The following is a 113,647-nucleotide window of genomic DNA, read 5'->3' as shown; positions in this document are numbered from 1 at the left end:
TGCCTGGATGCGGTGGTCCCGGCGATCACCCGCGGCATCCGAGGCGGGCTGCTCGCGCAGACGCGCGTCCCGCGGGACGACGCCGACGACGTCGCATCCGCCGTCGTGATCGTCGACGAGGAGGACCGGATGGTGCGGATGACGCCCGGCGCCCGGTCGCGCATCGAGGCGCTGGCGCGGGGCGCGGCGACCGCAGACCCGCTCACGATCCTGCATTCGCTCGTGCAGCGCGCGCGGCGCGCGGATCCGGATGTCCCGCCGGCGCGCATCCGGCTGCGCACCCCCGACGGATGCTGGCTGGTGCTGTCGGCCGAGAGGCTGGAGGGCGGACGAGGGCGCGACATCGTCGTGACGATCGATGACGCGCGCCCGCACGAGATCGTCGACCTGGTCGCTGCAGCGTTCGGTCTGACGGCCCGTGAGCGCGACGTCGTCGCGCTCGTGCTGCGCGGCAGGGACACCCGCGAGATCGCCTCGACTCTGTTCCTCTCGCCGTACACGGTGCAGGACCATCTCAAGGCGGTCTTCGACAAGGCGGGCGTGACGAGCCGGCGTCAGCTCGTGGCGCGGGTGTACTTCGACCATTACGCACCCCGGGGAGACAAGGGCTGATGACATCATCTTTTGCCGACCGTCCAGGGCGTGCTTGAATCCATGACATGGGGCTGGGGCCAGGGGAGCTCGAATCAGTGCGCGTGACTCGCGTGCTGCGAGAGGACATCGTATTGGGAAGGCGCTTGCCGGGATCGCGCCTGGTGGAGCGGGATCTCGCGCGGGAGCTGAACGTCTCGAGACTGCCGGTGCGCGAGGCGATCCGGCGGCTGAGTCAGGAGGGGGTCGTCATCTCGCGCCCGCGCACCTGGGCGGTCGTGCGGGACTTCACCGCGCAGGACGTGGTCGACCTGAGTGTGCTGCGCATCGCGATCGAGAATGCCGCGCTGGCGATCGCCGCCGAACGGCACGACGAGGCTGGGGTTGCCGAGGTCGCCGCTGCCCTCGCCGACGAGCTGGACGCCGCGGCATCCGGCGACATCGTGCGGACGAATCTTGCGGCAGGACGGTTCCACCGCACGCTGATCGCGCTGGCGGGCAACCAGACGATCGACGAGACCATGGGAGTCTTCGAGACCCGGTTCCGGCGCGCGTTCGGCCGCAACTCCGATCTGTACGCGCATGTCGACGCGCATCGGGAGATCGTCGACGCCTTCATCGCGCGGGACGCCGAACTCGTGTGCGAACTGAACCGTGCGCACCTCGAGGCGGCGTGCGATGAGGCCGTCGCGATGTGGGGCGGGGTGGCCGATCCGGCGGACTGACTCCCGGGCTGTCCCGACGTCGGACCCGACGGGTACGCTCGTGACAGGAGGTGTCGTGGGACGTACAGCGGATGCCATCGCGGAAGGCGTCGCGATCGCCACAGCGGCGGCGCGCCTTGCCGTGAAGAACCACATCCTCGTCGGCACGATCGCCCAGGGGGGTGCCTTCGACCTCGAGAAGTACGCAGGCGACGCGCGGGATGTGCTGCGGGCCATGGCGGCCGAATCCGATCAGGCGGCAGAGCACCTCGCCGCCCTGCGCAAGCGCGCCAAGGGACGGCACTCCGACCCGGCCGGCACGCACGACTACCGCGATCGGGATGTGCGCAATCTCAAGCGGCGCGCGCGGCAGTCGACCGCTGTCGCTCAGCAGCTGCGTGAGATGGCCGACAACCCTGACGAGGTGCGCGAGCTGGTCGAGTCCGCGCGCGCGGCCGCCTGGGCGGACGTGCGCGGCAACCTCGATCGACGGCTCAGGGTCGAGGGCATGCGGCCCGACCAGGATCCCGATTACTCCTCGATGCGCGAAGCGCGGATGCAGGCGCTGAAGCTCGTCGACCTGCAGGCGCTGTCGTCGCAGCAGCGCAGCAGGCGCAAGCACGCGGAGAGGCTCGCGAAGGAGACGGCGAAGGCCGAGGCCAAGAGCGAGAAGCCCTCCCGATGGGGCCGGAAGGCCTCCGCGAAGAGCTGAAATCGCCTCGATTCGTGTTCCCCGAGAACCTGTTGTAGGCTTGTCCACGGCCCGCTGAGGGCCGTGCGCCTGTAGCTCAATGGATAGAGCATCTGACTACGGATCAGAAGGTTGGGGGTTCGAGTCCCTCCAGGCGCGCACTGTGTTGAGACAGTATAGGAAGCCCCGGACGGTGTCCGGGGCTTTCGTCTTTCCTGGAGAGCCTCCCATGACCGAGCAGCGCACCGCCGCCGAACGCCTTGTGCGCAGGTTCGCCCGCGACACCAATCTGCTGGTCGCGGGCCGCGCGTTCTCGGTGCGCGGTGATGGCGCGGTCGCAGAGGAGCTGCGGCGGCTGATCCCGGCGCTGGGCGGGCACCTCACCGATGGCGGCGTGACGTTCGCCCCCGGTCGGACACCCGACATCCTGATCGACGACGCCCCGCTGCCGCTCCGCGCCACGGCGGAGGACCGCGTGGACAACGCCGGCGTGCACATGCCCGTCTCCACGCTGATCGCGCACCGCCTGCGCGACGAGGGGCTGGTGCGCGGCATCCGGATCGGCATCGCGATGGTGCTGGAGCCGAAGACCGCGCAGCTCGCGCTGCTGCTGCGTGACGCCGGCGCCGAGGTCGCCGTCTACGCACACCCCGACGAGATCGACGTCGACGTGGCCGAGGTGCTGCGCGGCCGCGGCATCCCCGTCGACGGCGACCCGGCACTCTCCGGTGACGCGGAGCGGGCCGCGGCGATCTCGTTCCTTCGGCGCGGCTTCGACCTGCTGCTCGACGACGGGTCGCACCTGATCCGTCTCGCGCACGAGGAGGGCCTGGCGACCGGCCTGCGCGGTGCGGCGGAGGAGACGACCAGCGGCCTGACTCCGCTGCGCGTCATGGAGCGGGAGGGCCTGCTGCGCGTCCCGGTCATCGCCGTGAACGACGCCGCCATGAAGACGTCCTTCGACAACCGCTACGGCACCGGGCAGTCCTGCGTGTTCGCGGTCGCCGACGTGCTGGACGCCGCCGGCATCGGCGTGCGCGACCAGCCCGCTGTCGTCATCGGCTACGGGCCGGTCGGCGAGGGCGTCGCCGCGCATCTGCGCGCGCTCGGCGCCGAGATCGCCGTCGCCGAGACCGACCCGGTGCGCGCGCTGAAAGCGGTGCACGACGGCTTCCGCATCGGCCCGCTGAGCGAGCTCGCCCCCGGCGCTCTGGTGATCTCCGCGACCGGCGCGCCGCACACCGTGGATGCCGGGGCGCTGAGTGCCGCGAAGGTCGTCGCGGTCGCCGGGGGAGTCCCCGGCGAGGTGGACCTCGATGCGACGGCGCTGGCCCCGGTCGGGGAGCACCTCGACCGCGCGGGCGACGGCGCCCTGCTGATCGCCCGCGGCGGCTGCGTGAACCTGGCTGCGGCCGAGGGGAACCCGATCGAGATCATGGATCTCTCCTTCGCCGTGCAGCTCGGTGCGGTCGAGCAGCTCCTGACCGCCGGCCTCGCACCCGGCCTGCACGCGTTCCCCGCCGAGGCGGATCTCGCGATCGCCCGCTCCGCGCTCGACGCCCGTGACGACCGCATCGACCGGCGCAGCACCGCCCAGGTCCAGGCACAGGCCGACTGGCGCTCGCCGCGCTATACCCCCGCCGTCGCCGACACCTCCACTCAGGGGGAAGGCGCCTCGGAGCGCCCTCTCGACGGGGAGACCGACGCATGATCACCGTCTACTCCGCAGGGCTCGTCGTGCCCGTCACCGCGCCGCCGATCCCTGACGGCGCCGTCGCCGTCCGCGACGGGCGCATCGTGCACGTCGGGGAGCGCGCCTGGGTGCTTCGCTCACTCGCCGAGCGCGGCGCCGCCTATGACGAGGTGCACTGGCCCGGCATCCTGACCCCGGGCCTGGTCAACGCGCACACGCACCTGCAGTACACCGGCATGGCCGTCGTCGGTCAGGGCCGGTACACCGGATTCGACGACTGGGTCGCCGCGTTCGACCCGGTCTACGAGGGCGGCAGGGACTGGGCGGCGGATGCTGCGGCCGGTGCCGAGATGGCGCTCCGCAGCGGCACCACAGCGGTTGCCGACGTCGTCACAGACCCGTCTGCGGCATCCGCTCTGCACGACGCGCGACTGCACGGCATCACCTACTGGGAGGTGATGAGCTGGACCAACGCCGACTGGGCGCGCACGGGTCGCGCGCAGGTCGAGCAGTCGCTGGACGCGCTGCCCACCCCGCCCGGCACCGGGCTGTCGCCGCATGCGCCGTACTCGCTCGACATCGAGCCGCTGCTGGAGATCCCCGACATCGTGCGCGAGCGCGGCGGGCGCATCCACATCCACCTCGGCGAGGCCGCCTTCGAGAACGAGTTCGCACACGAGCATCCGCAGGCCTGGCACACCGCCGGCCTCGCCAGCTTCCAGGAGTTGCGCGCGGCGGGCTTCGGCACCAGTGCGACCGAGTTCGTCGACCAGCTCGGCGTGCTCGGGCCAGACTGCCACATCGCCCACGGCGTGTACATGAGCGCTCGCGACCGCGCCATCCTGCGCGAGCGGCGCACCGCCGTGGCGCTGTGCCCGAGGTCCAATGCCGTGATCGGGCTCGAGGAACCGCCGATCGCCGCCTACCTGCGCGAGGGCAGCCCGATCGCCGTCGGCACCGACTCGCTCTCGTCCAGCCCGTCGCTCGACCTCATGGCGGATGTCGCGGAGCTCGCGCGCATCGCGCGCTCGCAGGGCTACACCGACCGCGACCTGCACGCCAGGCTGCTGGGCGCGGCCACCATCGGCGGCGCGCACGCGATGGGCATCGACGTCGGTCCCGACCGCACCGGATACCTCGCGGTCGGCGCCCTCGCCGACCTGACCTTCTTCGACGTGCCCGCAGGGCCTGACGCGATCGCCGAGCTCGTGGAGTCCGGCGCGGGCCGCGCAGCGGCCACCATCGTGTCCGGAGAGGTGCGGTGGGCGGCATCCGAGTTCCCGACTGCCCCAGACCCTGAGCGAGCGGAGCGAGACGAAGGGCGCCCTTCGTCTCGTCGCTTCGCTCGCTCAGGGTCCGGAGGAGAGGAATGACCATGAGACCCGCGACAGCTGAGCGCCTCGACCTCGCCCCGCATCCCGAGGGCGGCTGGTTCCGGCGCACCTGGACCAGCCCGCTCGCCGTCGACACGCCGAACGGCGCCCGGCCCGCCGGCACCTGCATCCACTACCTGCTGCAGCCCGACGAGCGCAGCGCATGGCACGTGGTCACCAGCGACGAACTGTGGCTCTGGCACGGCCCCGGCCGGCTCGAGTTGAGTCTCGGCGGCGACGGCGCGGAGCCGGGTGAGGCGACCCCGATCGTGCTCGGCCCTGGCGAGGCGGCGCAGGTGCTCGTGCCCGCCGGAGTCTGGCAAGCGGCCCGCCCTCTGGACGACGCCGAGGTGCTCGTCTCGTGCTTCGTGTCGCCAGGTTTCGACTTCGCAGACTGGCGACTCGCCACCGAAGTACCCTTGAACCCGAACCCGACCTCTCTTCAGGAGTGAACCGTGCCCGTCTCCCGCACCCTCCGTCGTGCCGCCCTCGCCGCCATCGCGGTCGCGGCCGCCGTGTCCCTCGCCGCCTGTTCCGGCACCTCGTCCGCCGCACCGTCCGCTGACGCGGGCGACGGCGCACTGCCGACCGTCACCGCGGGCAAGCTCACCATCGCCACCGGCGAGCCGAACTACGAGCCCTGGTTCGTCGACGACGACCCGTCCAACGGAGAGGGCTTCGAAGGCGCCGTCGCGAACGCCGTCGCGAAGGAGCTCGGCTTCGAAGCGAAGGACATCGAGTGGGTGCGCACCGGCTTCGACGCCGCCATCGCCCCCGGCCCGAAGGACTGGGACGTCAACATCCAGCAGTTCTCGGTGACCGACCAGCGCAAGAAGGCCGTCGACTTCTCGTCGCCCTACTACACGACCACCCAGGCGGTCGTCGTGCTGAACGACTCGCCCGCAGCATCCGCCGCCTCGATCGACGAGCTGAAGAAGGTCAAGGTCGGCGTCGCAGCCGGCACCACCAGCTACACGGTCGCCAAGGCGCAGCTCGGCGAGGCGAACCTCAGCGTCTTCAACACCGTTGACGACGTCGTGCTGGCGCTCAAGAGCGGCCAGATCGACGCGATGGTCACCGACCTACCCGGCGCGTTCTACGTGACCGGCGCGCAGATCGAGGACGCGACCGTCTCGGGCCAGTTCGCCAGCACCGACGGCGGCGACGACTTCGCGTTCGTGCTGCCGAAGGGCTCCGCTCTGACCGCCGACGTCTCCAAGGCCGTCGACACCCTGCGCGAGAACGGCACCCTCGACGAGCTGCAGCAGAAGTGGCTCAGCGACGCGGTCGACGTCCCCGTCCTGAAGTGACCACCACCACCGCCGACGCGACGTGGCAGCCGAGTGATCTCGAGCTGTCACGGCGCGCTCTGCGGCGCCGCGCCACCACGCGATCGGTCCTGATCGCCCTCATCAGCAGCGTCGTCCTGATCGGCGTGATCGTCGCGATCCTGGTGAACACCCCCGGGTGGACCGTGGTGCGGGAGACGTTCTTCGACCCCGCGGTCGCACTCGCGAGCATCGGCCCGGTCTTCCAGGGCCTGCTCGTGAACATCATGGTGCTGCTCATCGCCGCCGTCGGCGTTGCGATCCTCGGCACTCTGCTCGCGGTCATGCGCACGCTGCGCGGGCCGGTGTTCTTCCCGTTGCGCACCCTTGCCGCGGCGTACACCGACTTCTTCCGCGGCGTGCCGGTGCTGATCGTGCTGTACCTGGTCGGCTACGGCATCCCGGCGCTGATGATCTTCCCGCGCATGCCCCCGGTGTTCTGGGGAACCATCGCGATCGTCATCAGTTACTCCGCCTATGTCGCCGAGGTGCTGAGGGCGGGCATGGAGGCCGTGCATCCGTCGCAGCGCGTCGCCGCGCGCTCGCTGGGCCTCAGCCACGCGCAGACGCTGCGGATGGTCGTCATCCCGCAGGGCGTGCGCAAGGTCATCCCCGCGCTGATGAACGACTTCGTCTCGATGCAGAAGGACGTCGGCCTGATCTCGATCCTCGGCGTCGTCGACGCCGTGCGCGCCGCGCAGCTGCAGGTCGCCGAGACCTACAACTACACGCCGTACATCGTCGCCGCGCTGTTCTTCATCGCCCTCAGCTGGCCGATGATCCGGCTGACCGACGGCGTCACCGCGCGTCTGAACCGGCGCGAGCAGGCCGGAGGAGTCGTATGAGTGCCGTGCCCGTCATCGAGGCCCGCGGCGTGCGCAAGCGCTTCGGGGATCACGACGTGCTCCGGGGGCTCGACCTCGCGGTCGCGCCGCACGAGGTGGTCGTGCTGATCGGGGCATCCGGCTCGGGCAAGTCCACGCTGCTGAAGATGATGAACCTCATCGAGCAGGTCGACGACGGCCAGATCTTCCTGCAGGGCGACGACATCACCGACCCGCGGGTGGACGCGGACTCCGTTCGTGCGCGGATCGGCGTGGTGTTCCAGCACTTCAACCTGTTCCCGCACATGACCGTGCTCGACAACGTCACCCTGGCCGCTCGCAAGGTGCACGGGATGCCCAAGGGCGAGGCGCGCACCCGCGGCCGCGAGCTGCTGGAGTCGCTGGGTCTCGGCGCCAAGGCCGACGAGTACCCCGACCGGCTCTCGGGCGGGCAGCAGCAGCGCGTCGCGATCGTGCGGGCGATCCTCACCGAGCCCGAGGTGCTGCTGCTCGACGAGATCACCAGCGCCCTCGACCCGCAGCTGGTCGGCGAGGTGCTCGATCTGGTGCGCGAGCTGAAGCGTCGCGGCTCGACGATCGTGATGGCCACGCACGAGATGTCCTTCGCGCGCGAGGTCGCAGACCGGGTGGTGTTCCTCAAGGAGGGCGTGCTGGTCGAGCAGGGGCCGCCGGAGCAGCTCTTCGACGCTCCGCAGCATCCCGCGACCGCGGAGTTCCTCTCACGCGTACGGGGTCTGTAGCGGCTTTATCCGAGGCATAGGAACGCCAAAGGGTCCCTGACGGCGGCCTGCCGAGCATGGTCGTATGACCTCCTCGCAGACGCCCCTCGATCTCGACGTCGTCGTGCCCGTGTACAACGAGCAGGACACGCTCGCGCAGTGCATCGCGCTGCTGCATGCGCATCTCCGAGAGGACGACTCCGCGACCTGGCGGATCACGATCGCCGACAACGCGAGCACGGATGCCACGGCGCGGATCGCCGATGACCTGGCCGAGACCCTCGACCGAGTCGTCGCCGTCCACCTGCCGCAGAAGGGACGTGGCCGGGCCCTGAAGGCGGTCTGGTCGGCATCGCCGGCCCGCGTGCTCGTCTACCTCGACGAGGACCTGTCCACGGACCTGCGTGCGCTGCGGCCGCTGGTCGCCCCGCTGCTGTCCGGCCACTCCGACCTCGCGATCGGCTCGCGCCTAGCGCGCACCTCGCGGATCGTGCGCGGCGGGAAGCGCGAGTTCGTCTCGCGGTCGTACAACGCGCTGCTGCGCGGCACGTTCGGGGTGCGGTTCAGCGACGCGCAGTGCGGGTTCAAGGCGATCCGGGCGGATGCCGCGCGCCGGCTGCTGCCCTACATCGAGGACGACGGCTGGTTCTTCGACACCGAGCTGCTCATCCTCGCCGAGCGCTCCGGGCTGCGCATCCACGAGGTGCCGGTGGACTGGATCGACGACCCGCACAGCTCGGTCGACGTGGTCGCGACCGCGACCGCCGATCTGAAGGGCATGGCGCGCGTCGGGATGAGCCTCGCCCGCGGCCGCATCCCCGTCGACGAGATCTACCGTGGCCTCGGGCGGCATCCGTTCGAGCAGCCCGCGGTGCCGCTGCTCGCGCAGGTGCTGCGCTTCGGCGTGATCGGGGTGCTCTCGACGCTGGCCTATGCGCTCGTGTACCTGATCTTCCAGGCGTTCCTGTCCGCGCAGGTGGCCAACTTCCTCGCGCTGCTGACCACAGCTGTCGCGAACACTGCGGCGAACCGGCGGTTCACATTCGGCTTCCGGGGACGTTCGCGAGTGGCGACGCATCACCTGCAGGGCCTTGTCGTGTTCGGAATGGCGTGGGCGCTGACCTCCGGTTCGCTGATGCTGCTGCACGCAGCGTACCCGGATCCGGGACCGCTGCTCGAGGTGGGGGTGCTCACCGTCGCCAACCTCGTCGCGACCGTGCTGCGCTTCGCCCTGCTGCGCCTGTGGGTGTTCCGCGACCGCTCGGTGCCACCACCCGACCTGCGGCCCGAGACCCTGTCCACCAGACACCAGATGCTCGCTCAGGAGGCGAATCGATCATGACCACCGCATCACTGCCCGTGCCCCCGGGGTTCGCCCCGGCCCCTCCCGCCGCCGAGGCGGTGCCGACGGCGCACGCCCGCGCCCGCTGGGAGATCCCGGCGTATGCCGGCGCGCTGCTGCTCACCGGCATCCTTTACGTCTGGAACCTCGCCGCGAGCGGCTGGGCGAACGCGTTCTACTCGGCGGCCGTGCAGGCCGGCACCCAGAACTGGGTCGCGTTCTTCTACGGCTCGTCGGATGCCGGGAACTCGATCACCGTCGACAAGCCGCCGGCCTCGCTGTGGGTGATGGAGCTGTCGGCTCGCGTTTTCGGTCTCAGTTCGTGGAGCATCCTGCTGCCGCAGGCGCTGATGGGCGTCGGGACGGCGGCCATCATCCTGTTCACCGTCCGGAAGCGCCTCGGCGCGGGCGCCGCGCTACTGGCGACGGGGATCTTCGCGCTCACCCCGGTGGCCGCCCTGATGTTCCGGTTCAACAACCCCGACGCGCTGCTGCTCCTGCTGCTCACCGCGTCGGTGGCGCTCACGCTGCGCGCGATCGACGGCGGAAGGCTGCGCTGGCTGCTGCTGGCCGGCGTCGCGGTCGGCTTCGGGTTCCTCACCAAGCAGCTGCAGGCGTTCCTCGTGCTGCCCGTGCTCGCCGGTGTGTACTTCGGGTTCGCCGGAGCGCCGTTGCTGAAGCGGCTCTGGCACCTGCTGGCGGCGCTCGGCGCGGTGATCGTGTCGGCGGGCTGGTGGGTCGCGATCGTCGAGCTCGTGCCCGCATCCGCTCGGCCCTACATCGGCGGCTCGCAGAGCAACAGCTTCCTCGAGCTGACCTTCGGCTACAACGGCCTGGGTCGCATCACCGGGAACGAGACCGGGAGCGTGGGCGGCGGCAACGGCTGGGGCGAGACCGGGCTGTTCCGGCTGTTCCTGAACGAGATCGGCGGGCAGATCTCGTGGCTGATCCCGGCCGCGCTGATCCTGTTCACCGGTGCGATGGTGCTGATCGGGCGCGCTCCGCGGCGCGATCCGCGGCGCATCCTGCTGGTCGCCTTCGCCGGCTGGCTGACCGTGACGCTGGTCGCGTTCAGTTTCATGGCGGGGATCTTCCACGCCTACTACACGGTGGCGCTCGCCGCTCCGCTGGCGGGGCTGCTCGGCGCGAGCGCCGTGGTGGTGTTCCGGCATCGCGACCGGCTGTGGACCCGCATCCTGCTCGCCGCGACCGCGGTGATCACCGCCGGCTGGGCCTGGGTGCTGCTGGAGCGCTCCAGCAGCTGGATGCCGTGGCTGAAGGTCGTCGTGGCCGTGGTGTCGGTGGCCGGCGCGGTGCTCGTGATGCTGCCGTCGCGCTCGCGGGCGCTCACGACATCGGCAGCAGCCGCGCTGATCGTCGGCGGCCTGCTCGCTCCGGCGGCGTACACGCTGCAGACCGTGGGCACGGGGCACTCCGGGTCGATCGTGACCGCGGGACCGTCGGTTCAGGGCGTCATGGGCGGCCGCCCCGGCGGTGGCTTCGGCGGTGACGGGGCGCCCGGCGGCCAGGGCGGCCCCGGCGGCACGCAGGGCGGGATGCCCGGCGGCGGCAGCGTCCCGGGCGGGAACGGCACGGGCCAGAACGGCGGTTTCCCCGGTCAGAACGGCGGTTTCCCCGGTCAGAACGGCACGGGGCAGGACGGCGGCACGCCTCCGACCATTCCGGGTGGTTTCGAAGGCGGGATGCGCGGTGGCGGCGCCGGTGGCCTGCTCGAGGCGTCCAAGGTCGATTCCGCGCTGCGGGCACTGCTGGAGCAGGACGCGTCGGACTACACCTGGGTCGCCGCGACCGTCGGATCGCAGTCCGCGGCGGGCTACCAGCTCGCGACCGGCGACGCGGTGATGCCGATCGGCGGCTTCAACGGCAGCGACCCGTCGCCGATGCTGGAGCAGTTCCAGCAGTACGTCGACGAGGGCCGCATCCACTTCTTCATCGCTGGAGGCGGCATGGGGATGGGCGGCGACTCCGACATCCAGTCCTGGGTCGAGGCGAACTTCACCGCGCAGACCGTCGGCGGTGTGACGGTCTACGACCTGACCGCCGCAACCACCGGTCGCTGAAACGGGCGCGTTCAGGTCGCGCTTCGTCCCGGTATCCGGCGCGCAGAGCGGGACGGACTGCGACCTGAGCGGGCCTGGCGTTGTCGAAGCGGGACGACGCGACCCGAGCTCGCCGAGTCGCTCCGGTCACACTTCGTCCCGGAATCCGACTCGCCTCGTCGCTCAGGTCGCGCTTCGTCCCGGTATCCGGCGCGCAGAGCGGGACGGAATGCGACCTGAGCGGCGGCGCCGTAGGAATGTGACGAACTGAGGCGCAGGTGGCGCTCGCGAAAGGAGATGACCGTGCGCAAGGATCGGTTCATGACCATGGCAGGCGACTCGCTCGGCCTTCCGCCGGTGCTCCGCGCCGACGGGACGGCGGCGCGGGTGCTCGTGGTCGACGACGAGGTTCCCCTGGCCGGAGCCGTCGCGAACTCCCTCCGCGTCGACGGCTGGGAGGTGCGCATCGAGAACCGCGGCCGCGACGCGCTGCTCGCGGTGCGCGAGTTCCAGCCCGACGTGGTCGTGCTCGACATCATGATGCCGGGCATCGACGGCCTCGAGACGCTGGATCGTATCCGTGCCGTCCGGCCGGAGGTCAGGGTGCTGTTCCTCACCGCGCTGGACGGGCACGACGACCGGATCGCCGGGCTCCGCGCCGGCGGCGACGACTACCTGACGAAGCCGTTCGCGGTGCCGGAGCTGCAGGCCAGGGTGCGGGTGCTGGCCCGCACCGCCGCGGCGATCGCCCGCCCCGCGGCATCCGTGCTGCACGTCGGCGACCTCGAGATCGACAGGTCCGCCGTCACCGCGACTCTCGCCGGTGCACCGCTCGACCTCACCGCGACCGAGTACGAGCTGCTGCTCCTGCTGGCGAACAATGCGGGCCGTGTGCTGCGCCGGCCGCAGATCCTCGAGGCGGTCTGGGGGTACGACTTCGGCACCGACTCCAATCTCGTCGAGGTGTACGTCTCGAGCCTGCGGCGCAAGCTCGCCGCGAGCGACGCGGTGCGTCTGGAGACGGTGCGCACGGTCGGCTACGTGCTCAAGGCGGCGACATGACCCGTACGCGCAGCCTGCGCCTGCAGGTGGTGCTGATCGCCTCGGCCCTCGTCGCCGCGGCGAGCGTGATCGTGGGCGTGGTGTCGGTGGTCTCGCTGAACGACTACCTGCTCGGTCAACTCGACGAGCGTCTCACCGGAGCCGCGCAGCGCGGTGCGGACATGGTCGGCCGCCCGCGGCCGCCCGGCGCCCCGCAGCCGCCGGCCCGCGACGATCTGGTCGGAGCTCCCGGCCAGTCGCCGGGCACGGTCACCGCGGTGTTCCGCGACGACGCATTCGCCGTGGGCGGCTGGATCGACGCCGACGGAACCAGGCACGACCTCAGCACCGAGCAGCAGCAGACCCTGGCATCCGTGCCCGTCGGCGCGACGCCGCAGACCGTCGACCTGGGCGGCGACCTCGGCTCCTACCGGGTCGCGGCGCGCACGGCGACGGAAGACGCTGTCGTGGTGACCGGCATGCCGATGGAGCCCGTCACCGCGGCGACCGGCAGGCTGACCCTCGTCGTCGTGCTGGTCGGGCTCGCCAGCATCCTGCTCGCGATTCTCGCCGCCGCGCTGGCGATGGGCCGTGCGCTGCGCCCGCTGCGCCGCGTCGCGAGCACGGCGTCCGAGGTCACCTCGGTGCCGCTCGGACGCGGCGAAGTGTCCCTCGCACAGCGCGTCACCGAGGACGACATCGCCTCCACTGCCGAGGTCGGTCACGTCGGCGCGGCGCTGAACGACCTGCTGGATCACGTCGAGCAGGCGCTGGCGCAGCGCGAGGCGAGCGAGTCCACGATGCGGCGGTTCGTCGCGGACGCCAGCCATGAGCTGCGCACGCCGCTCACCAGCATCCGCGCCTACGCGCAGCTGTCCGAGCGCGCAGGGGCCGAGCCCGACGAGATGCGCGGCAACGCCGCGCTGATCGACGCCGAGGGCACCCGGATGAGCACGCTGATCGACCAGATGCTCACCCTCGCCCGGCTCGACGCGCTGCCCGCGATGGCGCGGGCCGAGGTCGATCTGCGGATGCTGGTGGCCGAGGCCGTCGTCGCCGCGCGGATCGCCGCACCCGATCACGCCTGGACGATGGAGCTCGGCGAGGAGCCGGCGATCGTGAGCGGAGACGCCGCCGACCTGCGCCGCGTCGTCGACAACCTGCTCGGCAACGCCCGCCAGCACACCCCGCCCGGCACCACCGTGTCGGTCCGCATCGCGACGGATGCCGGTGCCGTGACGCTCACGGTCGTGGACGACGGCCCCGGGCTGCCGGACGACCTCGCCGTGTTCGACCGGTTCGCCCGGGGCGACGCCTCGCGGTCGCGGGAGGACGGCGGCGGTACCGGCCTCGGCCTCGCCATCTCGCGCGCTGTGATCGAGGCGCACGGCGGCACGATCGAGGCGGTGCCCGGAGCGGGCGCGACCTTCGTGGTCAGTCTGCCGGTCGCGCCTCCGTCAGAGTGACGCGGAACAGGGCGAGCGACTCGGGATCCAGGGTCGGCGCCTCGAGGCCGACGGAGCCCAGCATGTCGCCTGTGAGGGTCAGTGGACCTGGCCACCAGGGGACCTGCGACCACGCCGAGCCGGCCTCGAGCAGGGGCGCGGGCACCGCCTCGACGCGATAGGTGGCGTGGTCGCGCAGGCCGGGCAGCCGCACCCGTCCGGACGACGCGGCGACGGAGGTGGCCAGCTGCACGGCGGCGAAGAGCCCGTCCGTGCCGTCCGTCGAGAGCACGCCGTGCACGCGCAGCGCCGGATCGGGGGAGTCCACCGTGATGGCCGCGCCGCTGTGCAGCAGCGGTCTCAACTGCTTGTACAACTGCACCCATCCGCGCAGAGCGGTGAGTTCCTCTTCGTCGGCCTGCCCGAGATCCCACTCGATGCCGAGGTGACCGAACAGCGCCGTCCCCGCCCGGAAGGGCAGCGAGTGGGTGCGCCGTGTGGTGTGAGACTGCGGGGAGCCGATGTGCGCCCCCACGAGTTCCGGCGGCAGCAGCATCCAGGTGCCCTCGTGGATCCGCTGCCGCTCCAGTGGGTCGGTCGTGTCCGACGCCCACACCCGCTGGCAGCGGGTCATCAGGCCCAGATCGATGCGCCCTCCGCCGCCCGCGCAGTTCTCGATCTCGAGTTCCGGATGCCGTTCCCGTAGCACGTCGAGCATCTCGTACAGCGCACGGGTCTGGCGGTGCACCGTCGCCCGGCCGTCGCCGGGGGAGGCGGAGTCGATGAGGTCGCGGTTGTGGTCCCATTTCAGATAGGAGATCGGATACTCGTCGAGCAGCGCCTCGAGACGGCCGAGCACGTGCTCCCATGCGTCCCGGTTGCCGAGGTCGAGCACCCACTGCGACCGGGAGGTCGCGGGCTCGCGTCCGGGCACCCCCATGATCCAGTCGGGATGCTGCCTGGCCAACTCGGAGTCGCGGCTCACCATCTCGGGCTCGACCCACAGGCCGAACTCCATGCCCAGGCCGCGGACCGTGTCGATGAGCGGGTGCAGTCCGTCAGGCCAGACGTCCGGATCGACCTCCCAGTCGCCGAGGCCGGCTCGGTCGTCCCGGCGTCCGAGGAACCAGCCGTCGTCGAGCACGAATCGTTCGACGCCGGCCGAGGCGGCCAGCCGGGCGATGCCGCGCAGCCTCTCCAGGTCGTGGTCGAAGTACACCGCCTCCCATACGTTCAGCGTCACCTTGCGCTCGCCTCGGGGGTGCGACGGGATCGCACGCAGATAGTCGTGGAACTTGGCGGAGGCGCCGTTGGTCCCGGTGCCGTACGCGAGGTAGAGCCACGGCGACTCGTACTCCTCCGCGGGGGACAGCACGACCTCGCCGGGCAGGAGCAGCTCGCCGCCGCCGACCACGCGGATGCCGGAGGGGGCCACCTGCTCGGCGAACATCCGGGTGTTGCCCGACCAGCCCAGGTGCGCGGCCCAGACCTCGCCCGACGTGGCGGAGAAGCCGCGTGTGCCGACGACGAGCACCGATGAGGCATCGTGAGAGCGGCCGAATCGAGAGTCCCGCACATGCTGGCCGAACGTGAAGGCGGTGCGCTGCGGGGATCGCTCCCTGATCCACATCCCGGTGTAGTCGAGAATCTCGTCGGCCTGGCGCGGCACCGGCACGATCGACTCGACTCCCTCGAGCGCGTAGTCGGAGTCGCCGTCGTTGCGCACCGAGATCGCGGTGCGCAGCAGCCCGCCGACGAGCAGCTGGAACCGGAGCCGGAGCTCCAACCGGGCGAGGGGATCGGCGGCGATGATCGTGACGGACTCCGTGGTGCCGGGTTCGGCCGGATCGACGACGACGTCGACGGGAGCGAAGGCCGGCGCGAAGCCGGTGCCGTCCCGGCTTCCCGAGAGGGCAGGGCGGCCGGGCCATCCGTCCGAGTACGCGGGGGCGACGGTGAGGTCGGTGGGATCATCGGCGCGGTGTGCGCGGTTCCCCATCGCCCCCGCGGTGACGAGCTGGGTGAGTGCGTCGTCGTCGGCGTCGCGCAGCCGGCGCCCCCAGTGCACGATCCGCGGGAGGTGCGGTCCGCGGCGGTCGAGCACCAGCGAGACGTCGGCGTCCCTGAGATGGATGAAGTCTGCTGAGACGGTCACGGCCTGGCTCCTTATGCGGGGTGGACTCGAGGTGGGGGTTATGGCTCTGCCTCCAACTTATTCGGTGCAGCCCGTGAAACCTTGTTCGGCGCAGCCCGTGAATCGACGACCCGACCTCACTCCGGAGTGTTCCCCGTCGCCCGGCCCATCCGGTACGGCGTCGTGACGCCCTCGTAGGCGAGGTGGGTCATCAGCCCCTCGGCCGCGTGCGGCAGGTTGTGGCAGTGGTCCATCCAGATGCCTGGGTTGTCGGCGACGAACGCGATCTCGTAGGTGTCGCCGTGCTCGACGGTCAGCGAGTCGACCCACCAGGGGCTGCCGGTCGCGGCGACGCCGTTGCGCGACAGCACGACGGCGTGATGTCCGTGCAGGTGCATCGGATGCAGTTCGCCACTGCCGTTCGAGATGCGCATCACCACGATGTCGCCCTCGGTCACCATGAACATCGGCACGTTCGGGACGATGCCCCCGTTGATCGTCCACCAGAGACCGGGACGGCCGTCGAGGAATCCGGGCATCCGCCCGATGTCGTAGTGGAATTCGCGGTCCGGCTTCCCCGGATCGAAGCCGAGCGGCGCCGGCGATCCGTACGTGAGCATGTCCACCGCCTGAGACGGCTGCGCGCCGGTGCGCGGCTCACCGTCGCCGATGGCGAACGAAGCGCCGGGCAGTGCGACGGTCGCGCCCGCGGGCGGCACGCGGATGCCGAGATCGGCCCGGCCGCCCGCGGTGATCGTGACCTTGCGGTCCGTGATCGCACCCGGTTCATGGACCTCGGCGCCGTCGACCGCGAGCACGCGGAACGGGAGGCCGGGCACCCAGACCGAGACCGGACTGTTGTCGGTGTTCACGATCCGCACGCGCAGCTCGCCCTCGACTGCGGCGTCCGCGTGCACGTCGCCGACGGCGCCGTTCACCGTGCGGATGCTGCCGTCGTACGTGTGCACGACCGCGACGGCATCGGGCTTCCCAGCATCCGCCTTCGGCGTGATCACGAGTGCCCCGAACAGCCCGCCCACCACCTGCGTGTGCGAGATCTGATGCGAGTGGTACCAGTAGGTGCCGACCTGATCGGCGACGAAGCGGTACGTGAACGTCCCGCCGGGCATCACCGCGTCCTGCGTGACACCGGCGACGCCGTCCATGGCGTTCGGCACGTCGACGCCGTGCCAGTGCAGCGTCACGCCGTCCGGAACGTCATCGTTGCGCAGCACCACCTCGACCAGCTGGCCCTGCATCGCCCGGATGACAGGGCCGGGCGTCGAGCCGTTCAGCGTGAACCCGTCGAACGGCTCGGCTCCCGGGATCCTCACCTTCTCCGCGCGCGCGGTCAGCTCGACGTGCACGTCGGCCGGGGCATCCGGGTCGGCGATGAGCTCGCTGACCTCCGTTCCCCCCATGTCCATGCCCGGCATGTCCATGTCGTGCTGGGCATGCGCCGGAGCCGGCCCCCCGCCGTACTCGGCTGTCCCCATCTGCATCGCCGAGTACGAGTCGGGGAGCCGGCTCGCGGCCCATCCCCAGACCGCCGCGGTGATCAGCCCCGCCGCCAGGACGGAGCCGATCACCGCAGCGACGCGCGTGCGTCGCGCCATCGCGGGTCAGACCATGGCCGGCTGCTGTGCCGCCGGGGTCTTCGCAGGGTGCGACACCCGCCAGCCCGCGAAGAACGCGAACGAGGCGAGCAGGATGGCGTTTGCTCCGTGCAGCAGGGCGAGGAAGCTCACCGAGTGCGCCAGCACGCCCAGCGTGACCTGCAGCGCGACCAGCCCCAGCACGATCGCGGCCCGTCGCGTGCCGCCCGGGATCTTCGCGAAGAACGACACGATCAGCAGCACGATCGCGACGATCGGGATCACGTACATGCCGTTCATGCCGTGCACCATGATGCCGAGGAACTCCGGCACCGCAGGCGGCGTCTCCGAGGTGAAGTCGATCGTCCCTCCTCCGGCGAGGAAGGAGACCAGGCCCGCCGAGGCCCAGGCGTGCATGGACGCCTGGACGGCGACCAGCACGAGGATCGTGTAGGCGAGCACTTTGTAGGTGGTTCTCATGGCGACACTCCTGTCGTTCGGCGTGCGACGAACGCACTTCGCGCTGGGGAGAGTCACGCGGTGGAAGAACCGTCGGTGGGCTCACCGGCGGATGTCGAGAGTCAACGCCCGCGGCATCCGGTGGTCAAGGGAAGCGGGCGAAACCCCCACATTCTCTGGGGGATGCGCGGAACCGCGGCGCGCGGGGACCGATCATCGCCGAGCCGTTCGCGTTGTGCGCCGGTGACGAGCCGGGGAAGGCGATCGGCGCGCCGGTCCCGACGCTCGTTGAGCATTCTGCTCGTGATATGTCACACTGCACCTCCGAACGGCGTAGCCTTGAGGGGTGACTGCGTACGTCTCGGCCTTCGACCTGTTCTCCATCGGTGTGGGACCCTCGAGCTCCCATACCGTCGGGCCGATGAGGGCCGGAGTCGACTTCGCCGCACGGCTGCGCGCCGGCGGTCTGCTCGAGAAGGTCGAGCGCGTCACGTGCGAGCTGTTCGGCTCGCTGGGGGCGACCGGACTGGGCCACGGGACGCCGGACGCCGTGCTGGCGGGGCTGCAGGACCTGCACCCCGAGACCTGCGACCCGGATGACGTGCGTGCGCTCTGGACCGAGTGGCCCGAGGGGCGCGACCTGCTGCTCGCGGGAGAGCGACGCATCCCGTTCGCCAAGGACGACATCTCGTTCGTGCCGCGCACCCGCCTGCCCGGCCATCCCAACGCGATGACCCTGCACGCGCTCGACGCCGACGGCGCGCCCGTGCTCGAGCAGACCTACTACTCGATCGGCGGCGGCTTCATCCGTCGCGACGGTGAGGAGGCGCGCGTCTCGGCCGCGGTGCAGCCGTACCCGTACGACAGCGCCGAGGAGCTGCTCGCCCTGTGCGACGAGAACGGGCTGTCCATCGCCGAGATCGCCCGCGCCAACGAGATGGCGACGCGCAGCGAGGAGCAGGTCGCGGCCGGGCTGGACGCCATCTGGGACGCGATGTACTCGTGTGTCGATGCGGGCCTGCACAACGGCGGCACACTGCCCGGCATCCTCAAGGTCAGGCGGCGGGCATCCGACATCCGCGAGCAGCTCGAGGCAGCCGAGTCCGACGGACACGCGCAGGTGCCGGGCGAGTGGCTGGGCGCGTTCGCGCTGGCCGTGAACGAGGAGAACGCCGCGGGCGGCCGCGTCGTCACCGCGCCGACCAACGGCGCGGCCGGCATCCTGCCGGCCGTCGCGATGTACTGGTGGCGGTTCCTCGCCGACTCCGGGCTCGGGGCGGGCAACGCGGTCACTCCCTATGGAGAGCTGGTCGGCAGCGCGCTGCTCGGGTTCGGCGCAGAGGCCTCGCTGGTCGCGGTCGGCGCGATCGAGGACCCGGACGAGGTCGCCGAGGCCAACCGCCGCCGCGGCATCCGTCGTTTCCTGCTGACCGCGACCGCACTCGGCTCGCTGTTCAAGGCGAACGCGTCGATCTCGGGTGCCGAGGGCGGGTGCCAGGCCGAGGTCGGGTCGGCGTGCGCGATGGCCGCCGGCGGGCTGACCGCCGTCATGGGCGGCACGGTCCGCCAGATCGAGAACGCCGCCGAGATCGCCATGGAGCATCACCTGGGGCTCACCTGCGATCCGATCGGCGGGCTGGTGCAGATCCCGTGCATCGAGCGCAACGCGATCGCGGCATCCACCGCGGTCACCGCCGCACGGCTCGCGCTGCGGGGCGACGGCCACCACTACGTGTCGCTCGACGCGGTCGTCGAGACCATGCGCCAGACCGGCCTCGACATGTCGACGAAGTACAAGGAGACCAGCGAGGGCGGCCTCGCGGTGAACGTCATCGAGTGTTGAGCCCCCGCCGCATCTCCGGTGGGTCGATAATTCACCCATGACGGATGCTGCAGCGGTGACTGTCGACGCGCTGACGGTGCGGCGCGGGCGCCGCACCGTGTTCGACGGGCTCGACGTCACGATCCCGCGCGGCGAGATCACCGGACTGCTCGGGCCGAGCGGATGCGGCAAGACCACGCTGCTGCGCGCGATCGTAGGCGTGCAGAAGGTGAAGGGCGGCACGGTCACCGTGCTCGGCGAGCCGGCAGGTTCCCGCGCACTGCGCGACAGGGTGGCGTACGGCACGCAGGGCGCCGCGGTGTACAGCGACCTGACCGTGCGGCAGAACCTGCAGTACTTCGCCTCCGTCCTCGGCGCCCCGCACGGCGACGTCGACCGGGTGCTCGACGAGGTCGGTCTGCGCGACCACGCGAAGCAGCAGGTGGTGGACCTCAGCGGCGGACAGGCGGGCCGGGTGTCGCTGGGCGCGGCGCTGCTCGGCAGACCCGAGCTGGTGGTGCTCGACGAACCCACCGTCGGTCTGGACCCGGTACTGCGCAGCGAGCTGTGGGGCATGTTCCGGCGGATCGCCGATGCCGGGACCACGCTGATCGTCTCGAGCCACGTGATGGACGAGGCGCGGCGCTGCGATCGGCTGCTGCTCATGCGCGACGGCCGGTTGATAGCCGACACCACGCCCACCGCGCTGCTGGAGGACACCGGCGAACCGGATGCCGAGGACGCCTTCCTCGCGCTCATCGCGCGGGACGAGAAGGAGCATCCGCCGACGAGGCGCTCGCAGCGGGGAGCCGTGTCGTGAACCCGCGCCGGATGTTCGCGACCGCCGGGCGCGTGCTGGGGCAGCTGCGGCACGACCCGCGCTCGATCGCGCTGATGCTGGTCGCGCCGAGCCTGCTGGTCGGCCTGTTCGCCTGGCTGTTCACCGACCAGGATGGCGTGTTCGACCAGTTCGGTGGCGCGATCCTGGCGCTGTTCCCGTTCATCGTGATGTTCCTGATCACCTCGATCACGACCCTGCGCGAACGCCGGTCGGGCACGCTGGAACGGCTCATGACGACGCCGCTCGGCAAGGCCGACTTCATCCTCGGCTACGCGCTGGCGTTCGGCCTGATGGCGGTGCTGCAGGCCGCGATCACTGTGGCGTTCGCGGTGTACGTGTGCGGACTGACGGTGGACGGGCCGCTCTGGCAATTGGGCTTGGTGGCGGTGGTCGACGCCGTTCTCGGCACGGCCCTCGGCCTGCTGGCGAGCGCATTCGCGCAGACCGAGTTCCAGGCGGTGCAGTTCATGCCCGTGCTGGTCTTCCCCCAGATCATCCTGGGCGGGCTGTTCATGCCCCGCGACCAGATGCCCGACGTCCTCTACGCCATCTCGGACTGGCTGCCGCTCAGCCATGCGATCGATGCGACAGGTGCGGTGACGGCAGGGGACGAGGGATGGGACGTCTGGCAGCCCGTGCTCATCGTGGTCGCGTTCGCCGTGGCGTTCCTGGTGCTCGCGCCGCTGACGCTGCGCCGCCGGACGCCGTAGCGGAAGCACGGAGGCGCCGCCGCGACAGGTCGCTCCGGCGGCGCGTGAGGTCTGATTTCCGCCAGCATCCGGCGCTCCCCGCTGCTGGAATCGACGCATGCCGACCCGCTCGTCTCTCCCCGCCGCCTTCACCCGCCTGTCGTCGGCGAGCGCGCTCACCCTCTCCGCCGAGCAGCTCGCGCTGGCGGCGGCCCCGCTCGCGGCGGTGATGATCCTCGGTGCGGGAGCGACGGAGACCGCGCTGCTGCAGGTGGCGCAGACGCTGCCGTTCCTGCTGCTGGCGATCCCTTTCGGGCTGCTGGTCGACCGCTTCTCTCCGCGTCGCTTCCTGCTGGGGGCCGAGATGCTGCGGGTGCTGACCCTGCTGTGCGTCGTCGTGCTGCTTCTGGTCGACGCGCTCACGTTCCCGGCGCTCCTCGCCCTGGGGCTGATCGGGGCGATCGGCACAGTCGCGTTCAGCGTGGCTGTTCCCGCGACGGTGCCGGCTGTGGTCGACCGCGAGCGCCTGGTCGATGCGAACCGCTGGATCGAACTGGGGCGGAGCACCGCCTACATCGCGGGGCCCGCGCTGGGCGGGGCACTGGTGTCGCTCGCCGGGGCGAGCACGGCGTTCATCGTGGCCACGGTCGTGTGCAGTGCGGCCGTCGTCCTGCTCTCCCGGCTCGCCCTGCCCGGTCGCCCGGCGCCGACGCAACGGGAGCCCGCGCTCCGCAGCCTGGACGAGGGACTCCGATTCGCGCTCCGGCACGAGCTGCTGCGACCGATGATCCTCACCTCGATGATCTTCAACATCGGCTGGTTCCTCGTGCAGGCGGTCTTCGTCGTGCACGCGATCGACAGGGTCGGGATGACTCCTGCGACCGTGGGCATCGCACTCGGCATCTCCGGCGCCGGAGGACTGCTCAGCGCCTTCGCCGTGCGCCGGCTGTCGGACAGGCTGCCGCTCGGCGGTCTGATGATGGTCGGGCCGATCTGCGGATTCCTGGCGGCGGTCATCCTGATGTCCACTCTTTGGATCCCGTCCTCCCCGATCGTGTTCGTGTCGTTCTTCCTGTTCGGGTTCGGTCCCGTGCTGTGGGCGATCTCGACGACGGCGCTGCGTCAGGCCGTCACTCCTCTGCCGCTGCTGGGACGGGTGTCCTCGCTGATGATCGTGTCGACCTATGGTGCACGTCCCCTCGGTGCAGGGCTGGCGGCGCTGGTCTCGGCGGTCGTCGGACTCGACTGGTGCCTGGTGGCGGCGGCCGTGGTCTTCGCCGCTCAGCTCGTCGTCGCGCTCGTCTCGCGGCTTCCGAGGGTCCAGCGCCTGCCGGACGAGGCTCCGCAGCCGGCGCGCGCCGCCGGCGCCTCGCCCGCGCGGTGAGTGCTCACGGGGTCGGGCTCGTGCGCTCGACCACGACGTCGCGTTGCGGGCCGTAATGGAACGGCGAGACGACGAACACCGCGACGGCCACGAGGGTGAGGGCCGAGACCGTGATGCAGAGACGGGACATGACGACCGGCGTGCGCGGGCCCGCCGCCCTGCGCACGAGGACGTACACGCCCCAGCCGAGGAGTGCGCCGGCGGTGTTGACGATCAGGTCGGTGGTGTCGAAGCTGCCCGTCGAGATGAGCTGCTGCACGATCTCGAGTGCGAGGCTGGCGACGAGCGCGGCGAGACCGGCCCGCCACCAGGACCACTTCGGAGCGAGCGCTCCGAGGAACAGCCCGAAGGGGATGAAGAGCACGAGGTTGATCGTCATCTCTGCGGGGGAGTTCGCGCCGGCGTCCCCGCTCGCCACGAACGGGACCAGCTTGACCGGTCTGTCCAGCCCCGCCGCCTCGCCGATCCACGGCACCTCGAGCTTCCACAGCACGACCCACGCGAGCAGCACGAGGTAGATCGTGAACGCGCCGAGCAGGACACCGCGACGGCGGCGCGATCGGTTCGGGGACGAGGAGGGCACAGTGCATCCTCTCGCGGCATCCTCGGAGCCGGCTTCGAGTCAGCCCTCGCGAGCCGCGCGGTTCTTCGTGTGGCGCGTCGGCGCCGCGGCCCACGGGTCCTCGGGCCACGGATGCTTCGGATACCGGCCGCGCATCTCGGCGCGCACCTGCGCGTACGGACCCGACCAGAAGGACGCGAGGTCGTCGGTGACGGCGAGCGGCCGTCCGGCGGGGGAGAGCAGGTGGAACAGCACGGGCTCGCGGCCGCCGGCCAGACGCGGCGTCTCGGCCCAGCCGAAGCACTCCTGGAGCTTCACGGCGACCACCGGTCTGGCGGTCGGGTCGTCGGCGGGCGGGTACGCGATGCGGATGCGGGATCCGCTGGGCACCTCGAGTCGTTCCGGCGCGAGGGCGTCGAAGTCCACGGCGGCCGGCCAGGGCAACAGCCGGCGTAGAGCGGATGCCAGGTCGATGCGGCCCGCCGGGGTTCCCGTCGCGAGCGCGTCGATCTCCGGACTGAGCCAGGAGTCGAGGGCGTCGGCCAGGGCGGCATCCGACATGTCCGGCCACGGGGAGCCGATGGCGCGGTGCAGCAGGGCGAGGCGGCGGCGCAGCTGGTCCGCGGCATCCGACCAGGTGAACACGCCGAGGCCGTCGCGGTGCAGGGCACGCTCCACCGCTGCGCGCCCCTCGTCGGCCGCCGCGCGCACGGGGACCGATGAGCGCACGATCGCGCCGACCCGGCGCTCGCGGCGGGCGGCGACGCGGCCGTTCACGAACTCCGCGTCGACGCGGTCGGTGATCAGGTGGTCGGCGGCGCGCTCGACATGCTCCTCGCTGATGACGGCGGCGGCGCGGACGAGCGCCCCGGAGCCGGCGGCGGCCCTGCCGGATGCGCGGGCGACGTCGGCGACCGCCAGCCACTCGGCGCCCGCGAGCGGCCCGCGCACGCCCGCGCGGGTGCCGGACGCCAGCAGGAACACGGCGCCGTCGGCGGTCTGCTCGACTCGCCGGGCGATGCGCCCGGGGAACGCGAGTCCGATCACGAGCCCCGCATCGTCGACGCCGCCCCGCCGCCCTGCCCCCGGTGCTCCGGTCTCACTCGTTGCGGGTGTCTCGGCTGCGGACCCGCGTCCGTTGCGACCGGAACTGTGAAGGGTCGGCGCCCCCGGTGCTCCGGTCTCACTCGCTGCGGGTGTCTCGGCTGCGGACCCGCGTCCGTTGCGACCGGAGCCGCGGGAGGCCGGCGCGAAGCGCCGCAGACGCTCGGCCTCCTCAGCCCAGCGTCGGGCATCCGGACCGCGGCCGCCTCGCAGCGCGACGATCGCTGCGGCCACATCGGCATCGGGCACGCGGATGTCGCCGCCGAGCAGAGCGACCACGCCCGAGGCGAGCTCGGCGCCGACCAGTTCCGTGCCCTCGATGAGTGCGCGTGCCAGCCGGGGATCGACCGGGATGCGGGCGAGCGCGCGGCCCTCCGTCGTGGCGCGACCGTCGTCGTCGGTCGCGCCGAGGTCGTGCAGCACGGTCTGCGCCTCGCCCAGGGCGTCGGAGGGCAGCGGGTCAAGGAGCCTCAGCCCGGTGCCGCCCGGCGCACCCCAGCAGGCCAGCAGCAGCGCGGCATCCGCGAGGTCGGCGGTGGCGATCTCAGGAGTGGGGCGTGCCGGGGCCGCGGCGTAGGTGCGCTCGTCGACGCAGCGGATGACGACGCCGGGGCCCTGCCGTGTGGCACGTCCGGCGCGCTGCACGCAGGACGACCGTGCGGCGCCGGCGGTGACGAGCCCGCTCATCCCGCGGCCGGAGTCGCGCTGCGGGAAGCGCGACAGGCAGCTGTCGACGACCAGGCGCACGCCGGGCACGGTGAGGGAGGACTCGGCCAGCGAAGTGGTCACGATGATGCGGGGCTCCGCGCCCGGTGCACGGCCGCGGATCACGGCGTCCTGCTCGGCGGCGGGGATCTGCCCGTGCAGCTCGCGCACGTCGAACCCGCGGGCCTCGTCGCGCAGGCGCCGGGCGATCTCGGCGACCTCCCACGCGCCGGGCGCGAAGACCAGGGTGTCGCCGGTGGCGAGTTCGCGCGCGCCGGATGCCGCGGTGCGGGCGACGTGGTCGAGGAAGCCGCGTGTGACACCGCGCTCGTCCAGCCGCGGCACCGGGCTCGGTGCCCAGCGCTCGGTGAGCGGGTGGGCGGGTACGGTGTGCTCCAGGACGGGAGCCGGGTCGCCGATCACCTCGGCGATGCGCGCCGCGTCGAGGGTGGCCGACATCGCGATCAGCGCCAGGTCGTCGCGGAGCTCGCGCACTTCTCCGAGCAGCCCGATCAGGAGGTCGGTCTCGAGCGCGCGCTCGTGCACCTCGTCGATGACGACCGCGTCCACGCCGTCGAGGCCCGGGTCGTCCAGCATCCGCCGCAGCAGCACGCCGGCGGTGACGAACTCGATCCGCGTGTCCCGGCTGACGGAGCGCTCGCCGCGGACCGTGAACCCGACCCGGGTGCCGAGCGGCGAGCCGTCGAGCTGTGCGAGTCGTCGCGCAGCGGCGCGGGCGGCGACCCGCCGCGGCTGCGTGACGATGACCCGCCCCGCCGTGCGGGACGCGAGCAGGGGAGGGACGAGCGTGGTCTTTCCTGTGCCCGGCGGAGAGCTCACGACGACGGCCGAGCTCGCGTCGAGCGCTGCGCCCAGGTCGTCGAGGGCCGCGGCGAACGCGAGTCCGTCGCCGATCCTCGCCAGGTCGAAAGTCACCCGTCCAGTCTCGCGGATCGGTGACTCCCCTTGCTCCGAAATATGTATGGACAATAGTATGTCCATGCAATTCAACGATGAAAAGGAGCACGATATGCCGCACTCACCGATGAGACTCTTCGGCGCCGTCCGCCCCGCGTCGCTGGCCGCGCTGGTCATCGCCGGATCGATCGCCCTGACCGGCGGAGCGCAATGGAGCCACCCGGCGGCGAAGCCGTCCCCAGCTCCCTCTGCGACGTCGGCGCCGTTCACCCAGGCTCAGCTCGACCGGGTGTACGAGTCGGACCGCACGGTCGACTACGTGCCGCTGCTCTCCGGGTTCACGACCCTCCAGACCAGCTATCCCGAGGTGCTCGACGAGAACCTGACCAAGACCCTGCAGATCAATCACGACGCCACCCCCGAGGAGTCGGCGGCCGCGATCGTCGACGAGTACGGCGACATGTCGTACACGATGGGCAACGCGCTCGGTGCGAAGCTCGGCGCGATCTACCAGGAGGCCTGGGAGGAGGGGCGTCTGCCCAAGACCGTCGCTCTGATCCACAAGGACGGCGGGCGCGCGCAGAGCGAGTCGACCACGCCCTCGAAGAACTACTTCGACTACGACCGCCCCTACGTCGTCGCTCCGGACCAGGTCGTCTACCGCGACAAAGAGGGCGGCGACGCGTACAGCTCGACGAGTGGCTCCTACCCGAGCGGCCACACCAACCAGGCGTATTGGCAGGGCACTCTGCTCGCCACGCTGCTGCCCGAGCTCTCGCCGCAGATCCTCGCCCGCACCTCGGAGTCGGGCAACTATCGCGTCGTGATGGCCATGCACTACCCGCTCGACATCATCGGCGGACGGATGATGGGACAGGCGTCGATCGCGAAGCGCTGGGCCGACCCGGAGTTCCGCTCACTGCTGGAGCAGGCGAGCGCAGAGCTGCACGCCGTTCTCGAGGCCGACTGCGGTGCGGCGCTGAAGGTGTGCATCGCGCAGGACACGTCGTACATGAAGACGAAGGATGCCGATGAGCTCTATCGGGACCGCCTCACGTACGGCTTCGAGCGCATCGGCGCGGCCGGTGTGCCGATGGACGTGCCCCGCGTCGCTGCGGCACTGCTCATCTCGAGCCACCCGGAACTGACCGAGTCGCAGCGCATCGATGTGCTCGAGCAGACGGCGATCGGCTCCGGCTACCCGCTCGACCTGAGCGTGGCGTCCACGTCGTCCTGGCAGCGGATCGACCTGGCGGCGGCGATGAGCGCGCACGTGACCGTCGACGGCAAAGGCACGGTGCACGTGGCCGGCTTCGGCTCCTGACCAAAGACGAACGGGGTCGCGGGCGGATGACCCGCGACCCCGTTCGCATCTCTCAGGCCGCCTCGAACCGCAGCAGCAGCGACAGCGTGCCGGACCGGGCCGGCAGGCGGTGCCGGGGGAGCACGCCGGGCCCGCAGGTGGCCGTGCCGACGCCGGACTGGGCGATGTCGATCGACACGAAGGTGCGCCCCTCGTCCGGCAGCTCCCAGTTGTGCGCGACGCTCGCCAGCGCAGTGCGGCTGTGCGGCGACACCGTCAGGGCGAACGGCCCACCGAGCGTCGAGACGTGCAGGACGCCCCCGTCCGTGCGGATCCGTGCGTCGCGGACGCCCGTGCGGGAGCCGCTCTCCTGCGGGCGCACGTTGTCGACGGTGAGATCGTCGGCGCCGAGGCTCCACCACCCGAACCGGGCCGCGGCGCGCAGATCGGGATAGCTCGGCATCGGTCCGTACCCGGCGATCTCGGCGCCCAGCGGGGCGCCGTCGATCACGAGATCCAGCCCCAGCCGCGCCCACTCCGTGGTCCAGGTGTCGTTCGGGTCGATCTGCACGTCCAGCCGCACGCCGTCTCCTGCCGGGGTCCAGGAGAACCGTGCGTCGACGGCGCTGTCCAGGATCGGCGTGCCGGTGCGGGTGCGCACGAGCAGCTCGGCGTCGGAGGCGGTGATCTCCTGCAGCCGCGTCATGAGTCGGTCGATCCCCGCGCTCCGCCAGCGCTCCGCGTAGGAGGGGAGATCGGGCTCGTCGTCGCCGAGGTCTCGATCGTTGTCGGTCGGCGCGCGCCAGAGCCCGACCCGGGGGCCGCTGAGCCTGAGCTCTCCCAGGCCCGTGAGCAGGCCGGTGGTGCTGTCGAGACGAGCGGGGCCGACCTGCTCCGCGCCGACCGAGCGGTGATCGGGCTGCGGCGCGATCGGAATCCCCTCGCGGAGCTGCTGACCGCTCGCCAGCACGTGGCCGGCGGCAGCCCAGGCAGTGGGCTCCAAGGTCACGACCTCGACCGTCAGCACATCGGCGATGCGCGCGTCCGAGGTGCCGCCGCACTCGTCCGGAAGGTCCACCCGCACCGAGGTGCGGGCCGGGCAGTCGCCGATCGGCAGCATCCAGGTTCCGGCGGTCTCGCCGTCGACGACCCGGGTCACGCGCAGCTGCACGTGCGAGAGGTCGAGGAAGTCGTAGCGGTTGCCGATGACCACGCTGCGACGGTCGTCGGCGACGTCCACCGTCGCCGGTGCGATCACCGCGGCGTAATGCAGCAGTCCGGGGCGGGGGCGGCGCTCGGCGTCCACCAGCCCGTCGATGACGAAGTTCCCGTCGTGCACGACCTCGCCGAAGTCGCCGCCGTACAGGATGCGGGTCGTGCCGTCCTGATCGTCGACGGCGATGCCGTGCTCGATCCACTCCCAGACGAACCCTCCGGCGATCCGGGGGAACTCCTCGTACAGGTCCCAGTACTCCTGAAGTCCGCCGGGACCGGTGCCCATGGCGTGCGCGAACTCGCACTGCAGGAAGGGCAGCGTCCGCCGGTGCAGTTCGGCCGCAGTCGCATCCGCGGGGGCGGGACTGAGCGTCTCCTCCCCGATCTCGCGGACCTCGTGGTGCGGCGCGTACATGCGGGAGTACACGTCGACGTACCGGCTCTCGCGATCGCCCTCGTAGTGGATGAGACGGCTGGGGTCGGTCTCGCGGACCCAGCGCGCCATGGCCTCCAGGTTCGCCCCGGTGTGGGACTCGTTGCCGAGTGACCACATGATGACGCTCGCGTGGTTCTGGTCGCGCCGGACGGTGCGCCGGATGCGGTCCAGGAACGCATCCCGCCACGCGGGGTCGGCGCTCGGATTGCCCCGCCAGCCGACGTGCTCGAAGCCGTGCGTTTCGAGGTCGCACTCGTCGATGATCCAGAATCCGAGCTCGTCGAACAGGTCGAGCACGTCCGGATGCGGCGGATAGTGCGACGTGCGCACGGCATTGATGTTGTGCTGCTTCATGAGCAGGAGCTCGGCACGCGCAACCTCCGGGTCGAACACGCGGCCGTGCCGCGCGCGATGCTCGTGGCGGTTGACGCCGCGCAGCATGATCGGCGCGCCGTTCACGAGCAACTGCGCGTCACGCACCTCCACACGCCGGAAGCCGAGTCGCAGCCGCACCTCTTCGGAGCCGGTGCGGATGACGGCGTCGTAGAGCCGCGGATGCTCCGCCGACCACGGCTCGACGGAGCCGACGGGCACGACGCCGGATGCCGGTTCATCGACGCCCAGCTCGTCGATGAGCACTCGCGCGCCGGAGGGCGCGTCCACGTCGAGATGCAGGATGCCGACGCCGGTGCGGTGGTCGAAGTCGGCGCGCGCGAACACGTCGCGGATGCCGTCGGCAGGGCGCGCGAGCAGGGTCACTTCGCGGAAGATGCCCGGAAGCCACCACATGTCCTGGTTCTCGAGATACGTGGCGTCACTGAACTGCGCGACGCGCACTGCGAGCTCGTTCGGACCGGAGAGGAGGATGCCGGTCACATCGAACTCGTGGGTCAGGCGACTTCCCCGGGTGGTTCCGAGCGGAACCCCGTTCAGTCTGATCTCCGCCGCCGATTCGATGCCGTCGAACCTCAGCCACTGTGCCGGATGTGCGAACAGTCCTGCGGCGGCGGTGAAGGACAGGCGGTAGTCGCCGATCGGGTTCGCGTCCGGCGGATGCGGCGGATCGACGGGGAACGGCATCTGCACGTTGGAGTACGCGGGTGAGCCGAAGCCCTGCAGGTTCCAGTGCCCCGGCACCGTGATGCCGTGCCAGTCCGCGGTGTCTGCCGAGCTCCAGTCGTCGGGGGCGCTGCGGAGCGAGGGGGAGACGCGGAAGCGCCAGGTGCCGCAGAGCGACTGCTGCGGGGCATCCGTGTGCAGGCGCGAGCGAGCGGGGAGCGAGCCGACGCCGGGGCCGGTGGTCGAAATATCCATGGATTCCTCAGCCGTTCAGGATGCCGTTGTCAACTTTGCAATAATGTCCTAACATCATATCAGCGCCCGCCCTCAGAACCCGATGCGCGGTCGTCATCACAGCACCGTAAACGTTAGAGAACCTTGACAATGACGTTGGCCCGGCCCGCCGGGTGAAAGGAACACCAATGAAGCGTTCAGGTAAGACCCCGCTGCGGATCGCGGTCGCGATCGCCGCAGTGGCCGCGACCGCCATCGCCCTCGCCGGCTGCAGCGGCTCCTCCGACGAGGCCGCCTCCGACAAGCCGCTCCAGTTCTTCCTCTCGGGAGACGCGAACCAGGGCGGCGGCTACGCCCACATGGCGGAGAAGTACGAGAAGGAGACCGGCGTCAAGGTCCAGATCGTAGACATCGCCAATGACGACCTGCCCACCAAGCTCAGCAATGCGGCACAGGCCAACGACCTGCCCGCGCTGGCCCGCGTCGGAGCGGTCGACCCGGTGTGGCGCAACGCCACCACCGACCTCACCGACATCACCAAGGGCAGCAAGATCCGCACCGACCTGGCCGACAAGGACGGCGACAAGGTCATCTCACTCCCCTCCGACATCACCGCGGTCGGCCTGTTCATCAACAAGACGCTGTTCGACCAGGCCGGTGTCGCCTACCCGACCAGCGAGGACGACATCTGGACCTGGGACGAGTACGTCGCCGCGGTCGAGCAGGTCCAGCAGAAGACCGGCACCACCTACGGCATGGTGATGGACAAGTCCTCGCACCGGCTGAAGGCACTGATGTACGAATTCGGGTCGGACTACTTCCAGCCCGACAAGAACGGCACCTTCAGCACAAACGACGACACCAAGCGCTCCCTCGAGTTCTTCAACGGGCTGAACGATGACAAGTTCATGCCCCGCTCGGTGTGGCTGTCGGACGCCGACCCGAATGCTCTGTTCAAGAGTGGCGACGTCGTCTCGTACGTCTCCGGCTCCTGGCAGATCGCCGACTTCGCCGTGAACATCAAGAACTTCGAGTGGGCGTCGGTCTACATGCCCCAGGAGAAGGAGCGCGCGACGAACTTCGGCAACGCGGCATCCATCGTCGTCTTCGACGGACCGCAGCAGAAGGCGGCCCACGACTTCGTGAAGTGGCTGTACGAGCCGGAGAACTACACGGAGCTGTCCGAGACCTCCTCGTTCATCCCCGCTGTCGACGGCCTCGACATCACCTACGCCGCTCACGCAGACGCGTTCGACGTGTACAACCGCGACATCGCCGCCTCGCCGGCGATCGTCGGTGACATCAAGGCCATGGAGCTGCAGTACGGCGCACAGGGTGTGAGCACCGAGGGCGACCCGGTGCGCGACGAGACCGTGAAGTACCTCAACGGTGAGCAGGACGTCGACAAGACGATCTCGAACATCAACGAGCAGTTCACCGATCAGCTGGGCGCGTTGAAGTGACCACGTCCACCACCAGGACCGTCGATGGGCGCAGCGCGGAGACTTCTGCGGCCATCACCGTGGGGCGGGGCGCGCGCGGCGCGCGCCGCCCCCGGCGGGGTGGTTCGACGAGCTTCGTCCTCGCCCCGCTGCTGTTCATCGCCGTCTCGGTGGTGCTGTTCCTGCTGTTCTTCGTCTGGCCCGGCGCGCTCGGCCTGTGGTACTCCTTCACCGACTACACCGGTGTCGGGATCGCGCGCTTCATCGGCCTGGAGAACTACACCGACCTGTTCCAGGACTCGGACTTCTACGCTGCGCTCGGCCGCACCGTGTTGTACACGGTGCTCTCGGTGCCGCTGCACTTCGTCGCGGCGCTCGGCATCGCGATGCTGCTCACCAGCACGCTCGCCAAGGGCAAGACCGCCTCGCGGATCATCTTCTTCCTGCCGTGGCTGATCTCGCCGATCGTCGCCGGTGTGATCTGGAAGTGGCTGTTCGGCGAGAACTTCGGAATGGTCAACTATCTGATCGAGCTGTTCGGCGGCAACGGACCCAACTGGGAGACCGATCCGACGCTCGCGCTGGTGCTCATCCTCATCGTCAGCACCTGGGGTGGCACGGCATTCAACATGCTGCTGTTCATCGCCGCGATCCGTAACATCCCGCAGTCCTACCTCGAGGCGGCGGAGATCGACGGTGCGAATGGCTGGCAGCGGTTCATGAAGATCACTGTGCCTCTGCTGCGGCCCACGTCCTTCATGGTGGTCCTGCTGACCACCATCGGCTCGATGAAGGAGTTCGCGATGGTGCAGGCGCTGAACGGCGGAGGCCCTGGCACCTCGAACATGTTCATCGTGCAGTACATCTACCGCACCGGCTTCGAGCGGGCGCACATCGGCTACGCCAGTGCTGCCTCCATGGTCCTGATGGTCATTCTGATCATCATCGCGGTCATCCAGATGCGCTTCGACAAGAGGAACGATCTCGCATGAAACGCCTTCGCTTCCTGCCGAGCACGATCGTGCTCTGGCTGCTCGCCCTGTGCTTCGTGATCCCCGTCGCCTGGTTCATCCTGAGCTCTTTCAAGCCCGGCTCCGAGCTGTTCAGCCTGCCGCTGCGGCTGTTCCCCGAGGAGTGGACTGTCAGCGGCTACGAGACGGCGTGGAACAGATTCGACTTCGCACGCTACTTCCTGAACACCTCGATCGTGGCGGTCGTCACCACTGCACTGACGGTGTTCGTCAGCGCGATGACCGGATACGCCTTCGCGAAGTACAAGGCGTGGTGGCTCAAGGCCTTCTTCATCTGCATCCTCGCGACCACGATGCTGCCCACCGAGGTGATCATGCCGAGCTCGTTCGCGGTGGTCCGCGACCTCGGTCTCTACAACACGCTCGCCGGCATCATTGTGCCGTCGATCGTCACCGCGACGGGCATCTTCATGTTCCGTCAGTACTTCAAGACCGTCCCCGATGAACTGCTCGAAGCGGCTCGCATCGACGGAGTCTCGGAGTTCGGTGCGTTCTGGCGGATCATGCTGCCACTGGCCAAGCCGATCGCCGTCGTGCTGGCGATCTTCTCCTTCCAGTGGCGGTGGAACGACTACATCTGGCCGCTGATCGTGCTCCGCGATCCCTCGCAGTACACCCTGCAGGTCGCGCTGCGCTCGATCGTGGGTGCGGACAACGTGGACTGGTCCGTGCTTCTCGCGGCCTCGGTGATCTCGCTGATCCCGATGGTGATCCTGTTCGCCGTCTTCCAGCGTCAGATCATGAACGCGGACATCAACTCCGGTCTGAAGGACTGATATGACAGCGGATGCGGGATTCAGTGCCGAGCTGCGCAGGGCCGTGGATGCCGAGGTCGAGAGCGCACTGCGCGAGCCCTCCTCGGAGGGGGCGCATCGGCACCTGATGGATCGTGTGAGGCTGCTCGTGGCGGCGTTCCTGTGGCCGCAGGCCGCGAGGTCGGGCGACGGCGCGCTGATCGACTCCGCACGCGAGAGCGTCGCAGCGCTGCGCGCACTGCAGGGGCCGAGCGGGCTCTTCGTCGGCGGAGACAACGTGGACTCTCCGCCCGACTCGGCCTTCACGGTGAACGACCTGTGCGACACGCTGCGGCTGCTGGACACGCAGCCGCATGAGCGGACGGCCGAAGCGGAGGCCCTCGCGGCTGAGCTCGCGGACATCGCGGATGCGGTCGAACCGGCGCTCCTCGTCGGCGGGGTGCACACCCCGAATCACCGCTGGGAGATCTCCGCTGCGCTGGCCCGGCTGCACCGGCGCCGACCAGCCGCAGAGCTCACCGCACGTGCGGCCGAATGGCTGGCGGAGGGCGTCGACATCACCGCGGACGGAATCTTCTCGGAGCGCAGCGCGAACTACGCCGCCTACGTGTCGAACCCGTCGCTCACCGTGATCGCCGACGTCTTCGGCGCTCAGCACGCCCGGGATGCGGTGATCCGCAACCTCGAGGCGACGCTGGGGATGATCCACCCCGACGGCACGGTCGAGACGGTGCACTCGCGGCGGCAGGACCAGCTCACGCGGTTCCCGCTCGCACCCTATCTGCTGATGTATCGCCGCTATGCGATCGAGCTGGGTCGGGGTGACTTCGCCTGGGCGGCGGAGCGCGCCCTCGCACAGGGGATCGTGCATCCCGCTGCGATTCTGACCGAACTGCTGCTCGACCCCCGCCTCGGTGACGAGCTCCCGACGGCGGTTCCGCCGAAGGGTGGCGGAACCTGGGCGCAGAGCGGCCTCGTGGTCGATGCCGATGAGCGACGCAGGCTCGTCGTGTTCGGCGGGTCGGACTACCCGCGGTTCCGGCGGGTGCGCTCCGGCCTGTCGACGAATCCCACCTTCCTCCGCATGTTCGCAGATGACGCGGTGCTGGACTCGATCCGGCTCTCGCGCGACTTCTTCGGTCTCGGACCGTTCCGCGCAGACGGACTCCGGATCCGGGACGACGGAGGATATCGACTCACGGAGGAGGTCTCCGCGAGCTACTACCAGCCCTTCACAGGATCGGCGCTCGACAGCGAGGGTGAGTACTCACTCACGGATGACGGAAGGTTCTTCGGGTCGATGTCGTTCCCGGAGCGCCGACGTGACGTGGTCGCGCTGCGCACGGCCGTCTCGGTCGTGCCGACGGCGGACGGCGCGGTGATCGGCCTCGACCTCGACGGGCCGGACTGTGCGTGGGCGCTCGAACTCGCGTTCCGCGGCGGAGAGTTCGACGGTGGTGATGTCCGCGCCGACGGCACGGTCCTCCTCGGGGCCGGCGCCGCACGCTACCGCTCCGCTCGAGGGGCGATCCTCGTCACGGCGGATGCCGGTTACCGTGCGAACGGCGAGCCTGCGTACCGGCCGGGTGAGGACTACGCGTTCCTCGGCGCGACGGATGCCGCGACGGGCGACCGCCTGTATCTGACCGGACGGTCGCCGGGTCGCGTCACTCTCACTCTCCGCGCGGAGACTGCGACGTCGTGAACGGCGGCTACTTCGCGACCAGAGTCGTCTCGAAGCTGTACATGTCGGGGCGGTAGCAGTGGTGACCGTACTCGAAGGCGCGACCGGAGTCGTCGAAGGCGATGCGCTCCACGGTGAGCACCGGTCCGCCCTTGTCGATGTCGAGCAGGGTGTCCTCGTCGCCGGTGGCCCGGCGGGCTCCGATCTTCTGCTTCGCGACGCGGATCGCCACGCCACGCGCCCGCAGCACCTGGTAGAGGCCCCGGGTCTCGAGCTGCTCAGTGGTCACGTCCGCGAAGTCGCCGGGAAGGTAGTTCTCCAGCACCGCTACCGGAATGCCGTCGGTCGAGCGCTGCCGTCGCACGTAGACGACCTCCGTGCCGGGGTCGATGCCGAGTGCCGTCGCGACTGCCTCGGGGGCAGGGATGACCTCGTGGGCGAGGACGCGAGTGCTCGGGGTGTGGTGGGTGCTGGTCAGGTCGTCGTAGAGGCTGGTGAGCTCGACCTGGCGAGTCACGACCTGTCCCTGCACCACCTGGGTGCCGATGCCGCGCCGCCTCACCAGCAGCCCCTTGTCGACGAGCTCCTGGATGGCGCGGCGGATCGTGGGTCTGGAGAGCCCCAGCTGCTGCGCGATGGCGATCTCGTTCTCCAGCCGGGCGCCGGCCGGGATCGTGCCGGACTTGATTGCCTGCTCGAGACGGGTGGACACCTGGTAGTAGAGGGGGACGGGTCCTGTGCGCTCGAGGTCGGCGAACAGTTCAGCAGGCCAATAGGTCTCGTCGCCGGCCATCGGTGCTCCTTCGTGTCGTTGTCCCGACAATGGTACATATCCACTCGAAAGTCTAAAGCCAAAACATCTGTATGTGTTATTGTTAGGACATGGCCATGAACTCGATTCCGGACGTGCTCGCGATGGGGCGGCTCGGCGTGGACCTCTATCCACTGCAGGACGGTGTCGGCCTCGAGGACGTCTCGACCTTCGGCAAGTACCTCGGCGGCAGTGCGGCCAACGTCGCCGTCGCGGCGGCCAGGCACGGTCGCCGCGCGGGCCTGATCTCGCGGGTGGGGGATGACCCGTTCGGGCGCTATCTGCTGCGGGAGCTCGGTCGGCTCGGCGTCTCCGCCGCGACGGTCACCACCGATCCGGAGCTGCCCACGCCGATCACCTTCTGCGAGATCTTCCCGCCCGACGACTTCCCGCTGTACTTCTACCGCGAGCCGAAGGCGCCCGATCTGAACGTCGACACCGCGCAGCTCGATCTCGACGCCGTCCGTGGAGCCGCCGTGCTCTGGCTAACCGTCACCGGTCTCAGTCAGGAGCCCAGCCGTGCCGCGCATCACGCTGCCCTCGACGCACGCGGTCGCCGCACCCACACGGTGCTCGACCTGGACTACCGGCCGATGTTCTGGGCCTCTGCGGCCGAGGCCTCGGCGCAGGTGCGCCCGCTGCTCGAGCAGGTGACGGTCGTCGTCGGCAACCGCGAGGAGTGCGAGGTCGCGGTCGGCGAGACCGACCCGCGCCGTGCCGCCGATGCGCTGCTGGCGCACGGCGTGGAACTGGCGATCGTCAAGCAGGGGCCGCGGGGCGTGCTCGCGAAGACGCGCGACGAAGAGGTCGAGGTGCCGCCGCACGCGGTCGACGTGGTCAACGGCCTCGGCGCCGGCGACGCCTTCGGCGGCGCCCTGTGCCACGGGCTCCTGTCCGGCTGGCAGCTCGAGCGCATTCTGACCTTCGCGAATGCGGCAGGAGCGATCGTCGCCTCGCGCCGCGAATGCTCGACAGCCATGCCCACGACCGCCGAGGTCGATGAACTGCTCGGAACGGATGCCTGACATGACCGCTCTCGACTTCGACCGGCTGCGCGCGCAGCGTGCCGAGCACCCGGGGGCCGTGCGCGAGGCGTACGCGGCCCGTACCCGGCGGCCGGTGCTGCGCGGTGACGGGCGGCTGTTCATCATCGCTGCGGACCATCCGGCCAGGGGCGCCCTCGGCGTCGGGGATCGTCCCGATGCGATGGCCGACCGCTACGGACTCCTCGAGCGCCTGGCCATCGCCCTGAACGATCCTGGCGTGGACGGTGTGCTCGGCACCCCCGACATCCTCGACGACCTCGCGCTGCTCGGGCTGCTCGACGACAAGGTGCTCGTCGGGTCCATGAATCGTGGCGGCCTGCGCGGCTCGAGCTTCGAGATGGACGACCGGTTCACCGCCTTCGACGTGCCCTCCATGACGACGGCCGGCATCGACTTCGCAAAGGTGCTGCTGCGCATCGACCTCGACGACCCCGGGACCGTGCGGACCATGGAGCAGACCGCGCGCGTGATCTCCGAGGCGGCATCCGTCGACCTGCCCATCATGATCGAGCCCTTCATGAGCCGTCGCATCGACGGTCGTGTGGTGAACGACCTGTCGACGGACGCGGCCGTGCTGTCGGTGTCGATCGCCGCGGGCGTCGGCGGCAGCAGCGCCTGCACGTGGATGAAGCTGCCCGTGGTGCCGGACATGGAACGGGTGATGGCGGCGACCACGCTGCCCACGCTGCTGCTGGGCGGCGACGCCGGCGACGACCAGGATGAGACGTACGCCTCCTGGGAGGACGCGCTCGCGCTTCCCGGGGTGCGGGGCCTGACGGTCGGGCGCACCCTGCTCTTCCCACCCGATGACGACGTCGCGGCGGCCGTGGCCACCGCGGCCGGCCTCGTCCACAACGACCGCTGATCCGAAGGAGACATCATGACGATTGCCGAGAGCACTCAGGCGCAGACCGGGCAGCAGACCGGGCAGCGGTTCATCCCGCACTGGATCGACGGTGCGGAACGGGCCTCCAGCGGACGCACCGCGCCCGTGTTCAACCCGGCGACCGGTGCGGAGACCGCACGGGTGGCACTGGCCGATGAGGATGAGATCGCGCTCGCGATCGCCTCCGCGGAGCGCGGTTTCCAGGCGTGGTCGGCGTACTCGGCGGCCAAGCGCCAGGCGGTGCTGTTCGCGTTCCGCGAGCTGCTGAACGCCCGCAAGCACGAGCTCGCCGAGATCATCACCGCCGAGCACGGCAAGGTCGTGTCGGACGCGCTGGGCGAGATCCTGCGTGGTCAGGAGGTCGTCGAGCTCGCGTGCGGGTTCCCGAGCCTGATCAAGGGCGCGTACTCGGAGTCGGTGTCGACCGGCGTGGACGTCTACTCGATCAAGCAGCCCCTCGGCGTCGTGGGGATCATCAGCCCGTTCAACTTCCCGGCGATGGTGCCGATGTGGTTCTTCCCGATCGCCATCGCCGCGGGGAACGCCGTCATCCTCAAGCCCAGTGAGAAGGACCCCTCCGCCGCCCTGTGGATGGCGGCGCTCTGGAAGGAGGCCGGTCTTCCCGACGGCGCCTTCACCGTGCTGCAGGGAGACAAGACCGCGGTCGACGGACTTCTGACCTCGCCGGCCGTGGAATCGATCAGCTTCGTCGGCTCCACCCCGATCGCCCAGTACATCTACGAGACGGCGTCCCGGCACGGCAAGCGCGTGCAGGCGCTGGGCGGAGCCAAGAACCACATGCTGGTGCTGCCGGACGCGGATCTCGACCTCGTCGCCGACTCCGCCATCAACGCCGGCTACGGAGCGGCGGGAGAGCGCTGCATGGCGGTCTCCGTCGTGCTCGCCGTCGACCCGGTCGCCGATGAGCTCATCGAGAAGATCCGCACCCGCATCGGTCGGCTCCGCGTGGGCGACGGCGCAGGCATCGACGGCGTCGAGCCCGACATGGGGCCGCTGATCTCCGGTGTCCACCGCGACAAGGTGGCGCAGTACGTCGACATCGCCGAGGCCGATGGCGCCGACGTCGTCGTGGACGGTCGCGGCTTCCGCGTCGACGGGCTCGAGGACGGGTTCTTCTTCGGCCCGACCCTGCTCGACCGGGTTCCCACCGACAGCCGCGCGTACACCGAGGAGATCTTCGGGCCCGTGCTGTCGGTCGTGCGCGTCGCCTCCTACGACGAGGGCCTCGCCCTGATCAACTCCGGCCAGTTCGGCAACGGCACCGCCATCTTCACCAACGACGGCGGCGCAGCGCGTCGTTTCCAGCACGAGGTGCATGTCGGCATGGTCGGCATCAACGTGCCGATCCCGGTGCCCGTCGCGTATCACTCGTTCGGAGGGTGGAAGAAGTCGCTCTTCGGCGACGCGAAGGCCTATGGTTTGCACGGCTTCGACTTCTTCACCAGGGAGAAAGCGGTCACCGCCCGCTGGATCGACCCCGCGAAGCGCGATGACGTCGATCACGGCGGCATCAACCTCGGCTTCCCGCGGAACAGCTGATGTCCGACACCACATCGCAGTGGTTCCATCGCCGCGGCACACTCGCCGCGGCTGAATGGGAGAGCGTCGTCGACGAGCGGACTCCGGGATGGCAGCACACCGGCATCCGCATCGCGACGCTCGCCGAGGGCGCCGAACTCGCTCTTCCGCAGGGCGGGATCGAGCAGCTGATCGTCCCGCTCGCCGGATCGTTCGCGGTCTCGTACGATGCCGGGGACGGCGAGCGACGGACGCAGCTGGCCGGTCGCCGCTCGGTGTTCAGCGGCGCGACGGACGTGCTCTACCTTCCGCCGCGCACGCGCGCGACGATCACCGGCACCGGGAGGTTCGCGGTCGCGAGTTCGCCGTCGAATGCCGCGAAACCGGTGCAGCACATCGCCGCGGATGCTGCGCCCGCCGAACTCCGCGGCGGCGGAGCGTCGAGCCGTGAGGTGCACAACTTCGGAACTCCTGCCGTGCTCGACGCCGACCGGCTCATCGTGTGCGAGGTCATCACGCCGTCATCGAACTGGAGCTCCTACCCGCCGCACAAGCACGACGAGCACGTGCCGGGGCAGGAGACGCAGCTCGAGGAGATCTACTACTTCGAGGCGGCTCCCGCCCGCGGGGCGGCCGGCGGCACCGCGGCGAGCGCCTTCGGGCTGTTCAGCGCCTACTCGTCCCCGGCAGGCGAGATCGAGATCGATGCGATGGTGCGCACCGGTGACATCGCCCTGATCCCGTACGGATACCACGGGCCGGCCGTCGCCGCTCCCGGATACGATCTGTACTACCTCAACGTGATGGCCGGCCCCGGTTCCGAGCGGGCCTGGCTCATCAGCGACGACCCTGCGCATGCCTGGACCCGCGCGTCCTGGCCGGCCGAGGGCATCGACCCGCGGCTGCCGCTGACGGACGAAGGAGCGAATCGATGACGTCCACCAGGCGGATGACGGTGAGTCAGGCGCTCATCGAGTTCCTCGCGCACCAGTGGACCGTGGACGGTGACATCCGGGAGCGGACGGTCCCCGGCGTCTTCGGCATCTTCGGCCACGGCAACGTCGCCGGCATCGGGCAGGCACTGCGTCAGTTGAACGTGGAGCAGCCCGACCTCATGCCGTACCACCAGGCCAGGAACGAGCAGGCGATGGTGCATCAGTCGGTCGGCTTCGCCCGCATCCACCGACGCCGGGCGACCTACGCCTCCGCTGCCTCGGTCGGGCCAGGGGCGACCAACATGCTCACCGGCGCCGCCCTCGCCACGACCAACCGCCTTCCCGCCCTGCTGCTGCCCAGCGACACCTTCGCGACCCGCGTCGCCGATCCGGTGCTGCAGCAGCTCGAGCAGCCCTGGGACACCGGGCTGACCGTGAACGACGCGTTCCGCCCGCTGTCGCGGTTCTTCGACCGGGTGCAGCGCCCGGAGCAGCTCTTCTCCACGGCGCTCGCCGCGATGCGCGTGCTCACGGACCCTGTGGAGACGGGTGCGGTGACGATCGCGCTGCCGGAGGACGTGCAGGCCGAGAGCGTCGACGTGCCGATCGCATTCCTTCAGGACCGCGAGTGGCACATCCGGCGCCCCGTCCCCGAGCGGCACGCGCTCGAGCACGCGCTCGCCGCGATCCGTTCGGCGCAGCGCCCGTTCATCGTTGCCGGCGGCGGCGTCATCTATTCCGGCGCGGAGGAACAGCTGCGCGCCCTCGTCGAGGCCACCGGCATCCCGGTCGGGACCACGCAGGCCGGCGGCGGCTCGCTCTCCTGGGACCATCCGCAGTACCTGGGCGCCGTCGGCGCGACCGGCACTGCGGCGGCGAACAGGCTGGCGGCCGACGCGGACGTCGTGATCGGCATCGGGACCAGGTACAGCGACTTCACGACAGCGTCGCGCACCGCGTTCCAGGATCCGGGCGTGAGGTTCGTCAACATCAATGTGGCGCCCTTCGACGCGTACAAGCACGGCACGCAGATCCCCGTGATCGCGGATGCCAGGGAGGCGATCACGGCGCTGTCCGACGGCCTCGCCGGATGGTCGGTCCCTGCGGCCCTCGCGGAGCGCACCGCCCGCGAGAAGCACGAGTGGGATGCTGTGGTCGATGCGGCGTTCGCGCCCTCCGGTCTCGACCGGCCCGGTCAGTCCGAGATCATCGGCGCCGTGCAGTCCTCCACGGCGCCAGAAGACGTCATCGTGCAGGCCGCCGGGTCGCTGCCGGGCGACCTGCACAAGCTCTGGCGCGTGCGCGATCCACTGGGCTACCACGTCGAGTACGCGTACTCGTGCATGGGATACGAGATCGCCGGCGGCCTGGGCGTGAAGCGCGGGCTCTCCGCGCTGGGTGACGACAGGGACGTCGTGGTCATGGTCGGTGACGGGTCGTACCTGATGCTGAACTCGGAGCTCGTCACGGCGGTCGCCGAGGGGATCAAGATCATCGTGGTCCTCATCCAGAACCACGGCTTCGCCTCGATCGGGCATCTGTCCGAGACCGTCGGATCGGAGCGGTTCGGCACGGCCTACCGTGCCTACGACCCCGAGGCGCGCAACTTCCAGGGCGGCGCGGTGCTGCCGGTCGACCTGGCGATGAACGCGCGCAGCTACGGGCTCGACGTCATCGAGATCGCCCCGGGAGCCGGAGCGATCGCCGAGCTCAGAGCCGCGATGGCGCAGGCGAAGGCCTCCGAGCGATCCACCGTCATCCACATCGAGAGCGATCCGCTGCTGTACGCGCCGGATGGCGAGGGCTGGTGGGATGTGCCGGTGCCGGAGGTGTCGACGCTGGAGTCCACGCGGCGCGCCCGCGCAGCATACGAGGGAGAGCGCGTGGCGCAGCGTCCGCTGCTCGGCGACGAGGAGAGCACCCGATGAAGACGACGGTGGCCGGTGCGCCGGTGAGCTACGGCGTGTTCGAGATGACCCCGGAGGGCGCGGCGACCGTCTCCGCGGAGGAGATGCTCGCCTCTCTCGCTGACGCGGGGTACGGCGGAGTGGATCTGGGCCCGGTGGGCTTCCTCGGCCGGGGCGCCGAGTTGCGCGCGCGTCTCGCCGCGCACGGCCTCGAGCTGGCCGGAGGATGGGTGCAGCTGCCGCTGTCGGACGATGAGGCGTTCCAGGCGTCGCTGCCGTCGCTGCGCGACGCGCTGCAGGTGTTCGCGGATGCTGCCGAGGCCGGGCCGGACAGGCTGCCGCTGCCGACGCTCGCCGACGACGGATCGCTCGCCCGACGCGCGCACCCGGGCCGGGGCGCGGAGGTGGATCCGCTGGGGGAGCAGGCGTGGGAGCGGCTCGTCGCGAACACGGCCCGCGCCGCAGCGCTCGTGCGCGAGGCGGGGTTCGAACCGACCTTCCACCACCACGCCGGTACCTTCGTCGAGTCGCCGGAGGAGATCGATCGCTTCCTGGCGGCGGTCGACGTCGATCTCACGCTGGACACCGGCCACCTGCTGATCGCGGGCGGCGACCCGGTGGATGCCGTCACGCGCTGGGGCGATCGGATCAACCATCTGCACCTGAAGGACGTCGACCGGTCCGAGCTGCGACGCGTGCTCGCCGAGGGCGGTGGCATGGCCGAGGTCTGGATGTCGGGGGCCTTCGTGGCCTTCGGACAGGGCGACCTCGATCTGGCCCGCGTGATGTCCGCGATGGATGGCCGTGGCTTCGACGGCTGGATCGTCGTCGAGCAGGACGTGCTGAACGCCCCGGATGTCGCCATCGACGCGTTCCGCCGTGAACGCAGCGCCGACCAGCGCATCAACCGCGAGGCGCTGCGCCCCTGGGCGTGACCTCCACCCACTCGGACGAAGAGGAAAGACAGTGACCGCATCCCTGCGCATCGGCCTGATCGGCACCGGCCGGATCGGACAGGTCCACGCCGCGAACATCGCCGCGAGCCCCGACGCCGTGCTCTCCCGCGTCGCCGACCCGTTCCTCGAGGGCGCGGTCCGAGTCGCAGAGGCCTTCGGCGGTCGTGCCACGGCCGATGCCGATGACGTGTTCGCTGCTGACGATGTCGACGCCGTTCTCATCGCCTCGCCGACCCCGACCCACGTGGATCTCATCGAGAAGGCTGTGGACCGTGGCATCCCGGTGCTGTGCGAAAAGCCGATCGACCTCGACATCGCGCGCGTGGAGGCGCTGCGACCGAAAGTCGCCTCCGCCGGCGTACCGGTGGCGCTCGGCTTCAACCGAAGGTTCGATCCGGCCTTCGCCGAGGTCAGGGCCCGCGTCTCGGACGGTGAGATCGGCGCGCTCGAGCAGCTGACGATCATCAGCCGCGACCCCGCTGCGCCTCCGGCCGATTACGTCGCCGTCTCGGGCGGCATCTTCCGCGACATGACGATCCACGACTTCGACATGGCGCGCTATTTCCTGCCGGACATCGTCGAGGTGTCAGCAGTGGGCACGACGACCTTCGATGCCGGCGCGCGCGAGCACGGCGACTTCGACACGGCGGTGGTCACGCTCCGCGCGGCGTCCGGCGCGATCGTCACGATCATCAACTCGCGCCACAGCGCCGTCGGCTACGACCAGCGCATCGAGGCCTTCGGCGGTGCGGGATCGCTGCAGGTCGCCAACCGGTCGACCAGCCTGGTCAGCGTCTCGTCCGCGGCGAGCGTCGAAGCGCGCTCCCCGTACGAGGACTTCTTCCTGCAGAGGTACGCGGAGGCGTACGCCGCCGAGCTGCAGAGCTTCATCTCGCTCGCGCGCGGCGGTGCGTCTGCCAGTTCGACCTTCGAGGACGGACGTGCCGCCCTGATCCTCGCCGACGCGGCGCAGCGCTCGGCGACCGAGGGCGTCGCGGTGGCGGTCGACCTGGGCTGACAGCTCACGTCGCCCAGACGCACGGAGGGCGCGGATGCCGCAGCATCCGCGCCCTCCGTGCGTGTGAAGCTCAGTCCTCGACGACGGGCTCGACCTCGACGACCGCCGCGCGGCGCGCCGGTGCCGGCGTGGCATCCTCGGACGCCTGGGCGACGCCGGCTCCGAAGCCGCGGCCGACGGCCTGGCCCTGGATGATGGCGGCGAGGTCGAGGCCGGTGGCGGCGTTGACGCTGTCGAACACGGCGCGCATGGCCTTGGCGTTGTCGCCGCCGACCACGCTGGACGCGCCGTCCTCGCCGGAGCCCCCGATGATCGACACGTTGCCGATCGTGGCGTAGCCCTTGGCGAACTCGCCCATGATCGCGGGGAGAACCTCGAGCACGCGCTGCGACAGGAACGCCTCCTGGTTCGACGCGATGGCCTTCGCCTCGGCCTCGACGGCGGCCGCGCGGGCCTCGCCCTCGGCGCGGATGGCGGCCGCCTCGGCCTCGGCGCGCACCCGGCGAGCCGCGGCCTCGGCGTCGGCCTGGGCGCGCAGGGCGTTGGCCTCACCGGCGGCCTTCGCCTCGGCTGCGGCCGCCTCACCGGCGGCGCGGGCCTTGTCGGCCTGTGCCTGCTGCTCCGCGATGCGGGTGCGTGCCTCGGCCTGCTTGACCTGCTCGATCGCGGCGGCCTCGGCGGCCTTCTCGCGCGTGAACAGGTCGGCCTGAGCCCTGGTCTCGGCCTCGTAGCGCTGCGCGTCGGCGACGCGCTTCACATCGGCGTCCAGCTGGGCCTGCTTGTTCTCGGCCTGCTGCTGCAGGACGGCCTGCTCGGCCTGCGCGCGGGCGAGCTGCTCGGCCTGCTCGGCCTCGGCGCGCGCGCGGCCGATGCCGGCGTTCGCGTTCGCCGTGTTCGTGTCGAGCGCGGTCTGCTCGATCAGGTTGGCTTCCTGGTTGGCGATGTTCTTCTGGTTGATCGCACGATCGGCGTTGGTCTGCGAGATCTCGGCGGACTGGCGCTTGGCCTGGATCTCGGGAGCACCGAGCGACTGGATGTAGCCGACCTTGTCGGTGATGCCCTTGATCTGGAACGAGTCGAGGATCAGGCCCTGCTCGGCCAGCTCCTGGGAGACGTCGGACGCGATCTGGTCGGAGAACTTCTTCCGCTCGCGCATGAGCTCGACGACCGAGAGCGTGGCGACGATGCCGCGCAGCGCGCCTTCGAGCTGTTCGGTGGTGAACTGCTCGATGGCCTTGTCCTGTGAGGCGAAGCGCTCCGCGGCGCGGCGCACGTACAGCGGGTCGGAGCCGATCTTCACGATCGCGACGCCGTCGACGTTCAGGGTGACGCTGTCGAGCGACTGCGCCTCGGCGTTCAGCGACACCTGACGGGAGCGCAGCGAGATGATCTCGTGGCGCTGGGTGATCGGGTTCACGACGGCCTTGCCGTTGACGATGACCGTGACCGGCGACTCGGCCATCTCCGAGCTGGTGCTGCCGTCGCTGTTGACGACGGCGCGCTGCACCTTCTGCTTGCGGCCCGAGATGACGAGCGCCTCGTCGGCGCGCGCGACCTTGATCCAGCTGCGCGCGAACAGGGCGACGATGCCGACCAGGACGACGACGAACGCGAGTGCGATTCCGACGGTGATGAGGATTCCGACGAGTGCGGCGATCTCCAAGGGGCCCTCCAGCCTGAACTCCCCAGTGGAGTCCCTTCCGACCACCCTGCCAGATAAGGCGGGATGCTGCAGATGGGGAGAACTCCCCGGGCTCAGAGGCCGCGCAGCTTCTCCGTCAGGGCGAGCAGGGTGCGCTGCTCGTCGGCATTCAGCTTCGACATCTTCTCGGCGATCGAGCGGCCGTGCGAGGTGGCGAGCACGCGGAACGTGCGCGCGCCGTCCTCAGTGGCGGTGAGCAGCGAACCGCGGCCGTCTTCGGGGTCGGCGGCCTTCGTGATGAGGCCGCGGCTGACCATCCGGTCGACCAGGCGTGAGACGCTGGGCTGGCTGATGAGCATGTTCGCGGTGACGTCGCGCAGCCGCGCGGTCATCTCGCAGGAGCGCACGACGGTGAGCAGCACGTCGTACTCGGCCTGGGTGATGTCGGAGCCGTCGAAGTCGGTGATCATCTCGGCGAACAGCTCGTGCTGGGCGCGGAAGAGGCTCTCCCACGCCTGCAGGGCGAGCTGGCGATCGGTCATCATCACAGATTAGCGCGGACATGATTGAGGGCCGGTCGGAGAGGCTCCCGACCGGCCCTTGTCCCTTGCACCAAGAGGTCCTGCAATCACATGCGGTGGATGCCACAGCAAACATTCACCGTGCGATCACTCTATAACGGCGAGGTAACGAAAAGCAACGGTTTGATCACGGAAATGTGTGCCTTCCGCAGATCGCGTGGTGAAGCACGATTCGCTGGTAGCCCTGAAGGATGGCCTCATGGAACCCAGAAGCCCAGCTCTCGCGGATGCAGACGTGGCCGCGCTCTTCCGCATCCAGCGCGACGCCTACCAGGTGGAGGCGGCCCTGATCGGGGACGACCGCATCCCCGCTCTCAGCGAGACCGAGGCAGATCTTCTTGCTGCCGATCTGTCTTGGATCATGGACCGCGACAGTGCAGGGACCATCAGAGGTGCGGTCGGGTTCCGTGTCGAGGATGACGAGGTGGACATCGATCGATTGATCGTCGATCCGAGGTGCCACCGACGGGGGATAGGAAGACGCCTCGTGCTGGACGTTCTGACGAACGGCTCTCGTGCTCTCGTGTCCACGGGCCTTCTTAACAAGCCGGCTCGATCGCTCTACGAGGGGCTGGCGTTCACGCACGTTGGGGATCGTGAAGTGCTCCCTGGCCTCTGGGTGAGCGACTATCGCTGGTCGCGCCCCTGATCGAGGCGCCACTCCGCCGCCAGCAGCGCGAAGCCGAAGCTGTCCGTCCACCCGAGCTCCGCGTGCCACTCGTCCGCTATCCCGTGTCGTTCGCGCCGCATGCCGGCGCGAGCCAGCGCGCGCGCCGACGCCGTGTTCGCCGCGGTGCAGGCGGCTGTGATGCGACGCAGCCCGAGACCGTCGAATCCCGCGCGGAGCAGCTCGGGAACGACAGCCGAGGCGATGCCCTGTCCCCAGTGGCCGGGACGGACGATGTAGCCGATCACGCCCTCCGTACCGGTCGGCCTGCCGGGCTGGCCGATCCCGTCGACGATGTCGAGGAATCCGATGGCGACGACCTCCTCATCCCGCGCGACGACGCACGAGTAGTCGTTCGTCGAGGTGGCGAGGGCCGCGAGCTCGGATCGCAGCTGATCCGGGTCCACGCTCGTCCGGATCATGAAGCGGTTGGCTTCGGGGAGGTTGCGGAAGGCGACGACCTGGTCGATGTCGCCGGGCGTCGGCGTGCGGAGCTCGAGGTCGCCGACGGAGACGGGCCAGGGTGAGTGCATCCTGTCAGCTTGCCAGTCGAGAGGCCGCGATCCATTGACAAGCAGCACGGGACAGGCGGACTCTGGCCACATGGGCCTGCGCACGTGGTACCGATCGACGGGGGCGGACCTGCCGTTCCAGAGTCCGCTGCCCGCGCATCCGGGCGTCGCGATGGAGGGCTACTTCTGGCGCATCACCGACTCCGCCACCGGCCGTGTGATCATCGCCCTGAACGGCGTCAACCGCGGCCCGCACGGCCCCTGGGCGACCCTCGGGTTCGCCGCACACCCCGGCGGATTCCTGCGTGTGGCCGAGCATCCGTCGGCATCCGCTGATCGTGTCGGCGTCGGAGCGCACGCGGGCGATGCGTTCAGCGGTGACGATCGGCGGCTGCACGTCGATCTCGGAGCGGACGCCCGACTCGACGTGATGATCGACGACGCGCTCCGGTGGCCGCATCGTGCGTTCGGCGGATCGAGTGTGTTCCAGTCCGTGCCCGCACTGAACCAGTACTGGCATCCGTGGCTGCTGGGCGGGCGGGTGAACGGCACCGCGACGCTCGGCGACGAGACGTGGGAGCTGCACGACGCGCAGATCTACGCCGAGAAGAACTGGGGCCGCGAGGGTTTCCCCGATTCCTGGTGGTGGGGTCAGGCCCAGGGCTTTGCTGAACGGGGCGCCTGCGTCGCGTTCGCCGGTGGGCAGGTCCATTCCGGACCGATCCGCACCGAGGTGACGGGCCTTGTCGTACGGCTGCCGAGCGGCAGGGTCATCCGGCTCGGCAACCCCGGCGTCAGCCCCGTGCGTGCGATCGTCGACGACGAACGGTGGATGCTGCACGGCCGGGGCTTCGGGTGGACGATCGACGTCGCCGGCACGGCGCCCCGAGGGGCATCCTGCGTGCTGCCGGTGCCGCTGCCCTCTCAGGAGCGGAACACGGCCGGTGCGCTCGAGCACCTGGCAGGCGACCTCGAGGTGACCGTGCGTCGCAGGGGAGCGGTCGTGTGGTCGGGGAGGTCCGCGCTCGCCGGCCTGGAGCACGGCGGGCTGGACCGGGCGCGCGCCGAGCTCGCGCGCCGTGGCCTGGACACCTCTGCGACCCATTCAGCGCCCGTCACCGACTGATTCGTCGTATGGTGCACCGCTCACAGCGGAAGGACTGGACAGCACCGGTCGCGCCGTGGTCGCATCGTGCCATGGAGATCCTGATCCTCGGCGGCACAGCCTTCCTCGGCCGCGCGATCGCAAACGAGGCGATCGCTCGTCAGCACACGGTCACCTGCCTCGCGCGCGGTACCTCGCCGGCGCCCGCTGGCGTGACCTTCGTCGTCGCCGACCGCGATGAGGAGGGCGGCCTGGCCGAGGTTACCGGTCGGCGATGGGATGCCGTCATCGATGTGTCGCGTCAACCCGGCCAGGTGCGCCGTGCCGTTCGGGACCTCGACACGCGGCACTGGGTCTTCGTGTCGACCGGAAACGTCTATGCCGCGTTCGACCGGCCCGAGCAGTCCGAGGATGCCGCGCTGCTCGACCCTCTCGACGGTGACGTGATGGAGTCGATGGAGGACTACGGACCGGCGAAAGTGGCCTGCGAGCGCGCGGTCTCGGTGGCCGCGTCCTCGTCGACGATCGCCCGTTGCGGACTCATCGGCGGACCGGGCGATGCGTCCGGCCGCACCGGCTACTGGCCGTGGCGCTTCGCGTCTCCCACCGGTGACGACGTCATCGTGCCGGACGACCTGGACTTCCCCGTCGCGCTGATCGACGTCCGCGATCTGGCGAGCTGGCTGGTCACCGCCGCCGAGCAGCGGATCGACGGCGTGTTCAATGCGACCGGTCCGAAGACCTCGCTGGGTGAGGTTCTCGAGACGTCGAGGCAGGTGGCGCACAGCGAGGCGGCGCTGCGGCCGGTGCCGCTCGATCGGATGGCGGATCTCGGCATCGCGGAATGGATGGGTCCGAAGTCGATGCCGTTGTGGATCGCCGACCAGGAGTGGCGCTGGTTCGCGACCATGGACACGAGCCGCGCCCGTGCTGCCGGACTGGTGACGCGCCCGCTCGCCGACACTCTCGCGGACACGCTCGACTTTGAGCGCACTCGAGACGTTCCGCGGCAGGCCGGCCTCACCGACGAAGAGGAACGCGAGGTGCGAATCGCGCTCGACGCTGAGCGGTGAGCGGCTCACCGGTTCCAGCGGTGCAGCTTCTCCGGATTGCACACGACCCAGACGCTCGACAGGAGACCCGATCGACCTTCTGCCGTCAGCACGCCGACCACCCGCTGTTCACGGATCAACGTGAGCCCGGGGATGCCGTTGACCGAGGCGTCAGCGAAATCCGTGTCCGGCGCCATCAGGGCGAGCAGTTCGGATGCGGCATCGGGCCTGCCGATGACGGGGCTCGAGGGCGTCGGCAGATGGCCGCCGCTGTCGATGATCACGACGACATCCGCGCGGAGCAGACCGCGGGTCGCGCCGTGGTCTTGCGCCGACAGCGCCGCGGCGAGCGCCGCCAGCGTGTCGCCGTCGGCGGCGTCATGGCGTCGTCGGCGCAGCCACGTCGGGTAGTGCTTCCGGGTCATGTGCCGACCGGGTTGAGCCGAAGGAGCTTCTGCGGGCTCATGACCCACAGAAGCTGGAGGATGCCAGCGCTCGACGTCGTCACGGTCACCATGGTGGTGACCTTCCCGTGCTCGCGGAGAGTCGCGGCCGGCTGGCCGTTGACCTGCACCCACTCGATCGTCTTGCCGATCCAGAAATGGTGCGCGAACGCCGCGACGAACTTCGCCACCCGGCTGCGGCCGATGACGGGAATGCGCGCCGCGAGCTTCGCCCCGTCGCCGTCGGTGTAGCTGACGACGTCGGCGGCGAACAGCGCCTCGAGCTCCTGCGCATCGCCCTTCTGGGCGGCGGCGAGGAAGGCCTCCAGGAGGCGTCGCTGCGCGACGGAGTCCACCGAAGTCGTGCGTGGCGCCGACAGATGCGCCCGTGCCCGGCTCACCAGCTGTCTCGCGTTGACGACGCTGCTGGAGATCACCTCCGCGATCCTCGGGTAGGGATAGTCGAACGCCTCTCGCAGGATGTATGCGGCGCGCTCCGTCGGGGTCAGCTTCTCCAGCGTCAGCAGGATCGCGAACTGCAGCGCTTCCGCCCGCTCGGCGCCGAGCGCCGGATCGTCCTCCGTGTTGACAGGCTCCGGAAGCCACGGGCCGATGTAGGTCTCCCTGCGCGAATGCGCGGACTGCAGGAAGTTGATCGCCAGCCTCGTCGTGATCGTCGTGAGGAACGCCACCGGCTCCTGAACCTGCGTCCGGTCCGTGTTCTGCCAGCGGATCCAGGTCTCCTGGAGGATGTCCTCCGCATCGGCCACCGTGCTCAGCATCCGATATGCGATGCCGAAGAGGTGCCGCCGGTGCTCATCGAAGACCGCCAGGGCATCGTCGAGATCCGTGACCGTGTCCGTCGAGAGATCAGCGTCCATCGCTCCATCCATTCCCATGGCTTACCACGTTCCGGCGAACTCGCGGCGGCTCGGATCACGCGCGGTTCGCCCTCACAACCACTGACCGGGGAGCGTCTCGGTCTGTGACACCGTCGCAGCGATCGCCCAGGGTCTGTCACAGACGACGAGGGTGCGTTGTCACCTCTGTGCGCACGGAATCCCGTGGCATCCAGCGAGTACTCGAAGGAGAGAGATGAAGATCACGGTCATCGGAGGAACGGGGCTGATCGGCACGAAGCTCGTCCGTCAGTTGCGAACGGAAGGCCACGACGTCCTGGCCGCTGCGCGCGCCACGGGCGTCAACTCCTACACGGGCGAAGGACTGCAGGAGGCGCTGGAGGGCGCGGAGGTCGTGGTCGATGTCTCCAACTCGTCGTACACCGACGAAGCAGCAGCGCAGGAGTTCTTCTACGTCTCCACGATCAACCTGCTCAGCTACGGCGAAGCCGCCGGCGTGAAGCACCACGTCGCGCTCTCGGTCGTGGGCACGGACCGCCTCGCCCAGGCAGCGGGCGGATACTTCGCGGCCAAGCAGCAGCAGGAACAGCTCCTCAAGGCGTCGCGGCGACCTTACTCGATCGTGCACGCGACCCAGTTCTTCGAGTTCATCCGCATCATCACCGACCGTGCCGTTCATGACGGAGCCGTGCGTCTCGCCGACGTGCTCGTGCAGCCGATGGCCGCAGACGACGTCGCCGACGCTGTCGCGCAGGTCGCGCTCGGAGAGCCGCTGTACGGCACCGTCGAGTACGCCGGTCCGGAGGTGTTCAGCCTCGAGGATCTCGCGACGATCGATCTCCGATCCCGCAAGGACGACCGCGAGGTCACCCCCGACCCGCTCGGAACATATTTCGGTGCGCGTCTCGCGAGTCGCGACCTTCTCCCCGAGGCGACCGCCACGATCGCGCAGACCAGGTATCACGACTGGCGCGTCCGGAGGGCTGCCGTCACACCGGCGTCCTCCGCCCGGTCATGACTGGTGGACGCCATCTCGGCATCCTCCAGAGAGAAAGGCATGTCATGGCAAAGATCGTCGTCATCGGAGGCACCGGCCTCATCGGCTCGAAGGTCGTCGCGAAGCTCACCGAGCACGGCCACGAGGCCGTCGCGGCGTCGCCGAACACCGGCGTCAACACGCTCACCGGCGAGGGGCTCGCGGAGGTTCTCGAAGGTGCCTCGACCGTCGTCGACGTCTCCAACTCGCCGTCGTTCGCACCGGCCGACGTCCTCGAGTTCTTCACGACCTCGACCCGGAATCTCATCGCCGCGGAGCGCTCTGCCGGTGTCACCCACCACGTCGCGCTCACGATCGTCGGCACCGATCGCCCCCAGAACATCCCCTACTTCGCGGCGAAGGTCGCGCAGGAGGAGCTGATCCGGGACTCCGGCATTCCTTACTCGCTCGTCCACGCGACGCAGTTCTTCGAGTTCGTCGGCAGCATCGCCGACATCTCGACCGAGGACGGCACGGTCACCCTGCCCGGCGCGCTCATCCAGCCGATCGCCGCAGAGGATGTCGCGACCGCCGTGGCCCGTGCCGCGGCGGGCGCGCCCACCGGTGACATCGAGATCGCCGGTCCCGAAGCCTTCGGAATGGACGAGTTCGCGCGTCGGGCCCTCTCGTTCCGAGGTGACCCGAGGGTCGTCGTGCGCGACGACAGCGCGCCCTATTACGGTGCGCAGATCGAGGAGCGCACGCTCATCCCCGTCGAGGGCGCGCAGATCTTCGGGACGACCCTGGCGGAGTGGCTTCCGCTGAACCCGCCGCGCCACTGATCGGGGTCGTCGGCCCGAGAGATCGCCGAACGTCAGAAGCCGCCTCCGCTTTCGCGGAGGCGGCTTCTGCGCACCATCACCCCACCGGCACCGGGTGCTGCCGAGGCACACCGCCCATCAGCTCGCGCAACTCGTCGGCCGGCAGGTTCGCGCCGAAGGCGGGGTTCCCCGGCTGCAGCACGGCGCCAGCCGCGAGTGGACCGGCGAGCACCGGATCGAAGCCGAGCGCGTCGACGAAGGCGGCCACGTCGGCGACATCCGCCTCGTCATCGCCGGCGATCGCGATCGCCTTGCGCCCTGCGGCATCCGCCGGCCGTGCCTCCTGGTCGAGGTCGTGATACCCCATGTGGTTCAGCGCCTTCACGACGCGCGCGCCGGCGAGGAACTCCTGCACGATCTCGCTGGTCGAGGTGCGCGGATCGCTGAGATCGTCGCGGATGCCGTCGGTCTCCCACCAGTAGTTCATGGTGTCGATGACCAGCTTGCCAACGAGCAGGTCGGCGGGCACGTTCTGGTGCTTGCCGAGCGGAAGCGCGAGCACGACCACGTCGGCCTCGCGGACGACCTCGTCGGCGTGCACGGCGGTCGCGCCGGGCACGAGCACCTCGATCGTCAGCGCGATCCGCTCCGGGTCACGGGATCCCGCGATCAGCACGCGGTACCCGGCGGCGACGGCCAACCGCGCGAGCACGGTGCCGACCTTGCCGGCGCCGAGGATGCCGACGGTGCGGATGCTGTTCTCAGACATGTACGGCCTTTCCGTCCTTGGTGATCTGGGCGACCGGACGACGGGTGAGATACCAGTCTCCGGGGTCCTCGGTGAGGAGTTCCTTCACACGTGGCGCCACCCTCTCGCCGAACAGCCGGATGCTGCTCTCGCGCACCTCACGGGGAAGGTGGCGCAGGTCGTACTTCAGGTCGAAGCGCGACAGGTGGTTCGCCCGCGCGGCCGCCGCGATCTTCTGCGCGACCGTCTCGGGGGATCCGACGTACAGGGCGCCGTGCTCGATCTCCTCGGCGTACCGCTCCGGCGTCGGCGGGTAGAAGCCGCGCTCCTTGCTGATCTCGGTCACGACGGGCTGCCAGTGCTTCCAGTGCACGTTCTTCGCCTCGTCGTCGGTCTCGGCGATCAGGCCGAGGGAGTGCTGGGCGATCGGGAGCTCCTGGTGGCCGAACTTCGCAAGGGCCCGCAGGTAGAGCTCCACGTGCCCGGCGAAGCGCTCCGGCCGCCCGCCGATGATCGCCATCATCAGGGGGAGCCCGTGCCGGGCGGCGCGGACGACCGAGTCGGGGCTGCCGCCGATGCCGATCCACGCCGGCACGCCCTCCGGCATCCGCGGGTGCAGGCGCACGTCGTCGAGTGCCGAGCGGTACTTGCCAGACCACGTGACGCGGTCCTCATGCATGAGCCGCAGGAACAGGTCGAGCTTCTCCTCGAAGATCTCCTCGTACTCGGCGATGTCGTAGCCGAACAGCGGGAACGATTCGATCGCCGAGGCCCGACCGAGCACGAGGTGGGTGCGCCCCTGGGACAGGGCGTCGACCGTCGCGAACTCCTGATAGAGCCGCACCGGATCCTGCGTGGAGAGCACGGTCACCGAGGTGCCGAGGCCGATCGTCGAGGTCACCTGAGCGGCGGCCGCGAGCACGACCGGCGTCGCCGAATCGACCTGATCCTCCTTGTAGTGCTCGCCGACGCTGAACACGTCCAGCCCCACCGATTCGGCCAGTTGCGCCTCCTCGACCAGCAGGCGCACGGCCTCGGCGTCGGTCTGCACCCGACCGCCGTCCGTCGCCACGTCGCCGAACGAGTTCAGCCCGAACTCGAATCCTGACGCCTCGGTGGTCATCGCCTCACGACCTTCCCTCGGCCGGAGCATCCGGCCCATCAGAGGGATGCAACGCTATGGTTGACGTGTCAATTCCCGTTCGGAATCGAGGTGGAGGGATGCCGCAGAAGATGCGCCGGACCATGCCCACGGCAGAGCAGCTGCGGGTGTGGCGGGACTACGTCGAGACCTCTGAGGCGCTGCGTGCGCGGCTGGGCGGTCGGATGCTGACCGAGTCAGCGCTGTCGTCGGGGGACTACCGGGTGCTGCTCGCCCTGACCGAGGCACCGGGGTTCACGCTGCGCTCGTCCGAGCTCGCATCGATGATCGGCTGGGAGCGCAGCCGGCTCTCGCATCATCTCGGCCGGATGGAGAAGCGCGGCCTGATCACGCGCAAACCCTGTGCGGACGCCGCGCACGGCGTCGATGTTCTGGCGACCGATACCGGGCGCGACGCGTTCCGCGCGGGATCCGTCCCGCATCTGCGTGCGGTGCGTGAGCTGTTCATCGACGCGCTGAGCGCTGAGCAGCTGGAGCAGCTGGACGGGATCTCGGCGGCTCTGCGCCGGCACCTCGAGGTCTGAGGGCGGTCGTATCCTGAGGCGATGGCGACCATCGCTGATGTGCGCGCTCTGGGCTCGACGCTGGAGCGGTCATACGAGGTGCTCGTGCGCGGCCGCGTGAAGTTCCGGGTCGGGCAACTCGTCTACGTGGCGTTCTCGGCGGACCAGTTGACGATGGAGTTCGGGTTTCCGAAGGAGATGCGGGAGGGCCTGGTCGGCGGGCAGCCCGAGAAGTTCTCGATGCCGTCGCCCTCGGACATGCGATTCCACTGGGTGCGGGCCGACCTCGCGGCGCTCGATCCGGCAGAGGCGAGGGAGTTCGTCGTGGATGCCTGGCGCATGGTCGTGCCGCAGAAGCTGTCCCGCGCGTACGACCTCGCGCATCCGGGTGGGCCCGGCTGACAGGTGCCTACTCGCGCGCCGCCCGCGCGGCTGCGAGCTGCCGCTGCCAGTTGTCGGGCACGCGGTCGGCCGGCCCCGGCGTCGGCTGCTCCACCGGATGCTCCTGCGGCGGGGCCAGCTCGCCGCCGGCGACGATGCGCGCGCCGACGTAGTCCCAGAACCAGTCCTCGCCGGGCTCGAAGCTGCGGATCCAGCGGTGTCCGGTCGCCTCGAAGTGCACGGTCGCGTGCTGACCGAGCGAGTCGTCGCAGCATCCGACGTGGCCGCACTGCACGCACCGCCGCAGATGGAACCACCAGCTGCCGGTCGCCTCGCAGTCCTGGCAGCCGTCGCCGGACGGGCCGGGTGCTGCGTCGAGGATGCTCTGCGGAATCGAAGCGTCGTCGCTCATGCCGCGACTCTACGCGCCCGCGATCGTCCGTGGCGGGGTCACGCCGTGATCGCGAGCGTCCGTCCGTCGATGGCGTGTGCGAGCGGCTCGCCGGCGCTCAGGCGCATCAGCTCGTCGCGCACCGAGCGCGCGAGACGTCCGAGCTCCCTGCCCATCGAGCCGGCGATGTGCGGCGTGATGAGCGCGTGATCGGACGCGAACAGCGGGTCGTCGGCGTCGAGCACCTCCGGCGTCGTGACGTCGAGGATCGCGGTGATCTCCCCGGCGATCACCCGCTCCGTGAGCGCCGCCTGATCGATGATCTCTCCGCGCGCCGTGTTGAGCAGCGCCGTGCCGGGGCGCATGAGCCCGATTCCCCGACGATCGATGAGGCCGATCGTCGATGACAGCGACGGGGCGTGCACCGAGACGACATCGCTCGTGGCGAGCAGCTCGTCGAGGCTCACGCTCCGCACCCCGAGCGCGGCGGCATCCGCATCCGTGAGGAACGGATCGTAGACGACGACCTCGAGCTCGTACGTGCGCAGCATCCCGATCACCAGCCGGCCGATCTTGGATGCCCCGACGATGCCGATACGGTTGCCGTAGTTCCCGATCCGCGGGAACACTGCCTCGACATCGAAGGCCTCGCGAACGGCGCGATAGTGCGCGGCGATCGGCAGCGCCCGCTTGCCCGCCAGCACGATCATCGCGACCGCATACTCGGCGACGGGCACGGCGTTGGCCGCCGCGGCCGAACTCACCTGCACCCCGTGCTCGAGCACTTCGGGATCGACGTACGCCTTGACGGACCCGGCAGAGTGCAGCACGGCGCGTAGCCCCGGTGCGGCATCCAGCACCCGGAGATCTACGAACGGCGCGCCCCAGCCGGTCACGATCACATCGGTCTTCGCCAGCACTGCCCGTGCCTGTGCCGAGGCGAACTCGGTGAGGATGCCGCAGATCTCGGCGACCTGCCCGATCTCGGACATCCGTGCCGGAGGGAAGACCCGCTCGAGCGAGACCGCGGACATCGCGAACGCGACGTTCAGGCGTTCCGTCACTTGACGCTCCCCGCCGACAGACCCGCCCGCCAGAAGCGCTGCAGGAAGATGAAGGCGATCAGCAGCGGCAGCACGGACAGGAAGGAGCCCGCGATCACCAGAGTGGCGAACTCGGGGTTCTGCGGAGCCTGGGACTGCCACAGGAAGATGCCCACGCTGGTGGGGAACAGGTCGCGGTTCTGCAGCATGATCAACGGCAGCATGAAGTTGTTCCAGATGCCGACGAACTGGAACAGAGCGATGGTGACGAAGCCCGGCGTCAGCATCGGCAGCGAGACCTTCAGGAAGGTGCGGATCGGGCCCGCGCCGTCGACGCGCGCCGCCTCCAGGACCTCGCCGGGGAGGTACCCGGCGCTGAAGATCCGCGCGAGGTAGACGCTGAACGGATTGCACAGGCACGGGATGATCACCGCCCAGATCGTGTTCGTGATCCCCGACGCCGCCGCGAGCAGGTAGAGCGGGATGACGGTCGCGGTGTTCGGGATCAGCACCCCGATCAGCACGGCGCCGTAGAGCGCGCGCTTGCCTCGGAACTGGAACTTGTCGAACGCGTATCCGGCCATCACCGAGATGAGTCCGCCGACGACGGCGCCGACCCCGGCGTACAGGATGCTGTTGAACAGCCAGCGCAGGAAGATGCCGTCGTCGGTGGAGATCAGCCGGCCCAGGTTCTCGAGGAACGCGCCGCCGAACGCGAACGCGTTGCCGTCGTACAGTCCGGAGGTCGTCTTCGAGACGGCGAACACCAGCCACAGCAGCGGCAGGATCATGTACGCCGAACCGACGATCAGCAGGCCGTTGACGGCGATGAGCCCGGACGGGCGGGATGCCGCATCACGGCGACCGCGACGCGGGGGAGCAGCGGGCGTGATCGGCGGGGCCGGCCGAGCCGGCCGGTCGAGGACGGCGGTCATCAGTGACTCTCCTTCGAGGTGAACCGGGTGACGAACCAGGACAGGACGGCGGCGAGCAGCGCGAGGATGATCGAGGCCGCCGCGGCCTGAGGCAGGTTGTTGCGGACGAAGGCCGCCTCATAGGCCCACATGTTGGGCACCCACGTGCTCGTGACGTTCGTGGTCACCGACGACAGGATCTTCGGCTCGGTGAACAGCTGCAGCGAGCCGATCACGGTGAACAGCAGAGCCACGCTGATCGCGGGCCACACGAGCGGCGTCTTGATCGACAGGGCGGTGCGGATCTCTCCGGCGCCGTCGACGCGGGCGGCTTCGAGCACCTCGCGCGGGACGGCCTGCAGAGCGGTGAACAGGATGACGACGTTGTATCCGGTCCACTCCCAGACCGAGATGTTGACCGTCGACGGCAGCACGAGATGGACGGACAGGAAGTCGATCGAGATGCCGCCGGAGGCGAGCACGTTCACGATGGGGCTGACACCCGGCGTGTAGAGGTACGCCCAGATCAGGGCCGCGATGACGCCGGGGACGGCGTGCGGCAGGAACAGGAAGAGCTGGAACATCCGGCGAAGCCGCGCGGCCGCGGCATCCAGCAGCAGAGCCAGGATGAGCGCCGACAGCAGCAGCACCGGCAAGTAGATGAGGCAGTACAGCGCGAGCCGCGCGAACCCCTGCACGAACGCCTCGTCGGAGAGGACGTCGATGTAGTTGCCGAGCCCGGCGAACTCGGTGGTCGTGCCACCGAAACCGAGTCCGCTCCGGCGCTCGACGAACAGGCTCATCCCGATCGCGTACGCGATCGGCGCGATCATCGTGATCGCGAACAGGGCGAGGAACGGGGTCAGGAACAGGGCTGCCGTGCGTCCGCCGGTACCCGGCAGAGATCTTCTGAGTGTGCGTCGCGACTCGCGCGTCGTGAGTGTCATATCGGGTCCTTCGAAGAGGTGCGCTGCGGGGCGGGACGCACGGCCCCGCCCCGCAGCTCGGGTGCTACTCGGCGATGTCCAGTCCGAGCTGCTCCAGCCCGGTGACGGTTCCCGTCTGCGTCTTGGTGACCGACTCGGGGATGGTCGGCTCGCCCGTGACGGCTTCCTTCAGAGCGGTCTCGGTGACCGCATAGCTCGGCCCCCAGGCCCAGGGGCGCAGCCCCGCGTACGCCTCGTCGAAGACTTCGTAGATGTCGTTCGCGTAGTAGTCGGTCGGAGCGACGGCCTTGGCCGCGTCGTTCAGTCCGGGGTAGGCCAGGTACGTCGTGCCGACCGCGCCGCGAGCCGTGACGGATTCCTCGGACGTGGTCAGCCACTCCAGGAACACGGCGGCGGCTTCGGGGTTCTTGCTCGTCTTCGGGATGGCGAAGCTGGTGCCGCCGTTCAGCGAACCGCTCCGCTTGCCGTCCTTCGTCGGCGGAACCGCCGCGATCCACTTGCCCTGCTGGTTCGCCGTCTCGGTGCGGCTCTTCAGCGACGACGCGCCCCACGATCCGCCCAGCCAGCCGACGACGACGTCCTTCTGCAGGTCCGAGACCCACTCATCGTTGAAGCCGGGCTGCTTCTTCACCAGGTCCTCGTCGATCAGACGCTGCCAGAACTCCGCCGTCGCCATAGTGGCGTCGTCGTCGATCGTGACCTTCCACTTGTCGTCTTTCGCCTGGAACCAGGTGGCTCCTGCCTGCCACGCCATCGGGGCCAGCTGCGGCTCAGCGGTGAAGTAGCTCGTCAGGTATGCGTTCGGGTTCCATTTCTTGACTGCGCGGGCCGCGGTCTCGAACTCGTCCCAGGTCTTCGGAACGGCGGTCACGCCGGCCGCATCCAGCACGTCCTGGCGGTACCACATGATCATCGGCGGCGCGTCGTACGGCATCGCGTAGGTGTCGCCGCCGAGGTGCACGAGCGATTGGATGTTCTTCGGGTACTCGTCGAACGTCTTCGCGGGGATGAGGCCGTCCAGCGGCTTCAGCTGACCGGATGCCGCGAAGTCGGTGAGGCGGTTGTACTCGATGCCGACCACGTCGGGCCCGGTGCCGGAACCGATCGCGGCGGCCAGCTTCGTGTAGCCGCCCGACGCGGCCTGGGGGATCTCCTCGAAGTTGACGGTGATGTCGGGGTGGCTCTCGTTGAACGCGGCGGCCACGTCGGCCATCCCGCTCAGCGACGACCAGAACGTGATCTCTCCCTTGGCCTTCTCGGAGCTCGTGGGGGCGGAGTCGGGTGAGGTGGCGGAGGAGCAGCCGGCCAGCAGCGCGCCCGAGGCGAGCAGTGCCGTGGCGGCGATGAGGGTGCGGCGCAAAGACATGAAGAGGTTCTCCTTTGAATCGGGGACCTTGCGGTTCCCTCATCCTGGAGGTGCCTCGCGATGTCGCAAAGGTGAGCGCCTGTTATCTAACAGAACCTAACATTCAGCGCAGCGTGGACTCGCGCACGTACAGCGTGGGGAGCAGTGTCATCCGCACCACCGTGTGCGGCGTCCCCGGCTGCTGCCGCAGCCTGTCGAAGCACAGCCGGAGCGCGGCGTGCCCGAGCTCGTGCTTCGGTGGAGCGACGGCCGTCAGCGCCACGGCGGCGAACGCGGCGACATCGTCGTCGTAGGCGATCACCGCGAAGTCCTCGGGGATCCGCAGTCCGCGCTCGAGCACGAGCTCGGTGAAGGCCATCGCGTCGGCGTCGCCCAGCAGGATCGCGGCGGTGATCCCGGCCTGCAGGCACTCGTCGAGCAGGGCCTCGAGCTCGCTCAGCACGACCCCGTCGCCGAGCGGCGGGTCCGGCAGCCTGCGCTGCAGCCGCTGCTCGTCGGTGGCGCCGATCGCACTCATGGCGCGGTCGTACCCGGCGATCAGGCCGCTCGTCGTCGCCGCGTTGCGAGCCGCGAGCGCGATGCCGTGGTGGCCGTTCTCGACGAGGTGCTTGACCGCGACCTCCGCGCCGTACGCGTGATCGGAGCGCACCCACTCCAGGCGTCCGGCGACGGCGTCGTCGACGGAGCGCTCCACGATCACGACCGGGATGCGGGCATCCTCGAGCAGCTCCTGCAGGGCGCTCGCCTGGCGAATGCTGTCGTGCGGTGTGATCATCAGCGCGTCGACTCCGGCGGCGATGAGGCGCTTCGCCTGCCGCTGCTCCTCCTCGGGGGAGTAGTTCGTGGCGCCGACGACGAGTCGACAGTTCAGCTCGCGCGCCGCCTGACTCGCGCCCCGGATCACCTCCGGGTAGTAGTAGCGGGTGTTCGGCACGATCATGCCGATCGTGGCGACGGGGCGCGTCATCGTCCGTCCGCCGCCCAGGTCGGCGGACTGCTGCTGCGCGACGGCGGGCGAGATCGCGCCGCCGTGTACGCGGGCGACCAGACCCCGTTCCTCGAGAGCGACGAGATCGCGCCACAGCGTCATCGTCGTCACGCCCAGGCGCGCGGCGAACGACGAGGTCAGGAGCGAGCCGCGCAGCTCGAGCTCGCGCAGGATCGCATCGTGGCGGGCGGCGGCGTGCATGGCATCTCCGTACGGATAACAATTTCTAACATGAAGTCGTCCGGTTCATTCATAGCAGACCCGTCAACCGCTGACCAGGCGCGCAGACGAGGGTCCCGCGGCATGCGCCGCGGGACCCTCGTCATCCGGCTGCTCGGGCAGCGACCGTCATGGGCTGCTGACCAGTGCCCCGTTCGTGATCGTCAGCTTCGTCACCTCCTGGCAGCTCGCGGGGATGTCCCGCTGCGCCGCGTTCGTGCTGTCGTAGGTCACGCGCCACGAGAAGTCGCCGCTCGCCGACTGCGCGGGGGCGTTCCCGGTCGACACCGTCTGGGGTGAGACCCCGTTCACCGGCACGGTCTGGCTCCAGGCCGCAGCGCCGGAGCAGGTGGCGTTGGCGAAGAACTCGAACAGCACGCTGCCGGTCAGGTTGCCGCCCGCCGGAGCGCTCACCGTTGCGGAGTCCTTCGGCACCCAGGTCTGCGCGGTGCCGATCGAGGACGCCACGGTATTGACCACGACGTTCTCCTTCACATCCGTGCAGTCGCCGTTGTGCGACGTGCCGAGCGTGTTCGCGGAACCCGACGTGTACACCGCACCCCAGTGGTAGGTGCCGGGGGTCGTCGGCGTGAACTCCGGGCTGTCGTAGGTGCCGTCGCCACTCACCGTCACCTTCGGCGAGGTGTAGGCGACCGCGCCGCACGCGCTGGCGCTCGGCCCGTACAGGGTGAACACGATCCCGCCGTTGTCCTTCGCCCCGGCCGCACCCGTCAGGTTGATCACCGGGTCGGCGGGCATCGTGGCCGTGCCGCTCAGCGTCGCCGAGTCCTTCACCGTGTTGCCCAGGAACACATCGTCACTGGCATCCGTGCTCAACACCGGCTTCACGGGCTTGACCGTGAAGCACTCCGAGGCGCGCGAATCCGAGGACGACGGTATGCCGAGCGTGGGAGCACCGCTGTACTCCGCCCGCCAGCAGTAGTCGCCGGCCGAGGTCACATAGGCGACGGGCGACGCCAGCGTCACCGGATACGAGGTGCCGGTCACGTTCGTCGAGCCGACCGCCGTGCCGCCGGTGCCGCACAGGCCACCGCCGGTCACCTTGCAGAGGAAGAACTTCACCGTTCCCGTCGGCGTCGGCGCTCCGCCGGAGACGTCGATGACAGCCGAGTCCCGCACGCCCACGACGCCGGTCCCGATCGAGAAGTCCGACGTGATCAGGGCGCCCGTGCCGGTCTGCGGCGTGGTGACCGTGGACGACTGGCAGTTCTTGAGCTCCGGCGCCGGGGCTAGCACAGTGTCCTTGTAGTCGGCGGTGTCGGAGTTGCCGGTGACCGTGCTGGGGATCACGTTCGCCAGCACGAGGCACTGCGGTGTGCCGTCGGACAGGATCGCCGTCAGGTCCACGGCCGCTTCGCCGCGGAAGTTCGCGGAGCCGTACGCGGCATCCGACTCGCTCTTGTCCAGCAGCGTCGGCGCGCCGAGGGTCAGATGGTCGTCATCGGGGCCGGTCCAGGTGCGCAGGTACAGGTCGGTGCTGCCGCCCTGCTGATCCCACAGGATCATGAAGTCCCCGACCGTGCGGTTCGCCCACGGATTGCAGTCGGCGATCAGCGCATCCTGGGTCGCGGTGGCGTACGCGCAGGCATCCGGAGCCTTCTTGTGCATGAACTCGAAGGCGATGAAGCCGCTGCCGTTGTTGGAATCGCGCTCCCACGCGAAGTACAGCCAGTCGTGCTGCGTCGTCGCATCCTTCTTCGTGTCGATCCACGCGCGGCGCAGGTCGACCTGCGCGTTCGGGTTCGTCAGTCCGAGGGTCGGCACGGCGTCGTCGTGGATCACGCCGATCTTGGTGGTGCTGGAGTTCAGGGGACCCAGCTCCTTGACGTTGCCGGTCAGGTCCGGCAGCTCGAGGGCACCGGCATCGGCCACTGTCCCGTCGATCGAGAACGGGCCGTCCGCGGCATTCGCTGCGACCGCTCCGCCCAGTGTGAGGGCTGCCACCAGACAGCCGGTGAGACCTGCGGCGAGAACGCGCCGCCGCGTGCGTATGGACATGGGTCCATCCCCTTTCCCAGCATGATGATGCGGCTTACACTAGAAATGTCGTGGGGGCGCGACCATCGGGTAAGTGCGCATCAGGGGCTGGGGAAACCCCCTAAGGTGATCGTCTCTCCACAGCCCGACGCGATGGGACCCTGGGGATGGACGATGCGTACGCGCTGCTGGTCGCGGGCGATCATGTGAGCGATGGCTATGTGCGCCTGCTCGCGCGCCTCGGGCTGCCGGTGCGGGTGTATCCGGATGCCGCGGATGCCACGGCAGATCTGCCGCCGCACCCGCCGGCCGTGGCGATCCTCGAGGTCGAGGACGGCGGCTGCGGGCTGCTCCGCGAACTGCGGGATCGCTTCGGGCCGGACATGCCGGCCGTGCTGGTCTCGGCGGAGCGCACCACCCCGGCGGATGTCGTCGCCGGGCTGCTGATCGGTGCGGACGACTACGCGGCCGAGGCCATGGACGCGGACGAGTTCCTGGCTCGGGTCCGCCGCCTGATCGATCGCACCAGGCGCACCCGCAACGCGACGACGGATCTGCGCCCGCTTTCACTGCTCACGCATCGGGAGCGCGAGGTCCTCGCGCTCACCACCGAGGGACTCTCGCAGAAGCAGGTGGCTGCCGAACTGGGCATCAGCATCAAGACGGTCGGCGCGCACATGCAGAGCCTGCTGGTGAAGCTCGGCGTGCACTCCCGCATCGAGGCGGTCGCGCTCGCGGTCAGGGCCTCCGCGGATGCCTGAGCGTCAGTCGGCGACCGGCCGGCTCACCCCGAGCAGCAGCGCCGGCAGGGTCTGCCGCACGAACGGTGAACCGGGGAACGACTTCTCATCGCCGCCCGACATGATCCACGACTCGAAGGAGCGCTCGTAGGTCAGGATGACCACACGCACGCCGAGCGCGGGCTGCCATTCGAACTCGCGGCCGATCTGCGAGAACAACAGCTCGAAGGCGTCAAGCAGGGCGGGCAGGAAGGCGCGCTCCGACTCGATGACGTCCTCGCTGCGCGCCCCGGTGGATGCTGCCAGCTGACGTTCCCGCAGGCGGATCGTGAGCGAGCTCCAGTCCAGCGGTCGCGCCTCGGCGAGGGCGACGGACAGGGCGAGCACGAGGTCCTCGCCGTCGTGCGCACGCGGGTCGAACGACTCCGCAGCCGAGCGCACGCGCTGCGCGCACTCCTCGATGAGCTCCAGGTCCACGGCGTGCAGCAGGGCGCTGTCCGTGGGGAAGAGTGTGCGGAAGGCGCCGTCGGAGAGCCCGGCCTGGGTGCGCAGCTCGGTGGTGAGCTCGGCCAGCGACCCGTCCCAGGTCGGCAGCAGGATGCGCGCGAGCGTGACCACTCGCGCTCGGCTCGCGCGGCGCGTCGACTCCACACGGGGGTTCACATCGGCAGGCATCCCGGCATCCGTCCTTCTCTTATCGGCCGACTTCTCGACTGATCTTCTCAACCGGCGAGCAGCTTCTGCTTCGCCAGGTCGAACTGCTCGTCGGTCAGGTCGCCGGCGCGGTGCAGGCGCGCCAGCTGATCGAGCTGAGCGGCCAGGCTCCCGCCGTCGGCGACCGTGATCCGAACGCCGCCGCGGGCGGCCTGGATCAGCGTCCACCCGTCGGGGAACCGCCACAGGTGGACGGTCTCGCCCGGCTGCGGCGCCTCGAAAGGTGCGAACGAGGTGCCGGTCGCGAGCCGGTTCACGACGATCTCGCCGTTCGCGTCGGCGACGGATGCCACGTAGTCCGCGACTCCGCCCGAGTCGGTCTGCGAGAGCTTCGTGCTGACGATCCGGCCGACCGTGGCGGTCGCGTTCCCGCGGGCTGCGGCGTATCCCTTGCGGAACCGGTCGTTCGCGGGCTTGCCTGAGAGCGAGCGGAAGAAGGCCGCCCACAGCGGGCCGAGGAACACCCAGGGGAAGATCGTCCAGATCGGGTTCCAGAACCAGGGGAAGAAGCCGTCGTGGTCCCAGGCGTTCACGGTCACGAGCCACACGCCGGCGACGGTGATCGCGATGATCAGCGCGGTCTTGAGGAGCATCTTGGGCACCGACGTGCTGCGGCCCACCCAGGCGGACGCGCTCTGCGGCAGCCGGTCGGCGGATTCGCCCTGCCCGACCACGCGCAGCACGGCCCGCGGATCAGCGCGTCGCTTCGCCTCGAAGACGGAATCCGGCAGTGCCACGTGTGTTCCCCTCAGATCGCGCAGACAGCGTCTTCCAGCGTACCTTTCGGCGCCGGTCAGACGGATGCCGCTGAGCCGAGTGCCGGCCGAGGACCCAGTTCGATCTCGAGCGAGGCGTCTTCCGCCCCGAGGTCGCGCAGGCGCTCGACGATCGCGCGCTCGGCGCGGCGGTAGGCCTGGTCCCCGCCGTGCATCAACGAGGTGCGGTTGGCCTGTGAGAGCAGCGCTTCGAGTTCGAAGCTCAGCTGAGGGGCATCCTGCAGCTGCGGCAGGTCGCCGTCGTCCATCGCCTGCGCGATCGAGATGTCGAGATACGAGCGCCACAGGTGCATGGCCTCGGAGATCGCGTCGTGCACCGGGCCGGGATGAGAGGCGAACTCCGCGGAGACGGCGAGGAAGAAGCATCCGCCGGGGAAGGTGCGCCCGGAGGAGTAGTCGATCCAGGCGCGCACCAGCGCGCGCAGGCGCAGCAGGCCGCGCGGATGGATGCGGGCGGGCTCGACGACCACCTCGGTGAAGACGCGCTTGGCGTCGGCGACGATCGCGAGCTGCAGCTGCTCCTTCGAGCCGAACAGTGCGGCGACCCCGCTCTTGCTGGCGCCGGTCTCGGCGGCGAGCTGGGCGATCGAGACGCCGTTGAGTCCGTCGGTCGAGGCGCGTCGCACTGCGACGGCGAGTACGGCCTGGCGGGAGCGATCGCCTCTGGCCCGGCGACCGTCGACGGGGGTTGTCATCTCCCCAATATATCAGTACGATCGTCCACATAACTAAGTGAACGCCCGTACGTATTGTTTAGGAGAGTCGCGATGAGTACCGTGATCCGTTCGATCGACATGCTGGCCCCCGCGCTCGCCGCGGGTCTCACCTACCCGGCCTACCTCGGCCTCGGCCGCCGGCGCCCGGTGCACGCGCGCGAGCAGGCGACCCACGACGCCGCCCGCCGGGAGAGCATCATCGTCGCCGGGCGCCGCGTCGTCGTCTACGAGTGGGGCGCCGGTGACCGCACTGTGCTGGTCGTGCACGGCTGGCGGGGGCGCGCCGCGCAGTTCGCGGCGATCGTGCGCGAGCTGCGATCCGAGGGCTACCGTGTCATCGGCTTCGACGCACCCGCGAGCGGGGACTCACCCGGGCGCCGCACCCACATCGGCGAGTTCCGCGCGATCGTTGACGCGCTCGCTCGCCGCGAGGGCGGCTTCCACGCGATCGTCACGCACTCCGCGGGCACGCTCGCAGCGGCGGCCGTGGCGGCAGATGACGGGATCACCGACCGCATCGTCGCGATCGCACCGATCGTGCGCGTCGGTTACCTCAGCGAGCAGTTCGCCAGGATGACCGGTCTCGGCGGGCGGGCGATGCGGCTGCAGGAGGCATGGTTCGCTGCCGGGCTGCGCCGCCGCGGCTACGTGCTCGATGAGCGCTACGAGCTGCTCGCACGCGAGTGGCCGGAATCCCTGTCGATCACGATCGTGCACGACCGCGGCGACCGGATGTCCGACATCGGCGAGAGCCGGCGGCTCGCGCAGCACCGCCCCGCCCAGGTCGCACTGATCGAGACGGAGGGGTCCGGGCACATCCGCGTGCTGGAGTCGGATGCCGCGCTCGACGCGGTGCTGGACGTCGTGCGGCGCGAGGTCCTGCCTCACGAGATCCCGGCGACCTCTCGAGTTCCGCACGAGACTCACATGCAGAACGTGGGTCTCGTGCAGGAATCCGGGTCTCACGCGGATCTCGCCGCCGAAGCCGCCACGGCGGCCGGTGCCGCCCTCAGCCCAGCACGCTGAAGTTGTCGCGGAACAGGCCGTCCGGGTCGTAGCGACGCTTGACCTCGCGCAGGCGGTCGAGCGTCGCCGGCGGGTATGCCTGTTCCAGCAGTGCGGCATCCGACCGCGACTCGAAGCTGAGGTAGAGCCCCTCGAAGTGCGCGGCGAGGTCGTTCCAGGCGAGGTCGAACGCGGTTCCCGCTCCGGATGCCGTGATCGAGAAGTTCGCGGAGCGGTGGGCATACGCCGTCGCGTCCGCCGGAACGTCTGCCACGGCGCCGCCGACCGAGCGGATCTGGAACCAGTGCGTGCCCGGGGTGCGCACCAGCACGGCTGCCGCAGCGGCGACGGCGTCGTCGAGGTGGTCCACGAGGCCCGATCGGAACAGCGGTTCGCCCTGGCCGTCGTGCGCGGCGTCCGACGCGTTCGCCATGATGTACGCGTACGGCGCGATGTTGACCTGCTGGCCGACGAGTGGGGCGACGTCGGCGAACGGCTGCAGGCGCTCGATGATCGTCTCGGGCACGTCGGAGTCGACCACGCCGTACATCCGGCCGATCACCTGAGCACCCTGGCTGTGCAGGATCACGAAGATCGTGGTGTCGCGCGGCGCGCTCTCCTGCGCGCGGCCGAAGCCGGTGAGGAACCCGGCGATGTCCGACGCGTCGAACGCCAGCTGCGCCCAGCCGACCTCGGCTACCGCGTCGGCCTCGAAGTCGAACGACGTCACGACGCCCATGTTCGCGCCGGCGCCGCGCAGCGCCCAGAACAGATCCGGATGCTCGTCGGCGGATGCCCGCACGATGGATCCGTCCGCGAGGACGACGTCCGCGGCGACGAGATGGTCGATGGTCAGGCCGTGCTCGCGGGCGAGGAAGCCCACCCCGCCGGCCGTGGCCAGCCCGCCGACGCCGACACCGCCGTAGTCGCCGCTGGACAGCGCCCAGCCGTGCGGGGCGAGTGCCTGCGCGACATCCGTCCATCGCGCACCGGCGCCGACGCGCACGCGGCGGGCGTCCTCATCGAGCACGTCGATCCCGCTCAGCGCCTTGAGATCGATCACGATGCCGCCGTCGTTGGTGCTGCGGCCGCTGATACCGTGGCCGCCGCTGCGGATGCCGAGCGGCACGCCGCGGTGGTCGCGTGCGAACCCGATCGCGTCGGCGACCTCGTCCGCGGTGCGCGGTCGCAGCACGATTCCGGGAGCTCCCGCGCGCAGGTAGGTGGACTTCACGGAGCGGTACTCGAAATCGCCCGGCTCGACGGCGCTGCCTCGCAGCGAGGACGGGATCGCGTCGTAGTCGATCTGCGGGCTGCGTCGCGCGAGGGCGGCGGCGCTGCGTCCGGATGCCGGTGTCGTACCGCGCCGGGCGCGCTCGGCGGCGACCGCCTCGCGTACCGCGGGGATCACCTCCTCGGCGTTCCGCTGCATCGCGGACACGTCGTCGCCGACCAGGATGAAGGTGCTCACGCCGTCCTCGAGGGCGAGCTCGATCAGCTGCTCCGCCGGCAGATCGCCGCCGATGTTCAGCATCCGACGGATCTCGCCGGGGTCGCGGCCTGCGCCGGATGCCGCATCGTCGATGCGCGCGTTGCCGGACCGGAGGTCTCCCGGCTTCAGAAAGCCGAGGGAAGGCAGCCAGCCGTCGGCCTTGCGGCCCAGCAGGCGAAGCATCCGCGGCTTGAGCGCGCCCAGCCAGATCGGAATGTCGTGCGCGGGCGCCGGACCGCGCTTGGCACCGTCGACCGGGTAGTACTCGCCGCCGCGGAAGTGCTCGCGGTTGCCCGCATCCCAGATTCCTCTGATCACGTCGATGGCCTCGTCGAGCTGCTCGACCGCCTGGCCCGGCGTCAGCCGGCGCCCGCCCATCGCCTCGATCGCGTCCCAGAAGCCGCCGGCTCCGAGGCCCAGGTCGAACCGTCCGCCGGAGAGCAGGTCGAGGGATGCGGCGGCGCGCGCCGTGACCGGCGCGGGACGCAGCGGCAGGTTCAGCACGTTGGGGGCGATGTGGATGCGTGAGGTCGCGGCGGCGACGAACGACATCAGCGTCCACGTGTCGAGGAACGCAGGCTGGTACGGATGATCCTGGAACGTCACGACGTCGTAGCCGAGCTCTTCGCTCGCCTGCGCCAGCCGCACAGGCTGCTGCGGGTCTCCGTTCACCGGTGTGATGAAGGTGCCGAACCGGAGCTCGTGGCCGTAGTCCATGTCGCTGTCCTCCTGTGAGCTGCGATGTCCTCATTCTGCAACTCCGCGCCTGCCGGGGGTATTTCGCGCGTGCTTCCGCTTGCCTTAGTATCTGCGTATGAGTGCAGATAAGCGGGAATGCGGATACCGCCCGGACAGCTCGTTCGTGGAACTCGCTGTCGAGGTGTTCGGCATGCTGGCCGACGCGACGCGCGTGCGCATCATCCTCGCGCTGGAGGAGGCCGGCGAACTGTCGGTGAACAACCTGGCCGAGATCGTCGACAAATCGCCGGCCGCCGTCTCGCAGCACCTCGCCAAGCTGCGCCTGGCTCGGATCGTCGCCACCCGTCAGGACGGACAGCGGGTCTACTACCGGCTCGAGAACGAGCATGCCTCCGAGCTCGTCGCCTCGGCGATCTTCCAGGCCGAGCACTCCCTCGGCGGCGTGCCCCGGCACCACCACCAGGACCGGGCCGGAGCATGACCGGAACACATCCGCACACTCACGCCGAGCACAGCCACGACCACTCCCACGGACACCCCGACCACGAGCATCCGGCCGGTCTGAAAGGCTTCCTGTACGGCCTGTTCGTGCCTCACACGCACGACGCCGCCGACTCGATCGATGATGCGATGGAGGCCAGCAGTGCCGGCATCCGCGCTCTGAAGGTCAGCCTCGTCCTGCTGCTGCTCACCACCGTGCTCCAGGGGGCGGTCGTCGCGTTCAGCGGCTCGGTCGCGCTGCTCGCCGACACCATCCACAACTTCTCCGACGCCCTGACCGCGGTGCCGCTGTGGATCGCGTTCGTGCTCGGACGCCGCGCGGCATCCCGTCGCTACACCTACGGACTGGGCCGGGCGGAGGACCTGGCGGGCCTGTTCATCGTGTTCGTCGTGGCGCTCTCGGCTGTGGTCGCGGCGTGGCAGTCGATCGACCGCATCCTGCATCCGCAGCCCCTGGACAACATCGGCTGGGTGATCGCCGCCGGCGTCATCGGCTTCCTCGGCAACGAGGCCGTCGCGATCTACCGCATCCGCGTCGGCCGTCGCATCGGCTCGGCCGCGCTCGTCGCCGACGGCGTGCACGCCCGCACCGACGGATTCACCTCGCTCGCCGTGGTGATCGGCGGGATCGGTGTGCTGCTCGGGTTCCCGCTCGCCGATCCGATCGTGGGACTGATCATCTCCGCCGCGATCTTCGTGCTGCTGGTCGGCACGGTGCGCAGCGTGGGCCGGCGACTGCTGGACGGCGTGGAGCCCGACCTGGTCGGCAGGGCCGAGCACGCCATCGAGCACGTCGACGGCGTCGAGCGCATCGAGCGGGTGCGGCTGCGCTGGGTCGGACACCGCCTGCAGGGCGATGCGATCGTGGTCGCCGCTTCCGGGCATCCGGAGATCGCGGCGGATGCCGAGCGCAGCGTACGCGCACACCTGCCGAACGTGGACGACTTCGTGGTCGGGGTGCGCGCGCCGCAGCACTGACTCAGCTGCCGTACGGTGCCAGGGCGAATCGGCCCCACGCGACGAAGATGAAGGCCAGCATGTAGGCGGTGTCGCCGGCCATGTAGGCCCATTCACTGCGGCGGAACCGTGTGGTCGCCGCTCCCGACATCAGCAGCGCGAGGCCGCAGGCCGCGATGGGGGAGAGCTCGGGCATGATGCCGACCAGCGGAGGCAGGATGAGTCCGGCGACTCCGACCAGCTTGATCGTGCCGATGGCCTTGATCTTGCCCGCGCTGAAGTCGTCGACCCAGTGCTGGCTGGGCGCGAGGGCGCGGTAGCGTGCCTTGGAGAGCAGGATCTGACTGGCGCCTCCCGTGCCGTAGGCGAGGGCAAGTGCGCCGGTGATGATCCACAGTGCGATGTTCATGTGCAATGCCTTTCTCGTTACGTCGGCCCCTCGGGGCACGTCACAGTGATGACGGATGACACCGACCGGAGGTAACAGGATGGATGACGACGAGCTCGCCGCAGACTTCGAGCAGCACCGCGCACGGCTGTTGGCCGTGGCCACGAGAGCCCTCGGCTCGCGCGCCGACGCCGAGACGCAGTGCAGGAGACCTGGCTGCGCCTGGCCGGTCACGCCGGCGATGAGATCGAGAATCTGGGCGGCTGGCTGACCCGGGTGATCGGCAGGATCTGCATCGACATGCTGCGCCGGCGCACCACGCGCGGGGAGGCGCCGCTCGATGACTGGTCGCGCGTCGAACCGGTCGTCACCGAGGACGTGGAGCGTCCGGAGGATGCTGCGGAGCTGGCCGACTCGCTCGGCCTGGCACTGCTCGTGGTGCTCGAATCGCTGCGGCCGGAGGAGCGCCTCGGTTCGTGCTGCACGACATGTTCGCCGTGCCGTTCGCCGAGGTCGCGACGATCGTGGGGACGACGACAGACGCCTCGAAGATGCTCGCCAGCCGCGCTCGTCGCAAGGTGCAGGACACCCCGCGCCCCAACGGCGAGCTGCGCCGGCGCCGGGCAGTGGTCGATGCGTTCCTGGCCGCCGCGCGCGGCGGTGACTTCGATGCGCTGCTGTCGCTGCTCGATCCGGATGTCACCTGGCATCGGCACACGCAGAAGGGTCATGCCGTGCGGATCGGGGCGAACGAGGTGCTCGCGGCCGTGCGCCGAGGCGACCCGGAGAGGCTGGAGGCGCGCCGGGTGAGCGTGAACGGCGAACCGGGCATCCTGGTCTGGGGGCCGAACGGCAAGCCGATGTCGCTCATGCTGTGTACGGTGGCCGACGGCCGGATGATCGACATCGTCTCGATCATCGATCCGGCGCGCCTGGCGACGATGGACCTGCCGGCACGCTCAGCAGGGGCCTGAGGGGAGGACACGTGAGCACGTTCTGGGAGCCGGGAGGGCGGCGGCGGCAGCAGCCGGTCGTCGCGGTTCAGCCGACCGACGACGCCCCGCAGCCCGACGGGCAGTGGCCAACCAGCATCCCGGCTGTCGCTCAGGTGCTGCGCGAGGGGATCGAACTCGACCCGGGCGTGACGTTCCTCGTCGGCGAGAACGGCAGCGGCAAGTCGACCATCGTCGAGGGCGTCGCGATCGCCTACGGGCTCTCTCCGGAGGGGGGATCCCGGCAGGCGCGGCACAGCACCAGGGCTACGGAATCGCCGCTGTCGGACTGGCTGCGCATCCGATCCGGAGTGGGAGCTGATCGCTGGGGCTTCTTCCTGCGCGCGGAGACGATGCACTCGTTCTACACCTACCTCGAGGACAACCCGTCGATGAGCGGACCCGACATCCCGTTCCACGAGATGAGCCACGGCGAGTCGTTCCTGGCTCTTCTGGATGACCGATTCACGCGGCCGGGTTTCTACTGCCTGGACGAACCCGAGGCCGCGCTGTCGTTCGGATCGACGCTGAGCCTCATCTCCGTGCTGCAGCGCATCGTCGAGGACGGCGGCCAGGTGCTCTGCGCCACGCACTCGCCGGTGCTCGCCGCGCTTCCGGGCGCGCGCATCCTCGAGGTCGGGGAGTGGGGCCTGCGAGATGCCGAGTGGGGCGACCTCGAACTGGTGCGGCACTGGCGCTCCTACCTCGACGAACCAGGACGCTACCTGCGGCATCTGCTGGGCTGAGCGGGCACGGAAGGTCCTGCCATGCCCGCGTTATCACCGTCGATCGATTACGCGACCCTCTGCGGCGATCCCGAGCAGGGGAGGGTCATCCGCGACATCATGGTCCGCGTCGGCGACAAGTGGTCGCTGCTGGTGGTCGGGGCGCTCGCCGACGGGCCGGTGCGGTTCACTGTGCTGCGCAGCAGCATCCCGGGTATCTCGCAGCGCATGCTCGCGGTGACGCTGCGTGGAATTGTCCGTGACGGCCTTGTCACGCGCCACTCGTGCGGCGAGGTTCCTCGACGCGTGGAGTATGAGCTCACCGAGGTCGGGCGCACGCTGATCGCACCTGCTGCGGCGCTCGCCGCGTGGGTGATCGAGCATCGGGAGTCGATCGTCGAGGCGCGGCGCGATTTCGGATGTGATGCGCGATGACGTCCCAGGAGCGGTCGAAGTGGATGCAGCATGAGACCGCTGCCGACTTCGCGTCTCAGCGTCGCAGGGCGCGGATGGGTTGAGAAGCAGTTGAGCTCGCCCCTTGCGTTGTTCGTAGCTCTGTTCTAATATGGATGCATGGGTGAGGTGTCGAGTTTCGAAGAGCGGGATGCTCTTCTCGATGCCTGGGCGACGTGCCGGCGCGAGATCGACCGGATGGAGGCGCGGGCAGCGGAGCTGCTCGCGCGGCGTCAGGTGTTGTTCGATGCGGATGTCGCGGAGCATCAGCTGGCGCGGGATTCGATCCGCCGGTCGATGATCGCGGAGTTCTCCGCGGCGGGGCGCCTGGCCAAGGGGACCGTGGAGTCGGCGTTCGCGGCTGCGCGGGCGTTGACCGAGCATCACTCGGCGGTGCTGGATGCGTTGCGGCAGGGGCGGATCACGGTCGGGCACGCCCGGCAGATCACGCAGGCAGCTGCGGCGATCGACGAGGCGGTCCTGGGCGGCACGGTCGATCGGGCGATGACCGGCCTGTTCGATGCGGCGGTTCTGGCGTTCGCCGAGCAGGATTCCCCGGCACGGACCGGGGTGCACGCCCGCCAGGTGGTGGCGGCGCTGCTGGGGGAGGACCTGCGGGAGCGGCATACGCGTGCACGGGCGGAGCGGTGTGTGCAGATCGTGTCGATCGAAGACGGCCTGGCACGCCTGACCGCGGTGCTGCCGGAGCACATCGCGTTCGCCATCCGCGACCGGCTCGACCAGCTCGTCCGCGAGGTCGCGCGCGCCGAGAAGGCCGGCGCTGCGAACAGCGAAGTGGCCGGCGACGACGGCCCCTCGAGCGCATCGCCGAACACCGGAGCGACGATCGGTGACATCGACACCGGCGGCGGCGGCGATGTCGACGACCCGGAAGACACGGGAGGGGCGGACCGGCTGCCCGACGATCCCGACTCGATCGAGGAGTTCCTCGCCCGGGTGGAGGCGTTCCTGGCCGCGGAGTCCGAGTCCGAGGGCGACGCCGACGACAGCCACCGGGCGAGCCGGGTCGGTCGCCCGTTCTTCGGTCACCCGGACGATGAGTGGTTCCCCGCGGACCCGGAACCCGCCGATAACGTCGCAGCCCGCATGGATGCGTTCCTCGCCGACCTGAACGGCACCGACGACCGCCTCCGTGCGGGTGAGCGCACGCTGGATCAGATCCGTGCCGACCTGTTCACCGATCTGCTGCTCGGTGCAGACCCGACCGTCCTCGCAGGGACCGGGCTGGACGGCGTCACCGCCCGCATCCAGGTCACGGTCGCCGCGACAACCCTGACCGGTGCGGATGACCGGATGGCGCAGATCGACGGGATCGGGCCGGTGCACCCGGACATCGCCCGGGAACTGGCGGGGCGAAGTTCCGGATGGGCCAGACTCTTCCTCGACCCGACCGGGATGACCGTCGAGACCGACGCGTACACCCCCACGGACGGGATGCGCAGATTCCTGCGCGCGAGGGACCAGCACTGCAGGTTCCCCGGATGCCGCAGACCCGCGGCCTCCTGCGAGATCGACCACAACCACGATCACGCTCTCGGCGGGGCGACTGCGATCGACAACCTCGCGCACTTCTGCCCCGCGCACCATCAACTGAAGCACCCCTCCGTGCCGGACCGGTTCCGATGGACCGCGCACCTCGATCCCGACAGCGGCGGTGTCGTCTGGACCGCGCCCGACGGCCGCGAGTACACCGACGCCGCACCCCGCCGCGTCATGTTCGTCTGAACCACCGCGCGCACGGGAGAGCAAGAACGAGGCGTCCCGCAGCAGCGGAGTCACTCACCTGCGCCCGGACCAGGGCCGCCCCGTCCCACTGTCGGGGGCTCCGGCTACCCTCGACTCATGACCTCGTTCGGCCTGCTCGAGAGCCCCGTCGGCGTGATCGGCATAGAGAGTGACGGCACCGCGATCACGCGCGTCACCTGGACGACGAGCATCCCGGCATCCGGTGCCGACACGGTGCTCAGCGCCGCCCTCGAGCAGTTCGGCGCCTACTTCTCCGGTGACCTGACGACATTCGACGTGCCGATCGACCTCGGTCGGCAGACGGCGGTGACCAGGGCGGTGCTCGAGACGCTGTACGAGACCGTCGGGCACGGCGAGTCCGTCACCTACGGCGAGCTCGCCGCACGCAGCGGCACCGAGGTGCCGGCCCGCGCGATCGGATCGATCATGGGTGCGAACCCCATCCCGCTGATCGTCCCGTGCCACCGAGTGGTGGCAGGCGACGGACTGGGCGGATACTCCGGCGGCGCGCCCGGCGAAGGTCTCGCCACCAAGCGCTGGCTGCTCGAGCACGAGGGCGTGCTGCCGCGCTCGCTGTTCTGAGCGCCGTTCTGAACGACCCGGTCAGGCGCCGGCCCTCTGCACCAGCGCGGTCACCTCGGCCCACGCCTTCTCGGTCGGGTCCTGCAGGGCGAAAGCGGTCGACCACAGTCCGTCGGCGTCGTCGAGCTCGGCGCGCGAGCTGAAGCCCAGCGTCGAGTAGCGGTCCTTGTCCATCTGGCCGCTGCGGAAGAACACCACGACCTTGCCATCCTTCGCCCAGCCCGGCTGACCGTAGTAGAGCCGCGGTGCGAGCTCCGGGGCGGTGACGGCCACGATCTCACTCAGGCGCTCGGCCATCTGCCGGTCGCCGTCCGGCATCTCGGCGATCTTCGCCAACTGATCGGCCTTCTCCGCCGCCGCCTTGCCGGCCTCCTTCTCGCGCTTCGCCTGCAGCTTCAGCTCCTGAGCGCGCTGCTTGACCGCCGCGCGCTCCTGCGCGGACAGTCCGTCGTTCGTCGTCTTCCCGGCCATGGGATCCTCCGTTCCCTGGAAAGCACGTTACGGGACCAGCACGGCGGCAGCTTCTCGATTCCTGATCATCGTCGGTGGTCGTCGCTCCGCAGCCACTCGTCGAATGTGATGCGCCCCTCGATCCGGTCGTCCGTGCCGCGCAGCGACCCCGACGCCAGGCCGGCTCCGTACCTCCCCGGCAGACGCACCTCGAGCACGCGACGGTGGACCCCGTCATGGGCGAGCTGCCGCCGGGCGAGGTCGGCGAGCACCTCGTCGCGGGGGCCGACGAGATCGGTGGCTCGTCCTGCAGGCGCGCCCTCGGCGACGGCGACCAGATGCGCCCCCACCTCGCGCGCCGCGACCGGACGCATCAGCGTCCTCGGCATCACGGCGACCGGCCCGCCCATCGAGGCGAGCAGCTGTCCGGCGAACTCGTGGAACTGGGCGGCGCGGGCAATCGTGTACGGCACGGAACCTGCCGCCACGGCGCGCTCCTGTGCGAGCTTGCCTGCGTAGTACGACGCGTCGATGTCGTCGATGCCGACGATCGACAGTGCCACATGATGGCCGACATCGGCGCGTTGCTCGGCCGCCAGCAGATTGCCGGTCGCGGTCTCGAAGAACGCCCGCGCCTTCGACGCGGACAGGGTCGTGGCATTGCTCGCATCGATCACCGCATCCGCCTTCGCCAGAGCATCGTCGAGCCCCGTGCCGGTGATCACGTCCGCGCCTGTCGAGCGAGCCAGCACGACCACCTCGTGTCCTCGATCCTGCGCAGCCGCCACGATATGGCGTCCCACGGTTCCCGTGCCCCCTGCGATCGCGATCCGCATCGCGCACCTCCTCGTCTCGCATCCGTCGCCGCCGTGTGCGGCCTCACCAGGATGTCGTGCCAGGACCCCGGAATGTGACACGTGCCGCCGCTACTCTCGAGGAATGCCCGGCACACGCCCCTCCGACGACGTCTTCGCCGCCTTCGGAGCGGAACCCGCGACCGCACAGCTTCTGCCCGGCGGGCGGGGGACGACCTGGCTCGCCGGCGACGTCGTGCTGCGACCGATGGCGGATCCCGTCGAGGGCGACTGGCACTCGGAGGTGCTCGACACCCTCACCCACGACGCCGGCTTCCGCACCGCCCGCCCGATCCGCTCCGCGCGCGGCGCCTGGAGCATCGACGGTTGGGAGGCCTGGCAGCGGATGCCCGGCACCGCGGACGAGACACGGGTGCGCGACGTGATCGCCGCGGGCGACGCCTTCCATCGCGCGATCGCGCACCTGCCGCGCCCCGGCTTCATCGACGCGGCCGACGACCCCTGGTCACGATCCGATCGCATGGCGTGGCAGGAGGAGCCCCTCATCGACGATCCGATGCTGAACCGGATCTCCGAAGCGCTGCGCCCCGTGGCATCCGCTTCGCAGCTGATCCACGGCGACCTGCTCGGAAACGTGCTGTTCGCCGATCCGGAGCCGCCGACGATCATCGACTGGGCACCCTACTGGCGACCGGTGAGGTGGGCGGCGGCGATCGCCGTGGCCGATGCCGTCTGCTGGCACGACGGGCCACTCGACCTGCTCGAGTCCGTCGGCGAAGGCGACCCGGATTGGCCACAGCTCGTGCTGCGCGCGCTCGTGTTCCGCATCGCGACTCTGTGCGTGGCCGGATGGTGGGACGAGGCGATGCGCGCTCGGCACGAGCCCGTGGTCACGGCAGCGCTCGCTCTGGCGAGGCGGTAGCCGGCGGTCACTCCACCCGTGTCTCTGCCAGCCCGTGCCGGTGCGCATAGGCGGTCGCCTCCGCGCGGCTGCGCACCTCCAGCTTCCGGTAGATCGCACTGGAGTGGTGCATCGTCGTCTTCGGCGTGATGAACAGGCGCTCCGCGATCTGCCTGTTGCTCAAGCCCTCCGCGAGCAGAGCGAGCACCTCGCGCTCCCTTGCCGTGAGTCCATCGCCCGAAGCAGGAGCAGCCGGCGACTCCTCGGAGTGCGCCCGCAGCCACCGCAGCGCCTCTGCCGTGGCATCCACCGCCGAGAGGATGCCGCCCTCCGCGGTGATCGTCGCCACCCGGCTCTCGCCCAGCTGCGCGACGAGAAGCGTCCGTGCCTGATCGAGCTCGTGCGTGGACGCCGGGGCCATCGACCGCAGCACCCTCTCGCGGTCGGCCTCGATCGCACCGAGGATCCGTGCCGCGAACGCCCAGTCCTCCACCGCGACGGCGATGAACACCGTGTGCACGAGCGAGATCGCGGACAGGTACGAGCCCCACCAGGACCTCCCTGTGGACAGCCGCTCGGCGCAGCGGTGAGCGGCGCGCTCCGGATGCCCCGCGGCGAGCTCCGCCCTGGTCATGACCGCGAGGATGAACCACTCCATCACCGGGTCGTGCTCGCTGCGGGCGAGGTGGAGCGCATCGGCGAGCGTCGGCACGGCGGCATCCGGCGGCACCACCTGCGGTGGGACGGTGCGCAGCAGGATGGTCGCGGTGAGGATCGAGTACGGGTCGCCGACCCGCTGCGCGTGGCGGAGCGCGTCCAACGCCAGGTGCACGGCGCCCGGAGCATCCCCGTCGGCGTGGATCCCGGCGGCGACCCAGACATCGAACCGCGCCGCCCAGGTGGCGCAGGCGTGCTCCCTGGCCAGGCGGCTGCCCACTCGGGCGGCCTGCACAGCGGCGGGCATGTCGCCGGTGGTGATGCCCATGATCACGGCGATCATCAGCGCCTGCAGCGCCAGCAGCGGGGTCCGCTCGACATCGATCAGGTCGAACCCGCGCTGCCACCGGTCGTTCACGAGGTCGGCCAGCGTCGCGCCGTCGGCGGACATCGCGAAGCCGTACGCCGACCAGATCCAGGTCTGCGCGCGCAGCATGACGGGGAGCGAGTCGAGGTCGGCGGTGGCGATCAGGCGCTCCAGCTGGTCGGAGACGAGCGTGACCTCCGCAGTGCCCTCCAGCGCCGCTGCGCACTCGAGCACCCAGCCGTGCGCCAGGGCGTCGCGCCGGGCGATGAGGCGCTCTCCCTCGTGCAGCAGGTCGTGGCGGAGCACATGTGCGAAGGCCCGATGCGAAGGAGGCTCGGCGTGCGCCTGGGCATCGGCCGCCTCATGGAGGACCCGCGCCAGGCGGCCGCGATAGGCCGCCTCCGCGCGCGGGTCGCCGGGCAGGTCGAGCAGCACACTGCGCAGGATCGGCAGAAGCGTGAAGACCGGCTCGCCGAAGAGCGGCGGTGCACTCTCGAGCAGGCGCAGGTCGAGCAGCCGCTCCAGCGCATCGGCTGTCTCCCCGGCGGCTCGTCCGCTCACGTCCACGGCGCCGGCGAACGAGAACCTGCGCTCGAAGAGCGCGAGGCTGCGCAGCATCCGCCGGTCGTCGTCCGAGAGCGCGCCGACGGTCGCGGCGAGAGCGTGCCCGACGCCGACCTCCCGGCCGTCCCTGGCCGTGCGGAGCAGCGCGAGAGCTGGGCCGCCGTCGGCGAGGTCGTCGGCGACCCGCTCGGGGGAGAACAGGCGGATGCGGGCCGCGGCCAGCTCCAGCGCCAGCGGAAGCCCGCCCACCAGCCGGCAGATCCGGATGATGCTGCCGTGGTTCTCCGCATCAAGGGCGAAGCCCGCGTCGCTGCGCGCCGCAGCGTCGGCGAAGAGCGCGACGCTCGCGCACCGGAGGGCGCGGTCGAGCGACATCCCCTCATCCGGGACCTCGAGCGGACGCACCAGCACCTCCTCGTCCGCTCCCTCGATCTCTCCGCGAGCTGTCACGACGATGCGCAGGCGCGGGCAGGCGTCCAGGAGCAGGCGCAGCTCGGCAGGCGCCGCGACCACGGAGTCGAGGTGATCCAGGAAGAGCGTCACAGCGGAGGCGCCGATCCTCTCCGCGATCCGCTCGCGGGGATCCACGGCGCGACCACCGAGCGCGAGCCGCGTGGCGATCTCGGCCGACACCATCGCGGCAGCGGGCGTTCCGCCGAGATCGACGGTCCAGATCTCGGAGTCGTCCGGCGGTGCGGCGGCGACGGCGTCCAGCAGCGCGCTCTTGCCCGCTCCGGCGGGGCCGATCACAGCGACCAGGCGCCGTGACGACACCAGCAGCGCGCGCAGCAGCGCCGTCTCCTGCTCTCTTCCCACGAGCCCCATGGCGTCCTCGCCCTCGAAGGGTGCGGCGGCCCGTGTCCCCTCGTCGCCGCATCCGGTTCCCACCCGGAGATGGGTCATCTGCCCGATGTGCCCCATCTGGCTACGAGATTAGCGTTCGCAGAGGGGCGGCAGTAGGGGCTGTCGAAAGTGTTCTCGGGGGCGGAGCATGGCACGGGGCTGGGGGATGATCGGCGCGGCGCTGACCGTGATCGCGCTCGCCGCCGGCCTGCTGTGCGGGCCGGCCTCGGCGGCGACGATCGACTGGCAGCCGGGGCCGGTCACCGTTCGGGTGAGCTTCGACACCGCATCGGCGACGGAGGGGATCGCAGCCGGCGACATCGAAGATCTCGTCTTCACTCGCGCCTTCTGCTTCACACCCGCCCCGGTACCAGGCGAGTGGAACGGCGACGGCGTGACCGTGGTAGTGGACGCCGCCGACACGGAGGCGCTGTCCTGCACCGTGCGCGTGATCGTGCGGTACTGCTACTGGGTGCTCGGGCGCCGAACGTGCGACGCCACCCGGTTCGTCGCTCTGCGGGCTGCGGGCGGGCCGCTGCACGTCGATTCGGCGAATCCGGTGGTGAGCGATGCGCACGTGACGGACGCGCTCCCCAACGCCGACGGATGGTTCCGCTCGGCGGGGGTGATCCACTGGTCCGGACGGGATGACCAGTCCGGCATCGAGTCGTGCACGACGGCCGTGATGGTCGGGACCGACACCCGCAGGACCAACGTGGTCGGACTCTGCCGCGACCGCACAGGGCACGCGTCGGAGACGAAGACGTACACGTACAAGCTGGACGCGACGCCCCCGGCTCTGCGGCCGGTCGTGGACGACGTGGTCGGGCTCGGTGCACCGGCCGGCGCGCGGCCGGGTGCCTCGGACGAGACCTCGGGCATCGCTCTGGCGGTGTGCAACGGTGGCGCGCCGCTGAGCACATCCAGGTCCGGTGAGCACAGGGTGGTCTGCACGGCCGTGGATGCCGCGGGCAACTCGGCCTCAGCGACGACGACGTACACGGTGGGATACGGCGTAGCGGGCTCCTGGTTCGGGCGCACAGAGGACACGCCCAAGAGCACGGCGCAGCAGCGCACCCGGCATCCGGTGCATGCCGGAAGCTCGGTGGCGCTGACCTTCCGCGCCAGCACCGACGTGACGGGCACTCCTCTGGAGCACCTGGATCCGGCGCAGGTGACACTGCGCATCGCGCCGGTGCCGTGCGGCTACGGCGTCGTCCCCGCAGGCGCGGCCGTCGGAGCACGCGTGCCCAGCGGGCTGCGCGACCTCGGCGATGGCCGGTACCAGCTCGTGTGGTCGAGCCCGCGAGCATGGGCTGGGTCGTGCGGGCTGCTGACCCTCGGTCTGGGCGATGGACTGACGCACCGCGCCGAGCTGGCGTTCCTGCGGTGAGCACCCGCGCGTCAGAGCACGTGGTGCAGCTTGTCGGGGTTGGAGACCTGGCGGATGCCGTGGATGCGGCCGTCCGCGCCGAACTCCAGCGTCAGCACATCGGTGCGTCCCGAGTGGGTGAGCGCGAGCGCAGGCTCGCCGTTGGCGTCGAGCAGCGCCACCGCGAACGGATGCACGGGGTCGTGGGCCGCGGCCTTCTCTGCGACGCCGACGAAGAAGCGGCGCACCTTCTCGGCACCGAAGATCGGGTTGAGGGCCGCGCGCACGCGCCCGCCGCCGTCGCTCCACAGGATCGCGTCATCCGCGAGCAGATCGAGCACAGCGCTGATGTCGCCGCCCTCGATCGCCGTCACCAGCGCTGCAAGTGCGGCGGGGTCGGCGGGCGGGGCGTCAGCAACATCCTCCGAGATCCGCAGCCTGCGTTCGCCGCGGGAGATCAGTTGCCGCACCGCCGCGGGGGAGGACTCCAGGATCTCGCCGATCTCGACCGCTGACATCCCGAACGCTCGGTGCAGCACGACGGCCGCGCGGGCGTCGGGGGTCAGCTGCTCGGCCAGGTGCAGCAGCGTCACCGAGAGCAGTTCGCGATCGGCGACCGCGTCCTCCGGCAGCCGTGAGGTCGCGACCGGCTCTGGTAGCCAGTGCCCGATGTACTCCTCGCGGGATGCCGCCAGAGAGCGCACCCGGTCTATCGTGCGGCGCACGCAGACCGTGGTCAGCCAGGCCGGCCAGGAACGCACCCGGCCGGAGCCGGCGCGCTCCTCCTTCAGAGCCTCGATGGCCACGTCGGAGACGACGTCCTCGGCGAGGCCGAAGTCGCCCAGCATCCGGTAGGCGATGCCGATCAGCCGCCCCCGCTCCGCTTCCCATGCGCGGGTCGCGGGGGTGGCTTCGAGGGTCATGACCTCCAACGTAGCCCTAGACGATCGGGTGCTTGTCGTCGATCGGCGGGGCCATCTCGGTGGCGATCGCGATGCGGTTCCAGACGTTGATCGTGCTGATCGCCATGACGATGCCGCCCAGTTCGCCCTCGTCGAAGTGGGCGGCCGCGGCATCCCAGATCTCGTCGGTGACCGTGTCGGGACCGAGCTTCGTGATCGCGTCGGTCAGCGCGAGCGCGGCGAGCTCTGCCTCGGAGAAGAACCCGCGGGCGTGCTGCCAGGCGCCGACCGCGTGCAGCGTGCGCTGCGGGATGCCACGGTTCGCGCCGTCCGTCGCGTGCATGTCGACGCAGTACCCGCATCCGTTCAGCAGCGAGGCGCGCAGCTTGATCAGCTCGTACAGCCGGGGCTCCACGGCCTTGCGCGAGTACGCCTCCATCCCTATCACGGCCGCGTAGCCGAGCTTGTTGGTCCTGGACATGTCGATCCTGGTCATCGTCGTTCCTCCCGGAGCCGTTCGTTGCGGCTCTCAGCGAAGGTGTCGGATGGCGCGCGCGAAGTGTGACAGGAGCGACGATCAGGCTGCCGGGCAGGGCGCGACGAAAGTCATGTCGCCCAGGGCGATGGCCTGCTCGATCCTGGTGGTGAGGGTTCCCCTCTTGTCGTCGTAAGCCAGCCAGATCGAACTGACCGGACCGGGGAAGGTCACCGTGACGTTCGTCGACGCGCCGGTGTAGGTCTCGGAAGCAGCGCTCCGGCGGAACGGCTGCGCGTAGGATCCGTTGCCGCCGACACCGCTGCCGGTGACGAACGTGAAGCCGCCGGGCTGACCGTTCGTGGCCAGCCAGACCTGGTCGCCGTAGGAGTTGTCCGTCGGCCAGCTGAAGTTGCGGATCGGCAGGACGAGGTTCGTCACCTCGCGCGAGAACGTGATCGTCATCAGCTGGTAATAGGCCTGATTGTTGGACGGAGTGCCCGCGCTGCGCACCTGCTGCAGTTGGAGTCCGTCCCAGGCTCCGGCGCCGATCCGGTAGTTCTGGTCATGCGCGGTGTAGCCGTTCATGACGCTCGAGAACGAGACCGTGACGGGCTCCTGCCCGGCGACGGGCACGACGGCGGCCCCGCTTGTGATGCTGCTCCGCTGGTACATCGACGAGAAGTCGAGCGTCGCCGGCTGCTCGACGCAGCCGGATGCGGCGGCCATCGGCACGGCCGTCGCGGCAGCGATGACGGGCAGCGACCAGGCGGCGCCCCGCGCGAGCGTGCGGCGTGTGACTTCGATCTCAGAAAGCGTGGACACAGGATCTCCCCTTCGTGGACGACTGCTCGGGTGCAGGCCCCGTCCGGCCCCGCCGGAACTGTCAGGAGTGTAGAGAGCCGGGAACGCGCGCCACGGCGCGCTGGGACTCCTGGGTCGCATCTGAGATTTCATGGACGTCCGGAGATCGCATCGAGAGTCCCGGAACCGGGACAGGAGTCTCCTGTCCGCGATCGCATCGCGCGCCGGTGCCTATGGTTTCCCGAGACCGACTGCCCGGAGGGGGTTTTCCGGGACGTCGGCGCGGCGGCGCACACCTCCCCACAGGTGCGCCGTCTGCAGCTCCGGGTCCCCTTGGACCGGAGCACCGCGAGGCTCCCGGACCCTCACCTTCTCGAGGTTCTCCGGGGGCCTCGTCTGCGAGGCGCGGGAATGCTCTACTCTGCTATATGCCCCTCAATCATCAAGATCGGATGACTGTGTCGTCACTCGATCGGATTGATCGGGAGAACAGCAGAGATGTCATCGCCGTCGCTGGAGCGGACACCGCCGGTCGACCCGTCCGAGGTCGAGAGCCTGGCCAGGCGCTGGCTGCGCGCCGGCGTCGTGATCGTCACCGGAGAACGCGGCGCCGGTGAGGACGAACTCGCCCGTGCCCTGGTCGAGCAGCGCCGGGAGCACGTCGCCGTACTCGACGCCGAGGTCCCGCACCGGGGCAGGGCGCCGAGTGGCTGGCTGCTCGAGGAACTGGGTCTCTCGGACGCCGACTCGGTGAACGAGCGGACCACGGACTCCCTGTCGCGGGACATCGCCGCCACCCTGGCCGAGGCGACCATCGTCGTGCGCGGAGCCGGCCGCGCGGATGCGCGCAGCCTGCGAATCCTGAACGCGCTGGCCGGCAGGGAACGGGGTATCCGGCTCATCCTCATCGAAGCGGATGCCGCGATCGCCGACGCCGTCCTCGCGGAGTTCCGTGGCGCGGTGCGCGTCGCACTGCCGAGGATGAGCGGCGCGGTGCTGCGCGCGCAGGTCGAGCGGCTCATCGGCGCGGTTCCGGTGGAGGAGGACGTCCTCTCGCTCGAGGATGCATCCGGAGGATCCTTCCGCGCGCTGTGCTGGCTGCTCGACCTGGCCGCTGCGAACGACGGCCTGGTGATCGACCGCGGTGTGGTGCACCTGCGCTTCGACAACCCGGCCGCAGGGGCGCTGCCTCAGTGGTCGATCGAGCGGCTGTCGGGCGACCCCGCCGCTGAGGCGCTCGCCGTCACAGGTTCGCTGCCCCTCCTCGCGGTGGAACGACTCGGGCTGCTCTCCGAGACAGCTGCGCTGGAGTCCGCCGGCCTCGCCGCCACGACCGACGGCAGGGTGCGGCTCACATCGTCTGCGCTCCGATGGGATGTCGCAGGACGGATCGGTGCATCGGCGCGACGGTTGCTGCTGGTCAGGGTCGTGCAGGCACTCGGTGAGGGATCGGTGCTGGGGGCGATGCCGGGTGCGGACGCCGCGGAACTGATGATGTGGGCCTGGTCGGTGCAGCTGCCGCTGCCCGTGCAGCTCGAGGAGAAGGTGATCGGTTACCTGATCCGCAGCGGCAGGCACCAGCGCGCGGTGAATCTCGCGGGGCGCACCGATCACCCGCTGCATCCGTCCGTGCACGCGGATCTCGCGTATGCGCATGCGGTGCTCGACGACGATGATGCGGTGGCAGCCATCGCACATGAGCTTCTCCGCAGCCATCCGGCCGCCGCGACCATCGAGGCCGTGGGGCTGGCGCTCGTGCTCGGGCTGTTCCGCGACTCCGCCAGCGTCGTCTACGACGAAGCGCTCGCGGCGGTGATCGCGTGGGCGGCGGAGCACGCCCCGCACAGCGCGCACCTGTTGCGCGGATACCTCGCGCTGGTGCGACCGGACCGGGATGCTCCATGGCCGGCGCTGGAGGCCATGGTGGACGATGCCGGCGCCGCGGCGCTGACGCGGGCCAGGGCGGCGCGGGTGCTCGCTCTGCGCGCCTGGAAGGACGGCAGGCCGGTCACCGCGACAGCGCTGGTGGAGCAGGCGGCGCAGCTGCATGCGGGCTGTGCGATCGACGCCGCGATGACCCTGTTCCTGCGGGCCGCCGGCGGCATCCTCACGCCGGACTTCGCCGGCGCGGGCCGCGCGCTGGCGGCCAGCGCCGTGCTGGGCTCGCCGTCGCGGCTGGGTGGTCTGCTCTGGGCGGCCCAGGCCGTGTACCGCGGCGACGTGGCCGCCGCGCGGTTGATCGCCGAGCCGCTGCTGGACGGATACGGAGAGATCGACGACCGAGTGCTCGCTCCTATGGCGGCATCCATCGTGTCGATCGCGAGCTCGATGCTCGGCGACGGTGAGCGGGCGCGCCAGATGCTCGAGGCCGCCTACGACCTCGAATCGCCGTCGGCGATCGTCAGTGCGGCGAACGCGCACCTGCGGGGGATCGCGGCGACGCAGCTGCAGCCCGAGCCGCTCCACGACGAGGGCGTCGCCGGGTACTCCGCGGCCGCGGAGGAGGGGCGGGCGCTGGACTTCCGGCTCCTCGAGCTGCTCGGCACCTATCGTCTGGCGCATGAGCTCGGCGCGGGCCATCAATCCGCGCTGTGGGCGTGGATCGCAGATCAGCTCACCGGACCGGATCCGCTCGAGGGCGTTCCGGCGCTGTTCGCCGCGATGGCCAGGGCCGTCGGCGAGCGCGACCTCGGCGCACTCGCCGCGCTGGTCCGCCGGCTGTTCCAGGAGGAGCTCCTGCAGGACGCGAAGGTGCTCGCGATGCGCCTGGCCGGCCGGGCCGCCGCTGACATCCCCGCGGCGGCCCGGCGCGGGATCGTGCGGGTGGCGCGGCATCGCTTCGACCGCGAGCGGAAGGATCCGGCATCCGACTCGATCCTCACCCCGCGCGAGCGCGAGGTCGCCGCGCAGATCGTGGTCGGTCTCAGTGATCGCGAGATCGCGGAGCGGCTGGGGCGCTCCCGGCGCACGGTGACCACGCATGTCGGGCGCATCCTGCGCAAGCTCGACCTCGCGAGCCGGCGCGACCTGACCGCCCCGCTCGCAGAGCGGCACGGCGTCGAGCTCGCCGGCCCCTGATCCGTGTACGTACATGTACGTATGTCTGGTGCGTGCCGGCCCCGGCAACCTGATCTGAAGGGGCCCATGCAGATGTGGGCGGGGATCAGCAGTTGGGGGCATTATGCTGACTTTGGAGAAGGAGACGACGCTGCACGGCGTTCCGGCGACCCGCCGGCTGGACAGCTGGGGCTGGCGAACGGATGACGTGTCTGCGCGCGTCGCGGGGGATCGACTGATGACCACGCGGCTCGCCGTCGGGCGGTTCCGCACGACCGCGCGGCACCTCACGCTCGTCCCGCAGGACGAGGATGCGGTGACGGTCGTGTTCATGATCTCGGGCGAGGTGCACGTCGATCCGCTCGGCACGTTGTTCGCGCCGGGGCAGGCGCTGATCGCGGATGCGGGCGTCGTGTGCCGGCTTCGGGCGGATGCGCCGTACTCGCTGATGCACGCGACGATCCCGAACGGGTTCCGCGACACCGTCACGGCCGGGGCGCCGGTCCTCGTCCGGGCGCCGGACGACCTTCGTCAGCTCACCATGTCGTTCATGACCGCGCTGCTGAACGCATCGCGGCAGCTGGAGATCGGCCGTGCGGCCTTCGTCATCGAAGCCGCACACAACCTGCTCGAGAACGTGCATCAGCTCGCGGCCTCGCAGCAGCGTTTCGGACGGCGCTCGATCGTGCGCGACATCGACTCGGCGCAGATCGTGCTGGCGGAGCACGTCGACGATCCGACGCTGAACGTCGAGAGGATGGCGGAGCTGCTGCGGGTCTCCCGCGCACAGCTGTTCCGCATCTTCGAGGCGGCGGGCACCACGCCGATGCGCCGGCTCGCCGAGGTGCGGGCGCGCAAGGCGGCGCTGCTCCTGGAGGAGGGGGTGCTCGCCGACCGCGACGTCGCCGAGCGGACCGGGTTCTCCAGTCCGCGGGCGATGCGCACCGCACTGAGCCGGGCCCGCGCCGCCTGAACCGCGGGCTCGCCTGAGGAGCACTGGCCGACGCGATCCTCCCGATTCAGCAATCCGGAAGGTCGCACCCGCGAGAATGATTCTCATGCCAGGAAGCGTCGCCCTCGCGCACACGCACGACACCCGGCGCCGCTCGCCGTGGATCGGTGTCGGCGTGGGTGCCGGCATCCTCGCGATCCTGCTGCTGATCAACCGCTTCGCGCCGGCGCTGTTCACCGATACCCTGCCCACGCGGATGCAAGACGGCTTGACCCTCACGCTCAGCGTGCTGATCGAGGCGCTGCCGTGGGTGTTCATCGGCGTGGTGCTGTCGATCGTCGTTCAGGTCTGGCTGCCGTCCGACGCGGTGCAGCGCTGGCTGCCGCGCAACGCCTGGGCGCGGCGGGCTGTGCTGTCGCTGCTGGGGATGGTGGTGCCGGTGTGCGAGTGCGGCAACGTACCGTTCGCGCGCGGACTGATGATGCGCGGCCTGGCGCCGGCCGAGGCGCTGACGTTCCTGATCGCGGCGCCGATCGTGAACCCGATCGTCATCCTGACCACGCACGCGGCATTCGGCTGGGACGCAGGCATCCTCGTGGCACGTCTGGTCGGCGGCTTCCTCATCGCCAACCTCATCGGCTGGATCTACAGCCTGCACCACGACCAGGACGGCCTGCTCACGGAGCGGTTCATCGCCACCTGCGAGCTCATCGAGCACGAGCCGGGCAGCCCGGTGCGCCGCAGCCTCGCGCAGTTCCTCGTCGAGCTGCGTGCGGTCATGCCCGCGCTCGTCATCGGCTCCGCGATCGCCGGTGCGGTGCAGGTGCTCGTCCCGCGCGAGGTCCTCATCGCCGTCGGGTCGAACCCGGCGCTCTCGATCGTGGCGATGATGGCGTTGGCGATGACGGTCGCGATCTGCTCGAACGTCGACGCGTTCTTCGCGCTGTCGTTCGCCTCCACCTTCTCGCCTGGTGCGATCGTCGCGTTCCTGCTGGTCGGCCCGCTGGTCGATGTGAAGATGCTCGCCCTGCTGCGCACGACGTTCCGCTGGCGAGTGCTCGGCGTCATCGTCGCGGTGGTCCTGCTCTCGGCCTTCACGATCGGGATGGCGGTGAACGCCCTTGTCTGATCTCGACGGTTCCGCTCGCCGGCGCGCCCTCGCCTCACGCTGGCTCGGCGTCGGCCTGGCCTCGGTGATCGCCGTCGTCACGCTGGGCCTCGCCATCACCGGGCGGCTCACCCTGTACATCAGCCCGGACACGGTCTGGTTCGCGTCCGCCGCAGCCGTGCTCATGCTGATCGGCGCGGTGTGGACCTGTTTCCTTCCGCTGGGTGCCGAGAGCGACCACGACCACGGACACGATCATGATCACGGCCACGCGGATGCCGGATCGACGCGACGTCTGCTGACCGGCATCGGAACCTGGACCGCGGGAATCCTCGCATCCGCCGTCGTGCTCGCCGCGCTGTTCCTGCCGCCGGCGTCGCTGTCTGCGGAGATCGCGATGCAGCGCGCGGGCGAGAGCACCGTGCTCTTCGCCGGCGCGGACGACGTCGACCTCGGTGTCGCCGACACCACGACGTTCGGCGTCGGCGACTGGGCGAACGTGTTCGCCAACGCCACCCGGCCGGAGAATTACGACGGCGCCACGGTCACGCTGACCGGCTTCGCGACGCCCGTCGAGGGTCAGAAGGGCGAACTCGGACTGACCCGGATGGTGATCACGCACTGCGTGATCGACGCGCGTCCGGCATCCGTGCCCGTCGACGCGAAGGACGGCTCGTACAAGACCGGCGACTGGATCGAGGTCACGGGCACGGTGAAGGCGGATGCCGACGGCGCCCTGCGCATCGAGCCGACCTCGGTGAAGCGCGTCGACGAGCCGAAGGACCCGTATGAGTACTGACGGCCAGGGCACGGGGGACCAGCCGCTCACCCGCGCACAGCTGCGCGCCATGCGCGAGGCGGCGGCCCGCGAGGCTGGCACATCCGCGCCGGCCGACCGCCCTCCGGTTCCGGTCTCAACGGATGCGGGTGCGGGCGGCCTGCGACCCGCAACGAGTGAGACCGGAACAGGGGAAGCGCCGACGCCGGGGAGCGGATCGGGTTCTGGCACGGTTGCTCCCGGGGCGGCGGGCGACGTGCACGTCGCCGACGTGCCGGACTCATCGTCCGCCGACCGTCTTCCGGTTGCGGTCTCAACGGATGCGGGTGCAGGCCGCCTCCGACCCGCAACGAGTGAGACCGGGACCGGGGGCAGGTCCGGGACAGCGGAAGCATCGACCCGGACGCGGCGGTTCGGGGTCGTGCTCGCCGCCGTGCTCGGCATCCTGCTCGTCGTCGGGGCCGGCCTCACCGCGGTGAGTCTGCTGCAGGGGCCGCGGGTCTCTGCGGTGCAGGTGAACCCGCAGCAGGCCATCGAGTCCTCGGGCAGCCGTGTGATCCTGACCGCGAACCAGCCGCTGGCGGCCATCGACGAGTCCCAGGTGACCGTCGAGCCTGCGGTGCCGTTCACGATCGACGCGGCCGGCCGCAGCATCGGCATCCGCTTCACTGTTCCGCTCGACGACGCCACCGAGTACTCCGTCCGGGTCGCCGGCGCCGAGCGTGTGGGTGGCGGACCGTCTTCCGATCTCGAGACGTCGTTCACGACGCCGGATTCGCAGATCCTGCTGCTGCAGCGCAGCGACGGGGACGACAAGATCTTCACCACCGACCTCACCGGCGAGCACGGCGCCGCGGTGTTCAGTGCCCCGCAGATCCTCGACTTCCGCGCCACCTCGTCGCGGCTCGTCGTCGCGGTCGAGGAGGACGGCGGATCGCGGCTCCTCGTGATGAACAGGGACGGCACGGGGCAGCGCGAACTGAAGCTGCCCGGAACCGGGTACGTCTCCACGCTGCAGGTCTCGGATCGTGGCGACCTCGTCGCCTACAGCTACTCGGATGCCGACCTCACCGAGACCTCGGGGCGGGAGAGCGTGCTGGTCACCCAGTCCCTGAGCGGCAAGGGCGAGCCGCGGGTCGTGAAGGTCGGCGGCAAGGAGGCCAGTATCGGGGACTGGCAGTTCGTGCCGGACACCTCCTCGCTGCTGTTCCTCGACTTCGACGGTGCGCTGTCGGTCGAGGACCCGACCGGTGACGCCGGCGTCAAGCCGATGGGCACCGCCGCCCAGATCCTCGGCGTCACCCGCGGCACCTTCACCGCGATCGTGGAGCGGGCGACGGGCGAGATCGTCGAGCTGAACCTCACCGACGGCTCCGAGCAGCCGATGCCGGCGACCGATCCCGACTACGGTCTGCCCACGGCCGTCGTCCCCTTCCCGGGCGGAGCCCTGCAGCACGTCGTCCAGCGCGACGAGACCGGCATGCCGATCGGTCAGTCGGTGATCACCGTGGCGCCGGATGGCACGGCGAAGCCCGTCTTCGAGGTCGGTGAAGACGATGCCATCCTGCAGGTCTGCGTCTCACCGAGCGGGCAGTATGCCGCGGTGACGGTGACGCCCGACCTCACGGACAATCCTTACGACGAGCTGCTCATGCCGCTGCCGAAGAAGATCCGCACGCACCTGATCGATCTGCGCTCGGGCGAGGCGCTCACCACGCTGAACGGGTTCGACGTCTCCTGGTGCCACAGCGGTCCGCAGGCCTGAGCGCGGGTGCGCCCAGGCCTGCGGGGCCCGTCAGCTCACCGGTACGGATGGCTCGCGTCGGACGCTCCCCGGCAGCCACATCCGATCCCCGACGACAGAGAACAGCGCGGGCACGACCAGCGTCCTGACCACGAGGGTGTCCACGAGCACGCCGATCCCCACGATCAGGCCGATCTGCCCGAGCGTGACGAGCGGCAGCATCCCGAGCGCGGCGAACACCCCGGCCAGCACGACGCCGGCGCTGGTGATGACACCGCCGGTGGCGGCGAGAGCGTTGATCATCCCCTCCCGGGTGCCCACCCTGGCCGCCTCGGTCCGCGCGCGGTGCACGAGGAAGATCGTGTAGTCGACCCCGAGAGCCACGAGGAAAAGGAACGCCAGCAGCGGAACCTGCAGGTCGAGGGCGTCCCAGCCGAACAGCACCCTGCTCAGCCACGCGCCGGCGCCGATCGCCGCGATCGCCGTCACCGCGTTCACCAGCAGCAGCACGATCGGCGCGACCAGCGCCCGCAGCAGCAGCACGAGGACGATCAGCGAGACCAGCAGCACGAGCGGGGCGATCACCAGGAAGTCGTACAGGTTCCCGGAGCGCGCATCCAGTTCGGCCGCCCCCTGCCCGCCGACGAGCGCGTCGGCGCCGGACACGTCGTGAGCGGCAGCGCGGACGTCCTCGATCAGGGCCCTGTTCTCGGCGGTGCCCGGTGCGGCGTCGCCGGTGACGACGAGCTTCGCGAGGGCGCCGTCGGCGCTCTCGCCGGCGGCGGTCACGTGCTCGACGCCGTCGACATCCTCGATCGCCGCGGTCACCTCATCGGATGCCGCGGAATCGGCGATCACGATCATCGGCTGCGCGAGCCCCGGCGGGAAGTGCTCGCCGAGCACCTCGAGCCCGGCGGCGGACTCGGACGGCACCCGGAACTTCTCCACCTGACTGAGTCCGATCGAGGCGCCCAGCACGCCAGAAGCCATCACCGCGAGCAGGGCCACGCCGCCGACGAGCGGCAGCCACGGCCGACGCACCACGGAGCGGGCGACGGCACGCCACGCGCGGCCCTCACCGACCGCACGTCCGGGGCGAGGGACGAAGGGCCAGAACAGTCCGCGACCGCACACCGCCAGCGCCGGAGGCAGCACCAGCAGCACGGCCGCGAGCGCGATCAGCAGCCCGACGGCCGAGGCGACGCCCAGCCCGCGGGTGCCGGGGATCACGGCCAGCACCAGTGTGAGCAGCGACAGCACGACGGTCGCGTTCGACGCGAGGATGGCCGGGGCAGTCGTCCGGTAGGCGGTGGCGAGTGCGGTGCGGTGGTCATCCGAGCGCTGCAGCTCCTCCCGGTAACGGGAGACCAGCAGCAGCGCGTAGTTCGTGCCGGCTCCGAACACCAGGACGCTGACGATGCCGGTGTCGAACTGCAGCTCCAGCGCGTTGCCGATCGCCGCGGTGACCTTGCCCGCCAGTTGGTCGGCGAAGGCGACGACGGCGAGCGGCACGAGCCACAGCACGGGAGAACGGTAAGTGATGATCAGCAGCAGCGCGACGATCAGGATGGTCACGAGCAGCAATGTGAAGTCGGCGCCGTCGAATGCGGCGGCGACATCCGCACCGAAGGCGGGACCTCCGGTCACCTGCATCGTCACGCCGTCGATCGGATGCTGCGCCACGACCTCGCGCACACCGTCGACAGCGGCTTCGGCCTGATCGTCGTCGGCAGCCGACACGGTCGCCTGCAGCGCCGCGGCCTCGCCGTCGTCGCTGGGCATCGGCCCGAAGACGTCCTCGCCGGTCTCGGTGGAGATCGGGTCGGAGAGCGCGGCGAGCGCCCGCAGATCGGTCTCGGTCAGCTCGCCGCCGTCATCGCGGCTCGCCACGATCAGGAGCGCCTGCTGATCGGCATCCGGGAATCGCTGCTCGAGGGCGGTCACCTGAGCCGACTCGGAGTCGGCCGGGGCGCTGCCGCTGCGGGCATCCAGCGTCACGCGACCGAACGCGCCGATGAGCGCGACCAGCACCAGCACGCCGGTGATGAGAGAGATCCACGCGCCTCGGCGCGAGGTGAGGACAGAGGGGAGGGAACGGAGGAATCTCGGCACCAGTCCAGCACACCGGAGCGCTGCTTCGGGCGGATCGCGCTTCCGATGGAGATCCTTCTCGATCGAAAGATGGAGATGCTCTAAAAAACAGAACTCTTGACTTTAGAGGGAGTGCAGGTCTTCAATGGAGGGAGCAACCGAGGAGGACGGTCATGACGTTGTCGCTGGCATACGCCGAAGAGGAGGACGCGGCCGTCCCGGTCGAGGACCGGGTGCGCATCCGGGCGCTGCCACGCGCGATCGATCCGGATGCGGCTGCCGTCGCGGCGCATGCACTGCTGCGCGCCCTCGGCATCGACCCGGACGACCCGGACACCCCCGATCTTGCGCGGACCCCGAAGCGCTTCGCGGATGCGTACGCCGAGCTGCTCAGCCCGCAGCCGTTCGACTTCACCACCTTCGCGAACCCGGACGGCTACGACGAGCTGGTGCTCGTGCGCGACATCCCGGTGCACTCGATCTGCGAGCACCACCTGCTGCCGTTCAGCGGCGTCGCGCATGTCGCGTACCTGCCGGCGGACCGTGTCGTCGGGCTGTCGAAGATCCCGCGGATGGTGGATCACTTCTCCCGCCGGCCGCAGACCCAGGAGCGGCTGACCGTGCAGGTCGCCGACGCGCTGGCGCTGCACCTGCAGCCACGCGGCGTCGGCGTCGTGATCGAGGCGACGCACAGCTGCATGACCCTGCGCGGTGCGCGCGCCGGGGGAGCTGCGACCAAGACCTCGGCGCTGCGCGGCGTGCTGCGCGAAGACGCTCGCTCCCGCGCGGAGTTCCTGGCGCTCGTCACCGAGAGGAGAGCATGATGACCATCGTGATCATCGGCGGCGGCCTCGCCGCCGGCACCGCCGTCACCGAGCTCCGGGAGAACGGGTACGACGGCGAGCTGGTGGTGTTCGCCGCGGAGGAGCATGCGCCGTACGAGAGGCCGCCGCTGTCGAAGGACGTGCTGCTCGGCAAGAAGGGCGTGGAGGCCGCGCTCGTGCACGACGACGGCTGGTACGGCGAGCACGACGTGCAGCTGCACATCGGCACCCGGGTGACCGCGATCGATCCCGCCGCGCGCACCGTCACCGCAGGCGATGAAGTGGTGCACTTCGACAGGCTGCTGATCGCCACCGGTGCGCAGCCGCGGCACTTCGACGTCGCCGACCGCGTCGCCGCACCGGTGTACCTGCGCACCATGGAGGACAGCGTCGCGCTCACGCAGCGCCTGATCGCGGGTGCGAAGGTCGTGATCGTCGGCGCGGGCTGGATCGGACTCGAGGTCGCCGCCGCCGCCCGGATCGCCGGGGCCGACGTCATCGTCTACGAGGTCGCGGAGCTGCCGCTGGTGCGGGTGCTGGGGCCCGAGGTCGCCGCGGTGTTCGCCGATCTGCACCGCGCGCACGGCGTCGACCTGCGGCTGGGTACCTCCGCCACCGAGGACGAGATGGCCGCCGCGGACGTGCTGGTGGTCGGGGTCGGCGCCGCACCCGACACCGCACTGGCCGAGGCGGCAGGACTGGCAGTGGACAACGGCATCCTCGTCGACGCGAACCTGCGCACCTCCGATCCCGACATCTACGCCATCGGCGACGTCGCGAACCACGACCATCCGGTGCTGGGCCGCCGTATCCGCGTCGAGCACTGGGACACCGCGATCGAGCAGGGCAAGGTCGCTGCGCGCAACCTGCTCGGCGCCGGCGAGCCGTACACGCACCTGCCGTACTTCTTCACCGACCAGTACGACCTCGGTATGGAGTACTTCGGCAGCGTCGGCCCCGAGGGATACGACCGCGTCGACATCGAGGGCGACACGGATGCGGCGAATGGCGGCGCGTTCCGCGCCTACTGGGTCTCCGGAGGGACGGTCGTCGCCGCCATGCACGCGAACGACTGGGATGCGTCGGATGCGGTGCGCGACAGCGTGGGGACGGCGCGATGACTGTCGCCGTGTCGACCGGCGTGCGCCGCATCGGTGGACGCGCCTTCGACTTCGACCGCCAGGTCGCCGTGATGGCGGTCGTGAACCGCACCCCGGACTCGTTCTCGGATCACGGCGTGAACTTCGCGCTCGACAACGCCGTCGCCAGCGCCCTGCGGGCGGCCGAGCGGGGCGCCGACTGGGTCGACGTCGGCGGCGTGCCGTTCGGGAGAGGCCCCGCCGTGTCCGTGGTGGAGGAGATCGACCGGGTCGTGCCTGTGGTCGCGGCGATCGCGGGATCGGACGCCGATGTCGTGATCTCCGTCGACACGAACTCCGCCGCCGTCGCCGAGGCGGCGATCGCCGCCGGCGCCGCGGTGATCAACGACACCAGCGGTCTCGGCGACCCGCGGATGGCCGAGGTCGTGGCCGGCAGTGACGCGCACGTCGTGATCACCCACAGCGTCGGCCCGCCGCGCGCCGAGAAACCGGCAGCGCACTTCGACGACGTGGTCGCCGAGGTGCGCGCGTTCCTGCTCGAACGCGTGGCCAGGGCGGAGGAGGCCGGAGTGCCCCGTGAGCGCATCATCATCGATCCCGGTCACGACCTCGACAAGAACACGCTGCACTCGCTGGAGATCACGCGGCGGCTTCCCGAGATCGCCGACATCGGCCTGCCGTTGCTGGTGGCGGTGTCGAACAAGGACTTCATCGGCGAGTCGATCGACCGGCCGCAGGGCGAGAGGCAGGCCGGCTCGCTCGCGGCGATGACGGCCTGCATCCTGGGTGGAGCGCGGATCGTGCGGATGCACGACGTCGCAGAGACCGTCGACGCGGTGCGGATGACCGAGGCGATCCTGGGCTGGCGCCCGCCGGTGCGACTGGAGCACAACACGCATCCGACGCACAATGTCTGACGTGGATCTGCTCTGGCCGGACCCGGCATCCGGACTCGACGATGAGGCGCTGCTCGCGCTGATCGCGATGCCGGAGGGCCGCGATTGGCTGCGGATGAACTTCATCGCGTCGATCGACGGTGCGGCCACCCGCGACGGCCGGTCCGGCGGGCTGGGGGACGCCGCCGACCGGCGCCTGTTCGATCTGCTCCGCCGCCCCGCCGATGCGATCCTGCTCGGCGCCGGAACGGCGCGCATCGAGGGCTACGGCGGGATGCGGCTCGATGCGGCATCCGTCGCCTGGCGCGAGGCGCGGGGCCTGGCCGCGCACCCGACATTCGTGCTGATCTCGCGCAGCCTGCACCTCGACCCGGCGTCGCCGATCTTCACCGAGGCGCCAGTGCGCCCGATCATCTGCACGGTCGTCGGCGCGCCGGCGCGGAGACTCGCGGATGTCGCCGACGTGATCGTGTGCGGAGAAGGGGATGTCGATCCGCTCCGCGTGCGGGCGGAGCTCGCCGACCGGGGACTCCGGCACGTGCACGGCGAGGGCGGCCCGCACGTGTTCGGGTCGTTCCTCGCCGCGGGCGCCGTCGACGCCCTGCATCTGACGATCGCGCCGACACTCGAGGGCGGAGCATCCGGCCGGATCACCTCCGGCGCGACGGCATCCCCGACCGGCATGCACCTGGCATCCGTCCTCCGCGCCGCCGACGAGCTGTTCCTGCACTACGCCCGGTCGTGACCCGCAACGGTTGAGACCGGAGCCAACGGAGCGCGATCCTCATGATGCTCCGGTCTCACTCGTTGCGGGTGTTTCGACGGCGGGACCCGCATCCGTTGGGACCGGAATGAGTGAGCGGCCGGAAGCATAGGACGTCACGCGGCCTCGGCGCGCCCGGGATCCTGAGACAATAGGGGTTCGCGACCCCGAGGAGTCCCTGTGCAGTTCATCTCCACCCGCGGCGGCATGGCGCCGCTGCCGTACTCCGAGACGCTGCTCGAAGGCCTGGCCACCGACGGCGGACTCGCCGTGCCCGAGGAGCTTCCGCAGGTGGATGCCGGCACGCTGGCCTCCTGGCGCCGGCTCTCGTACCCCGAGCTCGCCACCGAGGTGCTCGGCCTGTTCGCCACCGACATCCCGCGCGAGGACCTGGCGCGGATGACCGCGGCCGCCTACACGGACTTCCCGACCGACGTCGTGCCGTTGCGCCCGATCGACGGCGGCCTCACGCTCGTCGGCCTCAGCGAGGGCCCGACCCTTGCGTTCAAGGACATGGCGATGCAGTTCCTCGGCCAGGTCATGGAGTACGTGCTGGAGCGCAAGGACGGCGTGCTGAACATCGTCGGCGCGACCTCGGGCGACACCGGCTCCGCAGCCGAGCACGCGCTGCGCGGCAAGGAGCGCGTCGCGGTGTTCATGCTCTCGCCGCAGGGCCGGATGAGTGCGTTCCAGCGCGCGCAGATGTACTCGCTCGCCGACGAGAACGTGCACAACATCGCCATCGAGGGCGTGTTCGACGACTGCCAGAACCTGGTGAAGGCGCTCGCCGGCGACGTGCCGTTCAAGCGCACCTGGAGCCTCGGCGCGGTGAACTCGATCAACCTCGCGCGCATCACCGCGCAGGTCGTCTACTATTTCTGGGCCTGGCTGCGCGCGACCGACGCGATGGGCCCGACCGAGGTCTCGTTCACGGTGCCCTCTGGCAACTTCGGCAACATCCTGTCCGGCTTCTGGGCGAAGCGGATGGGCCTGCCGGTGCGCCGACTCGTGCTCGCCGCCAACGAGAACAACGTGCTCGACGAGTTCTTCCGCACGGGCGTGTACCGGCCGCGGTCGGCCGCCGACACCCTCGCCACGTCCAGCCCGTCGATGGACATCTCGAAGGCATCGAACCTGGAGCGGTTCATCTACGCCGTGGTCGGACGTGACGCCGAGCGCGTGCGGCAGCTGTGGGCCGACCTTGATCGGCAGGGGTACTTCGACCTCTCCGCCGAGCAGCCGCGGTTCGAGGCCGAGTTCGGCATCGTCAGCGGTACGTCCACGCACGCCGACCGGCTCGCCACCATCAAGGCCGTGCACGAGGCGACCGGCGAGATCATCGATCCGCACACCGCCGACGGCGTCCGCATCGCCCGCGAGCACGTCGAGGACGGCGTGCCGATGCTCGTGCTCGAGACCGCCAAGCCGCAGAAGTTCGCCGAGACCATCGTCGAGGCGATCGGCGTCGAGCTGGACTACTCGCCCGAGCTGCAGGAGATGCTCGCCGCGCCGCAGCATGTCACCGAACTCCCCGATGACGAGCAGGCGCTGCGCGCCTTCGTCGAGGCCAACGCGCTGCGCTGACAAGAGCTCTCAGCATACCCCCAGGGGTATGACTGATACCCTCGGGGGTATGTGTAGAGCAGTGACGTGCAAGACGTGTGGAAAGACGACGTGGGCCGGATGCGGCCAGCACGTCGACAGCGTGAAGAAGAGCGTGCCCGCATCGCAGTGGTGCCCCGGGCACGACGACGAGCCGGCGCCGACCGGATTCTTCGGGAAGCTCTTCGGAAAGGCCTGACATGCGCGTGATCATCGTGGGCGGTGTCGCGGGCGGGATGTCCGCGGCCACGCGACTGCGGCGACTCGACGAGAGCGCCGAGATCGTCGTGATCGAGCAGGGCGACTACGTCAGCTTCGCGAACTGCGGGCTGCCGTACTACGTGGGCGGCGTCATCGACGACAGGCAGTCGCTGCTGCTGCAGACGCCGGAGTCGCTGCGCGCGCGCTTCGACCTGGACGTGCGTACCAGGACCGAGGTCATCTCGATCGACCGAGTCGCCCGCACCCTGGAGATCCGCGATGTGCGGACCGGCGCGGTCTCGGAAGAGCGGTACGACCACCTGATCATCGCCACCGGCGCCGCACCCGCCGGCGCCTTCGAAGCTGCCGCCGGCGGACCCGCGGTCGCGACGCTGCGCACGATCGACGACATCGACCGCATCACCGCCGTGCTCGACGCGCTGCCCGGCGTAACCACGGGCTCGGCGGTCGTCGCCGGCGGCGGATTCATCGGACTCGAAGCCGTCGACAACCTCGTGCGCCGCGGACTCGAGGTCACGCTCGTGCAGCACGGCGCGCATCCGCTCAGCCCGCTCGACCCCGAGATGGCCGCGGTCGTCGTCGACGAGCTGCGCGCGCACGGCGTCGACCTGCGCACCCGCACCACGGTGGAGAGCATCGACGCCGACGGCGTGCACCTCGACGACGGCGGCACGATCGCCGCCGACATCGTCATCGACGCCAGGGGCGTCCGCCCCGCGGCGTCCCTGCTCGTCGCCGCCGGACTCGAGCCTGGCGCGACCGGGGGGATCCCCGTCGACGGGCACCAGCGCACCGCCGACCCGCGGATCCTCGCGGTCGGAGACGCCGCCGAGAAGATCGACGCCGTCTCCGGCGAGCCCACGCTGGTCACGATGGCCGGCCTCGCCAACCGGCACGGCCGCATCGCGGCCGACGTGATCGCCGCGGAGGAGGGACTCTTCGATCGGATGCCGGACGAGAGCGAGCCTGCCGCGGGTGTCGCCATCATCGGCGTCTTCGATCTCGCCGTGGCGATGGTGGGCTGGAGCGAGCGCCGCCTGATCGACGCGGGGCGCTCGCACCGCGTCATCCACGCGCACCCGACCGACCACGCCGGATACTACCCGGGCGCGGAGCGCCTGACGATGAAGCTGCTGGTGGACCCGTCCACCGACCGCATCCTCGGCGCGCAGGTGATCGGGCGCCGAGGCGCCGACCGCCGCATCGACGTGATCGCGACCGCCATGCAGGCGGGGCTCACGGCGTCGCAGCTGAGCCGCCTCGAGCTCGCCTACGCCCCGCAGTACGGCTCGGCGAAGGACCCGGTGAACATGCTCGGCTACATCGCCGACAACAACGCCACCGGACTGACCCACTCGATCCAGTGGCACGAGCTGTACGAGGCTCAGGCCTCCGGAGCGACCCTGATCGATGTGCGCTCCGCGGCCGAGAACGACGCCGGATCGATCCCCGGCAGCGTGCACATCCCGGTCGACGACCTGCGCACCGCGGACCTGCCGGAGGGCGATCTGATCGTGCACTGCCAGGTCGGCCAGCGCGGTCACACCGCTGCTCGACTGCTCGCGCAGCGCGGTCGCCGGGTGCGCAACCTGGACGGCGGCTACCTGACCTGGAGCGCCGGAGTAAGGATGACGACGAAGGAGTTCGCATGACTGTGATGGATCCGGCCGATGCCGACCTGAAGGCCGCGCTGAACCGGCTGAAGCGTGCGCGCGGCCAGCTGACCGGCGTGATCGACGCGATGGAGTCGGGCGCCGAGTGCCGCGACGTGGTGATCCAGCTCGCGGCGGTCGGCAAGGCGATCGACCGCGCCGGCTTCGCGGTGATCAGCACCGCGCTGCGCACGTGCGTGACGGATGCTGCGGACGCCGGTGAGGATGCCCCGGATCTGGCCGAGCTGGAGAAGCTCTTCCTCACCCTCGCGTGAAGCACGGGTGGGGCGGGACGTACGATGGCCAGATGCCCGAAGTCCCGCCCCGCCCCGGCATCGCCGACCGCCTCTCCCGGATGATCCAGCTGCCGACAGTGTCGGCAGAGCTCGACCGCCGGGGTGCTGAGCCCTTCGAGGCGTTCGTCGCCCTGCTCGCCGAGCTGTACCCGCTCACGCACGAGCACCTCACCCTCGAGCGCCACACCGAGTTCGGGCTGCTCTTCCGCTGGAAGGGCCGCGCCGAGGCATCCGATGGTCCGCTCGTCCTGATGGCGCACTTCGACGTCGTGCCGGTGGACGAGACCGACCCGTGGACCTACCCGCCCTTCGAGGGCCGGATCGCCGACGGCTCGGTCTACGGCCGCGGCGCGCTCGATGACAAGGGCCCGCTGATCGTCGTCATCGAGGCCGTCGAGAACCTGCTCGCCGCGGGGTTCAGGCCAGCCCGCGACGTGTATCTCTCGTTCGGCGGCAACGAGGAGACCTACGGGACCGCGGCGCAGGCCATCGCCGCGGCCTTCCAGGAGCGGGGGATCGTGCCCTGGCTGGTGGTGGACGAGGGCGGCGCCGTCGTCGACGCCCCGCTGCCGTTCGTGCCGGGCAGCGCGGCGATGATCGGCGTCGGGGAGAAGGGCATCGCCACGATCGAACTGTCCGCCCGCGGCGATGGCGGACACGCCTCCACTCCGCCGCCGGTCACCGCCGTGCGCAGGGTCGCGCGGGCGGTCGACAGGCTGGGCCCGTCGACGTTCCGCGCGCGCACGCCGAAGGCGGTGGGGCGGATGCTGGGTCAGCTGTCCGGATCGGCCAAGGGACCCGCCCGGCTCCTGCTGCGCGTCCTCGCCGCGAGCCCGTGGCTCAACGCCCGGGTCTTCGCCGCTCTCGGCGGCGAGCCGGCCGCCCTCGTACGCACCACGGTCGCCGCGACGATGCAGTCGGGCGGCACCGCTGCGAACGTCATCCCGTCACAGGCATCCGCCACTCTCAATCTGCGCATCGCGCTCGGCGAGACGACCGCGCAGGCGGCGGATCGTGTGCGCCGTCGGGTCGCCGACAAGCAGGTGACCGTGCGTCTGGTCGACGCGAGCGAGCCCTCGCCGGAGTCGCGCACGGACACTCCCGCGTTCGGCCTGCTCGAGCACGCGCTGGCGGTCTCGCATCCCGGCATCCCGGCCGTGCCGTATGTGATGATGGCGGCGACCGACTCGCGGCACTTCCACCGGTTCTCGCCCTCGGTGTTCCGATTCGCGCCCCTGGAGATGTCGAGCGCGCAGCGCGCGGCGATCCACGGCGTCGACGAGAGCGTGGAGATCGAGGCCCTCGAGCGCGGGGAGCGATTCCACCGCGCGCTCATCGAAGGGTTACAGTAGAGCGCCCTACCCGAGGGCCACTTTCTTTTCCCGAGGAGGCGCGATGTCGCGCACCAAGACTCTCGGCGCGCTCGCGACCGTGGTCGGCTTCCTGGCTTTCGTCGAGTTCACCAGCGGCGTCATCCAGGGCTATTACACGCCGATGCTGTCGGACATCGCCCGGAATCTGGGCATCCACGACGCCGACGTGAACTGGCTCGAGGGCGCGCAGCTGATGCTTTCGGCGCTCGTCGTTCCCGCATTCGCGAAGCTCGGCGACATGGTCGGCCACAAGCGGATGCTGCTGATCTCGACCGCGCTGACGGCCGCTGCGGCGCTGGTGCTGCCCTTCACCGTCTCGTTCCCCGTGTTCCTGGCGGCCTGGGCGCTGATGGGCTTCTACACGGTGTGGCTGCCTCTCGAGATCGCGCTGATCTGGTCCCGCTCGCGGCGGATGGACGCCCGATCCACGGTCACGGCGCGCGCTGCCGGTCTGCTCGTCGCAGCGCTGGAGACCGGCGCGATCATCGGCGCCCTGGTCGGCGGTGCGCTCGTCGACAGCCTGCCGCTCACGGTGGTGCTGCTCGTGCCGGCGCTGATGGTGGTGCTGTGCTTCTTCGTGATCCTGTTCGGGGTCAAGGAGTCGCCCGAGCCCACCGGCGGTGTCTTCGACACGGTGGGCCTGGTCCTGATCTCCCTCGCACTGGTGGCGTTCACCGGCGGCCTCGGCCTGCTGCGACTCGACGGCGGGCTGGTGAACCCGTGGTCGTGGGCGATCGTGCTGCTCGGCCTGGTGCTGGTCGTGCCGTTCGTGCTCTGGGAGCTGCGGCGCGAGGACCCGATCATCGACGTGCGGATGTTCCGTTCGCCGGCCCTCGGTCCGGTCTTCCTCACCGCCGGGCTGTTCGGCGTCAGCGTGCTCGGCGCGCAGGCGCCCCTGTCGACCTTCGCACGCACCGACCCGACGGTGTACGGCTACGGCCTCGGCACGACCGGTTTCGCGACCTCGCTGCTGATCGGCGTGTACCTGATCGCGATGATCGTCGGTGCGCTGCTGTTCCCGATGATCGCCCGTCGCCTCACGCCGCGCGTCACCCTGATCGGCGCCTCGGTGCTGGTCGGTGTCGGGTTCCTGCTGTTTCTGCCGCTGCACGCGACCTACGTCCAGGTCGTCACGAACATGGTCGTGGTGGGCCTCGGCTCTGGCGCCCTCGTCGCCGCGCTGCCCGCCGCGGCGGCCTCGGCCGCGCCGGCGAGCCAGACCGGTGTCGCCACAGGCCTGACCAACTCGGTGAAGACGGTCGGAGGCGCGATCGCCTCGTGCGTGTTCGGTATCGCGCTGCTGCACGGGGTGTCCGGTGCGGCGGTGGAGGGCACCGCCGGTTCATTCGCCGGGTACGTGACGGTGTGGGTGGTGTGCGGTGCGACGGCGCTCGCCGCGGCGGTGATCCTGTGCTTCGTGCCGAAGCAGGCCTTCACCGACCGCGCCGAGGTCGAGGCATCCGAGCCCGTCCTGAGCTGACGGGCCCGGATGCGCCGAGTGCGCGACCTGTCGCCGAGTGCACCACCCGTTCACGTGAACAGATGGTGCACTCGACAGGATGCCGTGCACTCGGCGCCGCAGGCTCAGTCGCCCTTCACGTTGACGAGCTGCCGCAGGGTGTGCCTGATCCGTACGAGATCGGCTGCGTCGGCCATCACCGTGTCGATCGGCTTGTAGGCCTGAGGGATCTCATCGATGAAGGCGTCGGTGTCGCGGAACTCGATGCCGGTCATCGCCTCCCGCAGCTGCTCGTGCGTGAACGTGCGCCGCGCCGCCGACCGGGAGTACTCCCGACCAGCGCCGTGCGGGGAGGAGTTCAGCGACTGCGGGTCGCCGAGGCCCTCCACCACGTATGAGGCGGTGCCCATGGAACCGGGGATGAGCCCGGGCCGCCCGGCGTCAGCCTGGATCGCGCCCTTCCGGGACACCCAGACCTGCTTGCCGTAGTGCTTCTCCGACTCGGTGAAGTTGTGGTGGCAGTTGATCCGCTCCTGCTCGTCCACCGGGATGCCGGCGAACTCCGACACCTGCCGCACGACCCGGTCCATCATCTCCTCCCGGTTCAGCAGCGCGAACCGCTGAGCCCACCGCAGCTCCCGGATGTACCGCGTGAACTCCGGCGTCCCCTCGACCAGGTAGGCCAGGTCGGGGTCGGGCAGGTCGATCCACCACTGCTTCGCCAGCAGCTGCGCGACCGCGATGTGGTGCGTGGCGATCCTGTTTCCCACTCCCCGCGAACCGGAGTGCAGGAACAGCCAGATCCGGCCGAGCTCGTCGGCCGACACCTCGATGAAGTGGTTGCCGGAGCCGAGCGTGCCCAGCTGCAGCCGCCAGTTGCCCGCGTAGGACTCCGGGTCGAACCCGTGCTTCTCGCCAAGGCTCTCCAGCTCCGCGATCCGCGGCTCGGCGGTGGCGACCACCTTGCGGTTGTACCGGCCGGCCGAGAGCGGGACGGCCCGCTCGATCGCCTCCCGCAGCGGGGCGAGGTCGCGCTGGGTGAACTCGTCCACGGTGAACTGCGTGCGGACGGCGATCATGCCGCAGCCGATGTCGACGCCGACGGCGGCGGGGATGATCGCGCCCAGGGTCGGGATCACCGATCCGACGGTCGCCCCCTTGCCGAGGTGCGCATCCGGCATGAGCGCCAGGTGCGGGTGGATGAACGGCATGCGCGCCGTGGTCTTCGCCTGCTCGAGCGTCTTCTCGTCGATCAGCGAAGCCCACGACAGCAGCCGTGCGGAGAGCCTCTCCATGATTCCTTTCCTTCTGTGAGGTGTTCAGCCACAGGTCACGGGAAGGCCATGAAAAAAGCCCCGGACCTGACGGTGCGGGGCGGGCGATCAGCGGATGCTGTCACACGGCGCGCGCCGGAGGGTACGACTCGTCGCGGTCATTGCGCTTCTGCTCGTTCGGAGCAAAGGCAAGGACCGTGGGAAGGGCGCGCAGTGCGGTCATTCCGTCGTCTCCTCGGCTGGATGCTGCGCCGGTCGGCACAGCTTTGCCACAGTAGGGGACCGGAGGCAGGGGCGTCAAGACTCCCGCGGCGGGTTGTGCATGAATTCGATGCGGATGCCGCTGTCGTCCTCGACGAACGACGCGTAGTAACGGTCGTTGAACCGGGGGTAGAGCTTCGGCTCCCGCACGACGCTCCAGCCGGCATCGACGGCGACCCGGTGCATCCGGTCGACCTGGTCTCGCGAGTCGACGGCGAAGGCGCGGTGCTGCCAGCCGACGCGGCCGTGCAGATGCGGGTCGGCGTCGTCGGCGTTCCGCGGGGCGAACACGATGATCTCGGTCTCGTCGTCCTTGTACCAGGCGGCCGAGTCGTCCTTCTGGCCCTCGTATTCGAAGCCGAGTGCGGTGAGTACGGCGTCGAACTGGGCGATGCCCCGGGGGAGGTCGACGACGGTCACGCCGAGGTGATCGAGAACTGGCACGCGGGACAGTCTGCCCTACGGCAGCGGCGCGGCCTGCTCAGCCGTTCGTCGTGTCGCGCGGCGGGTTGTGCATGAACTCGAAGCGGATGCCGTTGTCGTCCTCGACGAACGACGCGTAGTACCGCTCGGTGAACCGCGGATACTCCTTCGGCTCGCGCACCGCCGACCACCCGGCATCCATTGCGACCCGGTGCAGCCGGTCGACCTCTTCACGGGAGCCGACCTCGAACGCCATGTGCTGCCAGCCCACGTGCCCGTGCACGTGCTGACCCTCTTCCCGAGCGGGGTACAGCAGGATCTCGGGCTCGTCTGTCTGCCGCCAGTAGGCATGCTCCGGCGCGTTGTACGCACGGGTGTAGCCGAGCGCGGTCAGCACCGGATCGAGCTGGTCGGAAGCCCGCGGCACGTCCGCGACGGACAGACCGAGGTGATCGAAGGTCGCCATGCCGACAGTCTTGCGGATGCCGCCGACATCGTCGAGCACGGCAGACTGGGAGCATGCTCGCCCACCTCGCGCTGCGCGCTGCGATCTTCGACCTCGACGGCACGCTCACCGATCAGCGCGGCGCGCAGGATGCCGCAGCCGTGGCGTTCGCGGCCGACCACGGCATCACCGACGACGGCGTGATCGAACGCTGGGACGAGATCGCCGAGCGGCACTACCGCCGGTATCAGGCCAGGGAGCTCGGATTCGAGGAGCAGCGCCAGGTCCGTGTGCGGGAGTTCCTCGGCCGTGAGCTGTCCGACGACGAGGCGTCCGAGATCTTCCGCACCGGGTACGGCCGTCGGTACGCGGAGCTGCTGCGCCGCTTCGACGATGCCGTGCCGGCCCTCCAGCGCGCCAGGGAAGCAGGGCTGATCGTGGCGCTGCTCACGAACGGCGACCGCGCGCAGCAGCACGGCAAGGTCGACCGTCTGGGGCTAACACCTCACCTCGACGTGATCGTCTGCTCCTCGGAGCTTCCGGCAGGCAAGCCCGATCCCCGTGCCTACGCCGCAGCGCTGGAACGGGTCGGCGTCGCAGCCTCCGAAGCGGTCATGATCGGCGACTCGCTCGAGGCCGACGTGCACGGCGCGCTCGCCGCGGGGCTGCACGCCGTGCACCTCGCGCGCACGGGCGAGCGGATGCCGGACGTCACCGGCATCCGCTCGCTCGACGAACTCGTGTTCGCGGGCTGATCACTCTCCGGCGGCGTTCTCCGTGATCATCCAGGACACCCCGTAGCGGTCGGTGATCATCCCGAACCTCCCGCCCCATGGTGCGCCGTCGAAGGGGATGTCGACGGTGCCGCCGTCGGCGAGTCCGTCCCAGATCGCCTGGGCGCGGGCGCCGTCGTCAGTGCTCATCGAGACCGAGATGCCCCGCGGCTCCTGGTACTCCATGCCGGCCGGGGTGTCGGAGCCGGCGAGCACCATGCCATCGTCGGTCTCGAGCCACGAGTGCATGATCTTGTTCGCGTCGGCAGCGTCATGCGGCATCGGGAACGACGAGAACTCGACGAGATCGAGCTTGCCGCCGAGCACCGACTGGTAGAACGTCATCGCCTCTCGGGCGTTGTCGCGGAACGACAGGTAAGGATTGAGAACGGCCATGGGATCGCCTTCCGGAAGGGATGCCGGATGCCCGGCGCCGACCAGTATTCGCCGCCGCCGGGGCATCCGCAAGAGGCATCTCTCACTGTTCATCGAGCGCGCGCCACAGTGCCGCCCACTGCTCCGGCGTGAGGTCGCGCGGCAGCGCGTCAGGGGCGATCCCGGCGCGGCGAACGGCGCCGCGACGACCGCCCCTGGCCCGCACGATCCGGTCGATGCCGCGCCCGCGGCCGGTGAACACGTCTCGGACGAATCGCACGTACCCGCTCCGCCCCGACAGCGGCAGCAGCGGTGAGCCGCGACGGGTGATCGAGAGGATGCCGCCGTCCACCGAGGGCACCGGGCGGAACCGGTGAGCCGCCACCCTGCCGTGCAGTTCGAACGAGAACCACGGTGCCGACTGCGCCGTCATCATGGTGGCACCGCCGACACCGGCGCGCTTGCGGGTGACCTCCCACTGCGTGAGCAAGACGGCGTGCTGCCAGTCTCGCTGCGCCAGCAGACGGCGCAGCAGCGGCGTCGTGATGTGGAACGTGATGTTGCCCACCACGACCGGGCGGTCGTAGCGCACGCGTAGCGCATCCCCGTGCTGCACGTCGAGACCTGGATGCCGCCGGCGCAGTCGGTGCACCCGGTGCTCGTCGATCTCGATCGCGCGCAGGTCGCGGCCCAGCGGGATCAGCTCGGCGGTGAGGGCGCCGTCACCCGGTCCGAGTTCGAGGATCGGCCCTTGGGTGTCGGCGACGAGGTCGCGGATGCTGCGGATCGTGGGCGCGTGGACGAGGAAGTTCTGGCCGAGTTCGTGCCGGCCGCCGTGAACGGAACGCATGGGTTGCTCCTGAAGGATCGGAGCACCCGGAAGGGATGCCGGTCACAGACCGGCCCGCGGGATGCGAGAGACCGCGCTTCCGGGTGCGGGAAGGCATCCGGAGACGGCGCGCGATGTGTGAGCGTCAGCGCGCCGTCAGGCGCGGCGCTCGCGAATCATCTGCTGGGGCGCGCCGATCTGCGCGCTCACGATCAAAGCTCCCATGCGGACGAGTCTAGGGGGAATCCAGCGTCCGGAGCACCGCGGGCCAGGCCGTGGTGCCGAGCGCGGCATCGGCCTCCGCCGTTCCGCCTCTGGCCATGCGGACGCCGCCCGCGGCGGGGGTCTCGCCCGGCAGCAGCAGCCGGTGTCCGGCATCCGGGTGTGTCACGACGGTTGTGCTCATCCCGGCATCCGTGCGATCGCGCTCGATGCTTCGGGCGAAGTCGACGGACGGCCACACCTGGTCGTCGCCGCCGGCGATCAGCAGCACGTCGCCGGCGATGTCCTCGACGCGGATGCGCGCCGCCGCCGCGTCCTCGGAGAAGCGGAGCAGGCTCGAGGCGTACAGCGAACGGAACGACGGCGGATCTGAACCCGGCGCCCAGTCCTGGTCGAAGCCGACGCAGGGGAGCGGAGCTCCGCGATGCGTCCAGTGCGACGACCATGCACCGTCGGCAGCACCGGCCCAGACGACCGATGAAGGCGCGACGGCGATCACACCATCGACCGAGATCAGGCTCGCCGTCGTCAGCGCCGCTTCGGCCCCGAACGACGTGCCGAAGATCACGACACGATCCGCCTCGGTTCTCAGCTGATCGATCTGCTCGGCGAACAGCTCGATCGGCACCTCATGCGGGGCGGGTCGCTGACCCTCACCGCCGAACCAGCGGATGGCCCTGACCCGCGCGCCGTGCGCGGCGAGCAGCTCGGCGCGCTCGACCTCGATGCGTCCGCTCGACCCGGCGACCAGCAGCACAGCGGTGCCGGTCGGGTTCGCGGAGAACGCGTCGTGTCTGTCCTGCGGGGCGATCGGATGCGGCACAGGTCCAGCCTAGGCAGGCGACCACTCAGTGCGGTGCGTGGTACTCGGCCTCGCCGCGCTTCCAGTAGCCCTTCACGATCGCCTGCGCGGCCGGGATGTCCCAGCGTTCCAGCAGGGCACGGCCCGACTTGACGATCGCCTGCTCGGCGGCGATGAACACGAAGGTGTCAGCACCCGGGCGATCCGCGGCGTCGAGCCCGTCGAGGAAGGCGATCAGCGCCGACCCGGCCGGGGCGTCGCCGCGGTGCAGCCACTCGATCGCCACCGGAGCATCGATCCAGATCTCGTCGGCCGCGGACTTCACCTCGATCACGATGCGGGCGGGCACCTCGGCGGGCAGTGTCCTCGCGAAGCGGCGGATCGCCGGGATCGCCGTCTCGTCACCGACCAGCATCCAGGCATCCGGCGTCCCCTCGATCAGCTGCGAGCCGCGCGGGCCGCCGACGCCGATCGTCGCTCCGAGCGGTGCGGTCGCGGCCCAGGGGGCGGCGACGCCCTCGTCCCCGTGCACGGCGAACTCGACCTCGAGCCAGTCCTCGCCCCAGCTCAGCGGGGTGTACTCGCGGCTCGGGGCGGCGCGCATCTCCTCCACCGACGACACGGGCCCTGCCGGGAAGAACAGCCGCATGTGGTCGTCGCAACCGGGGGAGTCGAAACCCTCCAGGTCGCTGCCGGTGAGGCGCACCCGCACGTAATCGGGAGCGATCCGCTCGCGGGCGGCGAGAGTGGCGGAGCGGAACCGCAGGTCGAGACCGCGGCGTTCGAGGCGGAATCCGGGCGATTTGACGATCGGGGAGGTCATGCTGCTACCTTAGCCGGGTCAGGTAAGGCTTACCTACATTCCCCACCCCACAGCAAGGAGTTCCTCCATGTCCGTGCCCCGCATTCTCGCCGTCACCGGCCTGGCCACCGCGACCCTGCTCGCGATCGCAGGCTGCGCCACCGAGAAGCCCGCCGCCGAACAGAAGACTCCCCCCGCTGCGGCATCCGTCACCATCGAGGACAACACCGGCAGCCACGAGATCGCCACGCCGCCGGCATCCGTCGTCGCGACCGACAACCGCACGTTCCAGACCCTCGACGAGTGGGGCATCGAACTCTCCGCCGCCGCGGTCTCGCTCATGCCCGAGACCGTGTCGTACAAGACCCAGGAGGGTCTCGTCGACCTCGGCTCGCACCGCGAGCCGAACCTCGAACTCGTCGTCGCCGCGGCGCCCGACCTGGTCATCAACGGCCAGCGCTTCACCCAGCACGGCGAGGCGATCGCGTCGCTCGTGCCGGATGCCACGATCATCGACCTCGAGCCGCGCGAGGACGAGCCCTTCGACGCCGAGCTCAAGCGGCAGACCGCCGCGCTCGGTGAGATCTTCGCGAAGCAGACCGAGGCGAAGAAGCTCAACGACAAGCTCGACGCGTCGATCGAGAAGGCGAAGAAGGCCTACGACGAGGGAGACACCGTCATGGCCGTCACCACCTCGGGCGGGCAGATCGGCTACGTCGCGCCGAAGGTCGGCCGCACCCTCGGCCCGGTGTTCGACATCCTCGGACTGACTCCGGCGCTCGAGGTCGAGGGCGCCACCGACGACCACCAGGGCGACGACATCTCAGTCGAGGCGATCGCGAAGGCCAACCCCGACTGGATCCTCGTCATGGACCGCGACGCCGTCTTCGCCGCGGAGGAGCCGGAGTACGTGCAGGCCGCTCAGATCATCGAGAACTCCGAGGCGCTGAAGGGCGTCACCGCCGTGAAGGACGCGCAGATCGTCTACATGCCCGTCGACACGTACCTGAACGAGGGCATCCAGACCTACACGACCTTCTTCAACGACTTCGCGAAGGCGCTGGAGAAGGCGAAGGCCTGACCGCCCGACGTCCTTCGTCTCGCTGCGCTCGCTCAGGAACCGGTTCTGCTCCGGCTCCTGAGCGAGGAGCGCAGCGACGAGACGAAGGACGTCGCCAAGGCTCATCATGACGACCCTCACCGCACCTCCGCCCACGCGCACCACCCGCGGGCGGCTGTTCGACCCCGCACTGCTGATCGGCATCCTCGTCGTCGCCGTGCTGCTCGCGCTCTCGCTGTTCACCGGCGTCTACGACGTCGCGGGCGCCGAGGACGGCGCCGAGATGTTCGCGATCACCCGCATCCCGCGCACGATCGCCCTCGTGCTGGCCGGCGCCGCGATGGCGATGTGCGGACTCGTGATGCAGCTGCTCACGCAGAACCGCTTCGTCGAGCCGACCACCACCGGAACCACGGAGTGGGCCGGCCTCGGACTGCTCGTCGTGATGATCCTGTGGCCAGGCGCTCCGATCCCGGTCCGGATGGTCGGAGCCGTGCTCGCCGCGTTCATCGGGACCATGGTGTTCTTCCTTTTCCTGCGGCGGGTGTCGCTGCGGTCCTCGCTGATCGTGCCGATCGTCGGGATCATGCTCGGGGCCGTGGTCGGCGCGCTGTCGACCTTCATCGCGCTGCAGACCAACACCCTGCAGAATCTCGGCGTCTGGTTCGCGGGCAGCTTCACCTCGGTGCTGCGCGGGCAGTACGAGCTGGTCTGGATCGTCGCCCTGGTCGGCGCCGCGGTGTTCGTCGCGGCCGATCGCTTCACCGTCGCCGGGCTCGGGCAGGAGGTCGCCACCTCGGTCGGCCTGAACCACGGTCGCATCGTGCTGCTCGGCACTGTGCTCATCGCGATCGCGACCGGCGTGGTCACCGTGGTCGTCGGCAATCTGCCGTTCCTCGGACTCATCGTGCCGAACATCGTCTCGATGATCCGCGGCGACGACCTCCGCAGCAACCTGCCGTGGGTGTGCGTGCTCGGCACCGGCATCGTCACGCTCTGCGACCTCATCGGCCGCACCGTGATCCGTCCGTTCGAGGTGCCGGTGTCGCTCATCCTCGGCGTGGTCGGCGCGGCGGTCTTCGTGGTCCTGCTCCTGAGGCAGCGTCGTCGTGCTTAGATCGCTCGTTCCCGAGAGCCGGATGCCCGTCACCCGTGCATCCGGCCCGCTGTCGGCGCCCGGAGCACGGCGCCGCATGATCATCGTGCTCGCCGTCCTCGGCATCCTGTCCCTGCTGTTCTCCTTCGGGCTGCTCGCGTACGGCAACCCGATGCCGGTCGGCACCGAGGGGTTCTGGCGCATCGCGCGCCTGCGCGTGATGACCGTGGTGGTGCTCGCGATCGTCGCGGTCGCGCAGGCCACCGCGACCGTGGCGTTCCAGACCGTGACGGCGAACCGCATCATCACACCGTCGATCATGGGCTTCGACGCGCTCTTCGTCGCCGTGCAGACCACGGCCGTCTACGTGCTCGGCGTCGCCGGGATCACCGCCCTGCGCGGGCCATGGCAGTTCGTGCTGCAGGTGTCGATCATGGTCGGCCTCGCCGTCGCGCTCTACGGCTGGCTGCTCACCGGACGCTACGCGAACCTGCAGATCATGCTGCTGATCGGCATCGTGATCGGGGGAGGACTCGGCGCCGTCTCGACGTTCATGCAGCGGCTGCTCACGCCGAGCGAGTTCGACGTGCTGAGCGCGCGCCTGTTCGGCAGCGTCGCGAACGCCGACCCCGAGACGCTGCCGATCGCGATCCCGCTGGTCCTGTTGGCGGCATCCGGACTGTGGGCGTCGTCGCGCCGGCTCAACGTCATGGCGCTGGGCGCGGATGCCGCGACCTCGCTCGGACTGAATCACCGGCGGATGCTGATGACGGTGCTCACCCTGGTCGCGGTGCTCATCGCGACGTCGACCGCGCTGATCGGGCCGATGGTGTTCCTGGGCTTCCTCGTCGCGACCCTCGCCTACCAGTTCGCCGACACCTACGACCATCGTTTCGTGTTCCCGGTCGCGGTGCTGACCGCGTTCACGATCCTCACCGGCGCGTACTTCGTGATGCGCAACGTGTTCTCCGCACAGGGCGTCGTGTCGATCATCATCGAGCTGGTCGGCGGAACCATCTTCCTGATCGTCATCCTCAGAAAGGGGCGTCTGTGACCGCTCTCGCGATTGCCGGGGTCCGCAAGGACTATT

The 113,647-nt window shown here is 70.1% G+C and carries 106 protein-coding genes, 1 tRNA gene and 1 pseudogene (2 of these 108 running past the window's edge); 68 read left to right on the top strand and 40 right to left on the bottom strand.

The genetic code is table 11. The features are described 5' to 3' along the window. The 14 genes from GON06_RS11985 to GON06_RS11920 all read left to right on the top strand — a co-directional run. Nucleotides 1–612 carry the 3' portion of a helix-turn-helix transcriptional regulator gene (locus GON06_RS11985; protein ID WP_157312513.1) on the top strand. 483 nt of this gene lie to the left of the window's left edge, so only the last 612 of its 1,095 coding nucleotides appear in the window; its start codon lies beyond the left edge, outside the window; its stop codon occupies nt 610–612. Nucleotides 613–659: 47 nt separating this feature from the next. Continuing rightward, complete coding sequence (locus GON06_RS11980; RefSeq protein ID WP_157312512.1) at nt 660–1,316, top strand: GntR family transcriptional regulator; 657 nt, start codon at nt 660–662, stop codon at nt 1,314–1,316. Nucleotides 1,317–1,371: 55 nt separating this feature from the next. Beyond that, on the top strand, nt 1,372–2,007 hold the full coding sequence (locus GON06_RS11975) for an asparagine synthase (protein WP_232528428.1): 636 nt from the start codon (nt 1,372–1,374) through the stop codon (nt 2,005–2,007). A 65-nt stretch (nt 2,008–2,072) separates the two neighbouring features. After that, a tRNA-Arg gene (locus tag GON06_RS11970) sits at nt 2,073–2,145 on the top strand. Between the two features lie 70 nt (nt 2,146–2,215). Then, nucleotides 2,216–3,697, top strand: a complete 1,482-nt coding sequence (locus GON06_RS11965; RefSeq protein WP_157312511.1) for an adenosylhomocysteinase — start codon at nt 2,216–2,218, stop codon at nt 3,695–3,697. After that, on the top strand, nt 3,694–5,052 hold the full coding sequence (locus GON06_RS11960; protein WP_232528427.1) for an amidohydrolase family protein: 1,359 nt from the start codon (nt 3,694–3,696) through the stop codon (nt 5,050–5,052). Before GON06_RS11965 ends, GON06_RS11960 begins: the two co-directional genes overlap by 4 nt. Then, a complete protein-coding gene (locus GON06_RS11955) occupies nt 5,049–5,504 on the top strand; it encodes a cupin domain-containing protein (protein ID WP_157312510.1) in 456 nt (151 codons plus the stop codon). The genes GON06_RS11960 and GON06_RS11955 overlap by 4 nt, the downstream gene beginning before the upstream one ends. Before the next feature lie 3 nt (nt 5,505–5,507). Further along, entirely contained in the window at nt 5,508–6,362 is an 855-nt protein-coding gene (locus tag GON06_RS11950) for an ABC transporter substrate-binding protein (RefSeq protein WP_332837466.1), read from the top strand. Next, nucleotides 6,359–7,225: an amino acid ABC transporter permease gene (locus GON06_RS11945; protein ID WP_332837465.1), complete on the top strand. Its 867-nt coding sequence runs from the start codon at nt 6,359–6,361 to the stop codon at nt 7,223–7,225. The genes GON06_RS11950 and GON06_RS11945 overlap by 4 nt, the downstream gene beginning before the upstream one ends. Further along, nucleotides 7,222–7,965 (top strand): amino acid ABC transporter ATP-binding protein, encoded by a 744-nt coding sequence (locus GON06_RS11940; protein WP_157312509.1) that lies wholly within the window; start codon nt 7,222–7,224, stop codon nt 7,963–7,965. The genes GON06_RS11945 and GON06_RS11940 overlap by 4 nt, the downstream gene beginning before the upstream one ends. Nucleotides 7,966–8,029: 64 nt before the next feature. Continuing rightward, nucleotides 8,030–9,286, top strand: a complete 1,257-nt coding sequence (locus GON06_RS11935) for a bifunctional glycosyltransferase family 2/GtrA family protein (protein WP_157312508.1) — start codon at nt 8,030–8,032, stop codon at nt 9,284–9,286. Beyond that, entirely contained in the window at nt 9,283–11,367 is a 2,085-nt protein-coding gene (locus tag GON06_RS11930; protein ID WP_157312507.1) for an ArnT family glycosyltransferase, read from the top strand. Before GON06_RS11935 ends, GON06_RS11930 begins: the two co-directional genes overlap by 4 nt. 300 nt (nt 11,368–11,667) lie before the next feature. Next, on the top strand, nt 11,668–12,408 hold the full coding sequence (locus tag GON06_RS11925) for a response regulator transcription factor (protein ID WP_232528426.1): 741 nt from the start codon (nt 11,668–11,670) through the stop codon (nt 12,406–12,408). Next, complete coding sequence (locus tag GON06_RS11920) at nt 12,405–13,853, top strand: sensor histidine kinase (RefSeq protein ID WP_157312506.1); 1,449 nt, start codon at nt 12,405–12,407, stop codon at nt 13,851–13,853. Before GON06_RS11925 ends, GON06_RS11920 begins: the two co-directional genes overlap by 4 nt. On the opposite strand, the gene GON06_RS11915 is transcribed toward GON06_RS11920, so the two are convergent. The 3 genes from GON06_RS11915 to GON06_RS11905 all read right to left on the bottom strand — a co-directional run bounded on the left by GON06_RS11915 (nt 13,822) and on the right by GON06_RS11905 (nt 18,041). Then, nucleotides 13,822–15,987 carry an alpha-galactosidase gene (locus tag GON06_RS11915; RefSeq protein WP_332837464.1) on the bottom strand — a complete coding sequence of 722 codons (2,166 nt, stop codon included), beginning with the start codon at nt 15,985–15,987 and terminating at the stop codon, nt 13,822–13,824. The genes GON06_RS11920 and GON06_RS11915 overlap by 32 nt on opposite strands. Before the next feature lie 116 nt (nt 15,988–16,103). Continuing rightward, a complete protein-coding gene (locus GON06_RS11910) occupies nt 16,104–17,582 on the bottom strand; it encodes a multicopper oxidase family protein (protein ID WP_157312505.1) in 1,479 nt (492 codons plus the stop codon). A 6-nt stretch (nt 17,583–17,588) separates the two neighbouring features. Next, nucleotides 17,589–18,041 (bottom strand): hypothetical protein, encoded by a 453-nt coding sequence (locus GON06_RS11905; RefSeq protein ID WP_157312504.1) that lies wholly within the window; start codon nt 18,039–18,041, stop codon nt 17,589–17,591. A gap of 325 nt (nt 18,042–18,366) precedes the next feature. Here GON06_RS11905 and GON06_RS11900 point away from each other — a divergent pair, with 325 nt between their 5' ends. From GON06_RS11900 to GON06_RS11885, 4 genes are all read left to right on the top strand, one after another. Further along, nucleotides 18,367–19,863: an L-serine ammonia-lyase, iron-sulfur-dependent, subunit alpha gene (locus GON06_RS11900; protein ID WP_332837463.1), complete on the top strand. Its 1,497-nt coding sequence runs from the start codon at nt 18,367–18,369 to the stop codon at nt 19,861–19,863. Nucleotides 19,864–19,900: 37 nt separating this feature from the next. Then, nucleotides 19,901–20,662 carry an ABC transporter ATP-binding protein gene (locus GON06_RS11895; protein WP_157312503.1) on the top strand — a complete coding sequence of 254 codons (762 nt, stop codon included), beginning with the start codon at nt 19,901–19,903 and terminating at the stop codon, nt 20,660–20,662. Next, nucleotides 20,659–21,393: an ABC transporter permease gene (locus tag GON06_RS11890; RefSeq protein ID WP_332837462.1), complete on the top strand. Its 735-nt coding sequence runs from the start codon at nt 20,659–20,661 to the stop codon at nt 21,391–21,393. Before GON06_RS11895 ends, GON06_RS11890 begins: the two co-directional genes overlap by 4 nt. A gap of 97 nt (nt 21,394–21,490) precedes the next feature. Next, on the top strand, nt 21,491–22,756 hold the full coding sequence (locus GON06_RS11885; protein ID WP_157312502.1) for an MFS transporter: 1,266 nt from the start codon (nt 21,491–21,493) through the stop codon (nt 22,754–22,756). Nucleotides 22,757–22,760: 4 nt separating this feature from the next. Here the strand turns inward: GON06_RS11885 and GON06_RS11880 are convergent, their stop codons facing one another. Next, nucleotides 22,761–23,339: a VanZ family protein gene (locus tag GON06_RS11880; RefSeq protein WP_332837460.1), complete on the bottom strand. Its 579-nt coding sequence runs from the start codon at nt 23,337–23,339 to the stop codon at nt 22,761–22,763. A gap of 39 nt (nt 23,340–23,378) precedes the next feature. Next, nucleotides 23,379–26,063 (bottom strand): ATP-dependent RNA helicase, encoded by a 2,685-nt coding sequence (locus GON06_RS11875; protein ID WP_332837459.1) that lies wholly within the window; start codon nt 26,061–26,063, stop codon nt 23,379–23,381. A gap of 94 nt (nt 26,064–26,157) precedes the next feature. Here GON06_RS11875 and GON06_RS11870 point away from each other — a divergent pair, with 94 nt between their 5' ends. Then, nucleotides 26,158–27,369: an acid phosphatase gene (locus GON06_RS11870; RefSeq protein ID WP_157312500.1), complete on the top strand. Its 1,212-nt coding sequence runs from the start codon at nt 26,158–26,160 to the stop codon at nt 27,367–27,369. A 52-nt stretch (nt 27,370–27,421) separates the two neighbouring features. Here the strand turns inward: GON06_RS11870 and GON06_RS11865 are convergent, their stop codons facing one another. Further along, nucleotides 27,422–30,313: a glycoside hydrolase family 2 TIM barrel-domain containing protein gene (locus GON06_RS11865; protein WP_157312499.1), complete on the bottom strand. Its 2,892-nt coding sequence runs from the start codon at nt 30,311–30,313 to the stop codon at nt 27,422–27,424. A gap of 167 nt (nt 30,314–30,480) precedes the next feature. Here GON06_RS11865 and GON06_RS11860 point away from each other — a divergent pair, with 167 nt between their 5' ends. The 4 genes from GON06_RS11860 to GON06_RS11845 are packed head-to-tail and all read left to right on the top strand — an operon-like array spanning nt 30,481 to nt 35,225. Beyond that, complete coding sequence (locus tag GON06_RS11860) at nt 30,481–31,755, top strand: ABC transporter substrate-binding protein (RefSeq protein ID WP_157312498.1); 1,275 nt, start codon at nt 30,481–30,483, stop codon at nt 31,753–31,755. Further along, nucleotides 31,752–32,726: a carbohydrate ABC transporter permease gene (locus tag GON06_RS11855; RefSeq protein WP_332837457.1), complete on the top strand. Its 975-nt coding sequence runs from the start codon at nt 31,752–31,754 to the stop codon at nt 32,724–32,726. The genes GON06_RS11860 and GON06_RS11855 overlap by 4 nt, the downstream gene beginning before the upstream one ends. Then, nucleotides 32,723–33,541: a carbohydrate ABC transporter permease gene (locus GON06_RS11850; RefSeq protein ID WP_157312497.1), complete on the top strand. Its 819-nt coding sequence runs from the start codon at nt 32,723–32,725 to the stop codon at nt 33,539–33,541. The genes GON06_RS11855 and GON06_RS11850 overlap by 4 nt, the downstream gene beginning before the upstream one ends. 1 nt (nt 33,542) lies before the next feature. Further along, nucleotides 33,543–35,225 (top strand): hypothetical protein, encoded by a 1,683-nt coding sequence (locus tag GON06_RS11845; protein WP_157312496.1) that lies wholly within the window; start codon nt 33,543–33,545, stop codon nt 35,223–35,225. A gap of 7 nt (nt 35,226–35,232) precedes the next feature. On the opposite strand, the gene GON06_RS11840 is transcribed toward GON06_RS11845, so the two are convergent. Then, the gene (locus GON06_RS11840) at nt 35,233–35,997 is read right to left on the bottom strand and encodes a GntR family transcriptional regulator (protein ID WP_157312495.1); all 765 of its coding nucleotides are present in this window, start codon (nt 35,995–35,997) and stop codon (nt 35,233–35,235) included. A gap of 95 nt (nt 35,998–36,092) precedes the next feature. Between GON06_RS11840 and iolC the strand changes: the two genes are divergently transcribed. The 7 genes from iolC to iolG are packed head-to-tail and all read left to right on the top strand — an operon-like array spanning nt 36,093 to nt 44,302. Beyond that, nucleotides 36,093–37,040 (top strand): 5-dehydro-2-deoxygluconokinase, encoded by a 948-nt coding sequence (gene iolC / locus GON06_RS11835; protein WP_198346686.1) that lies wholly within the window; start codon nt 36,093–36,095, stop codon nt 37,038–37,040. Then, nucleotides 37,033–37,926 (top strand): Cgl0159 family (beta/alpha)8-fold protein, encoded by an 894-nt coding sequence (locus GON06_RS11830; protein ID WP_157312493.1) that lies wholly within the window; start codon nt 37,033–37,035, stop codon nt 37,924–37,926. The genes iolC and GON06_RS11830 overlap by 8 nt, the downstream gene beginning before the upstream one ends. A 15-nt stretch (nt 37,927–37,941) precedes the next feature. Beyond that, nucleotides 37,942–39,507, top strand: a complete 1,566-nt coding sequence (locus GON06_RS11825) for a CoA-acylating methylmalonate-semialdehyde dehydrogenase (protein ID WP_157312492.1) — start codon at nt 37,942–37,944, stop codon at nt 39,505–39,507. After that, nucleotides 39,507–40,421: a 5-deoxy-glucuronate isomerase gene (iolB, locus tag GON06_RS11820; protein WP_157312491.1), complete on the top strand. Its 915-nt coding sequence runs from the start codon at nt 39,507–39,509 to the stop codon at nt 40,419–40,421. The genes GON06_RS11825 and iolB overlap by 1 nt, the downstream gene beginning before the upstream one ends. Further along, the gene (iolD, locus tag GON06_RS11815; protein WP_157312490.1) at nt 40,418–42,349 is read left to right on the top strand and encodes a 3D-(3,5/4)-trihydroxycyclohexane-1,2-dione acylhydrolase (decyclizing); all 1,932 of its coding nucleotides are present in this window, start codon (nt 40,418–40,420) and stop codon (nt 42,347–42,349) included. Before iolB ends, iolD begins: the two co-directional genes overlap by 4 nt. Further along, the gene (locus GON06_RS11810; protein ID WP_157312489.1) at nt 42,346–43,263 is read left to right on the top strand and encodes a sugar phosphate isomerase/epimerase family protein; all 918 of its coding nucleotides are present in this window, start codon (nt 42,346–42,348) and stop codon (nt 43,261–43,263) included. Before iolD ends, GON06_RS11810 begins: the two co-directional genes overlap by 4 nt. A gap of 31 nt (nt 43,264–43,294) precedes the next feature. Further along, entirely contained in the window at nt 43,295–44,302 is a 1,008-nt protein-coding gene (gene iolG, locus GON06_RS11805) for an inositol 2-dehydrogenase (RefSeq protein ID WP_332837456.1), read from the top strand. 70 nt (nt 44,303–44,372) lie between these two features. Here the strand turns inward: iolG and GON06_RS11800 are convergent, their stop codons facing one another. Beyond that, the gene (locus tag GON06_RS11800; RefSeq protein ID WP_157312487.1) at nt 44,373–45,965 is read right to left on the bottom strand and encodes an SPFH domain-containing protein; all 1,593 of its coding nucleotides are present in this window, start codon (nt 45,963–45,965) and stop codon (nt 44,373–44,375) included. A 92-nt stretch (nt 45,966–46,057) separates the two neighbouring features. Next, nucleotides 46,058–46,486 (bottom strand): MarR family winged helix-turn-helix transcriptional regulator, encoded by a 429-nt coding sequence (locus GON06_RS11795; RefSeq protein ID WP_157312486.1) that lies wholly within the window; start codon nt 46,484–46,486, stop codon nt 46,058–46,060. Between the two features lie 238 nt (nt 46,487–46,724). Here GON06_RS11795 and GON06_RS11790 point away from each other — a divergent pair, with 238 nt between their 5' ends. Further along, entirely contained in the window at nt 46,725–47,174 is a 450-nt protein-coding gene (locus GON06_RS11790) for a GNAT family N-acetyltransferase (protein ID WP_157312485.1), read from the top strand. Here GON06_RS11790 and GON06_RS11785 read toward each other — a convergent pair. Further along, a complete protein-coding gene (locus tag GON06_RS11785; RefSeq protein WP_157312484.1) occupies nt 47,153–47,725 on the bottom strand; it encodes a GNAT family N-acetyltransferase in 573 nt (190 codons plus the stop codon). The two genes, GON06_RS11790 and GON06_RS11785, sit on opposite strands and share 22 nt — an antisense overlap. A 70-nt stretch (nt 47,726–47,795) precedes the next feature. On the opposite strand from GON06_RS11785, the gene GON06_RS11780 reads away from it, so the two are divergent. After that, nucleotides 47,796–48,830, top strand: a complete 1,035-nt coding sequence (locus GON06_RS11780) for a tocopherol cyclase family protein (RefSeq protein WP_157312483.1) — start codon at nt 47,796–47,798, stop codon at nt 48,828–48,830. A gap of 71 nt (nt 48,831–48,901) precedes the next feature. Next, nucleotides 48,902–49,882 (top strand): NAD-dependent epimerase/dehydratase family protein, encoded by a 981-nt coding sequence (locus tag GON06_RS11775; RefSeq protein ID WP_157312482.1) that lies wholly within the window; start codon nt 48,902–48,904, stop codon nt 49,880–49,882. Between the two features lie 5 nt (nt 49,883–49,887). On the opposite strand, the gene GON06_RS11770 is transcribed toward GON06_RS11775, so the two are convergent. Together GON06_RS11770 and GON06_RS11765 are read right to left on the bottom strand one after the other, a co-directional pair. Further along, entirely contained in the window at nt 49,888–50,286 is a 399-nt protein-coding gene (locus tag GON06_RS11770) for a hypothetical protein (RefSeq protein ID WP_157312481.1), read from the bottom strand. Next, nucleotides 50,283–51,185, bottom strand: a complete 903-nt coding sequence (locus GON06_RS11765; protein WP_157312480.1) for an RNA polymerase sigma-70 factor — start codon at nt 51,183–51,185, stop codon at nt 50,283–50,285. Before GON06_RS11765 ends, GON06_RS11770 begins: the two co-directional genes overlap by 4 nt. A 214-nt stretch (nt 51,186–51,399) precedes the next feature. On the opposite strand from GON06_RS11765, the gene GON06_RS11760 reads away from it, so the two are divergent. Further along, complete coding sequence (locus GON06_RS11760) at nt 51,400–52,182, top strand: SDR family oxidoreductase (RefSeq protein ID WP_157312479.1); 783 nt, start codon at nt 51,400–51,402, stop codon at nt 52,180–52,182. 44 nt (nt 52,183–52,226) lie between these two features. Next, complete coding sequence (locus GON06_RS11755; protein ID WP_157312478.1) at nt 52,227–52,982, top strand: SDR family oxidoreductase; 756 nt, start codon at nt 52,227–52,229, stop codon at nt 52,980–52,982. A gap of 76 nt (nt 52,983–53,058) precedes the next feature. On the opposite strand, the gene GON06_RS11750 is transcribed toward GON06_RS11755, so the two are convergent. After that, nucleotides 53,059–53,730, bottom strand: coding sequence for an NADPH-dependent F420 reductase (locus tag GON06_RS11750; RefSeq protein ID WP_157312477.1), 672 nt, complete (start codon nt 53,728–53,730; stop codon nt 53,059–53,061). Further along, nucleotides 53,723–54,832, bottom strand: a complete 1,110-nt coding sequence (locus GON06_RS11745) for an LLM class flavin-dependent oxidoreductase (protein ID WP_157312476.1) — start codon at nt 54,830–54,832, stop codon at nt 53,723–53,725. The genes GON06_RS11750 and GON06_RS11745 overlap by 8 nt, the downstream gene beginning before the upstream one ends. Nucleotides 54,833–54,930: 98 nt before the next feature. Here GON06_RS11745 and GON06_RS11740 point away from each other — a divergent pair, with 98 nt between their 5' ends. Both GON06_RS11740 and GON06_RS11735 read left to right on the top strand, forming a co-directional pair. Beyond that, nucleotides 54,931–55,395, top strand: coding sequence for a MarR family winged helix-turn-helix transcriptional regulator (locus GON06_RS11740; protein WP_157312475.1), 465 nt, complete (start codon nt 54,931–54,933; stop codon nt 55,393–55,395). A gap of 21 nt (nt 55,396–55,416) precedes the next feature. Further along, entirely contained in the window at nt 55,417–55,776 is a 360-nt protein-coding gene (locus GON06_RS11735; protein ID WP_157312474.1) for an MmcQ/YjbR family DNA-binding protein, read from the top strand. A 7-nt stretch (nt 55,777–55,783) separates the two neighbouring features. Here the strand turns inward: GON06_RS11735 and GON06_RS11730 are convergent, their stop codons facing one another. From GON06_RS11730 to GON06_RS11700, 7 genes are all read right to left on the bottom strand, one after another. Then, a complete protein-coding gene (locus tag GON06_RS11730; RefSeq protein WP_157312473.1) occupies nt 55,784–56,167 on the bottom strand; it encodes a UBP-type zinc finger domain-containing protein in 384 nt (127 codons plus the stop codon). A gap of 38 nt (nt 56,168–56,205) precedes the next feature. After that, entirely contained in the window at nt 56,206–57,210 is a 1,005-nt protein-coding gene (locus tag GON06_RS11725; RefSeq protein ID WP_332837454.1) for a hydroxyacid dehydrogenase, read from the bottom strand. Continuing rightward, nucleotides 57,207–58,124 carry a carbohydrate ABC transporter permease gene (locus GON06_RS11720; protein WP_157312472.1) on the bottom strand — a complete coding sequence of 306 codons (918 nt, stop codon included), beginning with the start codon at nt 58,122–58,124 and terminating at the stop codon, nt 57,207–57,209. The genes GON06_RS11725 and GON06_RS11720 overlap by 4 nt, the downstream gene beginning before the upstream one ends. Continuing rightward, on the bottom strand, nt 58,124–59,050 hold the full coding sequence (locus GON06_RS11715) for a carbohydrate ABC transporter permease (protein ID WP_157312471.1): 927 nt from the start codon (nt 59,048–59,050) through the stop codon (nt 58,124–58,126). The genes GON06_RS11720 and GON06_RS11715 overlap by 1 nt, the downstream gene beginning before the upstream one ends. 64 nt (nt 59,051–59,114) lie before the next feature. Then, entirely contained in the window at nt 59,115–60,416 is a 1,302-nt protein-coding gene (locus GON06_RS11710; protein WP_157312470.1) for an ABC transporter substrate-binding protein, read from the bottom strand. 103 nt (nt 60,417–60,519) lie between these two features. Then, nucleotides 60,520–61,605, bottom strand: a complete 1,086-nt coding sequence (locus GON06_RS11705; RefSeq protein WP_157312469.1) for a substrate-binding domain-containing protein — start codon at nt 61,603–61,605, stop codon at nt 60,520–60,522. 147 nt (nt 61,606–61,752) lie between these two features. Next, nucleotides 61,753–63,642: a hemagglutinin gene (locus tag GON06_RS11700; RefSeq protein WP_157312468.1), complete on the bottom strand. Its 1,890-nt coding sequence runs from the start codon at nt 63,640–63,642 to the stop codon at nt 61,753–61,755. A 146-nt stretch (nt 63,643–63,788) separates the two neighbouring features. On the opposite strand from GON06_RS11700, the gene GON06_RS11695 reads away from it, so the two are divergent. Further along, the gene (locus GON06_RS11695; RefSeq protein ID WP_157312467.1) at nt 63,789–64,382 is read left to right on the top strand and encodes a response regulator transcription factor; all 594 of its coding nucleotides are present in this window, start codon (nt 63,789–63,791) and stop codon (nt 64,380–64,382) included. Nucleotides 64,383–64,385: 3 nt separating this feature from the next. Here the strand turns inward: GON06_RS11695 and GON06_RS11690 are convergent, their stop codons facing one another. Genes GON06_RS11690 through GON06_RS11680 form a run of 3 tightly spaced genes read right to left on the bottom strand, consistent with a single transcriptional unit; the run spans nt 64,386 to nt 66,546 of the window. Further along, the gene (locus GON06_RS11690) at nt 64,386–65,036 is read right to left on the bottom strand and encodes a hypothetical protein (RefSeq protein ID WP_157312466.1); all 651 of its coding nucleotides are present in this window, start codon (nt 65,034–65,036) and stop codon (nt 64,386–64,388) included. A gap of 47 nt (nt 65,037–65,083) precedes the next feature. Next, nucleotides 65,084–65,812: an SHOCT domain-containing protein gene (locus GON06_RS11685; RefSeq protein ID WP_157312465.1), complete on the bottom strand. Its 729-nt coding sequence runs from the start codon at nt 65,810–65,812 to the stop codon at nt 65,084–65,086. A gap of 56 nt (nt 65,813–65,868) precedes the next feature. Next, nucleotides 65,869–66,546 (bottom strand): TetR/AcrR family transcriptional regulator, encoded by a 678-nt coding sequence (locus GON06_RS11680; RefSeq protein WP_157312464.1) that lies wholly within the window; start codon nt 66,544–66,546, stop codon nt 65,869–65,871. A 72-nt stretch (nt 66,547–66,618) separates the two neighbouring features. Here GON06_RS11680 and GON06_RS11675 point away from each other — a divergent pair, with 72 nt between their 5' ends. Continuing rightward, on the top strand, nt 66,619–67,593 hold the full coding sequence (locus GON06_RS11675; RefSeq protein ID WP_157312463.1) for an alpha/beta hydrolase: 975 nt from the start codon (nt 66,619–66,621) through the stop codon (nt 67,591–67,593). On the opposite strand, the gene GON06_RS11670 is transcribed toward GON06_RS11675, so the two are convergent. Continuing rightward, a complete protein-coding gene (locus GON06_RS11670; RefSeq protein WP_157312462.1) occupies nt 67,577–69,781 on the bottom strand; it encodes an LLM class flavin-dependent oxidoreductase in 2,205 nt (734 codons plus the stop codon). The two genes, GON06_RS11675 and GON06_RS11670, sit on opposite strands and share 17 nt — an antisense overlap. A gap of 97 nt (nt 69,782–69,878) precedes the next feature. Between GON06_RS11670 and GON06_RS11665 the strand changes: the two genes are divergently transcribed. Further along, complete coding sequence (locus GON06_RS11665) at nt 69,879–70,244, top strand: ArsR/SmtB family transcription factor (RefSeq protein WP_157312461.1); 366 nt, start codon at nt 69,879–69,881, stop codon at nt 70,242–70,244. Further along, complete coding sequence (locus tag GON06_RS11660) at nt 70,241–71,242, top strand: cation diffusion facilitator family transporter (RefSeq protein WP_157312460.1); 1,002 nt, start codon at nt 70,241–70,243, stop codon at nt 71,240–71,242. The genes GON06_RS11665 and GON06_RS11660 overlap by 4 nt, the downstream gene beginning before the upstream one ends. Before the next feature lies 1 nt (nt 71,243). Here GON06_RS11660 and GON06_RS11655 read toward each other — a convergent pair whose 3' ends face one another. Continuing rightward, the gene (locus tag GON06_RS11655) at nt 71,244–71,630 is read right to left on the bottom strand and encodes a DoxX family protein (RefSeq protein WP_157312459.1); all 387 of its coding nucleotides are present in this window, start codon (nt 71,628–71,630) and stop codon (nt 71,244–71,246) included. Between the two features lie 180 nt (nt 71,631–71,810). Here GON06_RS11655 and GON06_RS19095 point away from each other — a divergent pair. The 6 genes and pseudogenes from GON06_RS19095 to GON06_RS11630 form a co-directional block, all read left to right on the top strand. Next, nucleotides 71,811–71,870, top strand: a pseudogene (locus tag GON06_RS19095) (hypothetical protein); the annotation flags it as partial. 215 nt (nt 71,871–72,085) lie between these two features. Beyond that, a complete protein-coding gene (locus GON06_RS18765) occupies nt 72,086–72,583 on the top strand; it encodes a nuclear transport factor 2 family protein (RefSeq protein ID WP_332837452.1) in 498 nt (165 codons plus the stop codon). An 11-nt stretch (nt 72,584–72,594) separates the two neighbouring features. Beyond that, nucleotides 72,595–73,347: an AAA family ATPase gene (locus GON06_RS11645; RefSeq protein ID WP_332837451.1), complete on the top strand. Its 753-nt coding sequence runs from the start codon at nt 72,595–72,597 to the stop codon at nt 73,345–73,347. A 21-nt stretch (nt 73,348–73,368) separates the two neighbouring features. After that, nucleotides 73,369–73,761 carry a winged helix-turn-helix transcriptional regulator gene (locus tag GON06_RS11640; RefSeq protein WP_157312458.1) on the top strand — a complete coding sequence of 131 codons (393 nt, stop codon included), beginning with the start codon at nt 73,369–73,371 and terminating at the stop codon, nt 73,759–73,761. 138 nt (nt 73,762–73,899) lie between these two features. Continuing rightward, on the top strand, nt 73,900–75,525 hold the full coding sequence (locus tag GON06_RS11635; RefSeq protein WP_157312457.1) for an HNH endonuclease signature motif containing protein: 1,626 nt from the start codon (nt 73,900–73,902) through the stop codon (nt 75,523–75,525). A gap of 117 nt (nt 75,526–75,642) precedes the next feature. Beyond that, nucleotides 75,643–76,128, top strand: a complete 486-nt coding sequence (locus GON06_RS11630) for a methylated-DNA--[protein]-cysteine S-methyltransferase (protein ID WP_157312456.1) — start codon at nt 75,643–75,645, stop codon at nt 76,126–76,128. 21 nt (nt 76,129–76,149) lie between these two features. On the opposite strand, the gene GON06_RS11625 is transcribed toward GON06_RS11630, so the two are convergent. Next, nucleotides 76,150–76,599, bottom strand: a complete 450-nt coding sequence (locus GON06_RS11625) for a DUF1801 domain-containing protein (protein WP_157312455.1) — start codon at nt 76,597–76,599, stop codon at nt 76,150–76,152. 65 nt (nt 76,600–76,664) lie between these two features. Further along, a complete protein-coding gene (locus GON06_RS11620; protein WP_157312454.1) occupies nt 76,665–77,414 on the bottom strand; it encodes an SDR family oxidoreductase in 750 nt (249 codons plus the stop codon). A gap of 103 nt (nt 77,415–77,517) precedes the next feature. Here GON06_RS11620 and GON06_RS11615 point away from each other — a divergent pair, with 103 nt between their 5' ends. Then, the gene (locus GON06_RS11615) at nt 77,518–78,315 is read left to right on the top strand and encodes a hypothetical protein (RefSeq protein WP_157312453.1); all 798 of its coding nucleotides are present in this window, start codon (nt 77,518–77,520) and stop codon (nt 78,313–78,315) included. A gap of 7 nt (nt 78,316–78,322) precedes the next feature. Here GON06_RS11615 and GON06_RS18760 read toward each other — a convergent pair whose 3' ends face one another. Next, nucleotides 78,323–80,803, bottom strand: coding sequence for a LuxR C-terminal-related transcriptional regulator (locus GON06_RS18760; protein ID WP_157312452.1), 2,481 nt, complete (start codon nt 80,801–80,803; stop codon nt 78,323–78,325). A gap of 70 nt (nt 80,804–80,873) precedes the next feature. On the opposite strand from GON06_RS18760, the gene GON06_RS11605 reads away from it, so the two are divergent. Then, on the top strand, nt 80,874–82,118 hold the full coding sequence (locus tag GON06_RS11605) for a PxKF domain-containing protein (protein ID WP_157312451.1): 1,245 nt from the start codon (nt 80,874–80,876) through the stop codon (nt 82,116–82,118). 11 nt (nt 82,119–82,129) lie between these two features. Here GON06_RS11605 and GON06_RS11600 read toward each other — a convergent pair whose 3' ends face one another. The 3 genes from GON06_RS11600 to GON06_RS18755 all read right to left on the bottom strand — a co-directional run bounded on the left by GON06_RS11600 (nt 82,130) and on the right by GON06_RS18755 (nt 84,299). Beyond that, entirely contained in the window at nt 82,130–83,020 is an 891-nt protein-coding gene (locus tag GON06_RS11600) for a sigma-70 family RNA polymerase sigma factor (RefSeq protein ID WP_157312450.1), read from the bottom strand. Nucleotides 83,021–83,036: 16 nt separating this feature from the next. Then, on the bottom strand, nt 83,037–83,495 hold the full coding sequence (locus tag GON06_RS11595) for a carboxymuconolactone decarboxylase family protein (protein ID WP_157312449.1): 459 nt from the start codon (nt 83,493–83,495) through the stop codon (nt 83,037–83,039). A gap of 81 nt (nt 83,496–83,576) precedes the next feature. Then, the gene (locus tag GON06_RS18755) at nt 83,577–84,299 is read right to left on the bottom strand and encodes a hypothetical protein (RefSeq protein WP_232528425.1); all 723 of its coding nucleotides are present in this window, start codon (nt 84,297–84,299) and stop codon (nt 83,577–83,579) included. 477 nt (nt 84,300–84,776) lie between these two features. On the opposite strand from GON06_RS18755, the gene GON06_RS18750 reads away from it, so the two are divergent. The 5 genes from GON06_RS18750 to GON06_RS11565 all read left to right on the top strand — a co-directional run bounded on the left by GON06_RS18750 (nt 84,777) and on the right by GON06_RS11565 (nt 91,938). Then, on the top strand, nt 84,777–87,356 hold the full coding sequence (locus GON06_RS18750) for a helix-turn-helix transcriptional regulator (RefSeq protein ID WP_157312448.1): 2,580 nt from the start codon (nt 84,777–84,779) through the stop codon (nt 87,354–87,356). Between the two features lie 103 nt (nt 87,357–87,459). Further along, on the top strand, nt 87,460–88,308 hold the full coding sequence (locus GON06_RS11580) for a helix-turn-helix transcriptional regulator (protein ID WP_157312447.1): 849 nt from the start codon (nt 87,460–87,462) through the stop codon (nt 88,306–88,308). 85 nt (nt 88,309–88,393) lie between these two features. Then, nucleotides 88,394–89,416: a permease gene (locus GON06_RS11575; RefSeq protein WP_232528424.1), complete on the top strand. Its 1,023-nt coding sequence runs from the start codon at nt 88,394–88,396 to the stop codon at nt 89,414–89,416. After that, on the top strand, nt 89,409–90,194 hold the full coding sequence (locus tag GON06_RS11570) for a TIGR03943 family putative permease subunit (protein WP_157312445.1): 786 nt from the start codon (nt 89,409–89,411) through the stop codon (nt 90,192–90,194). Before GON06_RS11575 ends, GON06_RS11570 begins: the two co-directional genes overlap by 8 nt. 400 nt (nt 90,195–90,594) lie before the next feature. Beyond that, nucleotides 90,595–91,938, top strand: coding sequence for a hypothetical protein (locus tag GON06_RS11565; protein ID WP_157312444.1), 1,344 nt, complete (start codon nt 90,595–90,597; stop codon nt 91,936–91,938). Between the two features lie 30 nt (nt 91,939–91,968). Here the strand turns inward: GON06_RS11565 and GON06_RS11560 are convergent, their stop codons facing one another. Next, nucleotides 91,969–94,029 carry an MMPL family transporter gene (locus GON06_RS11560; protein WP_332837450.1) on the bottom strand — a complete coding sequence of 687 codons (2,061 nt, stop codon included), beginning with the start codon at nt 94,027–94,029 and terminating at the stop codon, nt 91,969–91,971. Nucleotides 94,030–94,181: 152 nt separating this feature from the next. On the opposite strand from GON06_RS11560, the gene folE reads away from it, so the two are divergent. The 9 genes from folE to GON06_RS11515 all read left to right on the top strand — a co-directional run bounded on the left by folE (nt 94,182) and on the right by GON06_RS11515 (nt 104,216). After that, entirely contained in the window at nt 94,182–94,832 is a 651-nt protein-coding gene (gene folE, locus GON06_RS11555; protein ID WP_157312443.1) for a GTP cyclohydrolase I FolE, read from the top strand. Beyond that, nucleotides 94,832–95,953 (top strand): NAD(P)/FAD-dependent oxidoreductase, encoded by a 1,122-nt coding sequence (locus GON06_RS11550; protein ID WP_157312442.1) that lies wholly within the window; start codon nt 94,832–94,834, stop codon nt 95,951–95,953. Before folE ends, GON06_RS11550 begins: the two co-directional genes overlap by 1 nt. Next, a complete protein-coding gene (gene folP, locus GON06_RS11545) occupies nt 95,950–96,849 on the top strand; it encodes a dihydropteroate synthase (protein ID WP_157312441.1) in 900 nt (299 codons plus the stop codon). The genes GON06_RS11550 and folP overlap by 4 nt, the downstream gene beginning before the upstream one ends. Before the next feature lies 1 nt (nt 96,850). Beyond that, nucleotides 96,851–97,573: a pyrimidine reductase family protein gene (locus GON06_RS11540; RefSeq protein WP_332837449.1), complete on the top strand. Its 723-nt coding sequence runs from the start codon at nt 96,851–96,853 to the stop codon at nt 97,571–97,573. A gap of 198 nt (nt 97,574–97,771) precedes the next feature. Next, nucleotides 97,772–99,175: a threonine synthase gene (thrC, locus tag GON06_RS11535; protein ID WP_332837448.1), complete on the top strand. Its 1,404-nt coding sequence runs from the start codon at nt 97,772–97,774 to the stop codon at nt 99,173–99,175. 218 nt (nt 99,176–99,393) lie between these two features. Continuing rightward, nucleotides 99,394–101,067 carry an FAD-dependent oxidoreductase gene (locus tag GON06_RS11530; RefSeq protein WP_157312439.1) on the top strand — a complete coding sequence of 558 codons (1,674 nt, stop codon included), beginning with the start codon at nt 99,394–99,396 and terminating at the stop codon, nt 101,065–101,067. Continuing rightward, the gene (locus tag GON06_RS11525) at nt 101,064–101,342 is read left to right on the top strand and encodes a metal-sensitive transcriptional regulator (protein WP_378736658.1); all 279 of its coding nucleotides are present in this window, start codon (nt 101,064–101,066) and stop codon (nt 101,340–101,342) included. Before GON06_RS11530 ends, GON06_RS11525 begins: the two co-directional genes overlap by 4 nt. A gap of 32 nt (nt 101,343–101,374) precedes the next feature. Beyond that, nucleotides 101,375–102,715, top strand: a complete 1,341-nt coding sequence (locus tag GON06_RS11520; RefSeq protein ID WP_157312438.1) for a M20/M25/M40 family metallo-hydrolase — start codon at nt 101,375–101,377, stop codon at nt 102,713–102,715. A gap of 43 nt (nt 102,716–102,758) precedes the next feature. Beyond that, nucleotides 102,759–104,216 (top strand): MFS transporter, encoded by a 1,458-nt coding sequence (locus GON06_RS11515; protein ID WP_157312437.1) that lies wholly within the window; start codon nt 102,759–102,761, stop codon nt 104,214–104,216. 104 nt (nt 104,217–104,320) lie between these two features. On the opposite strand, the gene GON06_RS11510 is transcribed toward GON06_RS11515, so the two are convergent. The 3 genes from GON06_RS11510 to GON06_RS11500 all read right to left on the bottom strand — a co-directional run bounded on the left by GON06_RS11510 (nt 104,321) and on the right by GON06_RS11500 (nt 106,658). Further along, nucleotides 104,321–105,490, bottom strand: a complete 1,170-nt coding sequence (locus GON06_RS11510; protein WP_157312436.1) for an RtcB family protein — start codon at nt 105,488–105,490, stop codon at nt 104,321–104,323. Between the two features lie 276 nt (nt 105,491–105,766). Continuing rightward, nucleotides 105,767–106,174, bottom strand: coding sequence for a VOC family protein (locus tag GON06_RS11505; RefSeq protein WP_332837447.1), 408 nt, complete (start codon nt 106,172–106,174; stop codon nt 105,767–105,769). A 37-nt stretch (nt 106,175–106,211) separates the two neighbouring features. Beyond that, nucleotides 106,212–106,658: a VOC family protein gene (locus GON06_RS11500; protein ID WP_332837446.1), complete on the bottom strand. Its 447-nt coding sequence runs from the start codon at nt 106,656–106,658 to the stop codon at nt 106,212–106,214. 14 nt (nt 106,659–106,672) lie between these two features. Between GON06_RS11500 and GON06_RS11495 the strand changes: the two genes are divergently transcribed. Further along, entirely contained in the window at nt 106,673–107,353 is a 681-nt protein-coding gene (locus GON06_RS11495) for an HAD family hydrolase (RefSeq protein WP_157312435.1), read from the top strand. On the opposite strand, the gene GON06_RS11490 is transcribed toward GON06_RS11495, so the two are convergent. From GON06_RS11490 to GON06_RS11475, 4 genes are all read right to left on the bottom strand, one after another. After that, complete coding sequence (locus tag GON06_RS11490) at nt 107,354–107,767, bottom strand: VOC family protein (protein WP_157312434.1); 414 nt, start codon at nt 107,765–107,767, stop codon at nt 107,354–107,356. A gap of 82 nt (nt 107,768–107,849) precedes the next feature. Next, complete coding sequence (erm, locus tag GON06_RS11485) at nt 107,850–108,596, bottom strand: 23S ribosomal RNA methyltransferase Erm (RefSeq protein ID WP_157312433.1); 747 nt, start codon at nt 108,594–108,596, stop codon at nt 107,850–107,852. A gap of 214 nt (nt 108,597–108,810) precedes the next feature. After that, nucleotides 108,811–109,620, bottom strand: coding sequence for an alpha/beta fold hydrolase (locus tag GON06_RS11480; RefSeq protein ID WP_198346684.1), 810 nt, complete (start codon nt 109,618–109,620; stop codon nt 108,811–108,813). Between the two features lie 25 nt (nt 109,621–109,645). Further along, nucleotides 109,646–110,422 carry a siderophore-interacting protein gene (locus GON06_RS11475; RefSeq protein WP_157312432.1) on the bottom strand — a complete coding sequence of 259 codons (777 nt, stop codon included), beginning with the start codon at nt 110,420–110,422 and terminating at the stop codon, nt 109,646–109,648. A gap of 67 nt (nt 110,423–110,489) precedes the next feature. Between GON06_RS11475 and GON06_RS11470 the strand changes: the two genes are divergently transcribed. From GON06_RS11470 to GON06_RS11455, 4 genes are all read left to right on the top strand, one after another. Then, entirely contained in the window at nt 110,490–111,482 is a 993-nt protein-coding gene (locus tag GON06_RS11470; protein ID WP_157312431.1) for a siderophore ABC transporter substrate-binding protein, read from the top strand. A gap of 106 nt (nt 111,483–111,588) precedes the next feature. Further along, nucleotides 111,589–112,578: an ABC transporter permease gene (locus GON06_RS11465; RefSeq protein WP_157312430.1), complete on the top strand. Its 990-nt coding sequence runs from the start codon at nt 111,589–111,591 to the stop codon at nt 112,576–112,578. Between the two features lie 22 nt (nt 112,579–112,600). Continuing rightward, complete coding sequence (locus GON06_RS11460; protein WP_157312429.1) at nt 112,601–113,611, top strand: iron chelate uptake ABC transporter family permease subunit; 1,011 nt, start codon at nt 112,601–112,603, stop codon at nt 113,609–113,611. Then, nucleotides 113,608–113,647: the 5' end (the start) of an iron ABC transporter ATP-binding protein gene (locus tag GON06_RS11455; protein WP_116242566.1), read on the top strand. It continues 722 nt past the right edge of the window; 40 of the gene's 762 nt are visible here — the first part of the coding sequence; it begins with the start codon at nt 113,608–113,610; its stop codon lies off the right edge, out of view. The genes GON06_RS11460 and GON06_RS11455 overlap by 4 nt, the downstream gene beginning before the upstream one ends.

The sequence above is a fragment of the Microbacterium sp. MAH-37 genome (assembly GCF_009758255.1).
In the GTDB taxonomy this organism is placed as follows: Bacteria; Actinomycetota; Actinomycetes; order Actinomycetales; family Microbacteriaceae; genus Microbacterium.
Note: the sequence above shows the minus strand (reverse complement) of the source record. Positions and strands in the feature narration are given on the sequence as shown.

Excerpts from the sequence above, each read along its gene's own strand:
- GON06_RS11980 (WP_157312512.1), top strand. The coding sequence starts at position 660 with ATGGGGCTGGGGCCAGGGGAGCTCGAATCAGTGCGCGTGACTCGCGTG.
- GON06_RS11965 (WP_157312511.1), top strand. The coding sequence starts at position 2,216 with ATGACCGAGCAGCGCACCGCCGCCGAACGCCTTGTGCGCAGGTTCGCC.
- GON06_RS11960 (WP_232528427.1), top strand. The coding sequence starts at position 3,694 with ATGATCACCGTCTACTCCGCAGGGCTCGTCGTGCCCGTCACCGCGCCG.
- GON06_RS11955 (WP_157312510.1), top strand. The coding sequence starts at position 5,049 with ATGACCATGAGACCCGCGACAGCTGAGCGCCTCGACCTCGCCCCGCAT.
- GON06_RS11940 (WP_157312509.1), top strand. The coding sequence starts at position 7,222 with ATGAGTGCCGTGCCCGTCATCGAGGCCCGCGGCGTGCGCAAGCGCTTC.
- GON06_RS11935 (WP_157312508.1), top strand. The coding sequence starts at position 8,030 with ATGACCTCCTCGCAGACGCCCCTCGATCTCGACGTCGTCGTGCCCGTG.
- GON06_RS11930 (WP_157312507.1), top strand. The coding sequence starts at position 9,283 with ATGACCACCGCATCACTGCCCGTGCCCCCGGGGTTCGCCCCGGCCCCT.
- GON06_RS11925 (WP_232528426.1), top strand. The coding sequence starts at position 11,668 with ATGACCATGGCAGGCGACTCGCTCGGCCTTCCGCCGGTGCTCCGCGCC.
- GON06_RS11920 (WP_157312506.1), top strand. The coding sequence starts at position 12,405 with ATGACCCGTACGCGCAGCCTGCGCCTGCAGGTGGTGCTGATCGCCTCG.
- GON06_RS11910 (WP_157312505.1), bottom strand. The coding sequence starts at position 17,582 with ATGGCGCGACGCACGCGCGTCGCTGCGGTGATCGGCTCCGTCCTGGCG.
- GON06_RS11905 (WP_157312504.1), bottom strand. The coding sequence starts at position 18,041 with ATGAGAACCACCTACAAAGTGCTCGCCTACACGATCCTCGTGCTGGTC.
- GON06_RS11895 (WP_157312503.1), top strand. The coding sequence starts at position 19,901 with ATGACGGATGCTGCAGCGGTGACTGTCGACGCGCTGACGGTGCGGCGC.
- GON06_RS11885 (WP_157312502.1), top strand. The coding sequence starts at position 21,491 with ATGCCGACCCGCTCGTCTCTCCCCGCCGCCTTCACCCGCCTGTCGTCG.
- GON06_RS11870 (WP_157312500.1), top strand. The coding sequence starts at position 26,158 with ATGCCGCACTCACCGATGAGACTCTTCGGCGCCGTCCGCCCCGCGTCG.
- GON06_RS11865 (WP_157312499.1), bottom strand. The coding sequence starts at position 30,313 with ATGGATATTTCGACCACCGGCCCCGGCGTCGGCTCGCTCCCCGCTCGC.
- GON06_RS11860 (WP_157312498.1), top strand. The coding sequence starts at position 30,481 with ATGAAGCGTTCAGGTAAGACCCCGCTGCGGATCGCGGTCGCGATCGCC.
- GON06_RS11850 (WP_157312497.1), top strand. The coding sequence starts at position 32,723 with ATGAAACGCCTTCGCTTCCTGCCGAGCACGATCGTGCTCTGGCTGCTC.
- GON06_RS11845 (WP_157312496.1), top strand. The coding sequence starts at position 33,543 with ATGACAGCGGATGCGGGATTCAGTGCCGAGCTGCGCAGGGCCGTGGAT.
- GON06_RS11840 (WP_157312495.1), bottom strand. The coding sequence starts at position 35,997 with ATGGCCGGCGACGAGACCTATTGGCCTGCTGAACTGTTCGCCGACCTC.
- iolC (WP_198346686.1), top strand. The coding sequence starts at position 36,093 with ATGAACTCGATTCCGGACGTGCTCGCGATGGGGCGGCTCGGCGTGGAC.
- GON06_RS11830 (WP_157312493.1), top strand. The coding sequence starts at position 37,033 with ATGCCTGACATGACCGCTCTCGACTTCGACCGGCTGCGCGCGCAGCGT.
- GON06_RS11825 (WP_157312492.1), top strand. The coding sequence starts at position 37,942 with ATGACGATTGCCGAGAGCACTCAGGCGCAGACCGGGCAGCAGACCGGG.
- iolB (WP_157312491.1), top strand. The coding sequence starts at position 39,507 with ATGTCCGACACCACATCGCAGTGGTTCCATCGCCGCGGCACACTCGCC.
- iolD (WP_157312490.1), top strand. The coding sequence starts at position 40,418 with ATGACGTCCACCAGGCGGATGACGGTGAGTCAGGCGCTCATCGAGTTC.
- GON06_RS11810 (WP_157312489.1), top strand. The coding sequence starts at position 42,346 with ATGAAGACGACGGTGGCCGGTGCGCCGGTGAGCTACGGCGTGTTCGAG.
- GON06_RS11795 (WP_157312486.1), bottom strand. The coding sequence starts at position 46,486 with ATGACCGATCGCCAGCTCGCCCTGCAGGCGTGGGAGAGCCTCTTCCGC.
- GON06_RS11790 (WP_157312485.1), top strand. The coding sequence starts at position 46,725 with ATGGAACCCAGAAGCCCAGCTCTCGCGGATGCAGACGTGGCCGCGCTC.
- GON06_RS11785 (WP_157312484.1), bottom strand. The coding sequence starts at position 47,725 with ATGCACTCACCCTGGCCCGTCTCCGTCGGCGACCTCGAGCTCCGCACG.
- GON06_RS11780 (WP_157312483.1), top strand. The coding sequence starts at position 47,796 with ATGGGCCTGCGCACGTGGTACCGATCGACGGGGGCGGACCTGCCGTTC.
- GON06_RS11775 (WP_157312482.1), top strand. The coding sequence starts at position 48,902 with ATGGAGATCCTGATCCTCGGCGGCACAGCCTTCCTCGGCCGCGCGATC.
- GON06_RS11770 (WP_157312481.1), bottom strand. The coding sequence starts at position 50,286 with ATGACCCGGAAGCACTACCCGACGTGGCTGCGCCGACGACGCCATGAC.
- GON06_RS11765 (WP_157312480.1), bottom strand. The coding sequence starts at position 51,185 with ATGGACGCTGATCTCTCGACGGACACGGTCACGGATCTCGACGATGCC.
- GON06_RS11760 (WP_157312479.1), top strand. The coding sequence starts at position 51,400 with ATGAAGATCACGGTCATCGGAGGAACGGGGCTGATCGGCACGAAGCTC.
- GON06_RS11755 (WP_157312478.1), top strand. The coding sequence starts at position 52,227 with ATGGCAAAGATCGTCGTCATCGGAGGCACCGGCCTCATCGGCTCGAAG.
- GON06_RS11750 (WP_157312477.1), bottom strand. The coding sequence starts at position 53,730 with ATGTCTGAGAACAGCATCCGCACCGTCGGCATCCTCGGCGCCGGCAAG.
- GON06_RS11745 (WP_157312476.1), bottom strand. The coding sequence starts at position 54,832 with ATGACCACCGAGGCGTCAGGATTCGAGTTCGGGCTGAACTCGTTCGGC.
- GON06_RS11740 (WP_157312475.1), top strand. The coding sequence starts at position 54,931 with ATGCCGCAGAAGATGCGCCGGACCATGCCCACGGCAGAGCAGCTGCGG.
- GON06_RS11735 (WP_157312474.1), top strand. The coding sequence starts at position 55,417 with ATGGCGACCATCGCTGATGTGCGCGCTCTGGGCTCGACGCTGGAGCGG.
- GON06_RS11730 (WP_157312473.1), bottom strand. The coding sequence starts at position 56,167 with ATGAGCGACGACGCTTCGATTCCGCAGAGCATCCTCGACGCAGCACCC.
- GON06_RS11720 (WP_157312472.1), bottom strand. The coding sequence starts at position 58,124 with ATGACCGCCGTCCTCGACCGGCCGGCTCGGCCGGCCCCGCCGATCACG.
- GON06_RS11715 (WP_157312471.1), bottom strand. The coding sequence starts at position 59,050 with ATGACACTCACGACGCGCGAGTCGCGACGCACACTCAGAAGATCTCTG.
- GON06_RS11710 (WP_157312470.1), bottom strand. The coding sequence starts at position 60,416 with ATGTCTTTGCGCCGCACCCTCATCGCCGCCACGGCACTGCTCGCCTCG.
- GON06_RS11705 (WP_157312469.1), bottom strand. The coding sequence starts at position 61,605 with ATGCACGCCGCCGCCCGCCACGATGCGATCCTGCGCGAGCTCGAGCTG.
- GON06_RS11700 (WP_157312468.1), bottom strand. The coding sequence starts at position 63,642 with ATGTCCATACGCACGCGGCGGCGCGTTCTCGCCGCAGGTCTCACCGGC.
- GON06_RS11695 (WP_157312467.1), top strand. The coding sequence starts at position 63,789 with ATGGACGATGCGTACGCGCTGCTGGTCGCGGGCGATCATGTGAGCGAT.
- GON06_RS11690 (WP_157312466.1), bottom strand. The coding sequence starts at position 65,036 with ATGCCTGCCGATGTGAACCCCCGTGTGGAGTCGACGCGCCGCGCGAGC.
- GON06_RS11680 (WP_157312464.1), bottom strand. The coding sequence starts at position 66,546 with ATGACAACCCCCGTCGACGGTCGCCGGGCCAGAGGCGATCGCTCCCGC.
- GON06_RS11675 (WP_157312463.1), top strand. The coding sequence starts at position 66,619 with ATGAGTACCGTGATCCGTTCGATCGACATGCTGGCCCCCGCGCTCGCC.
- GON06_RS11670 (WP_157312462.1), bottom strand. The coding sequence starts at position 69,781 with ATGGACTACGGCCACGAGCTCCGGTTCGGCACCTTCATCACACCGGTG.
- GON06_RS11665 (WP_157312461.1), top strand. The coding sequence starts at position 69,879 with ATGAGTGCAGATAAGCGGGAATGCGGATACCGCCCGGACAGCTCGTTC.
- GON06_RS11660 (WP_157312460.1), top strand. The coding sequence starts at position 70,241 with ATGACCGGAACACATCCGCACACTCACGCCGAGCACAGCCACGACCAC.
- GON06_RS11655 (WP_157312459.1), bottom strand. The coding sequence starts at position 71,630 with ATGAACATCGCACTGTGGATCATCACCGGCGCACTTGCCCTCGCCTAC.
- GON06_RS11640 (WP_157312458.1), top strand. The coding sequence starts at position 73,369 with ATGCCCGCGTTATCACCGTCGATCGATTACGCGACCCTCTGCGGCGAT.
- GON06_RS11635 (WP_157312457.1), top strand. The coding sequence starts at position 73,900 with ATGGGTGAGGTGTCGAGTTTCGAAGAGCGGGATGCTCTTCTCGATGCC.
- GON06_RS11630 (WP_157312456.1), top strand. The coding sequence starts at position 75,643 with ATGACCTCGTTCGGCCTGCTCGAGAGCCCCGTCGGCGTGATCGGCATA.
- GON06_RS11625 (WP_157312455.1), bottom strand. The coding sequence starts at position 76,599 with ATGGCCGGGAAGACGACGAACGACGGACTGTCCGCGCAGGAGCGCGCG.
- GON06_RS11620 (WP_157312454.1), bottom strand. The coding sequence starts at position 77,414 with ATGCGGATCGCGATCGCAGGGGGCACGGGAACCGTGGGACGCCATATC.
- GON06_RS11615 (WP_157312453.1), top strand. The coding sequence starts at position 77,518 with ATGCCCGGCACACGCCCCTCCGACGACGTCTTCGCCGCCTTCGGAGCG.
- GON06_RS18760 (WP_157312452.1), bottom strand. The coding sequence starts at position 80,803 with ATGGGGCACATCGGGCAGATGACCCATCTCCGGGTGGGAACCGGATGC.
- GON06_RS11605 (WP_157312451.1), top strand. The coding sequence starts at position 80,874 with ATGGCACGGGGCTGGGGGATGATCGGCGCGGCGCTGACCGTGATCGCG.
- GON06_RS11600 (WP_157312450.1), bottom strand. The coding sequence starts at position 83,020 with ATGACCCTCGAAGCCACCCCCGCGACCCGCGCATGGGAAGCGGAGCGG.
- GON06_RS11595 (WP_157312449.1), bottom strand. The coding sequence starts at position 83,495 with ATGACCAGGATCGACATGTCCAGGACCAACAAGCTCGGCTACGCGGCC.
- GON06_RS18750 (WP_157312448.1), top strand. The coding sequence starts at position 84,777 with ATGTCATCGCCGTCGCTGGAGCGGACACCGCCGGTCGACCCGTCCGAG.
- GON06_RS11580 (WP_157312447.1), top strand. The coding sequence starts at position 87,460 with ATGCTGACTTTGGAGAAGGAGACGACGCTGCACGGCGTTCCGGCGACC.
- GON06_RS11575 (WP_232528424.1), top strand. The coding sequence starts at position 88,394 with ATGCCAGGAAGCGTCGCCCTCGCGCACACGCACGACACCCGGCGCCGC.
- folE (WP_157312443.1), top strand. The coding sequence starts at position 94,182 with ATGACGTTGTCGCTGGCATACGCCGAAGAGGAGGACGCGGCCGTCCCG.
- GON06_RS11550 (WP_157312442.1), top strand. The coding sequence starts at position 94,832 with ATGACCATCGTGATCATCGGCGGCGGCCTCGCCGCCGGCACCGCCGTC.
- folP (WP_157312441.1), top strand. The coding sequence starts at position 95,950 with ATGACTGTCGCCGTGTCGACCGGCGTGCGCCGCATCGGTGGACGCGCC.
- GON06_RS11530 (WP_157312439.1), top strand. The coding sequence starts at position 99,394 with ATGCGCGTGATCATCGTGGGCGGTGTCGCGGGCGGGATGTCCGCGGCC.
- GON06_RS11525 (WP_378736658.1), top strand. The coding sequence starts at position 101,064 with ATGACTGTGATGGATCCGGCCGATGCCGACCTGAAGGCCGCGCTGAAC.
- GON06_RS11520 (WP_157312438.1), top strand. The coding sequence starts at position 101,375 with ATGCCCGAAGTCCCGCCCCGCCCCGGCATCGCCGACCGCCTCTCCCGG.
- GON06_RS11515 (WP_157312437.1), top strand. The coding sequence starts at position 102,759 with ATGTCGCGCACCAAGACTCTCGGCGCGCTCGCGACCGTGGTCGGCTTC.
- GON06_RS11510 (WP_157312436.1), bottom strand. The coding sequence starts at position 105,490 with ATGGAGAGGCTCTCCGCACGGCTGCTGTCGTGGGCTTCGCTGATCGAC.
- GON06_RS11495 (WP_157312435.1), top strand. The coding sequence starts at position 106,673 with ATGCTCGCCCACCTCGCGCTGCGCGCTGCGATCTTCGACCTCGACGGC.
- GON06_RS11490 (WP_157312434.1), bottom strand. The coding sequence starts at position 107,767 with ATGGCCGTTCTCAATCCTTACCTGTCGTTCCGCGACAACGCCCGAGAG.
- erm (WP_157312433.1), bottom strand. The coding sequence starts at position 108,596 with ATGCGTTCCGTTCACGGCGGCCGGCACGAACTCGGCCAGAACTTCCTC.
- GON06_RS11475 (WP_157312432.1), bottom strand. The coding sequence starts at position 110,422 with ATGACCTCCCCGATCGTCAAATCGCCCGGATTCCGCCTCGAACGCCGC.
- GON06_RS11470 (WP_157312431.1), top strand. The coding sequence starts at position 110,490 with ATGTCCGTGCCCCGCATTCTCGCCGTCACCGGCCTGGCCACCGCGACC.
- GON06_RS11465 (WP_157312430.1), top strand. The coding sequence starts at position 111,589 with ATGACGACCCTCACCGCACCTCCGCCCACGCGCACCACCCGCGGGCGG.
- GON06_RS11460 (WP_157312429.1), top strand. The coding sequence starts at position 112,601 with ATGCCCGTCACCCGTGCATCCGGCCCGCTGTCGGCGCCCGGAGCACGG.